Below are 115,343 nucleotides of genomic sequence, written 5' to 3'. Positions count from 1 at the left end.
AGGGCGCCACCGGCTCGTCCACCATGCCGCACAAGGTGAATCCGATCCGCTTCGAGAACGCGGAGGCGAACTTCGAGATCAGTTGCGCGCTGCTCGACACGCTGTCCGCCACGCTGGTCGAATCCCGCTGGCAGCGCGACCTGACCGATTCCACCACGCAGCGCAACATCGGTTCGGCGCTTGGATACAGCCTGCTCGCCCTGCACAATCTGCTCGGCGGACTCGGCTCCATCCATCCGAACGAGCATGCCATCACCGCCGAGCTCGATTCGAACTGGGAAGTGCTCGGCGAGCCGATCCAGACCGCCATGCGCGCCTGCGAACTCAGGGGCCTGCCCGGCATGGACAAGCCGTACGAGAAAGTCAAGGAACTCATGCGCGGTCATCAAATCAGCCAGGAGGACGTCGAGGCGTTCATCGACCGCCAGTCCTTCGATCCCGAGACCGCCGCGCGATTGAAGGCGCTCACGCCGGCCACCTACACCGGGGTCGCGGCCAAGCTCGTCGACTTCGCCCGCTGACGCCGCACAGCCCGGACCACGGCGAACCCATGGATCGACAGTCGGCAGTCAAAATCACGGACACGGCCCCGCGGCGCGTCCGTGATTTCGGCGATCTGGTACGCATGGCGGCCTCGGCGATCGGATGCGCGGCCGTCATGCTCGTCGCCGTGTTCATGCGGGGGCTCGCCGCCGGCGTGGAGATGGATGTGCATTCGGCCAGCGGCCTGGTGGCATGGCTGGGTGACCTGCCCGCGCTGATGATCTCGCAGATGGCCACGTTCGCCGTGGTGTTCAGCGTGCTCATCCAGATCGTCGTGGCACGCGAATGGCGGCAGGCCGTCAGCGCACCGATCGCCCTCGTGGGCGGCTATGCGATCGCGGCCGTCGCTTCGACGCTGATCGGCGCATTCGGTTCGGACACGCTGCTGGCCGGCCTGTGGTCCGTCACCAGCAACCGCGGTCCCCTGCTGCCCGATCTGTACGCCGGCATGGCGGCTTTCCTGACCGCCGCAGGTCCCAAGCGCCTGCGCTCGACGGTCAAATGGGGATGGAACGTCACCTACGCCGTGGCCGTGATTCTGGTGATGCTGAACACCAATTCCCTCTCCGGTGTACTCCTGTCGTTCCTGCTGGGCCGTCTGGTCGGACTCGCCGTGCGACTGGCCGTCGGCACGCAGAATCAGGGAGTCTGGGGCCCCGCCCTTGCGGATGCGCTCGAGGGGCTCGGACTCAAACCCGGCGCACTCGTCAGACGGCAGGATCGCCGGCACGACCCGAACGCATTGACCGCCACGCTGGACGATGATCTGGTCGATTCGACGCGCATTTACGATCTGACGGACGATTCGGGCCGCACCTACGTGGTGTCCGTGCTGGATGCGCAGGCCCACACCTCCGGCTATCTGGCGCAGGTCTGGCAGTGGCTCAAGCTGTCCGGGGCCTCCGTGCGGCGCGACCGGTCGGTGCGCGACAGCGTCCAGCATCATCAGGCGATGCTCCTGTTGCTCGCCAATGCGGGGCTGCCCGCCATGCGACCGTACGCCATCGCGGAGCAATCCGAATCCGCGTTCCTCGTCTTCGACGTCTCGCCCCGTCTCACCCCGCTCATCCGCACCGGCAATGCCGGACATGCCGACGGCTTCGCGATGGACGAGGCATGCATGGAAGCCTACCTGCGTTACCTCGATGCAGCCCACCGCAGGGGCATCACCCACCGCAGCATCACGCCCGCATGCCTTGCGCAGCTGGCCGACGGCACCAACACGCCGGTGATCGCCGGCTGGCAGACCGGCGACGCGGCAAGCTCCGCCGTCAACATCGCCATAGACCGCGTGCAGCTGCTCGCCCTGCTGGCCACGCTCGGCGGCACGGACCTTGCAATCGCGGCAGCGCGAAAGGTCTGGCCGGACGGCAAGCTCGTGGATCTGGTACCGTTCGTCCAGCCTGTGGCGGTTCCCAAAGCCACCCGGTCCCTGCCGCAGTGGCGCAAGCGCATTCTGGACGATCTGCGCGCCGGGCTGCGCGCCCTAGCGGACGAGGAGTCCGCGGAGGCGCTGCCCACGGTGACGCTCAGCCGGTTCTCGGTGCGTTCGTTCGTGGCGACCGCGCTGCTGGTGGTGGCACTGGCGGTGATCGTCACGCAGCTCAATATGGAGCAGGTGATCGAGGCTGTGCGCAATGCCAATCCGTGGATGGCGGCGCTGAGCTTCGCGTTCGGGTGCCTGACCTGGGTGGCATCCGGCATCACGCTCGGCGCGTTCATCGACCGGGAGCGAAGGGACCCCGCAGGCATTTTCATGTCCCAGGCGGCGTCCAGCTTCGCCTCCGTGTCCATGCCCGCCGGCGTGGGTCCGGCGTTCGTGAACCTGCAGTATCTGCGTCGCATCGGTTACCGCGGGCCGCAGGCCACGGCCGTCATGAGCGCGGTGCTGGCCCTGCAGGTGATCGCCACCTGCCTGCTCATCGTGGGCATTGGCGTGTTCACCGGTCGCAACACGTTCTCCGGCATGGTGCCCACGAATACGCTGGTCATCGTCGTCAGCGCCGTGGTGGTGATCGTGGTCGCAGCCATGGCCGTTCCGCGCGTGCGCCGACTGGTCAGGGAACGCGTGCTGCCCGTGGTGGCCGCCTACGCCCGCCAGCTGGCGGACCTGCTCACGCGCCCCCGCCAGCTCGCCGTGGGGGCGATCGGTGCGATCCTGCAGAGCATGTGCTTCGGACTGTCGTTTTGGGCGGCGCTCATGGCCTTCGGGTGGCAATCCAACGTGTTCGAGACCACGTTCGTGTTCCTGCTGGCCAACTCGCTTGGTTCGGCTGTGCCCACGCCGGGCGGTCTGGGTGCCGTGGAGGCGGCACTCATGGGCGGTTTCGCGGCCACGGGCATCCCCTCCGCCGTGGCATTAAGCGCCACACTGCTGTACCGTCTGGTCACCTACTGGCTGCGCATTCCGCTGGGTGCCGCGGCCATGGAGTGGCTGAGCCGACGCAATCTGGTGTAAACGGAGCGCATCCGGCCTCTAAATCCGTGAAAAACCCTTGAAAATGCGGCATTTTGAAGGGTCATGCGCTAATATCTATAGCTGACCGATGGGTTTCCGGATCAAGGAGGAAGCCCCCGACAGAAGGAATGCTTTACCATGGCATACAACAAGTCTGATCTCGTGTCCAAGATCGCGCAGAAGTCGAACCTCACCAAGGCTCAGGCCGAGGCTGCGGTCAACGCCTTCCAGGACGTGTTCGTCGAGGCTCTGCAGTCCGGCGAAGGCCTGAAGCTCACCGGCCTGTTCTCCGCCGAGCGCGTCAAGCGCGCCGCCCGCACGGGCCGCAACCCGCGCACCGGCGAGACCATCAAGATCCCCGCCTCCTACGGCGTGCGCATCACCGCCGGCTCCCTGCTCAAGAAGGCCGTCACCGAGTGAATACACCGCGCATGCGGTTCTGATTCCCCGAGTGGAACAGCCATGTGAAAGGGCTCCCTGACAATAACGTCGGGAGCCCTTTCGCGTTCACGTGGACCATACACGCCATGCACACGGCGCCGCTCAGCCTCAGCCCAATTGCGCCATGACGTGGCGCCACTGTTCGGTCGGCTCGCAGCTGAACGGATCGAGCAGTTCGCAGTCGACGCGTACAGGCAACATGACCGTCGTATGCGTCCAATCACACGACCACTGTGCGCCGGTCTCCAGCGCCTTGGCCACGAATGCACCGCGCAAGGCGGCACGCGTATCCGCAGGCGGGACCGTCATGGCGCGGCGCACGGCGGATTCGGCAAGCAATTCGCGCATGGCACGGTGGGCCTTGAGCGACTCGAACAATCCGCCGTTGGCAATGTCGTGGTATTCCAGATCCAGCTGGGCCAGACGCGCCGGTGATAGGTCCGGATGCCGGCGACGCATGGCTTCGAGCAGCCGCAGCTTGGCGGCCCAATCCACCCAGCCGGACAGGGAGCGCCAATCCCCCGCGGCAATGGCGTCGAGTGCGTGCTCCCACAATTCCAGCACCTGCGCGGCGTCCGGCAGAATCGCATCCATGTGCTCCGCGTGATCCGCAACGAACCGCTTCGCCGCGCCCAGATAGGTACGTTGGATGTCCAGCGCCGTGCGTTCGCGCTCCACGGGCACATCGGCGGCGAGACGAAGCGTCACCCTACCGGTGATATCCCGGCTGACGGCGCGAATGGCCTCACCGGGGTCCGCGAGCGCGCAGCAGGCGAACGGGGACATGCCGCCGGTGCGCTGGCGTTCCTCGATGACGCACAGCACCAGATGGGTGGTGGCGAGTTTCATCCACGTGGCAGTCTGGGAACGGTTGGAGTCGCCGACGATCACATGCAGACGACGGAAACGGTCCGGGTCGGCGTGAGGTTCGTCGCGCGTGTTGACCATGGGCCGCGAGCGCGTGGTGGCGCTGGAGACGGCGTCGTCCAGAAAATCGGCGCGCTGGGTGATCTCGTATCCGTCCGGGGTCTGCCGGCCGGCGCCGCTGAACAGCGGACGGGTGACGAGGAACGGGATGAGTTCGCGTTCGATGGTCTTCAGGGACACCGCCCGGCGCACCAGATAGTTTTCGTGGCAGCCGAAGGAATGCCCGGACGAGTCGACGTTGTTCTTGAACACATGGACGGTTGCGCCGGCGCCATGCGTATGCCGCAACCGTTCCTGCGCGTCCAGGGCGAGTCGGGCCATGACCCGCTCCCCCGCCGCATCCTGTTCGAGGGCCTCCATGGGGGTTCGGGCCTCGGCGGTCGCATACTCGGGATGCGAGCCCACGTCGAGGTACAGGCGGGAGCCGTTGGCGAGGTAGGTGTTGGTGGACCGGGCGCGGGAGACGACCGGCTGGAACATCATCATGGCCACATGACCGGCGTCGCACGGCTGTTCGGTACCGGTGATGCTCACGCCGTACTCGGTTTCGATGCCGAAGATGCGTGCGAAGTCATGGTCGTGCTCGTGGCCGGTCCCGCTCTTGTTCGTGGTGCCGCCGTCGCGCTCGACGCGCAGTTGCGGCATCACTCGCCGCCTTTTTGCACGAAGCGATTGACGTATTCCTCGGCGTTGGTTTCCAGCGTCGATTCGATGTCGTCGAGCAGGGCGTCCAGATCGTCCACCTGTGCGCCGGTCTGCGGGGCGTTGCGCTGCACGGTCTTCTGATCCTGCGAGCCCTGCCCGGCGTACGATTGCTGCTGCTCATGCTGTTCATGCTGCTGCGGCATGGAGAGTTCCTTTCCCAAAAAGCGGGTTTTCCGATGTTACGAATACCGCGATTCCTAGGCGAGATAGCGTTGGATGTCCTCGGTGATGAGCCCGTTCGAGGCGAGCACGTCGTTGTCGCGGTTCCAGTGGATTTCGTCGCCGTTCCACTGACTGAGCTTGCCCTGGGCCTCCCAGACGACCACGGCGCCGGCGGCCACCGCGGGAATGTCCCACGAGTGGAGCATCGGCTCGAAGTAGGCGTCGTATGTGCCGTCCGCCACCTTGCACAGGTCGAGCGAGGCGGGACCCACACGCTTGATGTCCGCGGGCTTGCCGGCGGAGATAGCTCCGACCGTGCGCAGTGCGCGTTCCGCCTCCTTGGCGAAGTACGACATGCCGAAGCTCACCACGGCGCCGTCGAGCGTGGGGGTGATGGACGGCATGGCCTTTTCGCGCTTCTCCCCGATGGGTGTGCGGCGGATGCGGATCGCGCCGTTGCCGCGCGCCGCCACATACGTCAGGCCCAGCGCCGGGGCGTGCACCACGCCCACGATGGGCTTGCCCTCGCCGTGCTCGTCCACCTCGAACAGGGAGATGGTGACGGTCCATTCGGCCATGTTGCGCACGTAGTTGATCACGCCGTCGATGTGGCCCACGCACCAGTAGCGTCCGCCCGGCTTGAGGTTGCCGGATTCGTCCTCCCAGAAGCCGTCGTAGGGATTCACGTGCGTGAGCCTGTTGCGCACGAACCGGATGAGCAAGTCGTCCACTTCGGAAGTGAACTGTTCGCGCTTGGATGGCCGGTACATCATCTTGAGATCGTGCGGGTTCATCTGTTCCTGCAGCGCGTGCTTGCCCGCCTCGATGGCCACGTCCGCCGCCCGCAGTGCCAGTTCACGACATTCCATGTTTCCGCGCTCCTTCGTCTTTCGCAACCGCTGTCTTGTCTTCGTTCGTTCCGCCGCAGTTTCCGCGCGACCCGCAGGCCCACCGGACGCCTTGGCTTTCGATGATACCCGCTGGCATTGAGCGGGGCCGGATGGCTATGATAGCGATTCCAGCAAACCGGCCGCCGACGTGGCGTGGCGCAGAGCCTCCTCGCATTCCGCCCTGCCGAACCGGGTCGGGTCGGCCATGTCGAAGTCGAACGTACCCGAACCGGTCCCGCTGCCGATGGCCTGCGCGTCGCTGCCGTCCAGCACGTCCAGATGGGTCCAGGACGCAGCGGCCACCTCGGCCGGGAACCGTCGGACCATCTGGGCGCGCAGCCACGCCCGCGTGTCCTCGGGAGCCTCGATCGCGGCATGTTCCACGCGGCCCGAATCGAGCACCCGTTCCGCACGCGGCTCCAGACGCGCCCAGACGGACGAACGCGGGTCGAGCGCCGCCCAGCCCAGATCGAACGCCCGCAACCGAGCATCCGACCAGTCGCAGCCACGCTTGCGCCGCAGCCGTTCGAGCAGCTGCCATTTGAACAGCCATTCCACGCGTCCCGCCTCGCCGGTCAGGCCAAGGCGCTCGTCGTCCGTCGCGGCGTGGCGAATGGCGGCCACGTCGGCGAGGGCCTGTCCCCACATCGCCATGACGGATGCGGTGGAGCGGTCGGGCCATGCGGGCTCGCCTCGCGTGTCCGTGCCGTGGAGGACCGCCGCGACCTCATAGACGGCGGCACGCAGCTTGACCTGCATGAGCCATGCGGTGGTGGTGCCGCCGTTCGCCAGCGCAAGAGGTGCGGCGAGCGTCAGGTCGTGCGAGACGTCGTGCATGGCCTGCACCGGGTCCGCCAAGGCCAGCCCGTCGGTGAGGGCCGCAAGGTCGTAGCCGGCGGCGTCGGCGTGTTCGAGCAGCCACAGCAGCATGCTGGTGACACCGAGCTTCAGGACCTGCGGGGTTTCCATGCGGTTCGCGTCCCCCACGATCACGTGCAGGCGGCGCCAACGGTCCGAGGAGGCATGCGGTTCGTCGCGCGTGTTGACGATGGGCCGGTCGAACGTGGTCTGCAGCCCTACGCGCGCGTGCACGTAGTCGGCGCGCTGGCTCAGCTGGTAGCCGGTGCCTTCGCAGCGTTCCCCAAGCCCGATGCGTCCGGAGCCGGCGTAGATCTGGCGGGAGACGAAGTGCGGGGTCATGAGCGCGACGACGGCGTCGAACGGCACACGGCGCTCCATGAGATAGTTCTCGTGCGTGCCCCAGCAGGCGCCCTTGCCGTCCACGTTGTTGCGGTGCAGCACGATGGGCCGACCGGTGGCCACGCTGGCACGTTCGGCGGCGGCCTGCATGATCCGGTCGCCGGCATGGTCCCAGGCGACGGCATCGAACGGGTCCCGGGTCTCCGGCGCGGAGTATTCGGGGTGGGCGTGGTCCACGTAGACCCGTCCGCCGTTGGCGGCGATCACATTGGTGATGTTGAGCTGCGGAGCGTCGGTGAGCATATCCGGCCGGGCCGCGGCGCGTTCGAGCCGGTGGCCGCGCGCGTCGTTGACCGGATCCTCCTGACGGTAGTCCCAGCGGATGTGGCGGGTTGCGGGCGTGGAGGCGCCGTCCACCACGTCGTAGGAGAGCTGGACCGGGTTGTACCGTTCGCCGGAGGATCCGGCGAGGGACACCGCGTATTCGGTTTCGGTGCCCATGATGCGTCTGACGCTCATGCGATCACCGGCCTGATCTCGGCGACCTGACCACGGTCGAGTCCCGTGATGCGCGCCCACTGGGCCGGGTCGGTGTTCGCGATGGCGTCCGCGGTTTCCCGGAACTCCTCGTCCACGGCCCTGCCGAAGATCGCCACGTCGAGCGCCACGTCGGAGCCGGTCTCGATGGACGCCTTGACGGCTCGCGTCTTGGCGCGGTCCACGATGTTCTTCAGGCTGGCGCCGGAGATCACGTCCGCGAAGTATATGGCATCCCAGCCGCCGTCGCGCCGGCGCACGTCGCACACGTGGCGATGGTCGTCACGGGCGAACGCGTCGCGAATCACCAGATCGGTGAGCGCTGGCACGTCGAGCGAGGGGGCGAGCGGCAGGTCGGCGGTCACGTAGTGTCTCAAGATCGAGGCGGCCTGCGCGGCGTCGGGGCGGTCGATGCGGATCTTCACGTCGAGCCGTCCGGGGCGCAGCACGGCGGGATCGATCATGTCCACGCGGTTCGAGGCGCCGATGACGATCACGTTGTCCAGACTTTCCACGCCGTCGAGTTCGGCGAGGAACTGCGGCACGATCGTGGTTTCCACGTCCGAGGAGACGCCGGAGCCGCGGGTGCGCAACAGGGAGTCCATCTCGTCGATGAACACGATGACGGGCCGACCGTCCGCGGCGCGTTCGCGGGCGCGCGCGAAGATGAGCCGGATGAGCCGCTCGGATTCTCCCACGTACTTGTTGAGCAGTTCCGGTCCCTTCACGGACAGGAACACGCCGCTGACGCCCGGCGTGGCCGCGGACAGGCTATGTGCCACGGCTTTGGCGATCATGGTTTTGCCGTTGCCGGGAGGCCCGTACAGGAGCACGCCCTTGGGCGGGCGCAGGTCGTAGCGGCGGAAGAGCGCACGGTGGCGGAACGGCAGCTGGACGGCGTCCTGGATGCGTTCGATCTCGCCGGTCAGGCCGCCGATGTCGTCGAAGGTGACGTCCGGGGTCTCCTCGAGCACCAGATCGGCGTCGTCCTCCGGGGGCAACGCCTCCAAGGCGATGAGGTTGTTGTGGTCCACGAGCACCCGTTCGCCTTTGGACACCGGGGAGGTGACGAGCCCCGCGGCGCGCCGGACCACGCTCAGCGTGCCGGACTGGTCGCGCACGAGCAGACGGGCCGCGTCCAGGGGCTGCTCGACCGTGCGCACAAGTCCGGTGAGCGGGGTTTCCCGGCGTTCCACGAGCACAAGGCTTTCGTTGAGCAGCACGGTCTGCCCGCAGCTCAGCCGCGCCGAGTTCACGGTGGGAGACACGGGTACGATCATCCGGCGCGGACCGTTGACCACCTCGGCGCTGGCATGCTGCACGCCGTCGTCGTCCACGCTGACCTGATCGACCTTCACCACCGTGGCGAAGGTCTTGGGCGGCTGGGCAAGCTGGACGAGCTGCGACTTGGCCTTGCTGAGCTCCTGACTGGCACGGCTGAGCGCCTTGGCGAGCGCATGGTTCTTGGCCTGCAGCCGGTCGAGCCGGTCGGCCATCTCCTCGGGCGTGGTGGCCTCGCCTGCAGCGTCACTCATTCGTGGTCGTCTCCCTTCGCACTGTCCGCGGCCTTCGCTTCGCCGCGCTGGCTCATTACAGTACGCACCTTGCGCACGGCCCACACGGCGATGATCACGATGACGACGGCGATCACGACATCTTCGAACACGCCGAGCGCTCCCTGGATGGCGCACCACTGCGCGCCGAGGCCGTAGCCGACCGAGATGAGGATGGTGTTCCACACGGCCGAGCCGAGCATGGTCCATCCGGTGAACGTGCGGAAGCTCATGCCGTTGAGCCCGGCGGGAATGGAGATGAGCGAACGGACCACGGGAATCACGCGGCCGATGAGCACCGACCACGTACCGTACTTGGTGAACCAGCCGTCCGCCTTGGCAATGTCGTGCCTGCTCACGCCGGGGATCACGTCCGCGGCCCGCTGGATGCGGTGCAGACCCACCCAACGTGCTATGCCGTACAGGGCCCATGCGCCGAGCACCGAGCCGGCCGTGGCCCAGAGGATGGCCGAGACGAGCGAGAACAGGCCGCGCGAGGCACTGAAGCCCGCCAGCGGGAGGATCACCTCGCTGGGGATGGGCGGGAAAATGGATTCGAGGGCGATCGCCAAGGCCACGCCGAGACCGCCGACCTGTTCCATGAGCCAGACGAGCCAATCGGTGATGGCGGCGATGAGACCAGTTCCTGTGGAGCAAACTTCATGCATTCGCCCATTGTCCCAAGGTTTTCCGACAATCGGGGACATGTCCGACGAAACTTTGCAAGCTCTTGAAGAATCCGATCACGGCAGACCCACGCTGTCCCGCCCCGGGCTGCTGGTGATGGATGTGGATTCCACGCTCATCGACGAGGAGGTCATCGACGAGCTGGGCGCGGCCGCCGGTTGCGGCGAACGGATCGCCGAGGTGACCGAGCGCGCCATGCGCGGGGAGCTCGAGTTCTGCGAGGCGTTGCAGGCCCGCGTGGCTCTGCTCAGGGGCCTGCCGGTCGGCGTGTTCGACGAGGTCTACCGCCGCCTGCACTTCACCGAGGGCGCGTTGGAACTCATCGATGAGCTGCACGCACACGGCTGGAAGGTGGGCGTGGTCTCCGGCGGTTTCCATGAGGTGGTGGACCGGCTCGCCGCCGACGCGCACCTCGACTGCTGGATGGCGAACCGGCTGGGCGTGTTCGCGGACGGCACGCTCACCGGCGAAGTGCTCGGCGAGATCGTGACCAAGACCGTCAAGCGCAACGCCCTGCGGCAATGGGCCGAGCGCTATGGCATCCCGATGGTCCAGACGGTTGCGGTGGGCGACGGGGCGAACGACATTCCCATGATTCAGGCCGCCGGACTCGGCATCGCCTTCTGCGCCAAGCCGAAGACCCGTCTCGCCGCCCCCGAGTCCATCAACGTGCGCGATCTGCGCCTCGTGCTGGGCTACCTGCGCTAGGGCGGGCTCAAGAACGTTCTCCCATGCATTGGGCATGCATGAGAAATCACACGCGGGGAACGTCGAACGGCGACTGGCTTGATAGCCCGACATTGGACTGCGTGTCGATATACGGCTGAAGCACGGCGATCACGCGGGGAACGTCGTGTCTGACCGCGTAGTACAGCCGATCGAAATCGAGATCATCATAGTCATGGACTATCCAATCCCGGGTCCCGGCAATGGCCTTCCAAGCGGTTGCCGACTCGGCTTCCCTGAATTCGGCGGAAAGGCGCTTGACATGCTCGCCCACACGTGCCACCGCCATGGCGACCGCATTCTGTGTCTTGTCATCGTCACGGAATTCGTCCGGCGTAAGGTCACCCAGAAAGCGCTGGGCATCCGTCAACGCCCTCATGATCGCGACGATATGGATCATGTCGCGCTCCCCCACACCGGATACCGCGTCACCGCCATCGACGCACATGGCTACACGATCCTGAACATGGGCTTGGACGTAACGCTGTTCGCGAACAGTACGCGTTGCAGGTCCCTGAGCCGATCGCGCTGCGGCTCGAGCAGATAGTCCTTGCGCACCAGATCCACGTCCCTTCCGAACGCATCATGCAGATCGCTACGCAACGCGACGACATCCACCACAGGGTTCGCCTCGGGGGAAAAATGATAGATGAAATCAATGTCGGAATCCGCGCGTCCCTCTCCGCGGGCCATGGAGCCGAACAGGTACAGTTCGTCCACGCCATGCCGCAAGGCGATGGGACGCGCAACGTCCGCGATTTGCTTCGGCGTAATACGGCCGGACATGTCGTCCAATGCCTTGGCATACCGATCGAGGAAGGTCCTTGTCGGATTGCCCTGCGCGGCGCGAGACAGTTCCGGTATGCTGACGCCCATCGCTCGGGCGACGGCATCCCGGGAGAACCCGAGCGTGCGTCGGGTCTCCTCGATCTCGTGAATGTTCGGCATGCCTCCATCTTAGCCAGGAAGATGCCTTCCCGCGCTACCAATGTGATGACGTCTCCCGCTTTCAGCCCAGACGGGCGGAGGCGGACAGGCGGGCGCCGCGGGCCCAGTCGGCTGCGCGCATGGCCTTCTTGCCCTGCGCCTTGACCTGAAGGAGTTCCAGCGGATCGGTGGCGGTACCCACCCACACGTTGCGCTTGCCGGCCCTCAGCTCGCCGGGCCCGAGATCCACGGGCGCGTTGGGCTGGGCGGCCGGGTCGACGGGACGGGCCTCGAGCACGTGCAGCGTGGCCGGTTCGCCGGCCGCATCGCCGGCCGCATCGCCCTCGGCGTACAGATCACACCATGCGCCGGGATTGGGCGTGCAGGCGCGGATCTGCCGGTCCGCGGCGAACGCGGGCACGTCGAAGCGGATGTGGGCGTCCTCCACGGAGATCTTGGCGGCCACCTCGAAGGCGCCGGGCTGCTGCTCCACCGGGACGATGCGTCCCTCGGCCATGCCCTCCAGCGCGGCGGCGAGTACGCGGGAACCGTCCTCAGCCAAGCGCATGAGCAGCTCCCCGCTTGTCTCGTGCGCGCCGATCTCCACCGTGGACCGGGCGAGGATCGGGCCGGCGTCCATCTTGCGGGTGATGCGGAACACGGTCGCCCCGGTCACGCTGTCCCCCGCCCAGATGGCGCGCTGCACGGGAGCCGCGCCGCGCCACTGCGGCAGCAGGGAGAAATGCAGGTTGTACCAGCCGAGCGGCAGGGCGTCGAGTACGTTCTGCCTGAGGATCTTGCCGTAGGCCACCACCGCGGCGGCCTCGGCGCCGGTGGCCTTCAGCTCGTCCGTGAATCCGGGAGAGGCGGGATCGGATTCGATCACCGGAATGCCCAGCTCGAGGGCGGTCTGCTTGACCGGGTTGGCGACGAGCCTGCGCCCGCGGCCGGTGGGCGCGTCGGGACGGGTGAGCACGGCCACCACGTCGAAATGGTCCTTGTCCGCCGCCAGCGTCTTCAGGGCCGGCACGGCGACTTCCGGGGAACCGGCAAACAGTAACTTCAGCATTCCTCCACTGTAACGCATGCCCGGCGGCGGTGCGGCACGGTTCGCCGCACCGCCGTCTCACCGTCTTCGCCCATGCTGCCGTGCAGCCCCGGAGCGCTACCTGACCGCCGGAATGTCCAGACCCGCGTCGATGAGCAGGGCGCGCAGCTTGTACGGGTCGGTGAACTTCACGCCGCGGATGCCGGCCGAGTTGGCACCCACGATGTTCATGGCCTTGTCGTCCACGAAGACCGCCCCGGACGCTTCGATGCCGAACTGCTTCAGGGCGTACTCGTAGATGTCGGTGTGCGGCTTGCGCAGGCCGATCGGCCCGGAGACCACCTTGCCGTCGAGGGTGTGCAGGATCGGATAGCCCTCCCACGCGATCGGGAACAGCTCGGCGGACCAGTTGGACAGGCCCCACACGCCCACGCCGATGGCCCTGAGGTCCTCGATGAGCTTGCGGGCGCCGGGCACCGCACCGCCCAGGGAGTCCACGAAGTTTGCGTTGTAGTAGCGGATCATCTCGGCCGCACGCTCGCCGCGGTTGGCGAGCACCCAGTCCTCCGCTTCCTTGCAGGTGGCGCCGCCGTCCATGAGGTCGGACGCGGCGTACAGGCCGGAGTTCGCGTCGTCGAGGAACCATTCGATACTCTCCGGCGAGTAGCGGCCCACCATGGTGTTGGCCGGGTCCCAGTAGACGAGCACGTTGCCGAAGTCAAAGATCACGTCGGTGATCGGTTTGCCGGCCGCGCCGGAGGCATTGCCTTCCGCCACGAGCACATCGGATTCCATCTGGGGCTCCCCGGGCCATCCCTTTGCCATTGTCGGGTCCTTTCCTGGCGTCGTTTGCCTTACGCCTCCATCGAACCACGGCTGTGCGACGATTTTGCGCCGCTAGACCCGACCGTTCATCCGTCCGTGCGCCTCATGCGGTATGCGGACGGGCTCATGCCGTACCGTCTGCGGAATGCGGCGCTGAAATGCTCAGGCGACGCGTAGCCTACACGCCCGGCGATCGCGGCGATCGGCTCGTCCGTCTCGTCCAGCAGCAGTCCGGCCACATCCATCCTCGACTCCGCCGACTTCTCACGGAACGTCATGCCGTAATACCGTATGATCTCTCGTTGCGTCTGCCTCGTGCTGAGCGAAAGGCGCTTCGCCAGATCCTCGAGCGACTGGCTGTCGTAACCGCCCAGAAAGTATTGGTCGACGAACAGCGACCGCTCGCCGCCGTCGGACAGACGCACCGGGTCACCGCCGTCCTCGGCGTCGGTCACCGCGCCGGCGACGGGAACGGCCACGGGCGTCTCCCCGAACCGCGCCGCGCGATATGCCGGACCGTTGCGCACCACGCCGATCAGAATCTCCTCCGTCAACGCCGCGATGCACCGACGCCATCCGATGCGCCGCTCGCGGCATTCGACGAACAGCCGGCGGAACAGCGGGCCCAGCGATTCGCGGTCCTCCCCGACGAATCGGCGCAACGACGCCAATCCGCCCGCGAGCGATTCGTCGGGGAAGCCGTCACCGTCCGGAATGCGCGTGCGCGAACCCCGCGACGAAGACCGCGCGGAAGGACGCCCGGAAGTCCCCGGCACGGACAGGTTGACGCAGTACTCATACAGAGGGCCTTCCGCATCGGGGATCTGGGCGTGCATCACGCCCGGACCGGTGACGTACAGCGTTCCGGGACCGATGCGATGGCGTTCCCCGTCGAGAATCGCCGTGCCGTCTCCCGAAACGTTGTAGTGCAGCTCGTAGCATCCGCTGCCGTGGGCGTGCGGCGGAACGGGCTCGTCGATCGGACCGCAGGCAAGGCGCACGATGGCGACCTTCCGACCGCCGAAATCCATGGAGAGATGCGGATAGTGCACGGCTGTGTCCACGGCGGCCTCCCGGATGGCGGCGCCTGTCATGCTCATGGCATAGCCAACGGCAATGTCGCGCATGCGACATGACGGCGCGAAACATGTCTTCCGTGTCCATTATCCAACGTCTTCTTACGCGCTACAGTGGGTGTCATGCCGCGTCACAGGCCGCCGCGAGCCGCAACACGGACCGCAGCCGCCACCTGTCCTTGCAAAGGAGCATGCCTCATGGCCATCCACGACGAATACCTGCGCACCATCGACCGGGTCATCGCCCGAGGCCCGTACCGGGCCGACTGGGAGTCCCTTGCCGGCCGGGACATGCCCCGCTGGATGCAGGACGCCAAGTTCGGCATCTTCGTCCACTGGGGCGTGTACTCGGTACCCGCGTTCGGCAGCGAATGGTATTCGCGCAACATGTACATCCAAGGCACGCCGGAGTACGAGCACCACCGCAAGGTCTGGGGCGACCAGCGCGACTTCGGGTACAAGGATTTCATCCCCCTGTTCCGTGCCGAGCGATTCGACCCTGACCGCTGGGCAGACCTGTTCTCCAAGGCCGGCGCGCGCTACGTGGTCCCGGTGGCCGAGCACCACGACGGCTTCCAGATGTACCGCAGCGAGATCTCCCATTGGAACGCCGCCGAAATGGGACCGAAGCGGGACGTGCTCGGCGAACTGAAGACGGCGTTCGACCGGCATGGTCTCGTGATGGGCGCCTCCTCGCACCGCGTGGAGCACTGGTTCTTCATGGGGCACGGCAAGGACTTCCCCAGCGACATCCACGAGCCGCTGAAGCGCGGCGACCTCTACTGGCCGTCCATGCCCGAGCCCGACCACTTCGATCTGTTCAGCACGCCCACGCCGAGCGCCGAGTTCCTCGAGGACTGGCTGGTGCGCTCCTGCGAGATCGTGGACCGCTTCCGTCCCGGGCAGATGTACTTCGACTGGTGGATCCAGCACAGCGCGGTCAAACCGTACCTCAAGAGGTTCGCGGCCTACTACTACAACCGTGCGGCCGAGTGGGGGCAGGACGTGACGATCTGCTACAAGCAGGACGCATTCCCGTTCGGCACGGCCACGGTGGACATGGAGCGCGGCAAGTTCGCCGTCGCCCAGCCGTTCCACTGGCAGACCGACACCGCCATCGCCAAGAACTCGTGGGGGTGGACCGAGAACAACGAGTTCAAGGATCCGCGGGATCTGGTGCGCGACCTCATGGACGCCGTGTCCAAGAACGGCGTGATGCTGCTCAACGTGGGTCCCAGACCGGACGGCACGATCGGAGAGGAGGACACGGCCGTGCTGCTCGGCATCGGTCGGTGGCTGGAAACCAACGGCGAGGCCGTGTACGGCACAATCCCGTGGCGCCGCGCCGAGGAGGGGCCGACCGAAACCGTGGAGGGCCAGTTCACCGACAACACCGTCGGCGAGTTCACCGAGCGGGATTTCCGGTTCACCTGCCGCGGCCCGCACATCTACGCCACCTGCATGCAATGGCCGGATTCCGGTGCCGTCACGATCACCGAGCTCGCCGAACGGGACGCCTCCTCGAAGCCCGTGTTCCATGGCGTCATCCGCTCCGTGGAGGTTCTCGGTCAGGGCGAGGCCCGGTGGACGCGCGACGCGGCCGGCCTGCACGTGCAGGCGGGGCCTCAGCCCGCCGGAAGCGGCCTTGGCGGCTATCCGGCGGTCGTCAAGGTCACCGTGGACTGATTTCCGGTTCACACGATGAACAGCCGAAAAACGTGTGAACCGGAGAACCGCCCAAAACCGCACGGAATCTCACAGTCCGATCGCGGCACTTCGGCCCGGCTACTGGGATTGTCGCGATTTTTCCGAACATCCTTTCCAATTCACAAGATGACTTGAAAAACATCGCGTGAACCGGAAAACCGGAAAAGGAGTCAGATGAGGCCCTTGGGGTCCATCTGGAAGCGCAGTTCGCCGGGCGTGCGCGTGGCCACATGCCGGGCGACGGCCGCGCGGAGCCTGTTCGCCAGTTCGGCGCGACGCTCAGGGACCACGCGCACCACGGCCTTCACCCGGTCGGCGGTTTCCTCGAGTTCCCGGGCGTTGATCGTGGACGGCTGGGCGATCGGCACCGGACCGAGCACGGCGGGCTGCTCGGCTTCCGTCCCCTCGATTCCGGGAACCGCGAGTATGCCCCATTCGCCGTCGAGCAGCACGCCGACCTGACCGAGCGCCCACATCACCGCATCACGTCTGCCCCACACGCAGGCGGCGGCGGTCACGGGAGGAAGCCCTGTCTGCCGTCGCTCCTCCACTTCGCGTGCGGCGAGCAACGGCGCATCCCAGCCGGTCAGTGCCCCGGCCAGCACCGGGTCGGTCTCCCCCAGCAGCAGCACCTGTCCGCCTTCCGTGCGCGAGCGGCACAGGGCGGCGGCGCGCATCCACGCGGTCAGCGTGTCCGTGCGAGCATCCACACCCAGCGCGTACAGACTGGTCCACGCGTCCAGAATGGCCACGGCCCGGTAGCCGACCTGCAGGTCGCCGGCGGCGCTGCCTGCGTCGGCGGTACCGTGCCCCGCAGCCGGGCGCACGCGCGGCTCCGCGCCGGGCGTCGCAATCACAAGCGCCGGCCTGTCCACAATGTCCTCGACGATGCCGCGCGGCTGCCGAGGCGAGGAGACGACGATCGGCACGTTGCGGAACAGGTTCCGCAGTTCCTCCGCGGTGCCGGCCGCACCCACGCGCACCACGCGCATGCGCTCCCCGCCGCATTCCGGGCATGTCCATCCCACGGCGGCGGCCCCGCACCACCGGCAGTGCGGGGATCCGCCGTTGCGCCCAAGCTCCAACGGCCCCGTGCACTTGGGGCACCGGGCCTGCCGATGGCATTTGGCGCAGCTCAGCGTCTCGCTCACCCCTTCCGCCGGGATGGACAGCAGCACCGGCCCGGTCTGCAGTGCCCTGGCAAGAATGCGCACGGCGGTGTGCGGCACGCGGGTGCCAGCCGTGGTGTCCCCGATGCGGGTCAGCGCCTCACGGTTGAACCAGCGGATCCACGGGGAGCGTTCCTTGGTGACGGCGGGCAGCGCGTGGACCTTGAGCGCGTCGCCGGCCTGGCTGATGGGGCTGCGGGCATGGGCGAGCGCCGCGAATACGCCGCCGTGGCTGCGCGCGCGCAGCTGCAGCACGCCACGGGCCTGAGCGTAGGGCATGAATCCGTCCGCATTCTGGTAGGCCACGTCATCCACGATGGCGAACAGGGCTGGTCCGGTCACGGGCGCATACATGGCCGCACGGGTGCCGATCACGCAGCGCACCTGACCGGCGGCGACGGCCAGATAGGCCCGGTAGCGCTCCGATGGAGGCAGCACCGCGCCCAGCGTCACGAAGTCGCCGCGCCACCCGCCGTGTTGGGCCTCCGCGGGCGAGAACCGGCGCAGTCCGGCAGAGGCAAGCACTTCGGCGAGGTCCTCCACGTGGCGCATGTCCGGCAGCACGACCACGGCCGACTTGCCAGCATTAGCCGCCGTGGCGATCATCCATGCCACGTCTCGCGCCCAGACCAGCGGCCCGGGCAGGGCGTCCGCCATGACTTCGGCGAATCCCCGGCCGGTCAGGGCGGTCTGCCATGCGGCGGCGTGATCGTAGCATGCGCAGACACGCGAATCCTCGCGCTCGGACAGCGCGGTCCAGCGAGCCATAAGGCGGGCGTCCGCAGCCCCGGCGAATCCCTCGGAGCGGCCGGCGAGCGACTGTTCGGCCTCCACGTACGCCACGCGGGGAGGCACGGCCACGCGCAGGATGTTCGCCCGCGTGCCGCCGTACCAGTCGGCGATGGCGGTCACGTCGCGCCGCATCTCGTCGCCCACCACCACGACGGGGCTCAGCACGCGTTCGATGTAGCGCAGGGAGGATCGTGGTGCGGTGGCGGCGTCGAGTCCCACGCGGTTCCAGATCACACCGTTGACCCGCTGCCCGCCGAAGCGCACACGCACCTGCACGCCGGGCTGCGCCGCCTCGTCGTCCCTGTCCTGAATCAGATAGTCAAAGGTACGTCCCAGATGGGTGGCTTGCACGTCAAGCACCACCTGTGCGATGGGATCGGCCGACGCCGGGTGGCGTTCGACGGGCGCACGGCGGCGTCGCCTGCGCGGGGCGAGCCCGTCAAACGCGAGCTGTTCGGCGTCCTCAACAGTCATAGTGGCCATGATAACGCCGGAAGGGCCCGATCCGGCGGAATGTATTGCCGGATCGGGCCCTTCCACGGCCACGCCGTCAGCGCAGCCGCACGGTCACGGTCAGTCTGTCGCCCGCAACATCACAGCGCGGCGATGGCGGCTTTGAGCTCGTCCACCTTGTCGGTGCGCTCCCACGTGAAGTCGGCGTCGTCGCGGCCGAAGTGGCCGTAGGCGGCGGTCTTCTTGTAGATCGGGCGCTTCAGGTTCAGCTCGTCGATGATGGCGGCCGGACGCAGGTCGAACACCTTGCGCACGGCGGCGGCGATCTGGGCGCGTGTCACGCCGCCGATCTCGGTGCCGAAGGTCTCCACGTTCACGCTCACCGGGTCCGCCACGCCGATCGCGTAGGCGACCTGGACCTCCACCTTGTGGGCGAGGCCGGCGGCCACGATGTTCTTGGCCACCCAGCGGGTCGCGTAGGCGGCGGAACGGTCCACCTTGCTCGGATCCTTGCCGGAGAAGGCGCCGCCGCCGTGGTGGGCCGCACCGCCGTAGGTGTCGACGATGATCTTGCGGCCCGTGAGTCCGGCGTCCGCTGCCGGACCGCCGAGGATGAACGAGCCGGTCGGGTTGACGAGCTGGCGGTAGTCATCGTGCCTGACGTCATCCCCGAGCTCAGCGTCCAGCACCGGGTCGATCACGTGTTCCTTGAGCTGCGCGGCCAGCCAGTCGTGCGTGGCCTCCGGGTCGTGCTGGGTGGAGATGAGGACGGTGTCCACCCGCAGCGGCTTGTTGCTCTCGTCGTATTCGATGGTGACCTGGGTCTTGCCGTCCGGACGCAGATGCGGCACGATGCCCTGCTTGCGCACCTGTGCGAGGCGATAGGCGAGCCTGTGGGCCAAGTGGATGGGCAGCGGCATGAGGGCCTTGGTTTCGTCGGTGGCATAGCCGAACATGACGCCCTGATCGCCGGCGCCCTGAGCCTCGTAGCGCTGTTCGCGGGTGGCCTTGGATTCCTCTTCGGTGTTGAGTCGGGCGACGCCCTGGTTGATTTCCGCGCTCTGACCGGTGATGGCGACCATCACGCCGCAGGAGTCGGCGTCGAGGCCCACCTGGGAGCTGGTGTAGCCGATCTCGTGGAGCACCTCGCGCACCTTGGACTGCACGTCGCAGTAGCCGGTGGAGGTGACCTCGCCGAACACCAGGAACACGCCGGTGGCGGCGGAGGTCTCCACGGCCACGTGCGACTGCGGGTCCTGGGCCAGCAGATCGTCGAGAATGGAATCGGAAATCAGGTCGCACACCTTGTCCGGATGCCCCTCCGTCACGGATTCGGCGCTGATGAGCTTGCGTTCCTGTGTCATATCATCCCTCTTTCGGACTTATCGCCCCGCCGCGCGACGAGGCACAATGATACGTTGGTTGAGTTGTTGCCGGCTGCCGCGGTTATGAAAAAGGCCCGTGCCTGATCGCATGCACGGCCTCAGCCGGACATGCGATCGGCGCGAGCCTAACGCATTACGTTCGCAACCTCTGCTCAGTTGTAGTCGAGACCGGCCCGAGTGGCAAGCGTGTCGCCGCCAAATCGGACGGTTCCACCTCGATCAGTTGCCTTCGGTGAGGTCGTCCTCGCCGAGCGTCTCCTCGAGCAGGCCGTCGTTGATCTCGCGGAAAGCGATGGACAGCGGCTTCTCCTGATTCTGGTACTCGACCAGCGGGCCGACGTTCTGCAGCAGGCCCTCGTTGAGCTGGGTGAAGTACGAGTTGATCTGGCGGGCGCGCTTGGCCGCGAAGATGGCCAGCGCGTACTTGGAGTCCGCGTGCTTCATGAGGTCGTCGATGGGCGGGTTCGCAAGTCCGCTCGGGGTGGGTTGGGTGCCAAAAGCCATATTCGTTATCTCCAGACAATGGACGGTCTGTCTCAATCGAGGTAAGTATAGCCGCATGCGAGGACCGCGGGAGGGCACGGCTGACGGACGCGACATAAAAGTAACATCCTCGTGAATTCCACATACTGACTCTTGACAAAACGCGTGTCCCGATTAAGGACTTGAATGGAACCATGACAGAAATGCGATCAGCAAAACTCATGTCCGGCCGCGTCTTCGCAGGCGCGCGAGCCCTCTACCGTGCCGCCGGCGTCAGCGGCGACGACATGGGCCGCAAGCCCATCATCGCCATCGCGAACTCTTTCGACGAGTTCCTTCCCGGCCACGTCCACCTCAACAAGGTGGGCCGCATCGTCTCCGAGGCCATCAAGGAGGCCGGCGGCATCCCCCGCGAGTTCAACACCATGGCCGTGGACGACGGCATCGCCATGGGTCACACCGGCATGCTGTACTCTCTGCCCTCCCGCGACATCATCGCGGACACCGTGGAGTACCAGGTGAACGCCCACTGCGCCGACGCGCTGATCTGCATCCCGAACTGCGACAAGGTGGTCCCGGGCATGCTCATGGCTGCGCTGCGCCTCAACATCCCCACCGTGTTCGTCTCCGGCGGCCCGATGGAGGCCGGTACCACGGTGCTGGCCGACGGCACCGTGAAGAAGAACACGGACCTCATCTCCGTGATGTACGCCTCCGCGGACGACAACGTGTCCGAGGAGGATCTGCTCAACTACGAGAAGACCGTGTGCCCCACCTGCGGCTCCTGCGCCGGCATGTTCACCGCGAACTCCATGAACTGCCTGACCGAGGCCATCGGTCTGGCGCTGCCGGGCAACGGAACGATCCTCGCATCCCACTCCTACCGCAAGGACCTGTTCAAGCGTGCCGCGCAGCAGGTGGTCAAGATCGCCAACCGCTACTACCACGACAGCGACGACTCCGTGCTGCCGCGTTCCATCGCCACCAAGCACGCGTTCGAGAACGCGATGACCATGGATGTGGCCATGGGCGGCTCGACCAACACCGTGCTGCACATCCTCGCCATGGCCCAGAGCGCGGACGTGGACTTTACGCTCAACGACATCGAGCGCATCAGCCACACCGTGCCGTGCATCTGCAAGGCCAGCCCGTCCGGCAAGTGGGAGATCTCCGACGTGCATCGAGCCGGCGGCATCACCGGCATCCTCGGCGAGCTCGACCGCGCCGGCAAGCTGCACCGCGACGTGCATTCCATCGACTTCCCGAGCCTCAAGGCCAAGCTGGACGCGTACGACATCATGCGCCCCACCTGCACCGAGGAAGCCAAGCAGATGTACAAGGCCGCTCCGGGCCACATCATCTCCCCCGAACCGTGGACGCACACCACGCTGTTCGACTCGCTCGACACCGACCGCGTCAACGGCGCGATCCACGACATCGACCATCCGGAGATCCACGAGGGCGGTCTCGCCGTACTCCGCGGCAACCTCGCGCCCGACGGCTGCGTGGTGAAGACCGCCGGCGTGCCACAGGAGATCTGGAAGTTCCGCGGCCCCGCACTGGTGGTCGAATCCCAGGAAGAGGCCATCAAGGTCATCCTCGACGACACGCTCAAGCCCGGCATGGCACTCGTGATCCGCTACGAGGGCCCGAAGGGCGGCCCGGGCATGCAGGAGATGCTCTACCCGACCTCCTTCGTCAAGGGCAAGGGCATCGGCAAGCAGGTGGCCATGCTCACCGACGGCCGCTACTCCGGCGGCTCCTCCGGCCTCGCCATCGGCCACATCGCCCCCGAGGCGGCGAACAAGGGCCCGATCGCGCTGATCAAGAACGGCGACATCATCAACATCGACATCGAGAACCGTTCGGTCAACGTGGAGCTGACGGACGAGCAGCTCGCCGAGCGCCGCGCCGAACTCGAGGCCGGCGACGGCTACGTGGCCCACCGCGACCGCAAAGTCTCCCAGGCCCTCAAGGCGTACGCCGCCTTCGCCCGCTCCGCGGACAAGGGTGCTACGCGAGATCCGGACCTGATCAACCGCCTGTCCGGTCTCGCGTAGCCGTCGCGTCCTTTGCGGCCGCTCCCCTCGCCTACGGGCAGTCCACAGGACTGTCCGTTAACGGCTCGGCGCGAGATCCGGACCTGATCAACCGCCTGTCCGGCCTCGCCTGATCGGCCGGCAATGGCAGTGATGCCCGGAAGGCCAAGTTCGCTCTTGGTCTTCCGGGCATCACTGTAGTTGCCTGTGCATTTCCATCTTGTTCAGAACGATTCAAAAACAATTCCCCGGCATGGGTACCGCCTAGGAATCACCGTCATATGACCGCACCATTACCGATCGAAATGGTAATCGTCGCCGAAGAACATACGCCATGCTGCAATGATGTCCGCATAATTCGCCGTCAGGAAGAATTGCAGACGCCGAATGTCCCTTGCGGCTATATACCCGTTGTTGTGCCCAAGTGTGACTTCTCCGTTCGGCCCCAGCACGAAACGGGCAAGATCACGCCGCGATCCATACGCCACATGAACATGGACGCCATGATCCCTATCGAGTGCGGTGAAATATATGGAATACCCGCCGAAGGTGAATATCTCAGGCATCGGCGTATTCGCGGTCTATGGCACGCAGGCCGTCAATGGTCGGCTTGACCCGCGCGAACCAATGGTGCAGGAACGAGTCCCCCTGCCCACCGAACGTTGAAGAGAGGATTTTGCCGTCATTGTCGAGCGTGGCACGGTGAGGGTATCCCAGTTCGGTAATGGTGATGGTGTCGTCATCCCACTGCGTCTTGATGCCCATCATGGTAAACGTGTTCTCGTCGCTCATCGCATCCCCTGCCTCGTTGTCACGTCCCACGATACCTGCTTCCACGGTCACCCGCAAACAGGCATTTCCGACAGATCGCTTCTTCCCGCTACTGCGCGAGGCCGTACTCCTGGGCGATGAGATGCCACAGTTCGTCCGCCGCCTCGTCGACGGTGTTATTGACGATGGTGACATCGAATTCGGATTCGGCGGCGAGCTCGACCTTGGCGGTTTCGAGACGACGAGCCTGCTGCTCGGGGGTTTCGGTGCCGCGGCCGATAAGACGCCGCTTGAGTTCCTCGAAGCTCGGGGGTGCGATGAAGACGTACATGACCTCGAGTCCGAGTTCGGCAGCGCGCTGCCTGACGCGGCGGGCGCCCTGCAGGTCGATCTCCAGAATGGTGGGAACGCCGGCGGCCAGATGCTCCTCGACCGGCTTGAGGGGTGTACCGTAATGGGCCATGCCGAACACCACGGCGGTTTCAAGGAATCCGCCGGCCTGTTCCTTGGCAAGGAACTCGTCGTCGGTCATGAACCAGTAGTTGACGCCGTTGACTTCGCCGGGACGGGGGGCACGCGTGGTGGCGGAAACGGACACCCATACCTCGGGGTGGCGTTCGCGCAGTTTGGCCTCGACGGTCCCCTTGCCCACGGCAGTGGGGCCGCTTAGCACCATCAGTCGCCCGGCGGAACGTGCGGATGCGGAAGTCACGGTGTGGTCAACTCCTTTGGGCTCGAAAAAAAATCACAGTCAGGCCTGCTGCGCCGGCGCGTCAGGTTCGTCAGCCTTCGTCTCGGCGGCAGTATCGGCGGTATCGGATGGCTCGACGGCGACGGCCGAATCGGCGCCGGCATCTGCCGCGTCCGCCGTACCGTCCGTGGCACCCGCTGCGGCAGGCACAGCCGCAGCCGCCGCATCATCAGCCTTATCATCTGAGGTCGCGGTGGGCTCGAGCTTCACCGGATGCTCGTCCACTTCCTCCGTGGCTTCGAGCAGGGCCTGGCGCACGTCCAGCGCAATAGACTCGGTGGCCTGCGCGAGCATGGAGATGTCCGGTCCGTGCGAGGCGATGAACCGCGAGACGGTGACGAGCACGTTGCCCTTGGTGCCCTTGAACACGGTCTTGAGATCCTTGGCCTCTGCACCCTGCCAACCGTAGCCCGGGGACAGGATCGGGCCGGTGAACTGCGCCGGGTCCACACCGGCGTCCTTGATCCACTGACCGATGGTCGCACCGATGATGAGGCCGACGGAGCCCATGCCTTCGATGCCCTCGTTATGCTTCTGCGCGGTGCCGGCGATGCCGTAGGCGACGGTCTTGCCCTTGTAGTCGCCGCTCTGGCGGATGGCGGTCTGCAGGCTCGCGCCCTCCTCGTTGGAGGTGAGGGAGGCGATGAACACGCCGCGGCCGTTGGCCAGCGCCTCGTCGATCAGACCGGAAAGCGACCGTGCGCCGTAGTACGGCAGCAGCGTGATCGCGTCGGCCAACAGCGGGGCGTTCGGCTTGAAGTAGGCGTCCGCGATGGCGGAGATGGTGGTGGACAGACCGCCGTGCAGGCAGTCGACGATGGTGATGATGCCCATCTGACGGGCGGCGTAGAGCACGCGCTCGAGCGCCGCGAAGCCCTTGGCTCCGTAGCGCTCGAACATGGGCGCCTGGAATTTGACCGCGGCGGCACGCCCGTGCGCGGCCTGGAGCATACGCATGGAGAAGAGCTCGGCGCCCTCCGCGTCCACGTTGTAGCCCCAATCGGTGAGGATCTTGCGATGCGGATCAATGCCCACGCACAATGGACCGTACTTGTCCATGCACGTCTTGAGTCGCAGACCGAAGTCCGACTTCATCGCTTCCGCTTCCTGCTGTACCTCACCGATAGTGTCCATCAGAAATCTCGGCTTTCTAGCTCGAAGAGCTGCTTGGAATGCTCCTGAATGCTCATGATCTGATAGTCATTATTGCGCACGGCCTCGATCGCCAGCAGGACGGCGGAGAACTCGGTCATGGTGGTGAACTGGGGCAAATCCGCTGCAATGGCGGCCGCGCGGATGGAATATCCGTCCGAACGGGAGCCCCGCGAGTTCGGCGTGTTGAGGATCATGTCGATCTTGCCTTCCTCGATGAGCTCCACCACGTTCTTGCCCACCGAGCCGCGTGCGCGCTGCACCTTCACCGGGGCCTCCGGGTCGGAATCCACGCGCGTGCTGATCTTGTCCACGACCTTCGAGTCGATGCCGTAGCGGCTCAGCACGGACGCGGTGCCCTCGGTGGCCCACAGGGTGAACCCGAGCTCCACCAGACGCACGGCCATGAGCGGCAGCTGCTTCTTGTCCGCGTCGTTCACGGAGATGAACACATTGCCCTTGGTCGGCAGGCCGCCTTCGTATGCGGCGAGCTGGCTCTTGGCGAACGCGTGCGGGAAGTCGCGGTCGAAGCCCATGACCTCGCCGGTCGAACGCATCTCGGGGCCGAGCAGCACGTCCACGGTCTTGCCCACCGGGGTGCGGAAGCGCTTGAACGGCAGGACGGATTCCTTGACGGCCACTTGCTGGCCGGGGTGGATGGTGCCGCCGTCGCCCTTGGGCAGCAGCAGGCCGTTGGCGCGCTGGTCGGCGATGGTCTCCCCCGCCATGATGCGCGCGGCGGCCTTGGCCAGCGGCACGCCGGTCGCCTTGGACGCGAACGGAACGGTACGCGAGGCGCGCGGGTTGGCTTCGATCACGTACAGCGTGTTCGCCATGAACGCGTACTGCACGTTGACGAGGCCCTTGACGCCGCAGCCCTTGGCGATGGCGTACGTGCCTTCGCGCAGGCGGCGGATCTGGTCGTCGGACAGCGTGCACGGAGGCAGGGTGCAGGCCGCGTCACCCGAGTGGACGCCGGCCTCCTCGATGTGCTCCATGATGCCGCCGATGTACAGCTCCTTGCCGTCGAACAGGGCGTCCACGTCGATCTCGATGGCGTCCTGCAGGAACTTGTCAATGAGCAGCGGGCTGGGAAGCCTGCCGGAGACGACCGTGTCGGCCTTGGCCTCGTCGAGCGCGCGGTTGACGTACTTGGTCAGCTGCGCGTCGTCGTACACGATCTCCATGCCGCGGCCGCCGAGCACGTAGCTGGGGCGCACGAGCACCGGGTAGCCGATGGAATGCGCGGCCTCGCGGGCCTCCTCGAGGCTCAGCGCGGTGCCGTAGCGCGGGGCGTTCATGTGCTCGCGGCTGAGCACCTCGCCGAAGAGCTCGCGGTTCTCCGCCAGATCGATGGACTCCGGGGTGGTGCCGAGGATCGGCACGCCGGCGGCCTTGAGGCGCGCGGCGAGCGAGAGCGGGGTCTGGCCGCCGAGCTGCACGATCACACCCTTGACCGGGCCCATCTTCTTCTCCGCCTCGTAGATCTCGAGCACGTCCTCGAAGGTGAGCGGCTCGAAGTACAGGCGGTCGGACATGTCGTAGTCGGTGGACACGGTCTCCGGGTTGCAGTTGACCATGATCGTGTCGTAGTCCTTGCCGAGCTCCTGCACCGCGTGCACGCAGGTGTAGTCGAACTCGATGCCCTGACCGATGCGGTTCGGGCCGGAGCCGAGGATGATCACGGCCTCGCGTTCGCGCGGGCGCAGTTCGGATTCGTCGGCGTAGCAGCTGTAGTAGTACGGCGTGACCGCGTCGAACTCGGCGGCGCAGGTGTCCACGGTCTTGTAGACCGGGCGCAGCCCATAGCTCCAGCGCAGTTCGCGCACGGTGTTCTCGCCCTCGTCGCCGAGGCGGCGCAGGTGGGCGATCTGCAGGTCGGACAGGCCGGCGAGCTTCGCCTTCCGCAGCAGCTTCGGCGTGAGCGTCTCCGCGGCGCGCACGGCCAGCGCGGTCTCGTTGATGCGGCGGAGCTGCTCGATGAACCACGGATCAATCTTCGTGGCCTCGTGGATCTGTTCGGGCGTGGCGCCGCCCCACATGGCGCGCTGGATCTGCAGGTAGCGGTGCTCGGTGGGGATGCGGATGGCCTTGAGCAGCTCGTCCACCTCGGCCTGGCCAGGCTTCTCGCCGTCCCAGTTGAAGGCCATGTGGCGCTTGTCGATGGAGCGCATGGCCTTGCCGAGCGACTCCTGGAAGTTGCCGCCCAGGGCCATGGCCTCTCCCACGGACTTCATGGAGGTGGTCAGGGTCGGGTCCGCGCCGGGGAACTTCTCGAACGCGAAGCGCGGCACCTTGGTGACCACGTAGTCGATCGTCGGCTCGAAGGAGGCCGGCGTGGACTGGGTGATGTCGTTGCGGATCTCGTCGAGCGTGTAGCCGAGGGCCAGCTTGGTGGCGATCTTGGCGATCGGGAAGCCGGTGGCCTTGGAGGCGAGGGCGGACGAGCGGGAGACGCGCGGGTTCATCTCGATGACGATGATGCGCCCGGTCTCGGGATGCACGGCGAACTGGATGTTGCAGCCGCCGGTGTCCACGCCCACGCCGCGGATGATGGCGATGCCGATGTCGCGCAGCTTCTGGTATTCGCGGTCGGTGAGGGTGAAGCAGGGCGCGACGGTGATGGAGTCGCCGGTGTGCACGCCCACGGGGTCCACGTTCTCGATGGGGCAGACGACCACGACGTTGTCGTTGCGGTCGCGCATGAGCTCGAGCTCGAATTCCTTCCAGCCCTCGATGCCCTCCTCGATGAGCACCTCGTCGGTGGGCGAATAGTGGATGCCGGCGCCGGCGATGCGGTGCAGCTCCTCCTCGTTGTGCGCGATGCCGGAGCCGAGGCCGCCCATGGTGAAGCTCGGGCGGACGACGAGCGGGTAGCCGAAGCGCTCGGCGATGCGGTCGACCTCCTCGAGAGAATGCGCGATGTCGGAGCGGGCGGATTCGGCGCCGGCCTGCTCGACGACCTTCTTGAACAGCTCGCGGTCCTCGCCGCGGTCGATGGCCTCGAGGGACGCGCCGATCAGCTCGACGCCGTACTTCTTGAGCACACCGGCCTCGCCGAGCGCCATGGCGGCGTTGAGGGCCGTCTGGCCGCCCAGGGTGGGCAGCAGCGCGTCGGGACGCTCCTTGGCGATGATCTTCTCGAGGATCGGGGTGGCGATCGGCTCGATGTAGGTGGCGTCGGCCATCTCCGGGTCGGTCATGATGGTGGCCGGGTTGGAGTTCACGAGGATGACGCGGATGCCCTCCTCGCGCAGCACGCGGCAGGCCTGCGTGCCGGAATAGTCGAACTCGGCGGCCTGTCCGATCACGATCGGGCCAGAGCCGATGACCATGACGGACTTGATGTCGGTGCGCTTGGGCATTGTCACTTACCTTCCTTGGAGCTCTTCATCAGGTCGACGAAACGGTCGAACAGGTAGGCCGCGTCGTGCGGGCCGGCGGCCGCCTCCGGGTGGTACTGCACGGAGAATGCGGGGATGTCGAGGCACTGCAGGCCTTCGACCACGTCGTCGTTGAGATCGACGTGGCTCACGCGCACCCGGCCGTACCTGCCGTCGCCGTACGGGGACGCGACCGGCTCGCCCTTGGGGGCGTCGACCGCGAAGCCGTGGTTGTGGGCGGTCACCTCCACCTTGCCGGTCGTCAGGTCCATGACCGGCTGGTTGATGCCGCGGTGGCCGAACTTGAGCTTGTACGTGCCGAAGCCGAGCGCACGGCCGAGGATCTGGTTGCCGAAGCAGATGCCGAAGAACGGGTAGCCGGCGTCGAGCACGCTGCGCAGCAGGTCGACGAGCTGGTCGGCCTCGCCCGGGTCGCCGGGGCCGTTGGAGAAGAACACGCCGTCGGGGTTGAGGTCCTGGATCTCCTTGAGCGTAACGGACGAGGGAACCACGTGTACGCGGCAGCCGCGCTCGGCCATGCGGTGGGGGGTCATGCCCTTGATGCCGAGGTCCACGGCGGCGACGGTGAACAGCGGCTCCCTGCCTTCGTACTCGCCGCACGGTTCGACGGTGTACGTCTCCTTGGTGGAGACCTCGTCGTACAGGCTCAGGCCCTGCATCTGCGGGGTGGCCTTGACCGCGTCGATGAGCTCGGCGAGGGGCCTGACGCCGCCCTTGCCGTCCGAAAGCGCATCCCCGGAGAAGATGCCGGCGCGCATCACGCCGGCGGAGCGCAGGTGACGCACGAGCTTGCGGGTGTCGATGCCGCTGATGCCCACGATGTGCTCGCGGACCAGATCATCGTCCAGGCTGCCGTCGGCGCGCCAGTTGCTCACGACCGGGCTGGGTTCGCGCACCACGTAGCCGGCCACCCAGATCCGCTGCGATTCGGGATCCTCGTGGTTGACGCCGGTGTCTCCGATGTGCGGGAAGGTCTGCACCACGATCTGCCGGTCGTAGCTCGGATCGGTCAACGTTTCCTGGTAGCCGGTCATGCCGGTTGCGAACACGATCTCTCCAGTGGTCGAGCCGAGCGCGCCGTAGGGCTCGCCGACGTAGACCTGTCCGTCCTCCAGAACGAGGACGGCATCTTCCGGGGAAAAGCTCAGGTTCACCACAACCCCCTTGTATTCAGGATATTTTCAATTACCATAATCGCCGGCGCGGACGCTCAGGCGGCTTGGGTTTCGGCCGGTTCCGCGGCCTGCGGGGCCTGCGTGTCCGGCTCGGCGGGCGCTTCGTCCGGCTGCCCGGATTGCTCGGCGGCCGGCTGCTCGGACTGCTCGGGGTGCGCGGCGGCCGGCTGTTCCTCGGCCGGTTCGGCGTCAGACTCGTCATGCTCGGCGGACTCATCCTGCTCGGCGGACTGTGCCTCCTGCGCGGCCTTGGCCTCCTCGGCCTTGCGCGCCTCGCGCAACGGCTTCTCCTCGGAGCACACGGCGGAGAGCAGTCCGTGGATGAAGCTCGGCGAATCGGCGTCGCACAGCGACTTCGCCAGCGTCAGTGCCTCGTCGATGGCCACCATGTCCGGCACGTCGTCGTTGAACAGGATCTCCCACACGCCGATGCGCAGGATATTGCGGTCCACGACTGCCATGCGGCTGACCTTCCAGCTGGTGGACCTGAGATTGAGGACGCCGTCGATGTCGCGGCGGTGTTCGGCCACGCCTCGCACGATCTCGATGGCGTAGTCGGGCAACGGGGTCTGTGCGCCGGGATGTGCGATGCGCTCATCAAGAAGGGACAGGATGTCCTGTCCCTTCTCATCCGCTTCGTACAACGTATTCAGCGCCCTTTTGCGAGCGGTGGAACGTGCCATGTGAAGCCGTATCTCCTTGCGGTTGCCGAATCGGTCAGTTCTCGCGGCCGATGTAGGAGCCGTCGCGGGTGTCGACCTTGATCTTCTCGCCCTCGTTGATGAACAGCGGGACCTGGATCTCGGCGCCGGTCTCAACGGTGGCGGGCTTGGTGCCGGCGGTGGAGCGGCTGCCCTGCAGGCCGGGCTCGGTGTGGGTGACGGTCAGGACCACGGAGGCCGGCAGTTCGACGTTCAGCGGGTTGCCGTCGTGGAAGGAGACGATGCAGTCGGTGCCCTCGAGCAGGTACTTGGCCTGGTCGCCCACGAGCTCCTTGGGGATGTAGGTCTGGTCGTAGGTCTCCATGTCCATGAACACGAAGTTGTCGCCGTCCTCGTAGGAGTACTGGAGGTTGCGGTTGTCCACGGTCTCGAACTGCACCTTCATGCCGGCGTTGAAGGTTTTGTCCACGATCTTGCCGGTCAGGACGTCCTTGATGGTGGTGCGCACGAAGGCCGGGCCCTTGCCGGGCTTGACGTGCTGGAACTTGATGACGGTCCAGAGCTTGCCGTCCAGGTTGAGAACGGAACCATTCTTGATGTCGTTGGTAGTCTGTGCCACGTTATTCACCTATTTTCAAACTAGCGTATGGGCAAAGCCAAAAATTGCCTTGGCTATTATGCCACAATGTCCATACAGCGCGAAACGGCCCCGTCCGCGGGGCTTGGCGCACCCATGGACGGGACCGTTTCGAAGCGATCGGCGCTGTGCGGAAGACTTTCAGAGCAGCCCGCCGGCGTTCACCTCGGGGGTGACGGACGGACGGCGCACGATCACGCGTCCGGCGCGCACGCTGGCCAGCACCGGGGCATGACGGTTGAGCGCCGCGTAGAAGTCGGGCGCGTCCAGCAGGATGCAGTTGCCGGGCTTGCCCACCTCGATGCCGTATCGGTCCGTCAGGTGCATGGCCTTCGCACCGTTGTAGGTGACGAGGCGGAAGGCGTTCTGGATCTGCCCGTAGCCCATCATGTGCTCGATGTACACGCCCATCATCGCCACGTCGAGCATGTTGCCGTCACCCAGCGGGTTCCACGGATCGCGCACATCGTCCTCGCCCAGCGCAACGTTGACGCCGTTGGCCACGAGCTCGTGGATGCGCGTCACGCCTCGGCGCTTGGGGTACGTGTCGAACCGGCCGCCCAGATGCACGTTGACCAGCGGGTTGGACACGAAGCTGATGCCGCTCATCTTCAGCAGACGCATGAGCTTATACGCGTAGGCGTCGTTGTAGGAGCCCATCGCGGTGGTGTGGCTGGCGGTGACGCGATCCCCCATGCCCTTCTCCAGCGCGAGGGTGGCGAGCACCTCGAGGTTGCGCGACTGGGGGTCGTCGATCTCGTCGCAGTGCACGTCCACGAGCCGGTCGTAGCGTTCGGCCAGATCCATGAGGAAATGGACGGATTCCACGCCGTACTGGCGGGTGAACTCGAAGTGCGGGATGCCGCCGACCACGTCCGCGCCGTCCTTCACGGCCCGTTCCATGAGCTCCTTGCCGTGGGGGAACGAGAGGATGCCGTCCTGTGGGAAGGCGACCACCTGCAGGTCCACCACGTCCTTCAGCTCGTCGCGCAGTTCGATCAGCGCGTGCAGGCCGGTCAGGGTCGGGTCGGTCACGTCCGCGTGCGTGCGGATGCACTGGATGCCCTGCTCCACCTGACGGCGGATGGTGGCCCGGGCGCGCGTCTTGACGTCCTCCACGGTCAGGCTCTTCTTGCGTTCGGCCCAGATGCGGATGCCGTCGAACAGGGTGCCGGTCTCGTTCCATTCCGGTTCGCCGGCGGTGCCGGTCGAATCGAGGTGGATGTGCGGGTCCACGAACGGGGGCAGGAGCAGCCTCCCGCCGCCGTCGATGGTCTCCTCGCCGGGACGGGCCTTGAGCGTGCCGGCCGGTTCTATCGCAGCGAACAGGCCGTCCTCGATGCGCACGTCCTTGAGGTCGCCGGCGTTGTCCACGTTGACGTTGCTGATGAGCATGGGATTCTCCTACTCCTTGGTCATTCCTTGGCGGATCATTCCTTGGCGGGCTCGCCGTGCACCGCGCACATGAGCGCATAGTAGACCGCGGCGATGATGATCATGTTCGGGAAGGTGGCGCCCACGGTGGCCGTCAGGAACGGCACCTTGCCGAGCGCCACGTAGAGCACCACGCCGAGCAGCCAGCAGCCGAGTGCGATCCAGTTGATGCCGGCGTTGTACCAGAAGCGGCCGCCCTCGGCGGTGAGGTCCTTGCGCGAGTACTCGGCGTGGTTGCGCAGGAAGAAGTCGGTGAGCATGATCGCCGTGACCGGGCCGAGCGCGCAGCCGATGTAGTCGAGGAACAGGGTGAACGAGTCGAGGAAGCTGCCGATGATCAGCGGGATGAACGTGACCAGGCAGGCGGCCACGGTCACGATCCACAGGGCCGGGGTGAGCTTGAGCTTCGTGGCGATGTTGGTCAGCGAGGAGCCGGCGGCCATGAGGTTCACGGCGTTGGCGGTCATGGACGTCAGGATCACCACGATGAGCGCCAGGGCGCCCAGGCCGAGCTTGCTGGCGATGGTGGACGGGTCGGAGTTGTTCGGGTCGTAGGTGCCGGAGGTGATGGCGATGCTGATCGTGGCGACCAGACCCACCATGGCGAACCAGAACACGCCCACGAACGCGCCGACGAACGGGATGACGTGCGAACCGGCCGGCTTCTTGGCGAAGCGGGTGAAATCGGCCGCACAGGTGACCCAGCCGAGGTTGAACGCGGCGAGCTTGTCCACGGCCACGCCGGAGGCCATGGCCTGATCGGTCGGCGGGCTCCACGAGAGGATCTCGGAGAAGGAAACCTGCTGGAACACGGCGATGGTCTCCCAGATGGCGAACACGAAGACGAGCACCACACCCACGCGTTCGATGAGGCGCACCGAGCTGGCGCCCGTGGAGACGGACAGCAGGTGCAGCACGCTCATGACGATGATGCCCACGACGATGCCCTTCTCGCCGCCGGGCTCGCCCCACACGGGCCAGCCGAGCAGCTCGTTGAGCAGGATGCTCACCGACGTTGCGGCGATGAACGTGTTCACTGCCGTCCAGCCGATGTACATGACCATGTTCATCACGCTGGGCACGTAGCTGCCGCGGATACCGAACGAGGCGCGCGCGGCACCCATGGTGGTGGCGCCCACCTTGTAGCCGATGTAGCCGATGCCCGCCAGCGTGAGGTAGGCGATGACCGACGACCACGTCAGGTGGCCGACCGCGCCGCCGAATCCGCAGGCCGCGATCACGCCGCCGATGAACCACGTGCCGTTGTTCGCGTTCGCCGCCACCCATGTGGCGAACATGTCCCAGTTGGACGATTTGCGCTCGGCGGGTTCGATAACCTCCAGCGCGTACTTGCCGTCGGTGGACATGAGTTTCTCCTTTGTTCTCGTTTCTCTCTGCTTCGTTTCTCTTCGCATCGTTCGCCGCGCCGCTTCGGTCCGCGGCCCGGCGCCGGGGTAGATCGTACCGCCTCGGAACGCACGCGCGTGTGAACGGACGAAGTCGTGTCGCGAAACGGGAGCGCCGGATGCGGTTTCAGGAATTCCCCAGTGTTCTGCCAGTGAATCCCTGCGGACCGCCAAGCGAATACCGCGGCTGCACGAAGCCATCTTTGCGTAACGAGCCGTTCAATGGAGGCATCGCAGCAAAAGCCACAGCGAAAGGACCACCGCCATGAACGCCAACACCAACACCAACACCAATGCCAACACCCTTGTCAATGCCGCCGTCAAGACCGACGGCAATGCACACGTCCCCTCCCCGACCGGCGCCGTCGCCTCTCCCCGGGCAGTCGGAACGGCCGGACGAAACGGAAACAGCCGTTCCCGTTTCGCCGGAATGGCGGCCGTCGCATGCCTCGCCGCCGTCCTCGCAACGGGATTCGGACTCGCAACGGCAAGCTACCGGGATGCCGTGCAGGGCTCCCCCGCCGGCGCGACGAACGCCGCCTTCGACGATGCGATCGACGCCGACGGAACCGTGCTCACCGTGTGACCCGTCCGCCAAGCCAAAACCATTCATCCGACCCATTTTCCAATCCCAGAAAGGAACCCATCATGGCATCCAACGCCGATACGCCCGAAAGCGCCGCACCCGAGCGCGCGGCCGGGAACGCAGACAAGACCGCAAATGCCCGACCCATACAGGCAACGCAGGCCGAGAGCACCGAGAGGATCGGAAGCCCCGAACGGACGGCTCCCGAACGTTCCGCCTCCGCGCAAGCCCAGGTCGCGCCGGACGTTCAGCCGGTACAGGAAACGCAGGCCGCGCCCACCTCATCGGTTTCGCAGCCCACACCGGTTGCACAGCCTGCGTCGGTTTCGCAGCCTGTGCCGGCTGCAGGGCCCGCCCCAGAGCAGCCGTCGGGTTCTCCCTACGCACAGTTCGCGCCGCAGCCGCAGCAGCCATTCGTGCAACAGCAGTCTCAGACGCAGCAGCCGGGCCAGTATGCACCATATGCACCATATGCGCCCCAACGGTTCCAGCCGCAGGCGCCGCAGCGGACGCCGGAGAACCGCGGCAAATGGAAACATGCCTTCGCTGCGCTCGACGGGAGGGTCTGGGCCGTCATCGCACTCGGGGCCCTGATCTTCGGTCTGGCCGGCGGGGCCGCCGGAGGCGCCATCGTCTCCGCCGTGCGCAGCGACGGGTCCGGCAGCGGTCGGTACGTGAGATCGCTCGACGACGGCAACGCGAACGGCTCCGGTCGGTCCGGCAACGGATTCGGCAACGGCATGGCCCAGCCGCCGAGCGGCAACTCCGGCTCCAGCACCGGCGACACGGACTCCACGGGCGCCGACTCCGCCACCGTGACCATGTAACGCCGGTCGCCTTCCGTCACACCGCGCACACCGCATGATCGGTCCAACCTGCGCCCTCACGATCGCAGCTTGGACCGATCATGCGATTTTTCACCCTTTTCTGAACCGTTTTTTCGCGCGATCGGTCCAACCTGCACATTGCGGGGCACAGGTTGGACCGATCATGCGATGCGCATAGCTCATGCACGCCGGCGCGGCTTGACTTCAAGCACTCGAAGTGGCTAAGACTGCCCATGGACACCAGCTTCCAACCAATGCAGAGCGAAGGAAGGACATCCGTGACAGAACCCACCGAACAGGCCGAGGTGCGCCAGCAACTGTTCACCGGCGAGCGCGCCGCGTTCTTCGCGCACGACACGACGTTCACCGAAACCACGTTCGCCGACGGTGAATCGCCGCTCAAGCACGCGCGCAACGTGACCGTGGTCGAAAGCACGTTCCAATGGAAGTATCCGCTGTGGTACGGGGAGAACATCACGGTGCGCGACTCGACGTGGTTCGAGATGGCCCGGGCCGGCGTGTGGTACACGAACCATATGCTCGTGGAGGATTCCACGATCGAGGCGCCCAAGAACTTCCGCCGCTGCCGGGACCTGACCCTGCGCAACGTGGATCTGACGCACGCCGAGGAGACGCTGTGGGCCTGCACGGGCGTGGCGCTGGAGAACGTGGTGGCGCGCGGCGACTACTTCGGCATGAGCTGCGAGAACGTGACGGTCGAACGGTTCCGGCTCGTGGGCAACTACCCGTTCGACGGGGCGCGCAACGTGACCGTCCGCAATTCGCGGCTCATCAGCAAGGACGCCTTCTGGAACTGCGAGAACGTGACCGTGGAGCATTCGTTCGTCTCGGGCGAGTACCTCGGCTGGAACTCGCGCAACCTCACGTTCACGGACTGCACCATCGAAAGCCTGCAGGGCCTGTGCTACGTGGAGAATCTCAGGCTGGTCAACTGCCGTCTGCTCAACACCACGCGCGCCTTCGAGTATTCGACCGTGGACGCGGACGTACATTCCGCGATCGACAGCGTGGTCAATCCGTCCGGCGGCGTGATCCGCGCCGACGCGATCGGCGAGCTCGCGCTGGACGCCGAACGCATCGACCCGTCCGCCACCAGAATCGAGACCCGATGACCGCCGCCGCAGTTCCGGAATCCTTCGACTTCGACACGCCGATCGACCGCGCCGGCACCCATTCCCTCAAATGGGACGAGGCCAGCAACGCGCTGCCCATGTGGGTGGCGGACATGGACTTCGCCACCGCCCCCGCCGTCCGCGAGGCACTGCTCAACCGCGTGGAGCACGGCGTGTTCGGCTATTCCACCGTGCCCGACGAATGGGCGCGGGCCTACGCGCGCTGGTGGGGCACGCGCCACGGGCTGGCGATCGACCCGGAATCGCTGATCTTCACGACCGGCGTGGTACCGGCCATCTCCAGCATGGTGCGCAAGCTCACCACCCCGGCGGAGAACGTGCTCATCCTCACGCCGGTCTACAACATCTTCTTCAATTCGATCCTCAACAACGGTCGCAACGCGCTTGAGTCGCCGCTCGCCTACGAGCGCGACGGCGGCCGCGGGCGGTACGCGATCGACTGGACGGACCTGGAGGCAAAGCTCGCCGACCCGCAGACCACGCTCATGATCCTGTGCAACCCGCACAACCCGACCGGCATGATCTGGGATCGGGACGCACTGGCCCGCATCGGCGCGCTGTGCGCCCGGCACCACGTGACGGTGATCAGCGACGAGATCCACTGCGATCTGACCGACCCGGGCCGCTCCTACGTGCCGTTCGCCTCCGTGGACGCCACGTGCCGGGCGATCTCGGCCACGTGTCTTGCACCCACCAAGGCGTTCAACATCGCCGGCCTGCATACGGCGGCCGTCATGGTGCCGGATCCGACCCTGAGGCACAAGGTGTGGTGCGGCCTCAACACCGACGAGGTGGCCGAGCCGAACGCCTTCGCCGTCGATGCCGCCGTCGCCGCATTCATGCACGGCGGGCCGTGGCTGGACGCCCTGCGCGGCTATCTGGCGGACAACAAGCGCGAGGCCGCCCGCATGACGGACGCCTACAATGCCGCAGCCCCGGAGGGCCGCCGCGTGGCGCTGTGCGAGGGGCCCGCCACCTATTTGCTCTGGCTCGACTGCTCGGCGTTCGTCTCAGCGGGCGCAGACGGCGTCCGTGCCCGATTCGAGAGCACAGACGGACTGTGCGACTACCTTCGCCGCGAGTGCCGGGTGATGTTCTCCCCCGGAGCGCAGTTCGGAGGCAACGGGCACACCTTCCTGCGCATCAACGTGGCCTGCCCGCGCGAGCGCATGCGGGAGGGACTGCGTCGCCTGTTCGACGGGCTGCGCACTTTGTAGCATTTCCCTCGCGATCGCATCCCGCATGACCCGCCGCCGCATCGGCGTTTCTGTTGGGCCATGCGGGGCGCGTTTCAATGCGTCGCATGGCTCAGAGCCTGCCCGGTGCCGTTCGGCTCGCGCACAAGTTCAGGCAACCATGCCATTCAAATGCACAATATGCAAGTTCTACGCGCAAAACTGTCTTCACTTGCGCTTCACACCCCTTTTCCGTCCGACTGCGCCATGATATTTCCGATTCGTGTGGTTGTTTTTCGGCGCCGCCCCCAGTAGCGGCCTTGCAGGATCCGCGGAATACCGTCATGGCCCTTCGACGAAAGCCGTTTCAAGCACGCACAAATCGGAAGTACGTGGCTACGTAGGCAACGTCAATCGTGGTAAGTCGTCCGTCATCGCGGTCGGACATCGCTGATGCGCCGGATGGCCTCGCGGATGCCGCGGGAGGCGCCGACGGCATCGTCCCCGCCGAACGCGCGGTGCAGGGTGAGCCCTTCGATGAGTGCGTTGAGCATGCGCGCAGTCTCGGGATCGAAGAACCGGCGCAGCTCGGCGTGAACGGCGGTCATCCAGTTGCCGGTGATGTCCCGAAACGCCGGATTGCGTGCAGCCAATGTATACAGTTCGAGGTTGACGTTGAGGTCCCGCGGGGTGGCGAGCAGATCCTGTTCGATGTGGCAGGCAATGGCCTCCCGCGCCTCGTCACTGGTGGAAGCAGCCCGCATGCGCGTGGCGAACCGGGCCGCCGATCGCCGCGCGAACTGGTCGAACGCCTGATGCAGCAGATCGTCCATGCCACCGAAGTGGTAGGTCATGGAGCCGAGCGGCACGTCCGCCGCCGCCGCGACCACGCGGTGCGAGGTGCCCGCCACGCCCCGGTCGGCGATCACGTCCAGACAGGCGTCGATGATGCGCTGCTTGCGCTCCGGGTCGTACCGCCGGGACTGCGGACGGTCGGTCTGCCCAGCCGGTTCGGACGACCCGGGCAAGGAATCCGGGGGAACGGGAACGCGATGATCGATCATGCCTCCGACCATACGCGCCGATGGGTACATTCGTACCACCCAGTCATGTACACTCGTACGCATGAATGCACAGCGAAACACTCAGCAGAACACGCCCACCATGAAGGACCTCATGCTCGCCGGCGAATACTACGTCAGCACGGACGCAGAGCTCACCGCCGAGCGCGAACACGCCAAGGACATGCTCTTTGACTTCAACGCGATCCGCCCCACCAAGCGCGCCGAACGCGAGGCGTTCGTCCGCCGCATGTTCGGGCATGTGGGCGAGAACTGCTGGATCGAGTCGCCGTTCAACTGCGACTACGGCTACAACATTTCCGTGGGCCGCAACTTCTACGCCAACACCGGCTGCTGCATCCTCGACTGTGCGCCCGTGACCATCGGGGACAACGTGTGGTTCGGTCCGAACGTGGGTATTTACACGCCCGAGCATGCCTTCGATCCGGCGGAGCGCACGGCCGGCTGGGAGCATAGCCTGCCGGTCACCATCGGGGACAACGTGTGGGTGTGCGGCGGGGCGACGATCGTGGCCGGCGTGACGATCGGCGCGGACTGCGTGATCGCGGCGGGCGCGGTGGTCACCCGCGACGTGCCGGCGGGCTCGCTCGTGGCCGGCGTGCCCGCACGCGTGATCCGCCCAATCACCGAGGCGGACCGGCACGGCTTCCCGATCGGACCCGGGAGCCCGCAGCAGGCCGCATAGCCGCCGCGCCCAGACCCGTCACGTCATCCGCGCCTTGCCCCTCCGCCAGTGACAGGCGTATACGGCGGCAATGCCTGTGGAGGCCATTTGTCCTGCGCGCGAATAGACTGTTTGCGGATTCAACCGGCAGGGGCTACGACGCCATCCGCGCGCAGCCACCCTTGCGCCGCGGACCGTGGCGGCGACCGCAATCAGCTGGGTAACCGACCGAACCGTATAGCGAGGGATGCCCATGTCTTCGTCCAAGCGCGCCTATGTACCGATCATCGTGATGATGGTGGGCAGCTTCACCGCCATTCTCAACCAGACGCTCATGACGTCCGCCCTGCCGCATCTCATGCTCGACTTCGGCGTGACGAGCAACACCGCCCAATGGCTGAGCACCGGCTTCATGCTCACCAACGGCATCATGATCCCCGTCACCGCGTTCCTCATCCAGAAGTTCACCACGCGGCAGCTGTTCTTCTATGCGATCGGCATGTTCCTGTTCGGCACGCTGGTGTGCACGTTCGCGCCCGGCTTCTGGGTGCTGCTCGCGGGCCGCGTGCTGCAGGCCACCGGAGCGGGCATCGTGATGCCGCTGCTGCAGACGGTGCTGTTCCTCACGTTCCCCCCGGAGAAGCGCGGCACGGCCATGGGCTGGTTCGGGCTGGTCATCGCGTTCGCCCCGGCGCTGGGCCCCACGCTCTCGGGGCTCATCATCGATTTCCTGCCGTGGCGGTTCCTGTTCGTGCCGCTCATCGTGATCGCCGTCGCCGTGCTCGCGGCCGCCATCCCTACGGTTAGAAACGTCACCGAGCAGACCGATCCGACCATCGACATCCCGTCCGTTATCCTGTCCACGCTGGGCTTCGGCGGCCTGCTGCTCGGCTTCAGCTTGGCCGGACAGGACGGCTGGACCGCGCCGCAGACCCTCGTTTCGCTCGGCGTGGGCGCGGTGACGCTGATCGCGTTCATCCACCGCCAGCTGCATCTGGTGCAGCCGATGCTCAACTTCCGCGTGTTCGCACTGCCCATGTTCTCGCTGTCGATGATCCTCGTGGTGCTGGTGTTCGTCACGTTCATCTCCGCCATGAACATCCTGCCCATGTTCATCCAGAACGCCATGGGACTCACGGCCCTTCAGTCCGGCCTGCTGCTCATGGGCGGCGGCGTGGCCGAGGGTGTGTTCAACCCGATCGCCGGCCGGCTGTTCGACCGCATCGGCATCCGGCGCATGGCGCCTCCCGCGATCGCCGTGATCGCCGTGTCCGCGTTCGCCCTGTCCCGCATGGACGCGAACGTGCCGGTCTGGTATCCGGCCGTGTTCTTCACGCTCATGATGGCCGGCGTGGCGTCCTGCATCATGCCGCTGACCACCACGGCCCTCAACCAGCTCACGGGCCCGCTCCTGCCGCACGGCACGGCGATGAACAACACGCTACGCCAGACGATGGCCGCGATCGGCATCGCCGCCAACTTCACGGTCATGACCATGAACACCCTGCCCGCATCGGTGGCGGGATCGGCCGCCGCCGGGCTTGCGCACGGCGTGGACGTGGTGTTCACGATCGCCGCCGGCGTGTCCGTGGTCGCCTTCGCACTGTCGTTCCTGGTGCGCGACGGGAAGACCGACGGGCGCTAAGGGCATGACTGGGCCGGGGCATGACTGGTGGGCTGGGCGTTGGGCCGGGCGGACGGACGCGACTGACCGGACGCGACTGACCAACCTGATACGACCGAACGACCTAGTGCGATTGACCGACCGGGCGCCTTGCGCGGGCCCCGAGCCGCGGACCCCGCGCAAGGTTTAAGGGTTCCCTCCCCCGGCGCCAAATTACGGGCTGCGCGGGCCGAAATTGCCGATTCGCAGCGCTATCGGGTCGATTTGGCACCGTTTTTCGGACCGAAAGTGCTGCGAACAGCGGATTTCGGCCCGCGCAGCCCGTATGTTGCCCGCACACTGCCCACACACTGCCCGCGCACTTGAAGAGCCGGAAGGAGTATTGCGCCTCCTTGCGCCGATGGGGCGAGCGCTTTGCCCGTTGGCCCGGGACGGCCCGGGACGGACCGGAACGGCCTAGGACGGACCGGGGATTGACCGAGATGGACCGAGATGGACCGAGATGGACATGAACGGACCGGGACGGACATGAACGGACCGGGACGGCCGGGCAATCACGGCGCCAAACCGAACGCCCGGCACCGGTCCGGTCAGCTGCGCCGCCAGAACCGGTCGTTCGTGTCCGCCGGCCGCCCATGCCGCCGGACACGAACGATCGAGGCATCGACGCGGACGATCGCAACACGCATTGCACCCGGATACGGCCTTGCCCGCCATTAAGCTTGATAACGCAAACATCGTTGCCACGCAAGAAAACAAGGAGCATCGACATGGACAACGCGGCGCGGCGAGCCGAGGGCCTGCCCTACCACTACGACGATCCGTCCATCATGGGCGGCCAGCTCGAATATCAGGAGAGGCTCTGGGAATTCAACCGGACCCACCCCACGGACACGGAAGGCAAGGCACGCCTGCTGAAGGAAATGTTCGCATCGATCGGCGAAGGGTGCCATGTGGAAACGCCCGCCCACGCGAACTGGGGCTTTCGGCACGTGCACATGGGCAAGGGCGTGTACTGCAACGTGAACTTCACGTGCGTGGACGATGCGGACATCACGATAGGCGACTTCTGCATGTTCGGCCCCAACGTGGTGATCGCCACCGCCGGCCATCCGGTGCTGCCCGTGCTGCGCGAGCATCACTACGTGTACGCGATCCCGGTCACGATCGGCCGCAACGTGTGGGTGGGCGCGAACGTGACGATCCTGCCCGGGGTAACCATCGGGGACGACTGCGTGATCGGCGCGGGATCCGTGGTGAGCCACAGCATTCCGGCCGGCTCGGTGGCCTACGGCACGCCTTGCGAGGTGGCGCGGCCGATCGGCGAGAGGGACCGGGAGTTCTACTTCAAGAACCGCCGCCTCGACGTGTGGGAGTAGCCGTCCGGCTCGTCGGTTCTCTCAGGTCTTTCAGGCGAGCCGGCGGTAGGTCTCCTCGTCCACGGGCTCAAGCCATTCGTTGGAGGCGCCTTCCCGCTTGGGCATGACGGCCACGTGCGCAAACGCCTCGGCGGGCGCGGCACCGTGCCAGTGCCTGGTCTCCGGCGGGATGTAGGCCACGTCCCCGGGCCTGAGCTCCACCGGGTCATGGCCTTCGATCTGGTAGTAGCCGCGGCCGCCCACCGCAAGCAGGATCTGGCATACCCCGTGGTGGATGTGCCAGTGGTTCGTGCAGCCGGGTTCGAAGGTGACGTTGGCCACGCTCACCTGCCCGTCCGCGGCCAGCGGGGCGAGGTAGCTTTGCCCTTCGAAATACTGCGCGTAGGCGTCGTTGGGCTCGCCCATGGGGAAGGCGCTCGGATTGCTCGTGATGGCCATGATCGTTCCTTTCGTTCGCAACATTCGCAACGTTCGCAACGGTTGTGCGGGACGATTCCGACGCTACGAACCTCAAGCGCTCGAAGTCAAGCCGCACGACCTTCCCGGACCGCCGCCGAGGTCCGCCGCTCCTGCACGTTCAGCCACAGGCCGACGGGCAGGGTGGCCGCGCCGCACACGATGAAGATGATGGCGATGGGGATCACGTCCGCGAGCGGCGCGAAAAGGGCCATGCCGATCGGCATCGCGAAGGTGGCCATCGTGGTGTCCAGACCGAAGACGCGCCCGACCATGGATTCGTCGGATTCGGATTGCAGGACGGTGCGCAGCGGACCCACGCACACGGCGGAGGCAATGCCGTTGAGCACGTCGATGACGAGGTAGGCCAGCAGCCCCGGCGCCACGCCGAGCCCCACCACGGTGACGGCGTAGAACACGATGCCCCACGCGGCCACGCGCATGGGATTGCGGATCAGCTTGGCGCCGACGGTGGACATGATCGCCCCGCCGAGCAGCATGCCGATGCTCCAGCCGAGCTCGTTGGCGGCGAGCTTGTCCGAGGCTGTGGTGAGGTTCACGAACCACAGGTTGAGGTCCACGCCCTCGTATTCGCGTGCCATGAGCAGCAGCGTGAGGTTCATGGGAGCCACGGAGATCAGGCAGACGGTCGCGTCGGCCAGAATGGTGGATCGCAGGCGCGGGCGGTCCAGCACGTACCGCAGTCCTGCCTTGAGGTCGGCGATCACGTGGCCTGTGCCGGCGGAGGCGGGGGCGGTTCCCGGAGTTCCGGATACGGACGGGGATGCCTCGGGGCGTGCGGTCTTGCGCGGCGCCTTGATCAGCGCCACGAATCCCACGCCGATCACGGCCGTGGTCACGTCCACCAGCAGGATGGACCACAGCGGCACCACGTTGATGAGCACCGCGGCCACGGCGGGCGCGACGATCATGTTGGCCGAATTGATGACGCTGAAGATCGAGTTGACGCGCAGCAGCTTGCCGGACGGCGTCACGTCCGGGATGAACGACTGCACGGCCGGGGATTGCACGCCGGCACCCGCCGAACGGATGAGCAGCACCACGAAGATGAAGGTGAGGTTGGCCCAGCCCGTCGCGAAGCTCACGGACAGCAGAACCGTCACGCCGGCAATGATGAGGTCCGGCAGCATGATGAGCGTCTTGCGGTTGTGCCGGTCCGCCCACGAGCCGCCGAAGATGGAGACGACGCCCTGCGGCAGCACGCCGAACAGCGTGGCCATGAGCAGCGCGGTGCCCGTCTTCTCCTGCAGCACGATCCACCACCAGATGGCGTACTGCACGATGCTCGAGCCCAGCAGGGAGAAGGCCTGACCGGTGAGCAGCAGCGCTACGCGGCCCTGCCACGCGCGGTCGGCGGTTTGCGGTTCCATGTGCGGCGTCGTCCTTTCTGCCGTCTGTCGCGCATCCGCGCCGACGGCATTCCGCCCGCGGCACGGCATGTTGTTTCGCTACGTATTGTCCCAACGTATATTGTCCCAAAATGGGACAATTGTCAATTTCGCGCCGCGATGCATCCTGTCGTCCCGCCCCGGCCACGCCGCCCTGGCCGTCCGATCTCGCGCCTCCGCATCATACCTTCGTGTCGCGCAGTCGCCGCCTGAATTCCCTGCCGAAGATCTCCATGCCGCGGATCATCGCATCGCGCAGGGCCGGATCGAGCCCGCTCATCGCCCGATACTCGGCGGCGCGCTCGGGGGCGATCAGCGCATTGCAGTACCGCCGGCCCTCCTCGGTGAACCACACGGTCTTGACACGCCGGTCCCGCTCGGACTCCTCCAGCCGCACATACCCCTGCTCCGCGAAGGCCCCGATCACGTTGTTGACGGTCTGCCGTGGCAGCATCGTATATTCGCGGATCGCCCGCTGCGATGCGCCGTCGTGATCATGCAGGTAGTCGAGCACCGCAGCCGTGCTGTCCGCCACGCCGAGGCGGCGCGAGTAGTCCGCGAGCGCCACGTCGATGCGGTGCAGCTCGTCGAAGAACCGGTCGAGGCGATCCGCGATGGCCGGCTCCGGCGCAGCCCCGCCCGCGGCCGCATCCGCAACGACTTCACCCATCGCACCCACGTCCATCGAGTCCCCGCCCACCGCAGCCCCTTCCCGTCCGACTGTCATATTCAGAGACAATTATATGCGGCAACGCCACCCGGAACAGATACCCCGCCACCCTCAAAAATTCGATATACTGTCTAATTATTGATGCAATCACCATCATCAACCACAACGGAGGCACATCCATGGGACGACCGAAGGCAGGAGATGCGGGCGCACCGGCGAAAATGCAGGAGGCGTTCTGGCAGCTGCTCACCGCCAAGCCGTACGACCAGATCACCGTGAGCGACATCACGCGCACGAGCGGCCTCAACCGCAGCGCGTTCTACTACCACTACGCCAACATTCCCGAGCTGGCGGACGACGCGATCGCCGCACTGTACGGCAAGGCGGTGGTGGCCACGTTCATCGCGCGCATCATCCACAGCCCCACCGATGCCGCCGCGGAGGAAGGATACACCCAGTTCATCAGCGACCCGGAGTATCTGGCCAGCGCGCAGAGGCTGGTCCTCATCGCAGGCCCCCACAGCACACCGGGCCTCATCCGGCAGCTCAAGGACTTCGTCATCGACGTGTGGCTCGGCATTCTCATGATCGATCCGAAGACGCTCAATGCAGGGCAGCGGCTCACCCTGGAATTCGCGGTCAGCGGCATCCTCGGCATCATGGGTTGGGTATCCTCCTCGACCGGCAATCTCCGGGACATCGTGCCGTGGGCCCGCCAATCGCACCTGCCGGAGACCATCGCGCAGCTCATCAACTCCCTGAAATAGCGGATCCCGGTTCACACGATGACTGCTCGAAAATCGTGTGAGCCGGGATCCATGTGAGGTTTTGCCGTCGTTTCGGCGTAAAACCGCCGGACGGCATGTATCCCCATGTGCGGAAATGTACGGTTTTCCGGTTCACAAGATGCCTTCGAAAACATCGCGTGAACCGGAAAACCGCCGAGAGCGCATCACTCGGGGCTTTTCAGCGCTCCGACCATGTCGATGCGGTCGAGTGACCGGTTCGTGGCGCGGCTCACCAGCCAGGTGAACAGGAACGCCAGCGCGGCGGCGGCCACGTAGCAGTACCAGGCCACATTGGGCACGATGTTCATGCCCGGCAGGTCGAGCATGCTCAGCAACCCGCCGATGAGCAGCCGGCCGGACGGCAGGCCCAGCGCGATGCCGATCGCGGAGAGCAGCAGCATCTCCTTGTTCACATAGCCATGCACCTCACGCCTGCGGAAGCCGAGCACCTTGATGGTGGCGAGTTCGCGTTCGCGCTCGGAGATGTTCGTGCTGGCGAGCGTGTAGAGCACCACCACCGCCAGGATCGCGGCCATGACCACAATGAAGCCGATCATGACGAAGAAGATCATGAAGCTCTTGGCGAAGTCGCGCATCTGCCTGGCGGCGCTCGTCACGGACAGGTACCGGTCCTGGGAGGCGAGGGAATCCGCGAAGGCGATCTGCGCATCCTCGTCGCCGTCCACCCGGATGAGATCGGCGTTGACCGCGAGGTCGGTGTCGTCCGCCACGCCGAACGCCGCACGGTACGCCCGCTCGGTCATGACCGCCACGTTGCCGGTGTAGTACTGCGCCACGCCGGAGACGGTCACGTCCGCGGTGCGCATCATGGCATCGGCCAGATTGACGGTGCCGCCGGAGGCGAGGTCGAACGTCTTGGCGGCGTTCGCGCTCACGATGACGTCCGAATCGTTCAGGGACAGGGCAGTGCCGTCCACGGTGTGCAGGTCGAGGTAGCCGTCCATAGATTCGCCGTCGGGCACGACCATGAGCTGCACGGTGAGCTTGGAGCCGTCGGAGTCGCCACCGACCGCCGGTGACAGCGTGGCGGATTCCAGGTGCAGCGGCAGCGCGCCGGCCACCGAGGCGTCCGCGTCGAGCGCCTTCTGGGCGTCGGAATGGTCCGCGGTCTTGGTGACGGCCATCACGTCGTACTTGGCGACCTCCTCGAACTGGCGGGGCATGAGCGTGAGCGCGGAGCTTCCCATGCCGAACCCGGCGGTCATGAGGGCGGTGCAGCCGAGCACGCCGACGATCACCATGAGCGCGCGGCTCTTGTAGCGGAACAGGTTGCGCGCGGTCACCTTGCCGAGGAAGCTCAGGTAGTTCCACACGAATCCGATGCGTTCGAACACCGTGGTCCTGCCGGCCTTGGGTGCCTTGGGCCGCAGCAGTTCGGCGGGCTGGAGGGCGAGCGACTTCGCGCACACGGCCATCGCACTGCCGCAGATGAGCGCCACGAACAGCAGGGGGCCTCCCACGCCTACGGCCCAGTCGATGACGAGCGGGTAGCCGGGCAGCACGTAGATGAGCTTCAGCATGCGCTGCGTGAACACGAACGGCAGGCCCAGAAGACCGATCAGGTCGCCCACGAGTCCGCCGGCGAGGCACGCCGCTGCCGAGTACAGCAGGTATTTGACCATGGTCTCTCGCCGCGTGTAGCCGAGCGCCTTGTAGGTGCCGATGAGCTGGCGGTCCTCCTCCACCATGCGCGCCACGGCCGTCAGGCTCACCAGGATGGCGATCACGAGGAACAGGATCGGGAACAGCTTGCCGAGGCGGCCGATCATGTCGCTCTGGGTCTTGACGTCCGCGTAGCTGGTAAGCGCGCTGCGGTCGCGGATGATCCACGTGGCGTCCAGCACGGAGTCGTTCACCTTGTCGCGGATCGTCTGTTCGGCGTCGGTGAGCTTCTGCCGGGCGGCGGCCTTCATGGGGTTGGAGTCGGGCATGGCGTCCACGGTCTGGCGCTGGGAGTCGAGCGATTCCAGGGCCTTATCGACGGCGGCGTCGCGCACTGCCTGCGTACGTGCCTGCTCGCGCTCGGAGCGAATGGCCTCCACGTTCGCGATCGCCCCGTCGGTCAGGCTGCGGTAAGCATCGCCGTAGGTGTTCTCCTCCCTGGCGCCGGTCACGGTGAGGACTGCGGAGGTGTAGGGGGCGTCCGCGTCGGTCGCGGCGTCCTGCGCCACGAACATGGGGTAGACGGTCTTCGCTCCGGAGACGAGCGCCAGCGGGCCGCTGGGGTTCACGATGTCGTTCGGGTCGATGATCGTGCCGACGATGGTGTACGAGCCGTCCTGGAAGGTGCCGGAGGAGTCGGAAGACCCGGAATCGTTGTCCGAGCCAGCCACGGCCGAACCGGCGGCAACCGAGTCGGGCGAGAATTCCAGTGCGTCGCCGAGGCGTTTGCCGCTGTCCGTCAGGTACTGCTGCGTGACGGCGATCTCGTGCCCGGATTCGGGCAGCCTGCCGTCCGTGAGGTACGGCAGGTCGAGGCCACGGTCGTTGAGCGCGGTCACAGTGGCGGAGGACTGACGTCCGTCCACCTTGGTGACGGCACTTTCGGTGCGGATGCCGGCCGCGTCGGCCACGCCGTCCGCGCCGCGCAGGGCTTCGATGTCGCCGTCGTCGAAGCCGAGCGTGGAGACGATGCTCACGTCATGCATCGACTGCCCGTCGAAGAATTCGTCGAGCCCGGCCTTGAGGTCGGTGCTCACCGAGCTCAGGCCGCCCATCATCATCACGCCCACCGCGCAGATCACGGCGATGGCGGCGAATCGCTTGCCGTTGCCGGAGATCGCGCGCAGGGCGTCCTTCCACATCGCCTTGCGGGAGGTCTTGGTACGAGTCGTCATGGCTGCCGGGCCTCCTACCATTCGATGTCCGCGATGGGGGTGGGGTTCGCGTTGGCGGTGATTTCGGTGACCTTGCCGGAGCGGAAGCGGATCAGCCGGTCGCCCATGGGCGCGAGCGCGGAGTTGTGGGTTACGAGGGCCACGGTGATGCCGCGCTGGCGGCAGGCGTCCTGCAGGAGCTGGAGGATCTGCTTGCCGGTGTTGTAGTCGAGCGCGCCGGTGGGTTCGTCGCACAGCAGGAGCTTGGGGTTCTTGGCCAGGGCGCGGGCGATAGCCACGCGCTGCTGTTCGCCGCCGGACAATTGGGCCGGGAAGTTGCCCAGACGCTCCCCCAGTCCGACCTTGACGAGGGTTTCGCGTGCGTCGAGCGCGTCCGGGCAGATCTGGCTGGCCAGCTCCACGTTCTCCAGCGCGGTGAGGTTGGGCACGAGGTTGTAGAACTGGAAGACGAAGCCCACGTCGAAGCGGCGGTAGTCGGTGAGTTCCGCCTCGCTGGCGTGGCTCAGGTCCTTGCCGCCGATCGTCACGGTGCCGGAGGTGGCGCGGTCCATGCCGCCCAGAATGTTGAGCGCGGTCGACTTGCCGGCGCCGGACGCACCCAGAATGACCGCAAGCTCCCCCTGCTCCACGTCGAACGTGGCGTGGTTCAGGGCCAGCACCGCCGATTCGCCTTCGCCGTATTGGCGTACGACGTCATGGAATTGCAGGAAAGTCATGATGGTTCCTCTCTGTTGGTTCCACTGCTTGTTGCTTCGTTCCGGCTGCGGATTCTGGCCGCCTCCGGTGACCGAGGCCAGATTTTATTCATCAGTATGTCGAATAAAAACCCTCACCCACGCCCCTTCTGACGAGTTTCCGCACCGTCAGCGCCCCACACTGCGGCCCACAACCCGCAGATTGGAAAGTTTGACCATTGTTAACCGTTTCAGAAGCACCGTTTTGCGGTCAATCTTTCCAGTTTGAGAATCGATCGCCGAAGTGGTTTGCATGCAAACTAAAGTGATAGCATGTGCGCGGGCGACGCGGAAAGCCGGGCCGCCCGGACCATGGGGAGGCATCATACTGGACGACGAGCTGCATTTCCTGCTGCTGCGGGCATTCCACCACTCCAACCGTCGCATCGACGAGGCGATCCGACGCATCGGCCTGCTGCCCGGCCAGCCCAAGATCCTCGAATGCCTCGCCGAGCGGGACGGCCGCACCGCCAAGGAGATCTGCGCGGAGTGCATCCTCGACAAATCCACCATGACCGGCCTGCTGACCCGCATGGAGGATCGCGGTCTCGTCCGTCGCGAGGCCCACGAGACCGACCGTCGCTCCTACCGCGTATTCCTGACCGCCTCGGGACGCGACTACGCCCGCCGGATCGCCGCCATCACCGCCGCCATCGACGCCACCGCCACCGCCACCGCAGGCATGACCGCCAGGGAACGCTCGGCACTGCAAAACGGGCTCCTGACCGTCATCGCCAACCTACGCAGCGCGGAGGAGCAAAGGACCGAAGCGCAACAGGGCGAGACGCACACCGGCACCGCATAAGACGCAGAAGGCCGAGTGACCATGCCAGACACATCACAGCACGCATCGCAGCGAACGCCGCGCTCCGGTTCCCGCAGATCAGCTTCGGCGTCACCACCTTCGCCATGAACGTGGCATTCGTCGTCATGGAGATCCTGCTGACGCGCCGCGATTTCCAGCCCATCCAGCTCCTGCAGCTGGCCGTCACGTTCTGGTTCAGCGCCACGCTGAACGCCGGCATGGCCATACTGGGTCTCTTTTCGCCGCAATCCCGGTGGCCGGCATCGGACTGCTGCTCGGCTGCTTCCTGCTGGCGTTCGGCATCCGCATGGAAGTGACCCCGGGACTCATCATGGTGCCGGGCGAAGGTGCGATGCGTGCGCTCGCGATCGTGACCAAGGCGCGGTTCGGCACGCTCAAGGTATGCTTCGACGTGTCGCTCATCGTCATCGCCGGCGTGATGTCGTTCGCCTTCTTCCACGGGATCAGGGGGCTCGGCGTCGGTACGGTCGTGGCCGCGGTCATCACCGGGCAGATCGTAAACTTCCTCAACCGGCACATCCGCTTCGTCTCCCCCAAGCCGACCGCAGGATCCCGTTCGCCGGAAGCATAAACCGTCCGCATTGGGCAGGCCGTCTGCGAAAGTGTTAGCGATACGGGATATTTCATACTGAAATATCCCAGAAACGCCGACCGGTCGTCCGGCAGGAGTGTCCGATCGTCCGCCAGGCCGATCCATCGTCATTCTGCGAACCGACGGACCGACCCCGCCGACGGACCGCCGACCGGACAGCCAACAAGGCCAGCCGACCGGCGGATCAACCGATCAACACGCAAGGAGACCACAATGAAGACCCTGGTTCTGGTGTTTCACCCGTCCCTGAACGAGCAGTCCCACGTCAACGCCGCGCTGGCCAAGGCCGCGGGCGAGCTGGAGAACGTGACCGTGCGCGACGAGTACGCGCTCTACCCGGACGGCGCCATCGACGTGAAGGCCGAGCAGCGGGCCGTCGAGCAGGCCGACCGCATCGTGTTCCAGTTCCCGATCTACTGGTTCTCCTCCCCCGCCCTGCTCAAGAGCTGGGAGGACGCGGTGCTCGAGCACGGCTGGGCCTACGGCCACGAGGGGCACGCCTTCGAAGGCAAGGAATTCGCCGTCGCCGTCTCCACCGGCTCCCCGGAGTCGAAGTACCAGCCCGACGGAGACAACCGCTTCACCATCGATCAGGTGCTCGTCCCGTTCCAGGGCACCGCCAACCACATCGGCGCCACCTGGCTCAAGCCGTTCGCAACCTTCAGCGCCTTCGGCATCACCGACGAGGCGCTGGCCGAGACCGCCAAGCGCTATCAGGCGTTCCTGTCCAAGTAGTCCGCATCCGTTGCACCCGCAAGCCGCCCGATCCGCTCCACGAACGCGGAGACCTGCGGCTGCGGGTGCAGCGGATACAGCAATCCGTAGGACAGTCCCACCTTCTCTCCCCAGTCGACGGGCACATTGACGAGTTGCGGGTGGACGCCGGCCCACATGGGCTTGGAGATCAGCAGATCGCCGGTCTGCGCGCAATCGTTGAACGTGGACAGATCATAGTGATCGATATCCACCAGATCGATCGACGGCATCCGTGCCAGCAGATCGCGCGCACGATCGTCGCCGCCATGACCCCGGCGCATCAGGCGGATGCGGGAGCCGGCAAGATCGGCCGGCGCAACGACGGAGCGGCGGGCCAGCGCATGGTCGCACGGCACCGCAACGCACAGGGGTTCGTCCCCGAGCGACAGCATCCCGCAGACGCCCCGCCAGTAGTCGGCGTCGAAGGCCGTGGAGATCACGTCCACACGTTCTCCCAGACGCGCGACGATGTCGTCGATCGAGCTGCGATCATCCGGCATGGAAACCAGCTCGAGGCGGATGTCCGTATGACGCCCCTCGTCGCGCTGCCATAGGTCCAGCACGCGTCTGCCCGATCGCAACGTTGAGACGCCCAGCCGCACCGCAATATGATCCCCGTCCCCATGCCCACCCAGCTGCCGCGCGCGCCGGATCGCATCATCACATTGCCGCATGATCGACCGCGCATCCTCCACGAGCGTCCGTCCCGCAGCCGTCAGCTTCACGCCGGCGCGCGATCGGACAAACAGCGTCACGCCGCATTCGGTCTCGAACGTATTGATCTGCTTGGCCAGCGCCGGCGTCGAAAGGTGAAGTCTACGGCCGGCCTTGGCGAAGCTGCCCGTTTCCGCCGCAGCGACCACCGCATCCAGACGCCTGTCGTACATGTACCCCCCACCGCTTGCATAAATCGTTAGTTTATATCCAATAAACCAAAAGCATCCATAAACCGCTGGAATCCATTGTATTACGAGCATACCATGTAACTCGCAATAACTGGAGGGAAACACATGAACATGAAAGCAAGCCCGATGCCCGTCACCGTCGCGGCCTCGATCGCATCATTCCTCTCCGGCATGGACGTGCTGATCGTCAACGTGGCCTTGCCCACCATCGCGGCGGAACTCGGCGGGGACATGGCCATCCAGCAATGGGTGGTGGACGGCTACACGCTGCTGTTCGCGGCGCTGCTGTTGCTCGCCGGCAGCCTCGCGGACCGCTTCGGAGCCAAACGCGTGTTCGCAGCGGGCACCGCGTTGTTCGGCGCGGCTTCGCTGTTTTGCTCGTTCGCCGGATCCATGGCGGCTCTCGTGGCGGGCCGATGTGTGCTGGGCGTAGCGTCCGCACTGATCCTGCCGGCGTCGATGTCGCTGATCAACGAGGCGAATCCGGATCCGCGACGGCGTGCGTGGGCGCTGGCCCTGTGGGGCGCGGGCGGTGCCTCGGCCTCCGCTGTGGGGCCGCTGCTGGGCGGCCTGCTCACGCCAATCCATTGGAGTCTCGTATTCGTCATCAACGTACCGTTCTGTCTGCTCGTTCTCGCGATCGCACCCTGTATCCGCGCCTCCCCGCTCAGACCCGCGAGATTCGACCAGACAGGCCAGACCCTGTCGCTGGCGGGGCTTGCCGCGCTGGTCGCAGGCATCATCGAAGCCGGAGAGAGGGGCTTCGCACATCCGCTCACGATCGCATTGCTGGCCTTGGGCGCGGGCGCCCTGACTGCATTCGTCTGGTCTCAGACCAAGGTTGCCGCCCCCATGATGCCGCTCGGCCTGTTCCGCGTGCGCGGCATGCAGGTGGCATTGCAGATCGGGTTCATCATGATCTTCAACTGGTACGGCATGGTGTTCATCTGCACGATGTTCCTGCAGAACCAACTCGGCATGGGCGCGTTCGCCGCCGGTCTGGTGTTCGTGCCGTCCGCATTCGTCACGATTCTGGGCAATCTCGCGGGAGGCCGCATCATCACCGCCCGCGGATCGAAATTCTCCATCACGCTCGGGCTCGGCATCATGATCGCAGGCTTCGCCTTCGAGTTCCTCATGCCCGTCCCCATTCCGGTATGGGCGATCGCCACGGGGCTGAGCGTCGTGGGTTTCGGCGCGGCCATCACCACCCCGGCCGCCGCGGGCGTGGTACTCGCGAGCGTGGATGGATCGCAGGCCGGCATCGCCAGCGCCATGTTCAACACCTTCCGACAGGTGGGCGGCGCGATCGGCGTAGCGGCATTCGGCGTGATCGCCACGTTCGTCCCTTCGCTCAGCGTGGCGCTGCGATCGGTGTTCCTCGTCTCCGCACTGCTGCTGATCTACGTACTGGCCTTCGAGACTACTAGCTGGCGGGAATTCACTTCACGGCCGTGAAGAAGAACCGCGGGAACGGGAAGATCACGCTGCCGTCGGACTGCATGGGGTAGGCGACGCGCACGCGGGCGAAGATCTCCGCCTCGAACTCCGCGCGGGCGTCCCGGTCGTCGAGCGCCTGCAGGTACGGGCGCAGGCCGGTGCCGCGGTACCAGTCCATGATCGCCTCGTGCGAGGGCAGCGTGTGCATGTAGGTGGTCATCCACATGTGGAATTCCGCGGCCCGCCCGTGCAGCAGCTCCCAGTACTCGTCCGGCTCGAGATTGTAGAATTCGCGCTGCTGCGGCAGAATCGCACCGAACCGCGGCCCGTGCACCACGGCGGCGATGATGCGGTGGATCGGCTCGTCGTAGTTCATGGGCGTCTGCACGGCGAGCGTGCCGCCCGGACGCAGCCGGTGCATGAGCGCGGGGATAAGCGAGGGGTGGTCCGGCACCCATTGGATGCACGCGTTGGAGAACACCACGTCGAAATCCCGGGGCAGTCTGGCCAGCTGCTTCGGGTCGGACACATCGCACAGCGTGAATTCGATGTCCGGGTGGGACTTGCGGGCCTGGGCGATCATCTCGCGCGAATTGTCCACGCCGCGGATCTGCGCGTGCGGGTAGCGTTCGCGCAGCACGGCCGTGCTGTTGCCCGGGCCGCAGCCGATGTCGAGTACGCGAAGCACCGAACCGTCGTCGGCCGGAAGACGCGAGGCGAGGTCACGCGACGGCTGCGTGCGTTCCGCTTCGAACCGCAGGTATTGTTCCGAATCCCATTGCATCATGGTCACCACGCTAACGCGCACGGACCGCCGCATGGCAACGATTACCGAATGACGGACCGGCGTCCGAATGACGAAACGCGCGACCGTCAGAAGGCATGCCAGAAGGCCGGACGTAGTTTGGTTTTTTCGATTCGTGTGGTTGTTTTTCGGGTCCTCCCCCGGTAGCACCGCCGGAATAACGCGGCAATGCCAAGAGATCTATCCCGCCCGACCGGCAAAACCGACCACACGAATCGAAAAAAGAAACGCCAGGAGCGCCGAATCGCCGCCCGGCAGCCGACAAATCGCATTCTTCAGGCCAAAAGAACGTAGATTCCCCGTTACGACCTGCACCGGCCGCCGCCCGAACCACCTTCAGACGCGGTGACGGCAATCCCTTTACGGCAGCTAACTCCTGTACGGCGGGCCTCACGCCCGCCCGTCATACAGGGTGAATGTCGTAGCGCCGCCATCCGGCCATGCCAGCGTGCGCTCCCCGCGGCGAGTCAGTCCCAGATGGTCGTAGAAGCCGAAGTTGCAGTCCGTGTCGGTAAAGAGGAAGTAGCGCTCGGCGCCCGCGTCGCGGAACGTGCGCATCATGCGCTCGAACAGCCGGCGCCCCGCTCCCCCGCCGCGGACCCGCTCCCCCACCAGCAGCAGGGTGACTTCCGCGTCGTACCGCCCATGCTCGTCGGTCGCATCGCGCAGCAGCCGTTCGTCGACCGCATTGATGCGCATCATGGTGCGCACGCCCCGGCGTCCCCCGCGAGACGCCAGCAACGGCAGCAGGTTTCCGATTGCCCGGCGCAGATGCCGCAGGCGCATCGGCATGTTCCCGTGCGACCGACGGCGAGCCGCCATGCCGCCCAAGACCACCCCGGCCAATCCGCCCGGCGTCTCCGCCACCCACGCCTCCGTGGACCGCGACAGACAGAACTCGAAATCGGCCCGGGCCAGTCGCCTCGACGTCTCGGCGTCCATCGCGGGATCGGCATACCACATGCGGCGCAGCATCTCGACGAGCACGGGATAGTCGTCGCGGCTCATGGGCCGCATGATCATCACGTCGACCGGCCGTCTGTTCGGGGATTGGCTCATGCACCCATTGTCGCATGCCGGGCCTGGCGCCGGGGATTCCGACAAACTTTCGCTCCTATTTCCTGCGCGATTGGCGGAACATCAACCCTCGCCCGAGAAATCACCCCGAAAGTTTGTCAGCCGGGATGGGCGGGGCCGGCCCGGCGTTGATTCCGGACCGCCCCTGCCAACGGACCCATGTCATCCGACACAGGTCATATCACCCGACTAGCGCATATGGCGCTTCGTGGATGTAGCCGCGGCAATCCCGCCTCCAAGCAGGAGAACCGCCGTCAGCCCCGCGAGTGCTCCGACGCTGGCGCCAGTGCGGGACAGCTGGGTGGGTCGCTTGGCCTTATCCTTGGATTCGACCTTGACCGTGGACTCGTCGGGCTTCTTCCCGGACGGAGCCCCATCCTTCGACTGGTCGGCACCAGGCTGGGCATTACCATCAGACTTGGTCTGATCGGTCTTGTCGGTCTGAGGCTTATCAGTCTGAGGCTTGTCGGTGTTCGGCTTGTCGTTCTCCGGCTGTTCGGGCTTCGGAGCAGGCGTCTCCGCAGCCTTCACCAGCTGTTCCCCGGCCTTCACCAGCGCGGCGGCTGCGGCATCCACCTCGTCCTGCGACTTCGGAGCTGCCACCACATCCTTGGCCTTGGCAACGGCTTCGGCATACGCGGCCCAGGACTCATCCGTGTAGTCCGTGGCATTCTTCTGCTCGGCCTCGGCGATGAGCGCCTCCAACGTAGCGGTGCTGATCGTCGGAGTCGGAGTGACCGGCTTGACTTCGAGTGCCTTGATTGCATTGCGAATGCTCTGCGCGGCGGCATCGAGTTCGCCCTGGGCGGTCGCGGAGCGGAGCGTTGCGGCTCCCTTGTCCACGGCGGCCTTGAGTGCGGCAACCGTCTTGTCCGTGTATTTGCCGGAGTTGGCGAGCGTGGCAGTGCCTTCCTTGATGGCTGCCTGCAGATCCGCGTAGTTCAGCGTCACCGTAGGCTTCTGCACGGGCTTGAGCGCGAATACCGCGTTGAGCAGGGCAACCGTCTGTGCGTCCACGTCGGACTGGGTGACGGTGGTGCCTTCCTTTGCGGCGGCGTCGAGCAGCTTACGGGCGGCGTCGATCTCGGCGTTCAGCGCCTTGATGCTGTCTGCGGTGTAATCGCCCTTGGCCAGTTCGGTCGCCCCGTTCAGCGCGGCGGTCAGCGCAGCCAGTTCCAGCTTGGTGGGAGCGGGTTCCGGCGTTTCGGTCGGCTTGGGCTCGAGGCCAGCCACTGCGTTGACGATGGCCTGGGCGGCGGCATCGATCTCGGCCTGATCGGTGCTGGTCAGGGCCTTCTCGCCGGCGGCGATGGCGTCGTTGAGCGCCTTGACGCTGGCATCGGTGTACTGACCCTTCTTGACGGCCTTGCCGACGGCGATGGCCTGCCTGAGTCCGTCGAGGGAAACGCTGCCCTTGACCTTCAGCGCATCGAGCGCGGCGGTCAGCTTGGCGTCGGCGGCATCGATCTCGGCCTGCGTGTGCGCGGTGTCCTCGCTTTCGATGCGCAGCGTCTTGAGCAGCTCCTGAGCCGGAGCCAATGCTTCGGCGAGCGCCTTGAGGCTGTCCTCGGTGTACCGGTCGGTAAATGCGGACAGCGCCTCGGCCTGATTGATGTGCTGCTCGAGCGATTCGGCCTTGAGCGTAGACTTGACCAGTCGGATCGCGCGGATCTGCAGCTCGTACAGGCCGCGTGACCAGTCGGCGCTCTTGCCGTGGGCCATGTCCTGGTTACCGGTGTTCTGGTACTTGACGTACCGGTAGGTCAGTCCACGCAGGTCATGCGCCTGGAAGCCGGGAACGTTGTTCTGGCTCATGTTGACCACGCGCTGCCAATCGGTCGGGTTGCCCTTGTCGTCCACGGTATTGGTCGCGAACACGGAGTAGCGGTGAGCGTTGTCGGAACCGGACACGGCCTTGAACGACATGGCGATCGACGTCAGGCCACGCGGCTGACCGAGGTCCATGGTCAGGAAGAAATCGTTGCCGGAACCCTTGTAGGCACCTTCGGTGCCGTCGTAGTTATCCACGTCCCAGTCCACGCCGTCGAACGCGGCGGAAGGCTGCAAGCGCTGGATGATGCCTTCCTGTTCCAGCTTGCCGCCGGGGCAGGTTTCCCAGCCGTTCTTGTTGTAGACGTCGCACTGGCCAAGCTCGCCCACGTCCTGATAGTCGATGACGCGCGGGGTATGGTCGTCGGGGTCGACTTTGCCGAGCTCGTCGCCGCTGGCTGCGATGGTGATCGCCTCGTCGGTGCCGTCGCCGGCCTCGAGCGTACCCTTGACGGGATCGATGTTGACGGTATCGGTGTACTTGACCTGCACGAGGCCCGGTTCGGGCTTGTAGATGTCGGCTTCGATGGTGGCCGGCTGACCCTTGTCGTCGGTACCGTCGATCTTTTCGACTTCACCGGTGGCGGCACCCGGTCCCATCTTGTCGTCGTCGATGGTCATCGGAAGCCACACAGTGGTGGAATTGCTCAGATCGCCCACCGTCCAGCGGCTGCCGTTGAACAGGTAGACCGGCTTGTCTTTGGTACCGAGGTTCCACACGCCGCCCACCTGACTGTTGTAGGTGGTGTTGTCCGCGAAAGGCTGCAACTTGGTCCATACGGAGGCACCGCTACGGTAGCCGAACGCGTCACGCGGCTGGTCGAAACCTGCCGCCGGGTTTGCGGAACGCTGGTACATGGCCTGGTTCTTGTACCATCCGGACTGACCGGAGGTGAACAGGTACAGGAAGTCGCCGCCGGGGCTGCGGACGGCCTGCGGTGCCTCGCGCCGATCGCCGACGTTGATGTCGTATTCGCGGTCGGTCACGACGTCGGTCATCGACTCGTTGAGTTCCCAGACGCGCATGTACACGTGGTCCTGACCGGTGATGAGGTACGCCTTGCCGTCGCCGCCGGATTCCTTGGTGTCGGTGAACAGCGCATAGTCGCGGCTGCCGAATCCGGTGTTCTGACCGTAGCGGGCCGGGATCGGCGTGGAGCCATCCATGGTGTAGTAGACCTCGGCACCGTACGTGGGTTCGTACACGCGCAGCTCCTGGTAGCCGAAATTCTTCGGATAGTTGCCGGAGACACGGTTCATGACGGGTTGGAAGACCGGCACGTCCTTATACTCCTGCGACTCGGTGTCGGAGGCGATGCGGAATGTGGTTTCGACTACGTCGCTGAAGTTGCCGGCCTTGTCCTTGGCCACGGCCCGGAGCGTCATGGTGCCGTCGCCGTTCTTGTCGCTGATGGAAATCGGGCCGGCGGTCCAGCGGTTGTCCACGGTCCAGCGGGTCTCGCTGGTGCGCGGATCGGAACCGTCGGAGGTGGCATAGATGGTCACGCCGTTGGATTGCGGGGTGACGAAGGCCATGTCCTTGGGACGGACGACGACTTCCTTCTTCCCGGCATTGCTTCCCGCATTCTCATCCAGACGCGGGGAGATCAGCGGGGCCTTGAGCGTATCCAGGTCGCCAACGCCCGCGTTCTCGTCGAACGTGTAGTCCTCGCCGACGGCAGCCGAAGCGTCAAGCTCGCCCAGTCCCGCCGTGGTGGTGTCATACGGATTCGGATCATAAGCTTCGGTCTTGCTTCCGCCGTCGTAGCCTTCGGAGGAAACGCCTGCGGCGACCTTGCCGTCCGTGCCCTTAAGCGCGGGATACCTGCCGACGTAGGTGTCCGGATCAGGCTTGCTCACGCCGTTCTTGACCGCCGCTTCGTACATGGACAGGTCGAAGTCGGTCATGCGCACGGCACGGGCACGTAGGCGCAGGGTATCCGTCAGCCCCTGGAACTGATAGGTCCAGGAGTTGCCCGTCATGGACGTACCATAGGTCTTCTTGGTACCGGCCACGGTAGTCATCTCGGGCACGTAGTATTTTTTGGTTTTCTTGTCCTGCTTGACCGAAATGGCATTGTACAAATTGATCTTGTGCGGCATGCTGGCACGCGAGAGCTTGCCGGTGGTGCCCGGTTCCACGCCTTCGGTATTGGTCGCGCTGGAGTCATAGATCAGCTGGCCTTCTCGGTTGCCCATGGCCGAGGCGTTGTCGTTACTGCCCGCTTCGCCGTTGCGTCCTACGTTGGTGCTGGCGCCCGGGCGGTGATGGGTATCGGTGAGCCGATACGGGCCTTCGATCCTATCGGCCTCCAGGGTCAGCACTTCCGAAGCGGCGTATCCCTGCTTCATTTCCCAGTGCATCCACACGACGAACTTGCCGTCGGCGGTCTGCTCGAAGTCGAGTCGTTCGGACTTGGCATTGGCCAACGGATACACCTTCTCGACCTTCCCCGTTTCGGGGTTGGTCCAGTCATACGAGGTTTCCGGTCCAATGACGGTAGCCACGAACTCGTTCTTGTGGGTCCAGTCCTTGCCGCGGTAGATGTTCAGGTTTGCTATGCCGCCGGCGGACGAATCGATCTGCCCTTTGCCGATCGAGTAGTAGTAATCGCCGACCTTGAGTCCCGGCCCGGACATCTTGGAGCCGTCCTGCGTGGTGCCGGTCTGATTGCTGACCGTGATGGTGGTGCTCTGCACCACGCCCGGATCCGCGGAAGTCGTTCCCGCCGCCGAAGCCATGACCGGTCCGGTACCGAGCGCCATGGACGACGCCAATACCGTTCCGATCGCAGCATAGCCCAAACGTTTCAGCCAAAGAGGAGCCACCCCTCGGTACAAGGGGGATTGCGATACTGTCATTCTTCGTTTTCCTTTCATTGTCGGACATCCACTGCGACGCCCGTTTTCTAGCGACACATCCGCTCGTCCTCACCGACGAAAGGATCTGCCATTCTCCCGCATTTCCCATACTCTCCGTAATGATGCAACAACATATTTGTAACGTTACAGAAAGATCGACAAATGCTTTCGCATCTTATCGGATGATAACCATCACCTTCCAATCCGCAGGGATCCCCACACCGAGACATCCTCACGGACCTGCATTGACTCCGCTCGGACATCTTCGCCGGAACGAGGAAACCCGTACATGCCATGCAACAATTCCGTTATTTCCCTAGTAAAGACAAGGCCTGACGAACATCTTTGATCAGTACCAGTCCTTATCGTTCCGACAGTTCTAACTATACCCACAGTTTCGTCCCATGCAACTCCATGATTTCCCTATGTGCATTTTCGAACATTTTCTATGTGCGAAACCGCTGAGTTGAATACACCCGAGACATTTACCACCATGAAACAAAGACCATTTTTTTGAAACGATATATAGAAGATCGGAAGCAATACCGGTATCGGTCCATCCACCTTCCGGCCCGCCTCGACCGTCATCCGCCTTAATTCCCCGAAATTCGCCGAAAACACCTAAAACGGCTATCCTCTGGTTACTCCCGACACCCTGCAATCCGGCATTATGCTCTAACGGAATCTGTATCGACCGACGACACAGTCAATGACCGAATTTGTTTACCGTAACAGGCACCATCGGCGTGTCGCACAAAATGCCAAAGTGCCGTTGGTCAATCTTCTCTCTGAGTCGGACGAATCAGGGGATGACCGCCGGGGACGCGTCAGCGGGCCATTGGCGAAACCACAAAAAGGGCGGGTCGGATGAGACATCCCATCCGACCCGCCCAAGGTGGAAGGCGAGCCTTACCTCACCGGCCGTCAGCTTTCACGACGACGGGCCAGCACCAGCACTGCACCGCACACCGCGGCAACAAGAGCCAGCACAGCCACACCGGCCACGGCAGCACCCGTCTGCGGCGTGGACGATGCAACCTTGCCATCCGTCACCACAGTGCCGCCATTGCCGGCATCCTCGGACCGGTCATCCGAAGGATTATCGGACGGTTCACCGGAAGGCTCATCCGACGGCTCGTCCGCAGGATGATCGGACGGCTCGCCGCCCGGTTCTTCACCACCGTTGTCACTGGCGCCCGGATTGTCGTCCTTGCCCGGCGTCTCGCCGACCTTCACCAGTCCGGACCGCGCATCCGCGAGCGTCTTCACCGCAGCATCAACCGTGGCCTGATCCGCATCGGCGGGAACCGCCTTCGCAGCGGCCAGCGCCTCGGCGAACGGCTTCCACGACTCGGCCGTGTAATCGGACTCGGACAGTTTGTCCGCTTCCGCGATCGCCGCGTCCAGCTTCGTCCTATCGGCAGCGGACGGCTGATCCGTACCCGGCTCATCCGCCTTGGCCTTGACGGTCACCGTACGCTTCGCGGTCGCGGTGTTGCCGGCCTTGTCGGACACCGTATAGGTCAGATCGTACGCGCCGGCCTTCGACGTATCCACCGAACCGGACACCTTGATCGCAGCCGTCACATCACCGTCCACGTCATCCGTGGCGGTCACTCCAGCCAGCGGGTCGAACTTGGCACCGAAATCGACGGTCACATCGGACACGCCGGAGAACACCGGAGCCGTCTTGTCCGGCGCAGGCGGCGTCACCGGCTTGTCCTTCACCGTCACCGTACGCTTCGCGGTTGCGGTGTTGCCGGCCTTGTCGGACACCGTATAGGTCAGCTCGTACTTGCTGGCCTTGGACGTGTCCACGGAACCCGTCACCTTGATCGCAGCCGTCACGTCACCGTCCACGTCATCCGAAGCGGTCACCCCGGCCAGCGGATCAAACGCGGCACCGAAGTCCACCGTCACGTCGTCGACCCCGGAGAACACCGGAGCCGTCTTGTCCGGCGCAGGCGGCGTCACCGGCTCGGCCTTCACGGTCACCGTACGCTTCGCGGTCGCCACGTTACCCGCAGCATCCGCCACCGTGTACGTCAGCTCGTACTTGCCGGCCTTCGACGTATCCACCGAACCGGACACCTTGATCGCAGCCGTCACATCACCGTCCACGTCATCCGTAGCGGTCACCCCAGCCAGCGGGTCGAACTTGGCACCGAAGTCCACCGTCACGTCGTCGACACCGGCAAACACCGGAGCAGTCTTATCCGGCGCGGGCGGCGTCACCGGCACGTCGGGGGCAGTCAGACCGTCGTCACCGAGCACCTTGATCTCCCACATCTGCACGCGGTACCAGCTCTGCGCCTTGTTGAAGTTGTTCTGCGGGTAGGCCCCGTCGAACACCACCTTGACGTAGCGGTACTTGCCGGAAAGGTCGGCATCGGTGAAGCCGTAGTCGGCTTTGTTATTGGCGGCCGGCTTGGCGGTCCTGTCGAGCAGCTTCTCGAAGGTCGCCCCGTCGTTGGAACCATACACGGTGTATGGATACCACGCTTCGGAGCCCTTCATGATGTACGAGGAGATCTCGATGGCCTTGAGGTCGTAGGACGCTCCGAGGTCCACCTGCCAAGTGGCGGGCCAGCGGCCGTCAGCGGTGTCGGACGTGGCGGTCGCGTAATCGCCGTCCACGGTAGCGGAAGCGTCCTTGCCGTTGAGCGTGGCCTGCTTGCCTTCGGAGAGCACGTTGCCCGCGCGTTCGCCGATCACCGTACCGGTGGCCGCATCGGTGTAGAGCGTACGGTAGTACTCGGTGCTCGCCGTGCCGTTGTCGAACTGGAGCGGAGTGGCGTGCCTGCCGGCGGAACCGTCTGACCTCCACCAGCGGGAGCCGGATACGTAGGCGCCGGCATTCTCACCGTCATAGGCGCGTACGCCGTTCTGCTGCGTGGAGAAGGACGACGCCTCGCCCACCTGCTTGAGCCCGCTCCATCCGGAGGCGAGGTTCTGCGAGGAGTAGTAGCCGCCGGCGCTCGGCAGCCAACCGGCCGTCTGCGAGGAGAACAGGTAGTACCAGCCGTCCTTCTTAACCATGGTGGGGGCTTCGCGCGGCGCATCGGCCGTGAGCTTGGCCACGTATCCGGTCTCGCCGACGGGAACCACTTCGGTCCAGTCGTCATTGAGCTTGCTGATGAGCAGGTGACGGTTGACCGTTTCGCCGTCCTGGTTGCTGGCGGTGATGAGGTAGGCGGTGCCGTCGTCGTCCACGAACACGGACTTGTCGCGGGCAGTGTAGCCGTTGGGGAACACCAGATCGCTCACATGCACCGTGTCCGCTCCTGCGCCCGGTTGGAAATCGGCCTCGAACAGGGCGCCGGTCGCGTAACCGGAGCGCTTCTCGTAGTGGGCCCAGACGACCGCCTTGCCCTTCGCCTTATTCCACACCGTGCTAATGGACTCGAACTTGTAGTCGTTCAGGAAGTCCTTGGCATCGGGGGCCACTTTCACGCCGGTGTCGGTCCAGGTCTTGCCGTCGGTGGACTGCTGTTCCTTGACGACGTACCCGTTCTTCTGGGCGTCCTCGTTGTTGTTGGACGTCAGGTAGCGGTATTGCACGCCGTTCACCACAATGCCCTCACTCTGGGAGCTGGTGGAGCCCTGACCGGTCAGGTTGTCGAATACGCTGGCCGTGGCAGGCAATTCGACGTAGGTCTTCGCGGAGGCGATCTCCGTTTCGGAGGCGACCTTGCCGTCGAGGTATCCCTTGACCTGATAGTAGTAGGTGGCGTCCGCCTTGGGCAGGTTGTCCGCAAAGCTCGTAGCCGTCGCGTCCAGCGTGCCGGTGTTCGCATCCGCATCGCCCTCGGTCTCGGCGGAGGCGTTCACGGCGTTCACGTCCACGGACTTGATCGCCTCGGCGTCGGACATGTCCGCCTTGGTGGCACGGTACACCGTGTAGGAGGTGGCGGTATCCACGCTGTCCCAGCGCAGCTGCACGCGGTTGACCGCGTTCTCGCCGGCCACCTTGTATGCCTCGGCGGTGAGCGGCATGTTCACGGAAGGCTTGAGCTCGCCGGTCTTCACGCCGAACACCTGGAATTCCACGATGCCTGCGGCCCAGCTTGCGGGATTGCCGTTGTGGTCGTTGATCACCTTGTTCACCTTCAGGCGCAGGTATCGGCCCTGACCGGTCACGTCATGCGACTTGAAACCGACCGTCGTGTTGGCGGTCTCGTCGGCGAGCATGGTCCAGGCGCTTCCGTTCACGCTGGATTCGAGCGTGTACTGGGCGTACGTCTCCGAGCCGTTCCAGCTGTTGAAGGAGATGTCCACGCGGGAAAGGTCGTCGATCTGTCCCAGATCCATCTCGTAGGTGAACGGCACCTGCACGCCCTTGCCGTCGGCGGTGAGCGGCTTGAAGTAGTTCGGGTTGCCGCCCGTCGTCTTGGTGTTGAAGTAGTCGCCGTCGTTGGCCTGGGCGAGGTTGAACAGCGGGTCGTCGCTCACGGTCGCGTCGGTGGAGGTCTTCACGCCCTCGCCCTGCGACAGCAGCTCGATGTTTGGCTTCACGGCCTCGCCGGTCGCGGTGTCGAGCGACCAGTTGGACGCGTAGTCCATGGTCATGGTCACGTTCGCCGGGTCGGAGGCGTCCACGGTCAGCGGCAGCCACACGTAGGTGGAATCACGCAGCGCCTTGGAATTCCAGCGGTCGCCCATGTACACCAGATTGGTGCCCTTGGAGCCGTTGATCTGCATTACGTTGGTGGGCTGGCTGTAGAACGACGTGTTGTTGCCGATCAGTCCGAACGGCTTGCCGGACTCGTCGACCTTCCACCCGTCCGGGTCGGTGATGTCCGACGTGTACGAGTAGCGCGTCTGATTCGGATACCAACCGGACTGCGCGGACGAGACCATGAAGTACTTGCCGTTGAGCTTGGTGAGGGCCGGTGCCTCACGCTTGGCACCCACGAACAGCTGGTAGGTCATGAGCGGCTTGCCGTCGGAGCCGAACGCCACGTCGGTGTATTCGTCGTTGAGCTGGTAAATGCGCATGGTTTCGTGATCCTGCGCGGAAACGAGGTATGCCTTGGCATCGTCGTCCACGAAGATCGTGAAGTCGCGCGATCCGGTACCCCACAGGGATTCATCGCTCACACCGTCGATCGCGGTGCCGTCGTCGTAGTACGTGGAACCGCCCTGCGTGCGCCAGTTGCGATGCTCGTCGTCCGCGCCCGGGCGCCAGTGGCCCAGGAACTCGTAGTCGCCGTCCACCGTATCGCTCACGGCCACCATGATCTGCGACGACGAGTAGCTGTCGGAGCCCTCCCAGTGCCCCCACAGCACATATTTCTTGGTCTTCTCGTTGTACACGAGCTTGGGACGCTCCACCTTGTTGTCCTCAAGTCCCGGAGTGTCCGCGTCGCCACGCAGGATCACGTTGCGGAACGTCCAGTTAACCAGATCCTTGGAGGAGTACAGGGACACGCCGTTGAAGTTGGCGGTGTTATGGGTCTTGTCCTCGCCCACCCAGTAGTAGATCGGCGTACCGTCCGCATCGGTCTGCTGCAGGAAACCGCCGCCGTGCGCTTGGATCGGCGCGCCTTCGGTGTCGAGCCATTGCCTGCCCACCTGCACGGAATCGTATCGGTCGGCATCGGCATCCTTCTGTGCCATCGCGTCGATTACGCCGTTGAGCACCTTCGTACGCCAGTCGATCTGGGTCTGGTCGTAATCCTTGCCGTCCCGGACCTTGACCGCCTCGGCAAGCGCGTTGTCCAAGGTCTGCTGGCTGTGCTTGGCGTACGTCCTACCGTCGGCCTTGATGCCTTCCGCCTTGACGATGGCCTCCTTGAGGGCCGACTTGTCGGTGCTTTCATCGCCTTCGTACACGGCGTAGACCAGCGCGAGGCGCGTGTTGAAGCCGTTGCTCTTCGATTCGACCGTACCGACGGTCACGTCCACCACGGTTTCCTTGGCCACGTAGACCGACTGGACGACGAACGGATTCGCATCCGTGGTCTTGACGGTCTTCTTGGGGCCAATCGTCTCGCCGCCGGCCGCGATGGTGGTGTACACGCTGTTGGGATGCTTCCACGGGGCCTGTGCGGCGCCGATGGAATAACGGCCGGACTTGAGCGTCAGGTGGTAGACGATCTGACCGTTCCTGCTGTCGTAGTTGGCGTTGATGAACGTATTGCGCCAGTCATCGGCGTCCTTGCCGTCGATCACGCCGGTCTTGCTGCCGCTCGACGTGCCACCGGACCATCCCCACGTCTTGCCGGTCGCCTTGCCGTCCCACTGCTGGTCGGCTGCGTCCGTGTTGAGCAGCCCGTCGCCGAGCGCGGCCTTGACGGCTTGGTATTCCGTGGTCTTTGCCGGATCGGTGGATCCGGAATCGATGAAGTACCGCGTGTTCGCCGGCACGTTGAGCACGCGTCCGGTGACCGTCTTGCCGTCCGCGGTGCCGGTGACGGTGATGTCGCCGACGGTCGAGGCGGCGTCCTGTGCGGCCTTGACGGATTCGTCGCTCCAGACGACGGGCTTTGCAGCGCCGTCGATCGTGACCGTGGCCGGCAGCTTGCCTCCCACCGCGGTGCCGGCAAAGCCGAGATCCGTGGAATCGGCTGCCGTTTGTGCAGTTTGATCGGCTTGCTCCGCCTGCGCGATCTGTGCGGCTATGGCAGCTTGCGCACCGGCGCCGAGGCCGGTGTCTTCGGCCACGGCGGCCGTGCCGGTCAACGCCAGCGAGGCCAATGTGGCCGCTACCGTGGTGACCGCCACGATACGATGTTTCGTTCCCATGGGGTTCCTTGCTCCTTTGCAGTGCTGTAGATGGCGGTCCATCTCCGGGCCGCCTTGTTCTACAACGTTTCAGACCAGTGAGTGCGATGCAGACTACTGTTGATAATTCCTGCCTTCCCTTACCTGTGCTTCTCCACGCACCGTCCGGTCTGCCTTGTTTCCTTATCTTGACCGCTCATCTTCGACTCCGAATATGCGCAGTTACGGTCATCATAGATCAACAAGAGTCACCAATGCAAATCGCCTCAATGCCTGAAACGACTCAGAGACAGTTGTCGGGATTCCATTGACCGGTCAAGCAGGCTGATCGAACCGGATAGGACGATATCGAACGGGTCAACCGGATGAACCGGGTCATCCAGACCGGCCAGACCGACAAACCTTCGCCCCTATTTCCCGAACGACCGGCGGAACATCAACCCTCGCCCGAGAAACCACCCCGAAAGTTTGCCGGCCACGACCCCACGGCCTCACGCCAACCACGGCTCGCACGCCTTGGTGCAATACTCCCAGATCCACCGCTGCCCCTCCGGGTCGACCCACTTGGGGCTGATGCGCTTGGGCCTGCCGTTGCCCCAGAACTCGCCGCTTACGCCTTCGACCGCCGGGGACGTGGCCATGAGCACGCTGGTGCGGGCCCCATGCGCGGCCGACCGCATGAACGGCGCCCACAGCGCCAGCATCAGTCGCATGAGCGGCGTCTTCCCCGATTCGCGTTGCAGACCGGTGGTTGCCGAGCCAGGCTCCACGGTGTTCACGGTCACGGTCGTCACGCCCTCCGCCCTGAGCCGCCGGTCGAACTCGCGCATAAGCCACCACACGTAGCGCTTCGACAGCCCGTAGGCGCGGGTGAGCGTGTAGTGCCGTTCGAGCTCCACGTCATCGCGGATCGGCCTGCCGCCCTGACGGTAGGATTCGCTGGAAACCGTCACCACGCGCGCCGACCCGCTGCGCCTGAGCATGGGCATGAGCAGGTTGGTGAGCAGGAACGGCTGGAGCGTGTTGATCGCGAACGTCTTCTCGTGGCCTTCCGCGGTGGTCTCCCGCCGCGAGCCGAACTGGCCGCCCGCATTGTTGATCAGGACGTCAAGACGGTCGTACGATTCGCCGATCTCCGCGGCGAACCGGGACACGTTCGCCATAAGGGACAGATCGGCCACATGCGCATGCACGTTCGGATTGCCGCTGCGCTCGGCCACCCAGTCGCGCGCCTGCCTCGTCTTGGCCGGGTTGCGCCCGTGCATGACGACCGTATGCCCCCGTTCGGCGAGCGCCAGGGCCGTCTTCTTGCCGATGCCGCCGGACGCGCCGGTGACGAGAATGATCTTCTTGCTGCCGTCGTTCATGGTTGCCTCACTCATTCGATTCGAGCTGCCGGACCGCACGCCGGATTCTCCGCCGGGATTTGCGGGCGTCGGCATGCTGCGATGTAACATATGTGACATCATCGACGGTAGCAGGCACGCCCGTTCCGGCGCAAGCCGCACGGGCTCGGACGTGACAGACGGGGAGAATGTGTGACATGACGGATGCGGACGGCAACGCCGGTCATATCGGGCAAGACTCCGGCCAATCCGATCGCCGCGTTGCCACGCTGCGGCGCAACAACGCCGAGTCGAATGCCTTCGTGCGCGAGTGCATCGAGGGTGCGCTCATCCAGCTCATGGCGACCAAGCCGTTCTCGGCCATCACGGTCACGGACATCGCCCGGCGCGCCGGCGTCTCCCGCAACGCCTACTACCGCAACTACGCCTCCAAGGAGGCCATTCTGGAGGACTATCTGCGCGGCGTGATCGAAGCGATGTCGGCCGCGCTGAGCGGCTACGACCCGATGACGCAGACCCGCGAATCCTGGATCGCGTTGCTGGGCGAGGTCCGCTCGTTCGCACCGAAGTACCGTCTGCTGCTCGCCGCCGGCTACGGCCCGCGCATCCGCGAGGCAATGCGAGACCATATGAATGCCGCCCCGCGGCGGGAGTCCCCCGGCCCGCGGTATGCCGCGGACTACTGGGCCGGTGCGATCTGCGCAGTGCTCGAGGACTGGGTGCGCTCCGGCATGGACATGTCCGCCGGCAACCTGGCCGACCTCATGACCGACCTCATGCATCGGGGCGTGGCCGCGGCTGCCGACCACGGCACCGGGTGCGCATAGACCGGCTCGGTCCGGGTCCGACCGGCCAGACCGGCCAGACCGGCCAGACCCGTCGGACCCGTCGGACCCGTCGGACCAGTCAGACCAGTCAGACCAGTCAGACCAGTCAGACCAGTCAGACCAGTTGGACCGACAAACTTTCGGCCCTATTTCCCGCGCGACTGGCGGAACATCAACCCTTACCCGGAAAATCACCCCGAAAGTTTGCCGGTCGAAGGGATGTTCAAGCCCGCTCAACCCCTCCCCGCGACACGCCGCCGCATTCTCAACTCGACATATTTCAGCATGAGATATATAGTAACGATCGTAAGCTGAGATATTTCAATCCGAGATATCTCGAAAAGAAATTAATCATGCAACCGCATCGGGCGCCGAATCGCCGCCCCTTACGAAAGGACACACCATGAGCAACGTCACCGTCTTCGGAGCGGGCAACATCGGTTCCGCCGTCGCATCCATCGCCGTCAAGGCCGGCGCGAACGTGCAGGTCATCGATCGCAATCAGGAGAAGGCCGCCGCCATCGCGGGCGTCACCGCCGGCACGTTCGGCGAGGCCGCCATCGCGGGCGACATCGTCGTGCTGGCCCTGCCCTACCCGGCCTACGCGGACGTGATCGCCTCCTACGGCGACCAGCTCGCCGGCCGCACCGTGGTGGACCCGTCCAACCCGATCGATTTCACCACGTTCGACCTCGCCCTGCCCGAGGGCGTCAAGTCCGCCGCCGAAGGCCTTGCCGCCGCCCTGCCGAACGCCAAGGTGGTCAAGGCGTTCAACACCACGTTCGCCGCCACGCTGGCCTCCGGCGTGAACGACGGTGCGCCGACCGTGGTGCAGGTTGCCGCCGATGACGACGACGCCAAGACCGCGGTGCGCGAACTCATCGAGGCCGGCGGGCTCAAGACCGTGGACGCCGGCCCGCTCAAGCGCGCGCAGTACCTCGAGGGCATGGGCGCGCTGCAGATCATTCTGGGCGTGACCGAGCAGACCCCGTGGACCGCCGGCTTCAAGGTCGTCAAGTAGTCTGTCCACGTTGACAAACTTTCGGGCCATTTTCCCGCGCGATCGGCTCAATGCCGCACCCGGGCAGAGCAATCACCCCCGAAAGTTTGTCGGTCAGGGCCGGTTGATGGAGCATCCGTCAACCGGCCCTGCCATTTAACCTGCCAACCGGCCCCGCCATTCGCCAAGGAACGATGAAGCCTTGGCATCGTCATCGCGCCACGTCTTGCCGAATTCGTCGATCAGGCCGTGGAATTCCTTGAGATCGGCCACCGTCAGTCCCGTCTGCAGCACGGCGGGCAGCACGGCATCGTGAAATTTCGGGTAGCCTGCAGGCGGCGTCCAACCGAGGAACGCAAACAGGCGGCGCGCATAGGTGTCGGCCACGAACGCGCGACGGGAGAACACGTAGAGCATCAGGTCGTCCGCCGTCTCCCCACCCACGCCGAACAGACCGAGCAGTTCGCGGCGCAGATCGTCGTCCGGCACGCCGGTCACGGTTTGCGGATCGGCGTCGCAACGCTCCACGTACCAGCGGCTGAGCTCGATCAGCGACCGCGATTTGTTGCGGCTGAATCCCGAAGGACGGATCAGTTCCTGCAGCCGGTCCCGGGCCATTTCCGCGATCACATGAGGTTCCAAAGCGTCGGCATCCTTCAGTGCGTCAAGCGACCGGTCCACATTGCCCCATGCGGTGTTCTGCGTGAGCACCGCGCCGACCATGATCTCGTAGAGGGTCTCGGCCGGCCACCAGCCGGTCGGACCGATGCCGTGCAGCATCGCACGGTACAGCGACTCAAGGAATTCCGGCGACGGCGCGCACGCAACACCGGACATTCCAACGGCCACGGTCATTGCTCGGAGCCGAGCTCCCCGACCAGCCACGCACGCTCGGCCGCGATTTCCGCGTCATGGACGGCAATGTTGGCGCGCCGGTACTTGTCCGTGATCGCATCGTTGTCCAGCGGCTCCATGCCGTCGCTGTAGAGTCTGCGCACGTCGCCGTCGAGCACGGCCAACCTGCGGCGCAGCACCGCGCGGCGATCCTCCTCGTCCGGGATGAGCGAGAGGAACGAGAGCACGACCGACCATTTGGTGATGTCCGTGAGCATGTAGCCGTTCACCGCCTTGAGTTCCTCGATCAGCGCCTCGCGCCCGGCCGGCTCCAGATGGAACTGCCGCAGACGGCGCCCGTTGACCACCTCGAAGGTTTCGCCGATGTACCCGGCCTTGACGAACCGTCCGGTCACGGTGTGCAGCGTGCCGTCGCTGAACGGGCGCGCATAGCCGTTGAGCCGCTCCATCTTCTTGCGCAGGCGGTATCCGCATGCCGACCCCTCGGCCAGAAACCCCAAAGTCATGATCTCGACAACGTTCATGTCATTCACTGTACCTCATTCTGATATATATCGATTCCGAATTCGCCCCTCGCCGAAGCGCCAACACCGTCACATCAGACGGGACTGGACCAGACGATTGATCGACACCCCCTGCTCCGCGGCCTCGATGGCGAGACGCCGGTGCATCTCCGGCGGGATGCGCACCATGAAATGGCCGGAATACTGGCGATCCTCATACGGCACCGGCACCTCCTCGCCGTTCGCCCTCATGGCGGCAAGACGCTCCGCGACCCGCAGATGCAGCCCCATCAGCGCCTCGGCCGATGACTCGGACACCTCGATCAGATCCGGAAGCTCCGCCACCGTGCACACGAATCCCTTGCGGGATTCCGACCACCGGATGCGGTACACATAGCGATCCTCGACGGGGCGCGTCGGGAGGGGATGGCGCGACGCAGCAGCCTTTTGCGTTGCCCTGATTCCTCCGCCGGGTTTCCCCGCCCCGGGCCCAACGTCTCCGGACGGGACCCCACTCGGCTCCTGCGCCATGCACGCCTCCAATCTCACGCTCCACGCGACTCGTCCCCATCATAGACATCCCGCCGTCGGAAACGTCCCAGCCGCCGTCCGCAATGCGACACGCCGACGCGCCAAAGATCGAACATCTGTACTATATTCAGAGATATCAAATTTGATACCACACACATCCACACACCACACCTCCGAAAGGATCACACCATGCTCGTCATGCAATCCACCACCGTCGTCCTCACCGATCCCAAGCCCGGATTCGAGCCGTTGCCGTCCCCCGTGCCGCTCAGCAACCCGGTTTTGGAACAGTCATTGTCGATGCGGCCCATGCCCTTGGACACCGCATATCCCTTCCCGGCGCAGTCATCCGTCCTCGGTTCGCTCCCCGTCACATCCATGCCATGCGCCGCAATGCCGTATGACGCCGATGCGGATCACGAGGACGACATTCCCCTCGCATACCTTGCGGAATCGCTTGCCTCGCGCCGCTATGGGCCGAACGGCTTCGAAGGTCTGCACCCCGATATGGCCTGCCAGTGCCCGTACTGCGGAAGGCACCGTCCTTCGGCGGGATTCCTCTACAACGGGGAGGAATGAGGGAACCGTCACGCTCCGAATGGCTTCTTTGCCGTTCAGCGCGTGACGCGGCCACAGCACTAGGCCTTGGCGTTCGCCTTGGTCTCCTGTTCGCAGGCAGCGACTGCCGCTTCGGCAGTCCGTAGACGGTTCCTCAAGGCCGCCTCGATATCCACGCCGTCGGCCTGCGCGCGACGGACGATGTCGAGGATCGCATCCGCATAGGCGTCCGGCGCACGTTCCCCGTCCTTCGATTCCGAGCCATGGATCGAGTCGAAGGCGGCGAACAATCGCTCCGCGTTCGGGGATTTGGCGATGCGCGACGTCACCTTTGCAGCCCGAGGCAAGGCGCCCTGCGCATGGGAGATGCCATCGAGTACGGAATCACGATGCTTCTCGCGCTGCTTCATCCGCTCCCACAACGCCAGTACGGCCTCGGGCGATTCCGGGGCGTCTCCGCCATCCACAGGCGCCTGACCATCCGTGGCGAACACATGCGGGTGCCGGGTGATGAGCTTATCCACCAGACGGTCGGCCACTTCATCGATGTCAAACGGATCGTCGGGATCGGATTCGCATACCCGAGCCTGGAATACGGATTGCAGCAGCACATCGCCGAGTTCCTCGCGCATATTGGCCCTGTCCCCCGTCTCCACCGCGTCCACATACTCATAGGTTTCCTCAAGGAGGTTCTTCAGCAATGAACGGTTCGTCTGCCTGCTATCCCAAGGGCATCCGCCCGGCGAATACAGGATGTCCACGACCGCCCTGACCCGGTCCAACGCCGTGGGAGCATTGCGTACCGGATCCAGCTTCGAACAGTGTTCGAAGCCCTCCGGCAACGTGTAGTTGTCGCCCGTGCCGTCGTCGATTGCGTTCGTCATGTCATTTCCTTTCTCACTGGACTTCAGGCTCCGGTGCGCCAAGGTACCGGCCGGTGACGCTGTCCGGATTCGCCGCAATGTCCCCGGGCGTGCCGGTGGCGACAATGCAACCGCCCGACTCGCCACCACCGGGCCCCATGTCGATGACGTAGTCGGCGTTGGCGATCACGTCGAGGTCATGCTCGATGACCACGACGGTCGCGCCATTGGATACCAGACGATCAAACACGCCGAGCAGCACACGCACGTCCAGCGGATGCAGGCCGATGGTCGGCTCGTCGAACACGAAGACGGCGTCCGACTGCGCGCGGCCCATTTCGCTGGCGAGCTTGAGCCGCTGCGCCTCCCCTCCGGACAGGGCTGGCGTGGGCTCACCGAGCGTGAGGTACCCGAGGCCCAGATCGTGCAACGTGGTCAGGCGGGCGTGCACTTTACGCAGGTCGCCGGTCGCCTCCAGCGCCTCGTCGACACTCATCGCCATGAGCTGCGGGAGCGTCAGCGAACGGCCGTCCTTCGTCCGCCGGCGGATGGCGTCCGCGGCCGGCGCATACCGGGAGCCGCGGCAGTCGGGGCATTCGATGTCCACGTCGGGCAGGAACTGCACGTCCAGCGAGATCGAGCCGGTGCCGTCGCAGGTCGGGCAGCGCAGGCGTCCGGTGTTGTAGGAAAAGTCGCCGGCCTTCCAGCCGCCCGCCGTCGCATCCTCGCACCGGGCGAACGCGCGGCGCAGGTCATCGTGCACGCCGGCGTAGGTGGCCACGGTGGAGCGCACGTTCGCACCGATCGGCGTGGCGTCGATGAGGTTCGCCCGCGCGATGCCCTCGGCCTCCACGCTGCGCACGTGGCCGGGCAGCGCCTCTCCCCCGGCGTTCGCGCGCAGGGCGGGGATGAGCGATTCGAGCACCATCGTGGTCTTGCCCGATCCGGATACGCCGGTCACCGCCACGAGCCGCCCGCGCGGAATCCGTACGGACAGCGGCTTGACGGTGTGCAGCGGTCCGGTGTCCATGCGGATGGTTCCTTTCCGGAACATGTGCGCGGGATCCACGCTCGCACGTACCCGTTCGGGACCGGATGCCGTGAGGAACGGCGCGATGCGGCTGCCTGGCGTCGCGGCCACGTCGGCCACCGTACCCTGTGCGATCACGCGTCCGCCGCCAGCGCCCGCCGCCGGCCCCATCTCGATGAGATGGTCGGCGGTCTTGAGCACGCGCACGTCATGGTCGACCGCCACCACGGAGTTGCCGTCATCCACCAGATCGCGCATCACGCCGAGGAGCCCGTCCACGTTCGAGGGATGCAGGCCGATGGACGGCTCGTCGAGTACGTACATGACGCCGGTGGTGCGGTTGCGCACGGCGCGGGCCAGCTGCACGCGTTGGCGTTCGCCGGTGGACAGGGTGGCTCCGGCACGGTCAAGCGACAGGTAGCCGAGGCCGAGTTCCGTCAGGCGCTTCGCCACGTCGAGGAACGATTCGCCGATGTTGCGCGCCATCGGGCGCATCGGCAACTCCAGCGAGTCCGGCACGCCGCGCACCCATGCCACGGCGTCGTCCAGCGTCATGGCGGTAGCTTCGGCCAGGTCGATGCCGCGCACCTGCGGCTCGCGGGCCTTGGCGCTCAGTCTGGTGCCACCGCACGCCCTGCACGGCTTTTCCTCAAGGAATCGCGCGACGCGTTTGAGGCCCTTCTCGTCCTTGGCCTTGGCGAGCGCGTTCTCCACGGTGTAGACGGCGTTGTAGTAGGTGAAGTCGAGTTCGGCGAAGTCGTCGCCCTTCTTGGGACGGTACAGGATGTGCTTCTTGACGGCGGGCCCGTTGAACACGATGTCCCGTTCCTCGGGCGTGAGGTCCCGGAACGGGACGTTGGTGCGCACGCCCATCGCACCGCACACCTGCTTCATGAGGTCCCACATGAGCGAGCCCCACGGCAGGACGGCGCCGTCGTCGATCGACTTCGATTCGTCCGGCACCAGCGCGGCCCGGTTCACCTCGCGCACCACGCCGGTTCCGGAACAGGATGGGCACGCGCCAGCCGAGTTGAAGGCGAGGGATTCTGCGCCGGGACCGTGGAAGGCCTCCCCGCAGCGGGCACACGTGATGGGCAGTTCCGCGGCCACGTTGAGCGTCGGTGCGTTGCGGGCGCCGCAGTGCGGGCAGACGTGCGAGCCGACGCGGGAGAACAGCAGGCGCAGGCTGTTGAGCAGCTCGCTCATCGTGCCGAACGTGGAACGGATGCCGGGCACGGCCGGGCGCTGGTGGAGGGCGAGCGCAGCGGGCACGTGCCGCACGTCGTCCACCTGCGCGCGGCCGGCCTGGGTGAGCCTGCGGCGCGTGTAGGTGGACAGCGCCTCAAGGTAACGACGGGATCCCTCCGCGTACAGTACGCCCAGAGCGAGCGAGCTCTTGCCCGAACCGGACACGCCGGCTATGCCGACCATCCGGTTGAGAGGCACGTCCACGTCAATGTTCTTGAGGCTGTGTACGCGCGCGCCGCGCACTTCGATCGCCGTGGGTCCCTGTTCGTTCGTCATGCGGCCCATTGTAGGAGGGCCGCCAGTCCGTCAGAAGCGGATGAGCGCCTTGATGACCCTGCGCCGGTCCATGTCCTCGTAGGCGTTCTGGATGTGGTCGAGGTCGTACTCGGCGGTGAACACGCGCCCGGGATTGATCTCGCGGTTCAGCACTGCATCGAGCAGACCGCCCAGATCGTAGTGGCGAACCGGTGCCGGGCCGCCCTTGATGCCGAGATTGCGGTAGAACGAGCCTTCGGCGCTGATCGTCACGTCGTGCGGCAGACCGACGCGGCCGATCGTCGCGCCGGCGCGGGCGAGCCCCATGGCCGTGTCAAAGGACTGCTTGGAGCCGACGCATTCGAGCACGGCATCCGCGCCGTATCCGCAGGTCATGTCGAGCACCTTGTCCACGGCCGCCTGATCGCGTTCGGCCACCACATCGGTCGCACCGAACTCCCGCGCGAGGGCCGCACGGTCCTCATGGCGGCTCATGGCGATGATGCGCGAGACACCGAGCATCTTCGCCGCGATCACGCCGCACAGGCCCACGGCGCCGTCGCCCATCACCACGGCGGTGTCGCCGGACTTGACCTCGGCGGACACGGCCGCGTGGTATCCGGTGGGCATCACGTCGGAGATGGTCAACAGGGAGGCGAGCATGGCGTCGTCGTAGTCCTCCGGCGTGCCGGGCACCTTGACGAGCGTGCCGTCGACTTCGGGCACGCGCACGTACTCGGCCTGATTGGCACCGAAGTAGCCGCCGTGCGGGCAGCAGGACTCGAAGCCGGCCCTGCACACCGGGCAGGTGCCGCAGCTGTACGGGAACGGGACGATCACGAAGTCGCCCACATGAAAGTCGCGCACGTCCGCGCCCGTCTCCTCGATCACGCCGATCGCCTCGTGCCCGATCTGGCTGTGGGCGCGGTGATCGCTCAGTCCGCGGAAGTACCACAGGTCGGAGCCGCACACGCAGGTGCGCACCACGCGGATCATCGCATCCGTGGGCTGCTCCACGTGCGCCTTCGGCACCTCCTCCACGGCCATGCGGCCGGGGGCCATGAACATCGCGGCTTTCATCATGTCACTCATGTCGTTCTCCTTACCTTCGGGCAACGGTTCCAACATGTCCAACGGTATGGAGTTCGAGCGCTCGAAGTCAACAGCCGCGGCACGCGCGATACGCGGTCACGCAGCCAGCAGCGCTCTCACGTCCGCCACGATCGCCGGCACGGTGACGCCGTTGGCGGCGAGCAGCTCGTCCGGGTCGTACCGGTCAGGGAACGACTTGGCCACACCGTAGGTCTTCACGCGCATGCCGGTCGGCCCGTAATATGCGGCGATCTTCTCGCCGAAGCCGCCTTCGAGCTGTCCGTCCTCCAAGGTGACGGTCACGCGGTGGTCGGCCAGAAGCCCGTCGAGCAGGGTATGGTCCAACCCGGTGATGAACTTCGGATTGACGAGCGTGGCCTTCACGCCCAGTTCGGCATCCAAGGCATCCGCCACACGCTCGCCCAATCCGTAGAAGTCGCCGAGCGCGATCACCGCCACATCGGAGCCCCTCCGCGTGACCTCATACCGGTTGAGCTGCGAATAGTCGGTCGTGTCCGGCACGCCGCGCGAAACGATACCGCCATATACGGGCACGCGGATCGCCACGGGCCGTTCCCGCTGGGTCACGGCCCACTCGAGCATGGCGAAGTATTCCTCGCGGCACGTGGGCGCAAGGTACACGAGGTTCGGAATGTTGCCCATCATGGCAATGTCGTAGAAGCCCAGATGCGTCACGTCGTTCATGGCATACACGCTGGCATCGAAGCTCAGCAGCACGGCCGGATTGCCGTTGACGCACAGATCCTGGATAAGCTGGTCGTACGCGCGCTGCACGAACGTGCTGCAGAATCCGTAGATCGGAATGCCGCCGCCGCGCGCGATGCCGGAGGCCATGGCCACGGCCTGCTCCTCGGCGATGCCGACGTCCACGAACTGCTTGCCGGCCTTGCGCCGCAGCTCCGGGGTGAAGCCCATCACGGTGGGCGTGCCGGACGTGATCGCCACCACACGCGGATCCTCGCGCATACGATCCAGCAGCCATGCGCCGGTCAGATCCTCGTAGCTGTTGCACCCGTCGGAGTCCGCATCCGCCGCGGGCCGCGTGGAGGCGCCGGTTTTCGGGTCGAAATGACCGTTCCAATGCCAGATTTCCTTGTCGGCCACGGCCGGCGCGAATCCACGGCCCTTCTGGGTGTGGACATGCACCACGATCGGATGGTCGATGTCCTTGACGGCTCCGAGCGTCTCGATCAGCGCAGCCACATCGTTGCCCCGCTCCACATAGCGGTAATCGAAGCCGAGCGCTCGGAAGATATTGTTGCGTGACAGTCCACCGCTTTCGCGCAACTCGCGCAGGTGGCCGTACAGGCCGCCGTGGTTCTCCGCGATGGACATTTCGTTGTCGTTGACGATGGCGATGAAGTTCGTGCCCATCTCGCCCACGACGTCGAAGCCCTCGAACGCCTCGCCGCCGGACAGCGATCCGTCGCCGATCACCGCGACCACATTGTAGGTTCCGCCCGTCAGGTCACGCGCCTTGGCAAGTCCCGACGCAAGCGACATGGACGTGGACGTGTGACCCATGTTGAACCAGTCGTGCTCGCTTTCGTTCGGATTCGTGTAGCCGGAGTCCTCGTCGTATTTCGCGGGATCGGTGAACGCCTCGCGTCGTCCGGTGAGGATCTTGTGCGTGTAGCTCTGATGGCTCACGTCGAACACGAACCGGTCGCGCGGAGAATCGAACACGTAGTGCATGGCGATCTCCAGCTCCACGGTGCCGAGGTTCGGCCCCACATGCCCACCGTGCGCGCCGAGTTTGGTCAGCATGACCGCGCGGATCTCCGCCGCCAATTCGGGCAGCCGGCTGATCGGCAGTTTCTTGAGATCTGCGGGTGAATCGATATGGTCGAGCAGCATGGTCACTTCCTTGGTTTCTATGATCGGCATGCGGATGACGGCATGCGAAGACACTGGCATCATAGGAACCTCAAGCGACTCGAAGTCAAATCCCGTGCATGACGGAACCGCAACGCGAATTCTTTCCATACCGCTTCTTTCCGACCTGCGGCCCTGAAATCGCGGATTGGGAAAAACCGCATATACGGGGCGAAAACCGTGTTCCAATATGCAGATCATTTCCAGTCTGCGCGCAAAGGGCCGCAGGTCGGAAAGATCTGCATGGCGGCGGCAACAAGCGGCGAGTGGCAACAAGCGGCGGGCGGCCGACTGGCAAACAGCCGCGCTGCGCGTCGTCACCACTTGGCGCGCAGCGCGTTCACCGCCTCATCGAAGCCCACATCGAGCCGACGAGCCTCGCGGGCAAAGGATGCGGCGGCGGCGAGCAGCGGATCGGGCAGCGTTTCGACGCGTCGTACGCGGGCCGCACGTCCGAGCCCGGTGTCGATCAGCCCCTGCGCGGCCAATTCGGCGTATGCCTTGGCCACGGTGCCGGGCGCGATGCGCAGATCACCGGCCAGCTGCCGCACCGAGGGCAGTTTGTCCCCGCCCTGCAACGCACCGCCGCGGATCGCAGCTTCGATCTGCGAACGGATTTGCTCGTAGACCGGCGTGGGATCATCGTCACGGACCATGATCCGCAGATCCTCCGCTCCCCCGGTCATCGCGCCCCCGCCTTCCGCCATGCGGATTCCGCTTGTTCGTTTCCCGGCGCCGCATCCCGCGACGCGATCGCCCGAGCACCGGTCCACAGCCCGACCGCGGCGACCACTGCCATCACCAGATACACGAGGGCCAGCACGCCCAGCAGTCCGCCGACGATCATCTGCAACGCGCCGAGCGTGGGATACACGTCATCCGCGTAGGCGGGCGGCAGCGCGCCGAAGTTGATGCCGACCAGCCGGGTCGCATTGCCGGCGAAGTACAGCACGCCGGCGGCATAGGCCAGCATGGATCCAGAGGAGAGGAAAACGACGAATTTGGTCATCGCTGCGCGCCACCGGCGATCGGCCTCCTCTCCACGCCCGCCGGGAACCGCCGGCGTTCGCGAAATCCGCCACAGCGCCGCGCAGGTGAGCGCGACCAGCAGCAGGGTGATCGCGATCAGCGGCACCGCATAATACACGCCGGGGAACGGACTTGCCTCGCTCATCACGCCTCCGTATGCATTCTCCCCCGTCAGCCTGATCGACCGACCGGCCGAGTCGCCGTCCGTGGTGCCCATGCAGGACGTGATGATCAGATAGCCGACGAGCAGTGCGGCCACCACGATCGGCTGGACAAGCACATACCAACGGGCATAGGTCCACGGCTCGCGCGATCGCAGCGAGGCGACGCGAACGCCTTCCGCCGATTCAGGCGCGGCTACGCCATGGCGATCGGCATACGGCAGCGCAATCAACCCGGCGACAATGCAGGACGCCACGCCGGGCATCAGGGCCAGATTGAGTCCATAGCGCAGAATGCCGCCACTCGTCAACGCGATCATCACGATCGCCACGACACCGCACATGCATATGAGAATCCTGCGACGAGCGATGACCGTCACGACTGCGCCGTTCCCCTCATCGGACGTCCCGACACGGGCCGGCTTGAATTCCTTCGCCCGATTCATGGCCACGAGCGCAACGACGACAACGATCATCACGATCGCGCTCAAACCGATCAAGATCAGCCATGTCACCAGTGCGTCCACCACCGAAAACAATCCAAGCATCGTTCTCGCCTCACTTCCCTGACCGCACGGCGGTCGCAACATGGAACGGTATCACCCAGATCGGCAGTACATCGATGTTCAGCAGATCAGCCATGACCGCTCCTTATCTCACCAGCCCTTCCAAGGGCCGTAAAACTGTGCCACTCTTATGACACAGTTCAAGTGTACCATAAGAGTGACACAGTTTGTGAGAGCGGCGCTGTGCCGGACAGATCAACCTTCCGATCAATCCGTCCCGGACCCCGTCGCTGCCCCCGTCCCGGGCCGCACGGCCGAGGAGATCAGCCCTCCCACGATGGCTACCATCGCATCACGCTCGTCTGGCGCAACCTCGCGCGCGGCGAGAATCATGGCGGGCAGGGTCTGCGTCCAATGCGAGGACAGCTCGCCGAACGTCCGGTATCCGCCCGATTCGAGGATCGCGAACAGATTCTCGATGAACAGGCGCCGGCGCTCGTCATCGTACTTGTCCATCCAATCGTTGATGACGCCGGAGGCATACTGCGCACTGGCGTTGAGCCCATCAGCCCTCACGAATTCGCCGTCGGCCACCTGCCAGTTCAGACCGAAATGCTGCATGATGCTCATGCCCGCGCTTTTGACCACGGTGAACCGATCGCTGGCATCGCCGCGTTCCAGCAGCATGCCGACGATCGATGCCTCGGGCACGGTCTTGTGCACCCGTCCCGCAATGCGCGCGAAGCCTGTGCCGTCGAGGAACGCGGCGTCGAATCCGGGGCCGTCGTGCGAGTAGACAGCGTCGATGCGATCCTGCACGTCCCCGGGCGCTTCGGCGGCGGCGTAGACGGCCAAGTTGCCGCCCTTGGAATGCCCGCCGACGAGGATCGTCCCATGCCAGCGCGCGGCAACATCGCGCAGGTAGCGTGCGGCGGCCTCCTGGGATGCGATCGGGCGGCGGAAGGCCATCATGAAGTCCTCCTTCCAACCCATGATCGACCCGTCGGTGCCGCGGAAGGCAATGTAGAGCCGCCCGTCGCCGAGGTCGAACGTGCATGCGGAGAACTGCATGGCCTCGTCGGGGTCGGTTTCGTCCACGTAACCGCCCACGCGGATGTTTCGCCAGCGCGGGCTTTCGGCCATGGCCCGAATGAGGTCCACGTTCATGGACGGAGACCAGATCGCCCCGAAAGTCTGTTCATATGTTTCGGCATGCAACAGCGCGTAGAGCGGCACCGTCGCCGCCGAGGGATGCCGGGGCACGTCCTCCTGCGGCATGCGCGCGTAGGCCAATTGGGACAATGCAAGACTGTCGACCTCGTTGAACGGGCGGTCGGCGAACGTGGCGAAGTCGGTACGGATGTCATCGGTGATGTTGCCCATGCACCCCATGATACGAAAAATCTGATACGAAAAATCCCCTTGGGCAATGCACCCAAGGGGATTTTCTAGGTCGCTAGTTCAGATCAAGCGCACCTGATCGTTGTCTGACGAAAATCAGGCGAGGATCTTGGTGACTCGACCGGAGCCGACGGTGTGGCCGCCTTCACGCACAGCGAAGGTCAGGCCCTCCTCCATGGCGATGGGCTGAATCAGCTCAACGGTGAAGGTGGCGTGATCGCCGGGCTGAACCATCTCGACGCCTTCCGGCAGCTCGATGACGCCGGTGACGTCGGTGGTGCGGAAGTAGAACTGCGGACGGTAGTTGGAGAAGAACGGCGAGTGACGGCCGCCTTCGTCCTTGGTCAGCACGTAGACTTCGCCCTCGAACTTGGTGTGCGGGGTCACGGAGCCCGGAGCCGCCACGACCTGGCCACGCTCAACGTCGGTACGGTTGATGCCGCGGAGCAGCAGACCGGTGTTGTCGCCAGCCTCGCAGGAGTCCATCGTCTTGTGGAAGGTCTCGATGGAGGTGACGGTGGTGGTCTGGGTCGGACGGATGCCGACGATCTCGACCGGGGAGTTCACGGGCAGCTGGCCACGCTCGACACGGCCGGTGACGACGGTACCACGACCGGAGATGGTGAACACGTCCTCGATCGGCATCAGGAACGGCTTGGCGAGGTCGTGGACCGGGGTCGGGATGTACTCGTCGACGGCATCCATGAGCTTCTTGACCTGCTCGACCCAGTGCTCGTGATCCGGAGCGTCGTCATGCAGAGCGCCGTAGGCGGACACGCGGATGACCGGGCAGTCGCGATCGAAGCCGTTCTCGTCGAGGAGGTCACGGACCTCTTCCTCGACGAGCTCGATGAGCTCCTCATCGTCGACCATGTCGCACTTGTTCAGGGCGACGAGGATCTTCGGGACACCCACCTGACGGGCGAGCAGCACGTGCTCGCGGGTCTGGGCCATCGGGCCGTCGGTGGCGGCAACCACGAGGATGGCGCCATCCATCTGGGCGGCACCGGTGATCATGTTCTTCACGAAGTCGGCGTGGCCCGGGCAGTCCACGTGAGCGTAGTGGCGCTTCGCGGTCTGGTACTCGATGTGGGCGATGTTGATGGTGATACCACGCTGCTGCTCTTCCGGAGCGGCATCGATCTGGTTGAAGTCGTACTCCGGGTTCAGATCCGGGAACTCCTCGTGCAGCACCTTGGAGATGGCGGCAGTCAGGGTCGTCTTGCCGTGATCGACGTGGCCGATGGTACCAATGTTAACGTGCGGCTTAGTACGCTCGTACTTTTCCTTTGCCATATGTGTAGTCCTCCTGGACTCTCGTAGTTTGCCTCGCGCTTAGCAGTGCGCCAGGCGTTCGCTACCTTTTGCTGGGTTTCTGGGTTTGTGCCACAGACGAGCCCTGAACCCAGTCAACGCTAATCTATATTAGCGATGACTGGGGACAGATGCCACAACCGTGGCAGGCGTGTCACTCGCCGCGCTGGGCCTTGATGATCTCGTCGGAGACGCTCTTCGGGACCTCGGCGTAGGAGTCCATCTGCATGGTGAACATGGCGCGGCCCTGGGTCTTGGAACGCAGGTCGCCGATGTAGCCGAACATCTCGGACAGCGGGACCTTGGCGTCGATGACCTTGACGCCGGTCGCGTCGGTCATGGACTGGATGTTGCCACGGCGCTGGTTGAGATCGCCGATGACATCGCCCATGTACTCCTCCGGCGTACGGACCTCCACGGCCATGATCGGCTCGAGGATGACCGGCTTGGCCTTCGGGGCAGCCTCCTTGAACGCCATGGAACCGGCGATCTTGAAGGCCATTTCGGAGGAATCGACCGGGTGCATCTGGCCGTCGTACACGGTGGCCTTGACGCCCACGACCGGGAAGCCGGCCAGAACGCCGGACTCCATGGCCTCCTTGACACCGGCCTCGATGGGTCCGATGAACTCGGCGGAGATGTGGCCGCCGGTGACCTCGTTGACGAACTCGAAGGTCTCGCCGGCCTCGGTGTCGAGCGGCTCGAAGTTCATGAACACCTTGGCGAACTGGCCGGAACCACCGGTCTGCTTCTTGTGGGTGTAGACCTCGTTCATGACGGCCTTGCGGATCGTCTCGCGGTACGCGACCTGCGGCTTGCCCACGTTGCACTCGACCTTGAACTCGCGACGCATGCGGTCGACGATGATGTCGAGCTGGAGCTCGCCCATGCCGGCGATCAGGGTCTGGCCGGACTCCTCGTCGGAGGTGACCTGGAAGGTCGGATCCTCGTCGGAGAGCTTGGCGAGGGCCACGGCCATCTTCTCCTGGTCGGCCTTGGTCTTCGGCTCCACGGCCACCTGGATCACCGGATCCGGGAAGGTCATGGACTCGAGGGAGATCGGGGCGTTCTCGGCGCACAGCGTCTCACCGGTGGACACGTTCTTCATGCCCACGAAGGTGTAGATGTTGCCGGCCTCGGCGGCGTCCACCGGGTTCTCCTTGTCGGCGTGCATCTGGAAGATCTTGCCGATGCGCTCCTTCTTGCCCTTGGTGGAGTCGAGCACGGTGTCGCCGGGCTTGACGGAGCCGGAGTACACGCGCACGAACACGAGCTTGCCGTAGAACGGGTGGGTGGAGATCTTGAAGACCAGGGCCGCGAACGGATCGTCGACGGTCGGGTGGCGGTCGATCTCGACGGACTCGTCGCCGGGCTTGTAGCCCTTGATGGCCGGAACGTCCTCGGGGCTCGGCAGGTAGTCGATGACGCCGTCGAGCATGGGCTGCACGCCCTTGTCCTTGAACGCGGAGCCGCAGAACACCGGGAAGGCGCGCTTCTCGATGGTCAGCTGGCGGATGCCGGCGCGGATCTCTTCCTTGGTCAGCTCGCCTTCCTCGAGGTACTTCTCGGTCAGCTCGTCGTTGGCCTCGGCCGCGGCCTCCACCAGCTTGGTGTGGTATTCGTCGGCCTTGTCCTTGTACTCGTCCGGAATCGGGTCCATGTTGTAGTGGGCGCCCAGCTCGTCGCCGGTGTTCCAGTCGTAGGCCTTCATCTCAACGAGGTCGATGACGCCGGTGAAGTCGTTCTCGGCGCCCATCGGCAGCTGCATCACGATCGGGTTCGCGCCCAGCTTCTCCTTGATGGTGTCCACGGAGTAGTAGAAGTTCGCGCCGAGCTTGTCCATCTTGTTGATGAAGCAGATGCGCGGAACGCCGTACTTGTCGGCCTGGCGCCACACGGTCTCGGACTGGGGCTCCACGCCCTCCTTGCCGTCGAACACGGCGACGGCGCCATCGAGCACGCGCAGGGAGCGCTCCACCTCGGCCGTGAAGTCCACGTGGCCGGGGGTGTCGATGATGTTGAGCTGGAACTTCTGCTCCGGATCATGGGTCTGGCGGTTCCAGAAGCAGGTGGTGGCGGCGGACTGAATCGTGATGCCGCGCTCCTGCTCCTGCGCCATGAAGTCCATGGTCGCGGCGCCGTCGTGCACCTCACCGATCTTGTAGCTCTTGCCGGTGTAGTACAGGATGCGCTCGGTGGTGGTGGTCTTGCCGGCGTCGATGTGCGCCATGATGCCGATGTTGCGGATCTGATGAAGATCAGAAAGCACGTCAAGTGCCATGAGTTTTCCTTAGCTCTCGAACTTTGGCGATTACCAGCGGTAATGCGCGAAGGCCTTGTTGGCCTCTGCCATCTTATGAGTATCCTCGCGACGCTTGACAGAAGCGCCCAGACCGTTGGAGGCGTCCAGGATCTCGTTGGCCAGACGCTCGGCCATGGTCTTCTCGCGGCGGGCGCGGGAGAAGTCGGTCAGCCAGCGCAGGGACAGCGTGTTCGCGCGGCCCGGCTTGACCTCGACCGGCACCTGATAGGTGGCGCCGCCGACGCGGCGGGAACGCACCTCGAGGGACGGGCGGATGTTGTCCAGAGCGCGCTTGAGCACGGCCACCGGCTCCTGCTCGCTCTTCGCCTTGACCATGTCAAGCGCGGAGTAGACGATGTCCTCGGCGATGGACTTCTTGCCGTCGAGGAGGATCTTGTTGATCAGCTGCGCGACGACGGTCGAACCGTAGATCGGATCGGGCAGCAGGGTATGCTTCTTGGAGGGTCCTTTACGAGACATAATCTATTACTTCGCCTTCTTTGCTCCGTACAGGGAACGACCCTGCTTGCGATCCTTGACGCCCTGGGTATCGAGCGCGCCACGCACGATGTGGTAGCGCACGCCCGGCAGATCCTTCACACGGCCGCCGCGCACGAGCACGATGGAGTGCTCCTGCAGGTTGTGGCCCTCGCCCGGAATGTAGGCGGTGACTTCGATGCCGGAGGAAAGGCGCACACGGGCGACCTTACGCAGAGCCGAGTTCGGCTTCTTCGGGGTGGTGGTGTAGACACGGGTGCACACGCCGCGACGCAGCGGGCTGCCCTTCAGGGCCAAGGTCTTCGACTTCTTCGGCTTGGCCTGACGTCCCTTGCGGACGAGCTGTTCAATAGTAGGCAACTTGAATTCTCCGATTCAATGGTTCTTCTTATCCGTGAGGCCGCCGCACCGCAGCCCACGTCTGTCCCCGGGCGCGCACACGCGCCCCGAATCGGAAGTAAGCAGCCAAGTCCACCGGCCCGATGGCCCCGCGTTCTCCCGCTGCCGCATTGCTGCGCGCGATTCGAACGAACCCGGGGATATCCCGGAGCCCACGCCTGTTACATAAGGCATGCCTCCGGCACACACGAATATTCAGGATATCATGCGCCCGGACATTGCGACACGCCGGCGTCTCGCAATGCCCGGCCCCGTCGCTGTCCGTCCAATCGGTCCAACCTGCAGCCGGGTTGTTGCAGCCTGGACCGATCATACGATTTTCTGCCTCGAAAACGGCCGGTTTTTCGCACGATCGGTCCAAGCTGCGATTTGGAGGGCACAGGTTGGACCGATCGCGCGGCAGATCGGCATGCCGCAGCACGGACGACAGACGGCCCGGAGGAGTCACTGTCTCTCCGGGCCGCCGTCATTCCAAAGGCAAACGTGTCATTTCGCACGGCGCCTTGGTTGCCGTGCTATTTCATAGTACGTCCGCAGGCGCTCCGGCGCATATCCTCCGGCGTGGCGCAATCCCAGTGTTCCGTAGCGTTCACGAATCGTTCAGCAAACACGCCAACGCACGCAGTTCCGCCCGCAAAGGCGTACCGAACGGGTAGAGTGGAACGCGTACGCCAAGAGAAAGGGGCAGACGATGGGGTCCGTATTCGATGATGATGGCGAGATGGGGTTCGACGATCGGTTCGACGCGAATGACTTCGACGCCGAGCGCTTCGAGGAAGCGTTCGGGAACGCGTTCGACGATGAGAACGACGATCAGGATCAGGACGACGAGGCATTCATCCACGGCGCATGGAGCGCCGATCGGGTGCGGGACATGGAGCGCCCGCTGCTGGAGAACGGCGTGCCGCTCATGCGCATGGCGGCTTCGGCCGTGGCACACGTGGCGGAGGCGATGCTCGAACGTCAGCCGGACGGCCCGGACGTGGCCGACGCGCACATCCTGCTGCTTGCGGGTGCCGGGGACAACGGCGGCGACGGCCTGTTCGCCGCGGCCGAGCTTGCCGCCCAGGGTGCCGTCGTCACCTGTGCGGCGGTCGGCCGGTCGCTCCACGCCGAAGGGCTGAAGGCGTTCCTTGAAGCCGGAGGCCATGTGGAGGCGCTCGATCCCGAAGCTGCGATTCCCGGAGCGGAACCGCCGGCCGACGAGGAGGATGCGGATGACATCCTCGCCCACGTCATCGACCTGTACGAGGAGTCCGATCTGCTTCTCGACGCCATGACCGGCATCGGGCTGACGGGAGCGTTGCGCGGCATCGCGGCCCAGTTGGCCGAACAGATCGGACGGGACCGCAAGGCCGGACGGGGGCCTGCACTCCCCCTGAACGAGCCGACCGGACAGTACCCGCTCGTACTGGCCGTGGACGTGCCGTCCGGCGTGGGCGTGGACGACGGCACGTTGCCGGGCGAGGCGATTCCCGCGGACGTGACCGTGACGTTCGGCGCACTCAAGCCCTGCGCGCTGCTGCCTCCCGCATCCCTGATCTGCGGGCAGATCGTGCTGGTGGACTTCGGGTTCGACACCGCGCACGTGCCTCCCTCGGTGGAACTGGTCGGCGCGGATACGGCCGGCCGGCACATCCGCCTGCCTCGCACCGAGGACGACAAGTATGCGCGCGGCGTGGTGGGACTCATCACCGGCTCCGACGCCTACCCGGGTGCGGCCGTCCTGTCCGCCACGGCGGCCGCCCGCGCCAACGTGGGCATGGTGCGATACCTGGGCCCGGAGCGGGCGTCCGGCATGGTGCTGGACCGCCTGCCCGAGGCGGTGCTCGGTGAGGGCCGCTGCCAGGCATGGGTGGTCGGCTCCGGCATCCCGGACGGTGACCACGCCGCAGCCGACTCCCTGCAGCGCGAAGCCATCCGCCAGCTGCTCGAGCCGTACGCCGTGGGCGAGGCGAACTGGCCCGACCCCGGCTCGGTACTCACCGTCGGACTGGACGAACTGCCCGAATCCTACGAGGACGTCCTGGCCATGCTGGCGCCCACCTACGAGGGCGGGCAGGAGTCGCTGCCGCCGGTGGTGGTGGACGCGGGTGCCTTGGACCTGTTGCCCGAACGCGTGCCGCCGCAGGTGGTCATCACCCCGCACGCCGGCGAGCTCGCCCGTCTGCTGCGCTCGCGCGGGCAGGCCGTCAGCGTGGAGGACGTTCAGGCGGATCCGCTCGGCTGTGCGCTCGAGGCGTGGAGGCTCACCGGCGCGACCGTGCTACTCAAGGGAGCGATCACCGTCGTGGTGGGCAGTGAGGGGCCGGACACACCGCGCATTCTGGTCAACGGGAACGCACCGGCATGGCTGTCCACGGCCGGTTCCGGGGACGTGCTCGCCGGTTCCCTCGGCGCCCTGTTCGCGCAGTCCGTCGCCGCCGGGGATACGCCGCCGACGGTCCTGACGGCGGACATCGCCGCGGCCGGGGCGTACATCCACGGACTGGCCGGCCAGCTCGCCTCCGCGTCCATGCAGTCGGCGCGCCCGCCGGTCATCGCCTATGACGAGGACCGCGACCGGCTGGCCGATGCCATGGAACCCACCTCGGACAAGCTGCAGGGCGCCACGCCGTTCGGCCCGAACGGCAAGCCGATCCTGGCCCGGGACATCATCGAACAGTTGCCGAACGTCTACGCGCTGCTCGCCGCCATGAACCTCGAGCTGTGAGCCGCCCCGGCAACCGGTTCGGCACAGCCGACTCTGGCATGTCGGACCGGTTGCCCGTAAGCTGGAGCGCCATGACCGAAACCACGCCCAGCCCCAGTCGGACCAGTCCGAACCGTCAGCCCCGCCCCCGCCGCACGAAATCGCGGTTCGCACGTCTGTGGATCCCCAACCAGCCCGGCGCGTGGGTGATGGTGCTCGCACCGGCCATCGCAGGCACTCTGGCGGGCGGCACCTCATGGCGCGGCGCGTGGGTGAGCGCGGCGTGGCTGTTCTGCTACTGCACGCAGTTCACCGCGGCACGCTGGATGACCTCGCACGGCAAACGCCGGTATCTGGCGCCCATGCTCGCCTACGCGGCCGTAACCTGCGCGATCGGCCTGCCGTTGCTCATCGTCGAACCCGGATTGCTGCGGTGGGCGCCGTTCTATCTGGTCGTGGCGGGAGCGTCGTTCGCGTTGGCATGGATGCGCAGGGACCGCACACTGACCAGTCAGATCGTGGCGGTGATCGCGGCCGGCGGCATCGGCGCCGTGACCGCAGGCATGGGAAGCCTCACGCGAACCGCCGTGCTGGTGGGCGTGACCTTCGCCGTATTCGAATTCGGGCAGCTCCTCTTTGTTCCCAGCATGGCCGTGGGCCGCCGCAACGTCGCTGCCGGCACAGGCACCGACGGTCAGGCGACGGTCAGGCGGTACTACGCGGCCTCGGTGGCGCTGAGCGTGGCCATGACGGCCGCCGGATTCGCCGTCCACCCGATCATCGGAGCAGCGGGCCTACTGCTGCTGGCACGCGCGGCGGCCCTTCCCCCGATGGCGTGGCGCGGCCGGATTCCCCCGCTGACCGCCGCACCGTGCGAACTGGTCACCAGTACGGCGATGGTCGTCGCCGTGGCACTCGCCGCGCCGGTGGCCTAGTCAGGCGTCCTTCTCGGCGATGTCCGGATCGACCGCGTCGAAGTGCGCCAGCGCCTCGAGCACCAGCGGCGAGGCGTTGCGTTCGCTCATGGCGATCTTGGCCACGTATTCGCAGCCGTTGGTGTCGCTGGAGGTGATCTTCGCGTCGGTGGCCCCCACGGTGCACCGGGCGATCTCGAAGGTGTGCACCAGCGTGCGCGGCTGATCCTCCTCGTCGGTCCAGTCGGTGGTCGCACGGGAGATGAAGTATTCGGCGCCCTCGATGAGGTCGGCGCCCGTCTCCTCGCGCAGTTCGCGGGTCAGCGTCTCCTCGCGCGTCTCCTTCGGCTCCTGCCCCCCGCCTGGCAGATCATACTTGCCCTTGTAGGCGCCGCGGGTCTTGCGGACCACCAGCAGCTTGTTCGCGGTCGGGTCCTCGACGTACCCGTACACGCCGTGGTAGTAATCAACGTCCTTCGTGTCGGCCATGACGGTCCTTTCTCGCAGAACTATGCGTTCGTTTCCATCATGGCACCGACTGTGCCCGTCACGCGAGCTCCGACGCGCGCGAAAACGAAAAATCCCCGGAACCTTACGATTCCGGGGACCTCTGGGGTGGATAACGCGGCTCGAACGCGCGACCTGCTGAACCACAATCAGCTGCTCTACCTGCTGAGCTATATCCACCATGTGTTGGCGTTTTTCGCAACAGATGAGAACTATACACAGATTTTTCCCGCCGTCAAAATCCGGCGCGTCGCAGCGTGTCGCGGGGAATCGCGTATGGTTGAGGGCATGGATACAGCCGCACGTGAACCACTGGTCAGCATCGTCATTCCCGTCTACGGCGTGGAGAAATACCTCGACGAGGCGGTCGGCAGCGTCGTCGCGCAGACCTACCGCCGTCTGGAAATCATCCTCGTGGACGACGGTTCCAAGGACAACTGCCCTGCCATGTGCGACGCCTGGGCCGCCAAGGACGGTCGCATCCGCGTGATCCATCAGGCCAACGGCGGCCTGTCCGCGGCGCGCAACACCGGTCTTGCGGCCGCCACCGGCGACTGGATCTACTTCCTCGACTCCGACGACTGCGTGGAGCCCGGGCTCGTGGAGTCCTGCCTCGCCGCCGCCTACACGCACGACGCCGATCTGGTGATGTTCCGCTTCGACACCATCGGCGAGCTCGGCCAGCGGCTCAAGTCCCAGTACCGGCAGAACGACTACGACGACGTGCAGACGCTCACCCCGGAGGAAACCCTGAAGAAGCAGCTGCAGTTCGAGATCGAAGGCTATTTCTGGGCGTTCATGGCCACGGCCTCCATCTACCGCGACCACGGCTTCTCTTTCCCCGTCGGCCGCAAGATCGAGGACCTCGCACGCATCTGCAACGTGATCGGCGAGTCGCACCAGGTGGTGCGCATCCCCGAGACGCTCTACCACTACCGTCTGCGCTCCGGATCGATCATGCGCGGTTGGAACACGGAGATGCTGGGCGACTGGCTGGACGCGGCGCACGACCGTGCGAGCTACATCAGCGAGCGGCACCCCGATCTCATTCCGTTCATGGCCCTGCAGACGCTGACGTTCCTGGGCAACATCGAGCCGGAGATAATCCGCCAGAGTCTGCTGTACGGACTCAAGCTCGACCCGGATTCGCAGCGGCGCTACCGCGAGCGCATCAACGAATTCATCGACGAGCTGGGTGAATCGCAGAAACTGCCGGAACGTGTGCGCCGGACGATCGATCTCATCCGGGACGGACGGGACCGGGAGAACCAGGAAAAGGGCCGGTAGCCGGCCGGCGATCCGGCGCGTCGAAATCCCACATGCCGCGCAGGCGAACCACTATATGGGATTTCAGCGCAGGCGTGCCTACTATGGCATGCGGCATCCAATCGAGGCATCCAATCGCGGAGCCGTACATTCACGAGCAGGGGGACCACATGCTGTCATTCGAGAACGACTATTCCGAAGGCGCCCATCCGGCGATCCTGGAACGCATCGCGCAAGCCAACATGGACCAGTACCCGGGCTACGGCTCGGACGAGATCTGCGAGATGGCCAAGGCGAAGATCCGCAAGACCTGCGCGGACGACGACGCACAGATCTTCTTCCTCGTGGGCGGCACCCAGACCAATCAGGTGGTCATCGACTCCCTGCTCACCGAGGTGGAGGGCGTGGTGGCCGTGGAAACCGGCCACGTGAACGTGCACGAGGCCGGTGCGATCGAGGCGACCGGGCACAAGGTGCTCACCCTGCCCGCGCACGACGGCAAGATGAACGCAGATGAACTGGATGCCTACTGCGCCACGTTCATGGCGGACGGCAACCGCGACCACATGGTCTGGCCCGGCATGGTGTACATCTCCCATCCCACCGAATACGGCACGTTGTATTCCAAGGCGGAACTCACCGCGCTGCATGACGTCTGCCGCAAGTACGACATCCCGCTGTTCGTGGACGGAGCCCGTCTGGGCTACGGTCTGACCGCCCGCGGCACGGACGTGGCGCTACCCGACCTCGCACGGCTCGCGGACGCGTTCTACATCGGCGGCACGAAGGTGGGCGCGCTCATGGGCGAGGCGGTCGTGTTCACGCATGGCAACATGCCCCGGCACTTCCTGACCATCGTCAAGCGCCATGGCGCGCTGCTGGCCAAGGGGTTCCTGCTGGGACTCCAGTTCGACACGCTGTTCACCGACGACCTGTACACCGCCATCGCCCGCAACGCCAACGCGCAGGCCGACCGCATCCGCGAAGCCCTGACCGTCAAGGGCTACGACATGCCGCTGGTCAACACGACCAACCAGATCTTCGTCACCCTCACCGACGAACGGTACGAGGAGCTCAGCGCCCGGGTGCGCCTGAGCTTCTGGGAGAAGCCGGACGCCGGGCACACCACCGTGCGCATCGCCACCAGCTGGGCCACCACGGACGAGCACGTGAGCGAGTTCATCAGCCTGCTGTAGCGGGGAGCGGGCTTGGATCGGACGCCCGGCCGGCATCCCGGCCCCGCACGCTCCCCTCGGACCGGCCAGGAAACCGATTTCAGCCCCACCGAGATAACTACGTAGCGCGTATTTTCGATTCGTGTGGTTGCTTTTCCACGTTCCACCGGATAGAGCCGTTGGAAAACCGGCGAAACGACAACGGTTTATCCGCAGGGTCCTCGAAAATCAACCACACGAATCGGAAATACATCAGCCGCAGCGCATGCCGAACGCCGTCGACTCCGCGCATGGCATAGTTGCAACGATTGACGTGCCCTTCGCAACGACGGTCAGCCCGCCGAAACGCATCGGCATGCCGCACGCTCTCCGGTCTCCAACGGAAAACCGTTGAAAACGGGCATGAGGACGGCACCGCCGGCCGCACAATGGTCCCCATGAGCACCAGCAATGACGCCGAGCCCGGCAGCGAATCCACGAAGGAACCCACCCGAGACCTGACCCAAGGCCGCCCGATCATCCAGATTCTGATATTCTCCATACCGCTCGTGGCCGGCACGCTGTTCCAGCAGGTCTACAGCTTCGCCGACTCGGTGGTGGTGGGCCGCCTCATCTCCGACGCGGCACTGGGCGCGGTGGGCGTCACGTATTCGCTGAACTTTCTCACGCTGGGGTTCGTGCAGGGTGCGTGCGTCGGCTTCTCCATTCCCGCCGCACAGGCGTTCGGCGCCAAGGACCACGCCGAATTCCGGCGCTACGTGTTCAACGGCGTGTGGCTGTGCTGCGCCCTGAGCGTCGCGTTCACCGCGGCGTTCTGCCTGCTCGCCCGCCCCATGCTCGAGCTCATCGCCACGCCGCCGGACCTCATGGACATGGCTTGGAAGTACATCATGGTGATCTTCCTCGGCATCCCCTCGGCCGTGCTGTACAACCATTCGGCCGCATTGCTGCGCGCCGTGGGCGACTCGAAGCATCCGTTCTATTTCCTAGTCGTCTCCTGCGCCATCAACGTATGCTTCGACGTGTTCTTCATCACGGTGTGCCACATGGGCGTGGTCGGTTCGGCCCTCGGCAACATCATCGGGCAGACGCTGAGCGCCGGTCTCAACTGCTGGTGGGCGTTCACGCGCGTGCCCATCTTCCGGGAGCTGCTCTCCCCCGCCAACCGCGCGGACATGCGCTGGTCCGGCCCGCACGTGCGCAGGCTCGCCGTGGTGGGTCTGCCCATGGGCTTCGAGGTGAGCGTATCCGCCATCGGCGCGGTGATCATGCAGAACGCCATCAATCTGCTGGGTACCGCGGCAGTGACCGCACAGACCGCCGGCGAGAAGATCCGTCAGCTGTTCACCCTGCCGATGGAGAGCGTGGGCATGGCCATGGCCACGTACGCCGGGCAGAACCTCGGCGCGAAGCGGCTTGACCGCATCCGGCAGGGCCTCGTATCCGGCACGGCCATCCAGGCGGTGTACTGCGTGGCATGCTTCGTGGTGATCCGCCTGTTCAACCGGCCGCTGGTCGGCTCGGTGCTGGGCGACGCCGATCCGCGCATCGTGGACGACGCGGCCCTGTACCTGACGATCATCAGCGGCTATTTCCTCATCCACGGCACGCTCATGATCTTCCGCAACACACTGCAGGGCATGGGCTATTCCACGCATGCGGTCATCTCCGGCGTGGGCGAGCTGGCCGGCCGCGCGTTGGGCGGCTGGCTGGCCACGGCAGGGCTCGGCTATCTGGCCATCTGCTATGCGAATCAGTTCGCATGGGCGTTCGCGCTGGCCTACTGCATGGTCATGACGGCAGTGATGCTGCACCGCAAGCGCCGTGAATTCGAGGGGCTGCCGGTTCGCTGACCGCCGCTCGCACGCTCAGCCGCGCCGCGCGTCCGCGATGGCCTCGCGTTCCATGGCCACGAACTGCCGCACGCACGATTCGATGGAATAGTGTTCGCGCGTGTGCTCGGCGTACCGGGCGCCCCATGCGGCGAACTCGTGCGGATGGTCGAGCCACCAGTCGATGCGTTCGGCGAGCGCGACCGCATCCTGTGCGGGGAACAGCGACTCGTCGAGCAGGGCGAACTGGCTTGCGGCGGACAGCGGAGAGGCGGCGATGACCGGTACGAGTCCGGACGCCATGCCTTCGATGACGCTCAGCGATTCGATGTCCACGATTGAGGGATGGACGAACAGGTCGCAGGAACGCAGGAACGCCGGCATGTCCGCGTTGCGGTGGAAGCCGATGGCGGACGGGTTGGGCAGCAGTCGTTTCGCGCGGCGCCTGAGGTACCGGGCGCGCGGGCCGGTGCCGGCGATGTGCAGTTCGATCCGTTCGGCGTGCCGGCATGCGGCCACGGCACGGATGAGCGTGATGTGGTCCTTCTCCCGGGCGAGGCGGCCGGAGGCGACCACACGGTAGCGCCACGGTTCGGGATCGCCGTCGCAGCGCTGCGTCTTGGGCGTGAACCGGGGCGAGTACCCGTTGGAGATGACGTGCAGCTTGGCCCGGTAGCCGTGGTCGCGCAGCTGCGCGGCGATCATTTCGGTGGGCGCGTGGATGTGGTCGATGTGCCGGTACAGCCAGAACCGGAACAGCGCGTACATGAAGTCGTTGATGCCGGGGATCCATGCGAGGGGCCCCGCGTTGTAGCTCACGTTCTCGGGCTGCAGGTGGAAGCCGGCGGTGACGGGGATGCCCATCTCGCGGGCGACCTTCCACGCGCGCCGGCCGAAGGAGAACGGCAGGTAGACGTGCACCACGTCCGCGCCGCGGAACGCCGTGCGGAACAGGGTGTCGCTCGGGCGGGCGAATTGCATGTGCTGCTTCCTGGCCACCCAGGAGACGAGCGGCACGTGGTTCTCCCTCGCCGGGTATTCCTCGCTGCCCAGTCCCACGAGCCGCACGTGGTGGCCCTGACGTTCGAGTTCCCGGGCGTACTGCAGCGCGGAGTTGGACGTGCCGTTGCCCTGCGTGCCAATGGTGTCCATGACCAGCACGATCGTCAGCGGGCGGTCGGCGTCCTTGCGCTCTTCGTTCTCAGGCATTCCCCCATGCTACCGCGCGTCCGGCCGTTGCACGCCAGCGATCCTGTGCACCGCCTCGGCGAGGTCCTCCTCGGGCTTGAGCAGGCTCAGGCGCACATAGCCTTCGCCGGACGCGCCGAAACACGATCCGGGCATCACCGCCACGCCGGCCGTGTGCAGCAGGAAGTCGGTGAATTCGTCGGACGATCCGCCCCAGTCCGGCACGGCCATCCATGCGAACAGGCCTCCGTGCGAGTCGAGCACCCGGAACCCCGCAGCGTTGAGGCCGTCGTGCAGCACCTCGTAGCGGCGGCGGTAGCGACGGGCCAGCACCGGCACGCTCGACTGGTCGGAGTTCAGGGCCGCGGCGCCGGCGTCCTCAATGACAGTGGAGGCGAGCACGGTGGTCTGGCGGTGCACGGCCTTGGCGGCGGCGAGCACGTCCGCGTTGCCGGCCACGAACCCTCCGCGCCAGCCGGCCACCATGTACATCTTGGACAGCGAACACAGTTCAACAGCCACGTCCGTGGCGCCGGGCGTCTCCAGGAGGCTGATCGCCGGATGCGATTCGTCAAAGCCGAGTCCCGCATAGGCGAAGTCGTTCATGACCACGAAATGGTGTTCCTTGGCGAGCCGCACGGCCGTGGCGTACAGTTCCGGCGTGGCGACGGCCCCGGTCGGGTTGTTCGGATAGTTGAGGATGAGCAGCTTGGCCCGGTCGAGCAAGGCCGGATCCACGGCGTCGAGGTCCGGCAGGAACCCGTGCGCAGCGTCGGTGGGAACGGTCTCGAACCGCCCGCCCGCCACAGCGGTGGAGCCTTCGTACTGCGGATAGTACGGTTCGACGGCGAGCACCGTGTCCCCGGGGTCGATGAGCGCCTGGATGACGATGGAGATGCCCACCGACGAGCCGGACGTGGCGAGCAGCTGCGTGGACGTGTCGAGCGTCACGCCGTGCTGGCGTTCGTACCAGCCGGCTGCGGCCCTGAGGTACGCGGGCTTGCCGTCGAAGGGCGCATACCGGTAGTTCGCGGACTCGTAGGCGGCCTTGGCGAGCGTATCCTTCATGAATTCTGGCGGCTGGCCGTCCGGATTGCCCTTGGACAGGTCGATCACGTCCTCGCCGGCGGCCACGGCTGCGGCGGCACGTGCGTCCGCCTCGGCGAACGGGTTGCCGGGCAGGTTCCTCGCCCGCTCCGAAACCAGCGACGCGACGAACGATGCGGACGATGCGGACGATCCGGCAGACGGCATGATGCGCTCCCTTCGATGAATGTTCCCGACGTCCCGCCGTCCTGACGAAAGCTCTCAACGAAAAACTGCCGGCCGACCCTGTGGCGGTCGGCCGGCAGCTGTTGTTGGCAATTGGCAGCGGTTGGTACGTTGGCCCGGTCCGGTTCCCCGTCCGGTGATTCCCAGTGTAGGACGGTTGCGCTGCGCATGCCATGGCGTGGCTATAGGGGTTCCTTATGGGCCGTTACCGTCGGCCCTGACCAAGGACTCCTGCCCCGGCCACGCCCGCTCGTACAATGTTTCCCATGACTGACACGCATTCCCGCAATTCGCAATCCTCGTTCGCCGCACGTGCCGACCGTCCGCTCGGCACGCCGCTGGGGGCTCGGCCCACGCGCGTGCTGTTCTTGGGCGCCGGGGAGCTCGGCAAGGAAGTCACGATCGAACTCATGCGGCTGGGCGCGTGGGTGTGCGCGGCCGATTCCTACGCGGGTGCGCCCGCCCAGCAGGTGGCGCACGAGTCGCGCGTGCTGGACATGGCGAATGTCGACCAGCTGCGTGCGCTGTTCGACGACGTGAAGCCGGACATCGTCGTGCCGGAGGTGGAGGCCATCGCCACGTCCGAGCTGGCGAATGCCGCCGCGCGCGGCGTGCAGGTGGTGCCGAGTGCCGAGATCGCCGCGATCTGCATGGACCGCGAGCGCCTGCGCGTGCTCGCCCACGAGGATCTGGGTCTGCCCACCACGCCGTACCGGTTCGCCGGCTCCCTGGAGGAACTGCATGCCGGGGCGGAGGCGGTCGGCTACCCGTGCGTGGTCAAGCCGGTGATGAGCTCGTCGGGGCACGGCCAATCGGTGGTACGCGATCCGGAGGCGATCGACGCCGCGTGGAGGGAGGCGCAGGAAGGCCGGCGCGCGCACGGCGAGGGCGACGTGTCCCGTGTGATCGTGGAGGCGCTGGCCCCGCTGGACTACGAGCTGACGGTGCTGACCGTGTCGTCCTCGGCCGGGATCGTGACGTGCGCGCCGATCGGGCAGCGTCAGGAGTCGGGCGACTACCGCGAATCCTGGCAGCCCGCCGCCGCACCGGACGGGGTGCTGGAGCAGGCCGGCCGCATTGCCCGTACGGCCGTGGAAGGACTGGTCGCCCGCGCCAAGACGGCCGGAGAGACCGGCTGGGGCGCGTTCGGCGTGGAGCTGTTCGTGCTTACGGACGGCTCGGTCCTGTTCAATGAGGTCTCCCCCCGCCCGCACGACACCGGCATGGTGACGATAACCTCGCAGCGTCTGAGCGAATTCGCGCTGCACGCCCGTGCCATTCTGGGCATGCCCGTCACCGCCGGGCACGTGGCCCTGTCGATTCCGGACGGTTCGGTGGCCGCGAGCCACGCAATCGTGGTGTCCGGCGACGGCGAGGCCGTCTTCACGAACGTGCCAGCCGCGTTGGCCGAGCCTGGCACCGACCTGCGCATCTTCGCCAAGCCCGAGGTCCACGGCCACCGCCGCATGGCCGTCGCGCTCGCCGTGGGTTCCTCCGAGGCCGACGCCCGTGCCAAGGCCGCCCGTGTGGCCGACGCACTGGCCGTCGACGTGCGCTGAGGAACATGCACTGGGTGACATGCACCGAGCCATGCAATGGATTTGCTCAGTGTGCGCGCTTGGCCGCAGCACACTAAGCAGATCCATTGCGGCGATGCGCTACTGCAGCATGGCTTCGATGTTGTTGCCATCCGGGTCGTGAATGAACGCGGCATAATACGTCGGCCCATAGGCGGGGCGAGGACCGGGCTGGCCGTTGTCCGTACCGCCGGCGGCAAGTCCCGCCTCGTGGAACGCCTTGACGGCGGCCTCGTCCTTGGCACGGAAGGCGATGTGCTCCACTACGAGCTTCTGGTCGGCGGACTTCGGGGATTCGATCCACACGCCGTCGCCGTCCTCCTCGTTCGCGAAGCAGACGGCACCCGGGAACGCCACCTTCTTCACGTAGCCGAGCGGGGCAAGCAGCTTCTCATAGAACTCCGTGCGTTCCGCAGCATCCTTGACGAACAGTCCGACATGATCGATCATCGTTGGCCTCCTTGCAGCTTCAACCGATGGGACACTCCCATTATGCGGCACGGCGGCGGCAAGGAAGGGCATCACAGCGATTCGAGTTCGCGTCCCCGCGTTTCCCGTGCGAACAGGTAGACGACCGCCCCCACGGCCATGCACGCGCCGAAGAAGGCGAACGCCGTGGTCACCACGCCGATGTCGATGTGCTGGGCAACGTAGCTGCCGCCCACCAGCAGACCCATGAACGCCGGTCCGATCACCTTGGCAGTCGCACCGATCCCGTAGCCCAGACCCAGCGCGGTGGAACGCACGTCGTTGGGGAACTGCTCGCCGCCGAACGCGTTGAGGATGCCGAACACGCCGTCGCCGAACGTCATGATCACCAGCACGGCCGCGTAGAACGCCCATCCGGAACCGTGGAGGAACGCGGCAAAGAAACAGCCCGCCGCGCCGATCATGCCGAAGGAGCACAGGGTGGCGCGCCGGCCGATCACGTCCGCCAGCCATGCGGAGGCGAGACGGCCCGCCACGTCCGCAAGGGACACGCCCACGAACAGCAGGGCCACCATGCGCGTGGGGAATCCGAACGCGTCCTTGAGCAGCGTCTGACCCCACGACTGGACGGCGAACCCGCCGAGGATGAAGCAGAACGATCCGACGCTCACGATGGCCAGCGACCGACCGTGGCGCACGAACACCGTGCGGTACCGCGCCGGCTCGGCAACACGCCCCGCAGCGGGGTCGGGCAGCTCCCCCACCTGCTCGACGGGCATCCGCATGGCCCACGCCAACGCTTCGCGCGCCTTGTCCGGCCGGCCCTTGAGCTGCCAGTAGCGCGGCGATTCGGGCACCATGTGCAACCAGACGAGCAGCAGCGCGGGGATGGCCCCGAGCGCCATGAGTGCACGCCAGTCGTCGCCCACGAGCCCCTGGGCGGCGGCACCGAGCAGCATGCCGACCGGAATGAACACGGAGACGAGCCCGGACAGCAGCCCGCGGTGACGGGCCGGCACGAACTCCTGCACGTACGGGATGGACGTGATGTTCATGCCGCCCACGCCGATGCCCACGCCCACACGCAGCAGGGCGAGCGCCAGCCACGCCCGGTCGGGCAGGAACACGGAGACGACGGTGAAGCCCACGAAGCACGCGATGCACCACGCGTGGGCGCGCTTGCGGCCGAACCGGTCGGCCAGATGACCCCACAGGACGGCGCCGATGACCGTACCGAGCCCCGAACAGGCGAGGATGGCCCCGGCCTCGAAGCCGGTGAGCCGCCACGCGGCGGTAAGCACGGAAACGACGAAGCCGATGAGGAACATGTCGAAGAACTCGGCGATGTTGCTCATCACCATGAGCGCGATGATGCTGCGCTGGCGTCCGGTGATCGGACGCGAGTCGATCTGGGCGTAGGCGCCCGTCGTTGCTGAAGCCATCGATCCCCCTGTCTGACGGCTCCACTCTACGCCGCCGCGCGGAGGACCGCCGGCAAGGCCCGCGGCGACGGCCCGTGTGTCGGTTCTCATTGGTAGCCTTTTACCGTTAGTTCACCCAGAATTCCACTCCACAGAACATGGAAGGCGAGTCATGGAGAAACTGGAAAAGCTCTACGAGGGCAAGGCCAAGCAGCTGTACGCGACCGACGATCCGGAGGTCCTCTGGGTCGAGTACAAGAACACGGCCACCGCCGGCGACGGCGAGAAGAAGGAGGACTTCACCGGCAAGGGTCGGCTGAACAACCTCATCACCACCATCATCTTCGACCTGCTCAAGAAGCGCGGCATCGACAGCCACCTCGTCAGGCGCGTGAACGAGACCGGCCAGCTGGTGCGCAAGATGGACATGTTCCCGCTGGAGATCGTGCTGCGCAACACGGCCGCCGGCCACTTCTGCTCCCGCCTTGGCGTCGAGGAGGGTCTGCCGCTCAAGGAGCCGGTGCTCGAATACTTCCTGAAGAACGACGATCTGCATGATCCGTTCGTCAATGACGACGACCTGGTGGCTCTGGGCGTGTGCACGCGCGAGGACCTCGCCGAGATCGCCCCGCTGGCCCGCCGCATCAACGTGGCGCTCACGGAGATCTTCGCCAAGATCGATGTCAAGCTCGTGGACTTCAAGATCGAGATGGGCCGCGCGTCCGACGGCACGTTGCTGCTCGCCGACGAGATCACCCCGGATTCCTGCCGTCTGTGGGACCAGCGCGACCACTCCGGCAAGGTGGAGCATCTGGACAAGGATCTGTTCCGCCGCGGTCTGGGCAGCATCATCCCCGCGTACGAGGAGATCGAGGGCCGTCTGGCCGAGCTCGCCAAGTCCGAGGGCATCGACGTCGACTGAACGTTCCGGGCTCCCTCGCGCAGAGGGGGCCCGTTTTTGACTCCTGCCCCGGAGTCTGACTCCCGAAGACTTGCAAGACTTGAAGGAAAGGAAACACAGCAGTGGTTTTTCGCGTGTACGTGGAGAAGAAGCCCGGCTTTGACGTGGAGGCGCGTCAGCTTGCGGGCGAACTGCGCACGATTCTGGGCGTCACGGGCCTTGAATCCGTGCGCATCGTGAACCGTTACGACGTGGAGGGCATCGGCGAGGACCTGTTCCGCCGGTCCGTGCCCACCGTGTTCAGCGAACCGCAGGTGGACGACGCATCCGCCGACCTGCCCGACTTCGGTGACGCGAAGGTGTTCGCCACCGAGTACCTGCCCGGCCAGTTCGACCAGCGCGCCGACTCGGCCAGCGAATGCATCCAGCTCATCTCCCAGGGAGAGCGCCCCACCGTCCGTTCCGCCAAGGTGTACGCGCTCGAGGGCGAACTCACCGACGCGGACGTGGAGGCGATCAAGCGTTACGTGATCAACCCGGTGGAGGCGCGCGAGGCGGGGCTGGAAGCCAAGGCCACGCTGAAGACCCAGGTACCCGCCCCCGGGAAGGTGGAGGTCATTGCCGGCTTCAACGAGATGGACGCCGAGGCCGGGCAGCGATTCATCGACGAGCGCGGGCTCGCCATGGATCTGGCGGACCTCGAGTTCTGCCAGCGCTACTTCGCCGAGGAGGGCCGCGAGCCCACGATCACCGAGATCAAGGTGATCGACACCTACTGGTCCGACCATTGCCGCCACACCACGTTCGGCACCGAGCTGGACGACGTGGCCATCGACGACGCGACCGTGAAGGCCGCCTTCGACCGCTACCTCGACATCCGCCGCGAGCTGGGCCGTGAGGGCAAGCCCGTGTGCCTGATGGACATGGGCACGATCGGCGCCAAGTGGCTCAAGAGGAACGGCATCCTGAAGAACCTCGACGAGTCCGAGGAGATCAACGCTTGCACCGTCAAGGTGAAGGTGGACGTGAACGGCGAGGATCAGGACTGGCTGTTCCTGTTCAAGAACGAGACGCACAACCATCCCACCGAGATCGAACCGTTCGGCGGCGCGGCCACCTGCATCGGCGGCTGCATCCGCGACCCCCTGTCGGGCCGCTCCTACGTGTACCAGGCCATGCGCGTCACCGGCGCGGCGGATCCGACCGTTCCCGTCTCCGAGACGCTGGAGGGCAAGCTCCCCCAGCGCAAGCTCGTGACCACCGCGGCCGCCGGCTACAGCTCCTACGGCAACCAGATCGGACTGGCGACCGGACAGGTGGACGAGATCTACCACCCCGGCTACGTGGCCAAGCGCATGGAGGTGGGCGCGGTCGTGGCCGCCACCCCGGCCGACCACGTGCGCCGCGAGACCCCGGCCCCCGGGGACAAAATCATCCTGCTCGGCGGGCGCACGGGACGCGACGGCATCGGAGGCGCGACCGGCGCGTCCAAGGCACACAACGTGGAGTCCCTGGAGCTCGACGGCGCCGAGGTGCAGAAGGGCAACGCGCCCGTGGAGCGCAAGCTGCAGCGTCTGTTCCGTCGCAAGGACGCCTGCCGTCTGATCAAGCGCTGCAACGACTTCGGCGCCGGCGGCGTGTCCGTGGCCGTGGGCGAGCTGGCGGATGGCCTGTACGTGGACCTCAACACCGTGCCCAAGAAGTACGAGGGTCTGGACGGCACCGAGCTGGCGATCTCCGAATCCCAGGAGCGCATGGCCGTGGACGTGGCCGCCGATGACGTAGACGAGTTCATGCGGTACGCCCGCGAGGAGAACCTCGAGGCGACGGTGATCGCCACCGTGACCGAGGATCCGCGCATGGTGATGACGTGGAACGGCGACGAGATCGTGAACCTCAAGCGTTCGTTCCTCGCCTCCAACGGCGCCTCCAAGCATCAGACGGTGCACGTGGAGGAGCAGCAAGGCTACGCGGTGCCGGCCGCATGGCGTTCCGGCTCGCTGGCCGAGCGCATGCACGCGCTGGTCACCGATCTCAACGTGGCGTCCAACAAGGGCCTTTCCGAACGTTTCGATTCCACGATCGGCGCGGGCACGGTGCTCATGCCGTTCGGCGGCCGCCGTCAGCTCACCCCGAACCTGGCCATGGTGGCCAAGCTGCCGGTGTTCGGCGAGACGACCACCGCCTCCGCCATGGCGTGGGGCTTCAACCCGTACCTCATGGAGAAGAACCAGTTCACCGGCGCGTACCTGTCCGTGGTCGAGTCGCTCGCCAAGCTCGTGGCCGCCGGCTTCGAGCATGAGAAGGCGTACCTGAGCTTCCAGGAGTACTTCGAGAAGCTGCGCGACGAGCCGGAACGCTGGGGCAAGCCGACGGCGGCCGTGCTGGGCGCGCTCATGGCGCAGATCGATCTGGGCGCCGGCGCGATCGGCGGCAAGGATTCCATGTCCGGCTCGTTCGAGAATCTGGACGTGCCGCCCACGCTGATCTCCTTCGCCGTGGCCGTGGGCAACATGAAACGCACCACCTCCCCCGAGTTCAAGGGTGTCGGCCACCGCGTCTACCGCATTGCGCCGCGCTATCTGGCGGATGGGCTTACCCCGGACCGTCAGGCGCTGCTGGAGGCGTTCTCGCTGGTCGAGGAGCTCACCGACCCGTCGCATCACGTGGCGCTGGCCGTGTCCACGCCAGGCTACGGCGGCACCGCGGAGGCGCTGTTCAAGATGACGCTCGGCAACCGCATCGGCGTGGCGCTGAATGACGGCATCGCGGCGGACGATCTGTTCGCCCCGGCCTACGGTTCGTTCCTCGTGGAACTGGCGGACAACGAGCGCATTCCGGCCTCCTCGAACCTGGTGGACGTGGAGGAGATCGGCGTCACCACGGCCGCATACGAGTTCCGTGCGGCCGGCGAGACGCTGGATCTGGCCGACGTGCAGGAGGCGTGGGAGTCCGGCATTGAGTCCGTGTTCCCGTACCGTTCCAAGCATGTGGCCGCCGCGGCTGCGGACGAGGGCCGCACGGTGGAGACCGTCACGTTCGATGCGCCGAGGAAGACCGTGTACGCGGGTGCCCCGGTGGCGAAGCCGCATGTGGTGATCCCCGTGTTCCCGGGCAACAACTGCGAGTACGATTCGGCCGGCGCGTTCGAACGCGCCGGGGCGGACGTGACCACGCTGATCGTGAACAACCTCACACCGCAGGATGTGGCCCGTTCCACCGAGGCGCTGGCCGAGGAGATCCGCCGCAGCCAGATCGTGATGATCCCGGGCGGTTTCTCCGGCGGCGACGAGCCGGACGGTTCCGCGAAGTTCATCACCGCGTTCTTCCGCGCGCCCGCGGTCACCGAGGCCGTGCGCGACCTGCTGAGGAACCGCGACGGCCTGATGCTGGGCATCTGCAACGGTTTCCAGGCGCTCATCAAGCTGGGTCTGGTGCCGTTCGGTGACATTGTGCCGATGACTGCGGAATGCCCCACGCTGACGTTCAACACGATCGGCCGCCACCAGAGCAGGCTCGTGCGCACCCGCGTCGCCTCGAACCTGTCCCCGTGGCTGGCCCGTACCGAGGTGGGCGACGTGCACACGGTGGCCATCTCGCACGGCGAGGGCCGTTTCGTGGCCGCCGAGCCGGTGCTCGACCAGCTGAAGGCCAACGGGCAGATCGCCACGCAGTACGTGGACGAGGCCGGCGTGCCGGGCATGGATCTGGACGTGAACCCGAACGGTTCGCTGCTCGCCATCGAGGGCATCACCAGCCCGGACGGCCGCGTGTTCGGCAAGATGGGCCATTCGGAGCGTTCCGGCAACGGCCTGTACGTGAACGTGCCGGGAGACAAGTACCAGCCGATCTTCGAGGCCGGCGTGGAGTACTTCACGGCGTGACCGGCGTGGAGCCGTCTGGCTGCGGAAACTGCCATTGATTGAGGCGGCTCCACGTTGAGAGGGGCCCGATCCCGCAGTGTGCTGCGGGATCGGGCCCCTTTGTGTATTGTGCGACGACTGCTGTGCGACGTACTGTCAGGCCTTGCCACCGGTCCACCGGTTTTGCCGGGATTGCAGAGCTGCGGGTTGCTACAGGCCGGCGGGCTGGGGCGGTTCGAGGGTTTCGAGTGCGGAGTGATCGAAGGCGGAGGGCTGGTGGTTGGGACGCGAGGTGTCGTTCATAACGGCGAAGTTGAGGCCGATGAGCAGACCGCCGCCGACGAAATTGCCGAGCAGCACCACGATGATGGTGGCGATGGCGAGCCATGGATTGATGGCGCCGTGGAGTCCGACGATGAGGAACAGTACGGAGTCCGCGATGGAGTGTTCGAAGCCGAGGTAGGCGAAGACGAAGACGGCGACGATCATGATCACGCATTTGGTGAAGTCGTTGATGAGTTTGCCGTTGTAGACCATGAGCATGCCGATGTTGATACAGAAGTTGCAGAAGATGGCGCGGACGAACAGGTCCGCTATACCGGGCACGCCTTGGAGCACGTATGAGGTCTTGGCGTTCGCGGAGGCGATCATCTGGACGATGGTGACGCCGTCGGTGATGGTGGAGGCTCGCAGGAGGAGCGCCACGATGAGACCGCCGACGAGATTACCGAGGAAGCATAGTCCGAGCAGCCTGAGCGAGTGGGACCAACCGATGCGCTTGTGGTAGGCGCCGATGGACACGATCATCATGTTCGAGGTGAGCAGCTCGGAGTTGGTGTAGTAGATGAGCACGAGCGCCCAGCCAAAGGTGATGCACGCGAGCACCTTGCCGCCGATGGCCATCTGCGGGCCCAGTGCGGCGAAGGTGGCGCTGATGACGAAGAATGCGGTGAAGAAGATGCCGACGAAGAATCCCGCCATGACCGCGCGCTGTAAGTACTTGCCGCGCAGTTTGCCGGTCATTTCCTCCTTGCTGTCGAGTGCGTCCAGCACGGTGCTGATGAAGGTGCGCCCGGGGAAGAGCGGGTGCATGGCGGGGGCGGGTGCCGCGGCCACGCCGGCGATCGGCGCGGCGGTGCCTGCTGCGGATTGGGTGGGAGTTGCAGTGTTCGGATCTTGCATGTTCACGCCACCAGTCTGCCAGCGGCCCGTTTGCGCCACGCGGCTGAGGGCTGCCGGCTCGTATGAGTTGCGTCACATCGTTCGCAGTTCCGACGCCGACGGTTCGCCTGAACGGTGTGCAGGAACGAACCGGTCATGCGACAGATCGGCAACAGGTAGAGGAAGCATGCGGCCGCGATGGAGGCCATGGGCGCGCCGATGATGGATAGCGGCACGGCACATGCAATCGACCATGGAATCATGGCGGGGACGATCACCGCGGAATCCTCCAGATCGATGGCCTGACGGGATTCCGGGGTGCTGCTTGCCGCCGTTTCGTCATCCGATGATGAAGACCGGTACAATCCTGCACCGAGCTGCTGGGTGAGCATGATGGCCAGGGTTTGGTTGCAGGCGACCGCTGCCGCCACGATCGCGGTCAGCAGGGTCGCACCGTAGACGCCGATGCGCGAACCGACGGTCTCGATGCCCTGTTGCAGACCACGAAGCATGCCGGTTTGCGTAAAGATGCCTGCGTATGCGGAGGAGATGCAGACGATCGCGCCGACGGAAAGCATCGACAGCACACCTCCGCCGTTGAGCAGCGCGGCCACGCGTGCATCGTCTGCCGCGTACCCGAATGTCACGGTAGCGATCAGCCGCCGCACGTCCATGCCTTGCAGGCCTATACAGACGGCAATCGATGCCAGGATGCTCGTCAGCATGGTCACCCGCACGTCGACGCGCGCGACGGCGAGAATCACAACCAGCAATGCGGGCACGAGGGCAACCCAGTGCAGGGCGAAGGCGTCGGCGAAACGGGCGACCGTATCCGACGCCTCCCGCACCGTCCCGCCGTCGGTCACCGAGGACAGGCCATGGGCATCCGCTCCGCCGACGCCCGACGCGCCGACACCCGACCATGCTGCAATCGCATACACGAGGCATGACAGTGTGAACGGCGCCAGACCCGTACGCAGCATGAGGCCGATGTTGCCGAACAGATTGGTGCGTGTGAGCTGCCTGACCAGCAGGGCGCTAGTGGAGACCGGCGAGCACCGGTCCCCCACGTAGACGCCGGCGAGGATCGCGCCGCCGATCCACGCGATGCTCGTTCCCATGGCCTGACCGATGGACATGCAGATGGTGCCCATCGTGGCCACGCTGGCGAAAGACGAACCGATCAGTGCCGACATGCCGGCGCACAGCAGGAAGGACAGCGGCAGTATGGCCGCGCCGTGGATCGATGGCACCACATGCACGATGACGAAGGCTATGGTGCCGCCGGCACGCCACAGCGCAGTCAGCATGCCGATGAGCACGAACGTCACGAGAATCGTGCCCGCCGACCGCATGCTTGCGGCTGCGCTGCGGACCATGCGACGCATCGGCGTGTGCCGTAGCAATCCGTAGCCGAGGAACAATACCAACCCTGCCAGCAATGCGGGGATGATGGACCATCCCATGCCCACGCTGGCGAACAGCATGAGGCAGAACACCAGCATGGTTCCCGTTTCCAGCATGTGTTCCTCCTTGGCGCGTGTTTCTGCGTGTCCCGGCGTGTCTCTGCATGCCGTTCCCATCGGTTCGGTCGTTGTCTCCAGCGGGACACAGGTTTCCCCGTTCCGCCCATTGTTACCGACATGCACCGCCGTACGCGAGCGGCATCTCATTCCCACACGGGATCGTTGTGCTCCGCATAGCGGGTCTCGATGTCCCGTTCCGTTCGTTCGAGCACCGACTCGTACCCGGTCAGTGCAGCGAACGGCATGAACTGTGCGGCCCGCTTGGCGATGGACATGGACGGATGTCTTGACTGCCGAGGCCCATCCATGCCGATGATGTCGGCGTATGCGGCGGCGCCTTCCGGCATGGCTCTGTTCACCGGATGCTGGGATTGCTCCTGCGCCACGGTCTTCATACGTTGTCGTCTCGCCCTGGCATGAGCGCCCGGATCCGCCACAAGAGGCATCGGATGCAGACGCCGGGCGTCCCCGTTGATCCATGCCGGAATCTTCGCCTCCGGCATTTCGGACAGGTCGGGATCAGCCTTCGAGTCGTTCCCGATCCTTCCTTCGCCGGGAACGGTTCGGACGATCATGGACTGTCCCGCCGCATGACCGCCGATCTGCTCGTTGCGATCCCTTCCAGTGGCACCTTCCTCGAAATTCATGCCTCTGAGCACCGCGTTCCTGCCGAATTTCGCCTTCACCGCCAGCATGGCCCGCTGCACATCGTCATCACGCCGCACCGGCTCTCGCCAAGCATGAACGACGCTGCCCTCCCGTGACCGTTGCTCCGTCTGTGCAGCGAACAGATCCGGCTGCTCGTAATGGCGTTCCGCCCGATCCGTCGTGCTATCAATCCCCGTAGAAGGTGACTTCACATTCGCTGCCACCACGGTGAGGCGTCGCACGTTGAGCCGCGGATCAGCCAAACGATCGAACAGTGCCGTCATCGCCGGTACGATGACCCGTCCTGACGACGTGCGCCGCGCCAGCCTCGACCATCCGTCCGCCGCTTTGGGCGTCATACGGCGATAACGGTCGGTCGACGTCTCCTCCACGTCGTCATCGTTGCGTACCGCACGGTCGTACCCCACGTACAGCCCTATGCGGTCCGTCTCCAGCCGTTTGCCCGCAAGATCCAGAGCCAGGGCATCTGCCATCTCCCGCACGACCACCCGTGCCCGCTCGTAGGGATATGCGCAATGCAGCACCTGCCCCGAACTGATCGAATTCTCGGACGGCCGATATGCCTTGATCGCTTCGATCGTGCAGGGTTCCCGCCCCCATGCATGGTCGATGAGCAGTTCGGCGTTCACACCGAACAGACGGTACAGCAGATCCTCGCCATAGAACTCGTTGGCACCTCCCAGCGAGCAGCGGGCGATGTCCCCCATCGTCGTCAGTCCGTATTCGACCAGACGCCGGGCATACCCGTGACCGACCCGCCAGAAATCGGTAAGCGGCCGATGCGACCACAGCATGCGCCGATACGACGACTCATCCAGCTGCGCGATGCGTACGCCATCCCGGTCCGCGGGCATGTGCTTGGCGACGATGTCCATGGCCACCTTCGCCAGATACAGATTGCTGCCGATGCCAGCCGTGGCCGTAATGCCCGTCCGGTCAAGGATGTCCCGCACGATGGTGCGCGCCAGCTCGTGCGCGGTTTTGCCGTAGTAGCGCAGATAGCGCGTCACATCGATGAACACCTCGTCGATCGAATAGACATGGATGTCCTCCGGTGCGGCATAGCGCAAGTAGATGCCGTAGATAGACGCACTGACCTCGAGATAGTAGGCCATGCGCGGCTTGACAGCGAGGTACGAGGCACCGAGCGACGGCGACGAGACCAGACGCTCAGCATCCCACGACTCCCCTGACAGCCTGCGGCCCGGCGACTTCAACCGGCGAGCCTCGTTGACCAGTCGCATGCGCTCCTCGACTTCAAACAGTCGGGCCCGCCCCGGCAGTCCGTAAGCTTTGAGCGACGGCGACACCGCCAGACAAATAGTTTTCTCGGTACGCTGCACGTCCGCGACCACCAAATTGGTGGACAGCGGATCCAGCCCCAGCGCGGCGCATTCCGCCGAGGCGTAGAACGACTTCAGGTCAATGGCCAGATAGGTCCGCTGTTCCATCGTCGATCTCCTTTCTCTGTGCGATACGGTCATCGAAACGGCGACTCGGAGATAGAACTTTTGTTCGATCTCTTGCCTGCAACCATAGCAGATATTCTCGAACAAAAGTTCGACACGCGGTGGGCTTGGCGGAAAATCAGGCGTGTCGCAACAGGCATTCCGGCGATGTAGCCGCCGATTGGTAACGTAGAGCAGTATCGAAACGGCGATATTCCATACCACACGACCAGAAGGAAGGATGCCGCACATATGTCCGCCGAACTCGAAGGCATTCACGAGGAATGCGGTATTTTCGGCGTTTGGGGCCACCCCGACGCCGCTCGACTGACCTACTTCGGTCTCCATGCGTTGCAGCATCGCGGCCAGGAGGGTGCCGGCATCGTATCCAACGACCGCGGACACCTGATCGGCCACCGCGGGCTGGGACTGCTCACCCAGGTCTTCGGCGACGAGCGCGAGATCGAACGGCTCAAAGGGGATCGTGCCATCGGCCACGTGCGCTATGCCACGTCCGGCTCCGGTTCGACCGACAACATCCAGCCGTTCATCTTCCGCTTCCACGACGGAGACATGGCGCTGTGCCACAACGGCAACCTCACCAACTGCCGTACGCTGCGCCGCAATCTCGAGGACGAAGGCGCCATCTTCCATTCGAACTCCGACACTGAAGTGCTCATGCACCTCATCCGTCGTTCCTCACAGCCAACCTTCATGGACAAACTCAAGGAGGCGCTCAACACCGTCCACGGCGGATTCGCCTACCTGCTCATGACGGAGACCGCCATGATCGGCGCGCTCGATCCCAACGGCTTCCGCCCCCTGTCCCTGGGCAAGATGAAGAACGGCGCCTATGTGCTCGCCTCCGAGACCTGCGCGCTCGACGTGGTCGGCGCAGAACTGGTGCGCAACATCCGTCCGGGCGAGATCGTGGTGGTCAGCGACCACGGCTACAAGATCGTGCAGTACACGCACGAAACCCAGCTGGCCATCTGCTCGATGGAGTTCATCTACTTCGCGCGTCCCGATTCGGACATCTACGGCATCAACGTGCATTCCGCGCGCAAACGCATGGGCGCACGTCTCGCGGCGGAGGCCCCCGTGGACGCGGACATGGTCATCGGCGTGCCGAACTCCTCCCTGTCCGCGGCATCCGGCTACGCCGAGGCGGCCGGTCTGCCCAACGAGATGGGCCTCATCAAGAACCAGTACGTCGCCCGCACCTTCATTCAGCCCACGCAGGAGCTGCGCGAGCAGGGCGTGCGCATGAAGCTGTCCGCCGTGCGAGGCGTGGTCAAGGGCAAGAGGGTCATCGTCATCGACGATTCCATCGTGCGCGGCACGACGTCCAAGCGCATCGTCCAACTGCTGCGCGAGGCCGGTGCCGCCGAGGTCCACATGCGCATCAGCTCCCCGCCGCTCAAGTATCCCTGCTTCTACGGCATCGACATCTCCACCACCAAGGAGCTCATCGCCGCGAAGAAAACAGTCGAGGAGATCCGTGACTACATCGGCGCCGACTCGCTGGCATACCTGAGCCTCGATGGGCTCGTCGAGTCCATCGGCCTCAATGCGGACGCCCCGTACGGCGGTCTGTGCGTCGCCTATTTCAACGGCGACTACCCCACTGCGCTCGACGACTACGAGAGGGAATTCCTCGAGTCGCTCACGCCGGAGGATCGCGTGCGCCTGCCCCGCTTCGCTCTGGACAAGAGCCGCTACGAAGGCAACGAGTACTCCTGCCAGCAGGGTCTCCAGCCCGGACAGTGGCATCCGGAACACGGCGAAGTGACCGACGGAACCAACGCCTGACGCCCTGTCCCACCAGACCTGCCCCATCTGATCTGTCGCATTGAACGGCGACGGCACGAACCAGACATCCAGACCCATCGAACAGACCGCACAGCGGAACCCAAGAAAGGAACATCAATGCCCAAAGCCTATGAGAACGCCGGAGTGAGCGTCGAAGCCGGCTACGAGGTCGTCAATCGCATCAAGTCGCACGTCGCACGCACCGCCCGCCCGGGTGCCGGCGGCATCGGCGGCTTCGGCGGCCTGTTCGATCTGGCATCTCTCGGCTACAAGGAGCCGGTCCTGGTCTCCGGCACCGACGGCGTGGGCACCAAGCTCATGGTCGCCAAGATGATGAACAAGCACGACACCATCGGTCAGGACTGCGTGGCCATGTGCGTCAACGACATTCTCGCCCAGGGCGCCGAACCGCTGTTCTTCCTCGATTACATCGCCTGCGGCAAGAACGATCCCGTTCTGCTCGAACAGGTCGTCAAGGGCGTGGCCGACGGCTGCGTGCAGGCCGGAGCCGCACTGGTCGGCGGCGAGACCGCCGAGATGCCGGACATGTACGACCCCGACGAATACGATCTCGCCGGTTTCACGGTCGGCGTCGTGGAGAAGTCCAAGATCATCGACGGCACGACGATCGCCGAAGGCGATGTGCTCATCGGGCTACCGTCCTCCGGCATCCACTCCAACGGCTACTCCCTGGTGCGCAAGATCCTGTTCAAGGACAACGATCTGACCGTCGATTCCAAGCTGCCAGAGCTGGGCGAGGAGACGCTGGGCGAGGAGATCATCAAGCCCACGCGCATCTACGCCAAGGCACTCAAGCCCCTGTTCGCCGGCGACGACCTGCTGCACGGCGTGGCGCACATCACCGGAGGCGCCTTCGTGGAGAAGGTCCCCCGCATCATTCCCGAGGGCCTCGCCGCCGCGTTCGACATCACGAGCTGGGACGTGCCGCCGATCTTCCGCGTGCTGCAGAATCTGGGCAACGTGGACGAGCTGGAGATGTACAACATCTTCAACATGGGCATCGGCATGGTGCTCGTCGTCACCCCCGACAAGGTCGCCGAGGTCGAGCGCATCCTCGACGAGGAGCAGGAGACCCACTACACGGTCGGCAAGATCGTCAAGGACGTGGACGGCACGCGCGTCCAGCTGCACAAGGGTCTGTGATCCCATAGGCAATGCGGGCGTACACCCGCAGGACAGACACGAATACAACGTTGACGAACAGTTCCCGCGCCGGAGCGATTCTTCGGCAAAGCCCTCCGGCGATCGTGCCGGCGCGGGAACGCCACGGAAAGGCACACACATGAAAGTTCTGGTCATCGGTTCCGGTGCGCGCGAGCACACCATCGCGTACACGCTGCTCAAGGCTCCCACGGTGGACGAGGTAACCGTCATTCCCGGCAACCCCGGCATGGAGCGCGACGGCATCAAGACATCCCAGCTGTCCACGTCCAACCATGCGGCGCTGTGCGACTACGTCAAGGACAACGGCATCGACTGGGTGTTCGTCGGCCCCGAGGTTCCGCTCATGGAAGGCATCGTGGACGACTTCGCCGCAGCCGGCATCAAGGCGTTCGGCCCCAACCGCGCGGCGGCGCAGATCGAAGGCTCCAAGGACTTCGCCAAGCAGATCATGGAACGCTACGGCATCCCCACCGCCGCCTATCGCACCTTCGATGCGCTGGATCCGGCCGAGCAGTATGTGCGCGAACACGGCGCACCCATCGTCATCAAGGCCGACGGTCTGGCCGCAGGCAAGGGCGTGACCGTCGCCATGGACGTGGACACCGCCATCAAGGCCCTGGAGGATATCTTCATCGATCACCGCTTCGGCGCCGCCGGCGCCAAGGTCGTCGTCGAAGACTTCCTCGAAGGTCAGGAGTTCTCGCTCATGAGCTTCGTCAACGGCAAGGACTTCTGGCCCATGCCCATCTCGCAGGACCACAAGCGCGCCTACGACAACGACGAAGGCCCCAACACGGGCGGCATGGGCGCGTACAGCCCCGTTCCGCAGATCGGTCAGGACGTCGTGGACACCGCCATCGACACCATCGTGCGCCCCATGTGCCAGGCCATGGTCGACGAAGGCGTTCCCTTCACCGGCATTCTGTACGCCGGTCTCATCGCCACCGCCGACGGCCCCAAGGTCATCGAATTCAACGCCCGCTTCGGCGATCCCGAAACCGAGGTGGTACTCCCCCGACTCGCCTCCGACCTCAACGCCGGCATCACCGCCATTCTCAACGGCGAAACCCCGGAATTCACCTGGACGGACAAGGGGGCCACGCTCGGCGTCGTCCTTGCCTCCGACGGCTACCCGGTCAACGTCATCAAGGGTGCCCATGTCCCCGACATTCCCGTTGACGATGACTCCCACGTGTTCTACGCCGGTGTCGCCGCAGGTTCCGAAGAGGGATCCCTCGTTGCCGATTCCGGCCGTGTCCTCTTCGTGCAGGTCCACGCCGACGACATCAAGTCCGCACAGGACAAGGTCTACGGCATCATCGACAACCTCGATACGACCGGCATGTTCTACCGCCACGACATCGGCGCCAAGGCCCTTAAGTAGAAGGTTCTGCAAGAGAAGGCGCTGACGCTGCATCGGGAAGCAATAGACCCCTAAGGAACCCAGTGTTCCGCTCCGGCCGTCTGACACCATGCGGCAGAAGCACGAACCTCCGGGGTGCGGAACCGAAGGAACCGGCCGATTGCGGGAAGGGCATGAT

At 65.4% G+C, this 115,343-nt stretch carries 87 protein-coding genes, 1 tRNA gene, 3 pseudogenes and 1 riboswitch (1 of these 92 only partly in view); of the genes and pseudogenes, 32 read left to right on the top strand and 59 right to left on the bottom strand.

What is annotated here, in order from left to right:
* The 3 genes from purB to AC1AZA_RS00685 form a co-directional block, all read left to right on the top strand.
* Positions 1 to 521, top strand: the 3' end of a protein-coding gene (gene purB, locus AC1AZA_RS00695) for an adenylosuccinate lyase (protein WP_476512830.1). Its footprint begins 925 nt before the window's first position; only the last 521 of its 1,446 coding nucleotides appear in the window; the start codon falls outside the window, past its left edge; the stop codon is at positions 519 to 521.
* A 29-nt stretch (positions 522 to 550) separates the two neighbouring features.
* Positions 551 to 3,001, top strand: coding sequence for a lysylphosphatidylglycerol synthase transmembrane domain-containing protein (locus tag AC1AZA_RS00690; protein ID WP_476512829.1), 2,451 nt, complete (start codon positions 551 to 553; stop codon positions 2,999 to 3,001).
* A 138-nt stretch (positions 3,002 to 3,139) separates the two neighbouring features.
* On the top strand, positions 3,140 to 3,421 hold the full coding sequence (locus AC1AZA_RS00685) for an HU family DNA-binding protein (protein ID WP_150353261.1): 282 nt from the start codon (positions 3,140 to 3,142) through the stop codon (positions 3,419 to 3,421).
* Between the two features lie 129 nt (positions 3,422 to 3,550).
* On the opposite strand, the gene pafA is transcribed toward AC1AZA_RS00685, so the two are convergent.
* The 6 genes from pafA to AC1AZA_RS00655 form a co-directional block, all read right to left on the bottom strand.
* Positions 3,551 to 5,014 carry a Pup--protein ligase gene (gene pafA / locus AC1AZA_RS00680; RefSeq protein WP_476512828.1) on the bottom strand — a complete coding sequence of 488 codons (1,464 nt, stop codon included), beginning with the start codon at positions 5,012 to 5,014 and terminating at the stop codon, positions 3,551 to 3,553.
* On the bottom strand, positions 5,014 to 5,217 hold the full coding sequence (locus AC1AZA_RS00675) for a ubiquitin-like protein Pup (protein ID WP_476512827.1): 204 nt from the start codon (positions 5,215 to 5,217) through the stop codon (positions 5,014 to 5,016). The genes pafA and AC1AZA_RS00675 overlap by 1 nt, the downstream gene beginning before the upstream one ends.
* 54 nt (positions 5,218 to 5,271) lie before the next feature.
* Positions 5,272 to 6,105: an inositol monophosphatase family protein gene (locus AC1AZA_RS00670; protein ID WP_476512826.1), complete on the bottom strand. Its 834-nt coding sequence runs from the start codon at positions 6,103 to 6,105 to the stop codon at positions 5,272 to 5,274.
* A 135-nt stretch (positions 6,106 to 6,240) separates the two neighbouring features.
* Positions 6,241 to 7,845: a depupylase/deamidase Dop gene (gene dop / locus AC1AZA_RS00665; RefSeq protein ID WP_476512825.1), complete on the bottom strand. Its 1,605-nt coding sequence runs from the start codon at positions 7,843 to 7,845 to the stop codon at positions 6,241 to 6,243.
* Positions 7,842 to 9,398 (bottom strand): proteasome ATPase, encoded by a 1,557-nt coding sequence (arc, locus tag AC1AZA_RS00660; protein WP_476512824.1) that lies wholly within the window; start codon positions 9,396 to 9,398, stop codon positions 7,842 to 7,844. The genes dop and arc overlap by 4 nt, the downstream gene beginning before the upstream one ends.
* Positions 9,395 to 10,084: a DedA family protein gene (locus AC1AZA_RS00655; protein ID WP_476512823.1), complete on the bottom strand. Its 690-nt coding sequence runs from the start codon at positions 10,082 to 10,084 to the stop codon at positions 9,395 to 9,397. Before AC1AZA_RS00655 ends, arc begins: the two co-directional genes overlap by 4 nt.
* Positions 10,085 to 10,121: 37 nt before the next feature.
* Here AC1AZA_RS00655 and serB point away from each other — a divergent pair, with 37 nt between their 5' ends.
* Positions 10,122 to 10,811, top strand: coding sequence for a phosphoserine phosphatase SerB (gene serB, locus AC1AZA_RS00650; RefSeq protein ID WP_476512822.1), 690 nt, complete (start codon positions 10,122 to 10,124; stop codon positions 10,809 to 10,811).
* A gap of 46 nt (positions 10,812 to 10,857) precedes the next feature.
* Here serB and AC1AZA_RS00645 read toward each other — a convergent pair whose 3' ends face one another.
* The 5 genes from AC1AZA_RS00645 to AC1AZA_RS00625 all read right to left on the bottom strand — a co-directional run bounded on the left by AC1AZA_RS00645 (position 10,858) and on the right by AC1AZA_RS00625 (position 14,729).
* Entirely contained in the window at positions 10,858 to 11,277 is a 420-nt protein-coding gene (locus AC1AZA_RS00645) for a HepT-like ribonuclease domain-containing protein (RefSeq protein WP_476512821.1), read from the bottom strand.
* A 2-nt stretch (positions 11,278 to 11,279) separates the two neighbouring features.
* Positions 11,280 to 11,777, bottom strand: coding sequence for a nucleotidyltransferase domain-containing protein (locus AC1AZA_RS00640; RefSeq protein WP_476512820.1), 498 nt, complete (start codon positions 11,775 to 11,777; stop codon positions 11,280 to 11,282).
* Between the two features lie 61 nt (positions 11,778 to 11,838).
* A complete protein-coding gene (gene fmt / locus AC1AZA_RS00635; RefSeq protein WP_476512819.1) occupies positions 11,839 to 12,825 on the bottom strand; it encodes a methionyl-tRNA formyltransferase in 987 nt (328 codons plus the stop codon).
* 96 nt (positions 12,826 to 12,921) lie between these two features.
* Positions 12,922 to 13,629: an HAD family hydrolase gene (locus tag AC1AZA_RS00630; RefSeq protein WP_476512818.1), complete on the bottom strand. Its 708-nt coding sequence runs from the start codon at positions 13,627 to 13,629 to the stop codon at positions 12,922 to 12,924.
* A gap of 86 nt (positions 13,630 to 13,715) precedes the next feature.
* Positions 13,716 to 14,729 (bottom strand): AraC family transcriptional regulator, encoded by a 1,014-nt coding sequence (locus AC1AZA_RS00625; protein ID WP_476512817.1) that lies wholly within the window; start codon positions 14,727 to 14,729, stop codon positions 13,716 to 13,718.
* 174 nt (positions 14,730 to 14,903) lie between these two features.
* On the opposite strand from AC1AZA_RS00625, the gene AC1AZA_RS00620 reads away from it, so the two are divergent.
* Positions 14,904 to 16,391, top strand: coding sequence for an alpha-L-fucosidase (locus AC1AZA_RS00620; protein WP_476512816.1), 1,488 nt, complete (start codon positions 14,904 to 14,906; stop codon positions 16,389 to 16,391).
* Positions 16,392 to 16,582: 191 nt separating this feature from the next.
* On the opposite strand, the gene AC1AZA_RS00615 is transcribed toward AC1AZA_RS00620, so the two are convergent.
* The 3 genes from AC1AZA_RS00615 to rpoZ form a co-directional block, all read right to left on the bottom strand.
* The gene (locus tag AC1AZA_RS00615) at positions 16,583 to 18,847 is read right to left on the bottom strand and encodes a primosomal protein N' (protein ID WP_476512815.1); all 2,265 of its coding nucleotides are present in this window, start codon (positions 18,845 to 18,847) and stop codon (positions 16,583 to 16,585) included.
* Between the two features lie 119 nt (positions 18,848 to 18,966).
* Positions 18,967 to 20,190, bottom strand: coding sequence for a methionine adenosyltransferase (metK, locus tag AC1AZA_RS00610; RefSeq protein ID WP_476512814.1), 1,224 nt, complete (start codon positions 20,188 to 20,190; stop codon positions 18,967 to 18,969).
* Positions 20,186 to 20,244: riboswitch (SAM riboswitch) on the bottom strand. Its footprint overlaps the gene before it by 5 nt.
* A gap of 186 nt (positions 20,245 to 20,430) precedes the next feature.
* Positions 20,431 to 20,715 carry a DNA-directed RNA polymerase subunit omega gene (gene rpoZ, locus AC1AZA_RS00605; protein WP_476512813.1) on the bottom strand — a complete coding sequence of 95 codons (285 nt, stop codon included), beginning with the start codon at positions 20,713 to 20,715 and terminating at the stop codon, positions 20,431 to 20,433.
* Between the two features lie 173 nt (positions 20,716 to 20,888).
* Here rpoZ and ilvD point away from each other — a divergent pair, with 173 nt between their 5' ends.
* Entirely contained in the window at positions 20,889 to 22,754 is a 1,866-nt protein-coding gene (gene ilvD, locus AC1AZA_RS00600; RefSeq protein ID WP_476512812.1) for a dihydroxy-acid dehydratase, read from the top strand.
* A gap of 272 nt (positions 22,755 to 23,026) precedes the next feature.
* Here the strand turns inward: ilvD and AC1AZA_RS00595 are convergent, their stop codons facing one another.
* The 10 genes and pseudogenes from AC1AZA_RS00595 to AC1AZA_RS00550 form a co-directional block, all read right to left on the bottom strand.
* Positions 23,027 to 23,299, bottom strand: a complete 273-nt coding sequence (locus AC1AZA_RS00595; RefSeq protein ID WP_476512811.1) for a DUF4160 domain-containing protein — start codon at positions 23,297 to 23,299, stop codon at positions 23,027 to 23,029.
* Complete coding sequence (locus tag AC1AZA_RS00590) at positions 23,292 to 23,555, bottom strand: hypothetical protein (RefSeq protein ID WP_476512810.1); 264 nt, start codon at positions 23,553 to 23,555, stop codon at positions 23,292 to 23,294. Before AC1AZA_RS00590 ends, AC1AZA_RS00595 begins: the two co-directional genes overlap by 8 nt.
* Positions 23,556 to 23,613: 58 nt before the next feature.
* The gene (gmk, locus tag AC1AZA_RS00585) at positions 23,614 to 24,180 is read right to left on the bottom strand and encodes a guanylate kinase (RefSeq protein ID WP_476513148.1); all 567 of its coding nucleotides are present in this window, start codon (positions 24,178 to 24,180) and stop codon (positions 23,614 to 23,616) included.
* Between the two features lie 288 nt (positions 24,181 to 24,468).
* Positions 24,469 to 25,314: pseudogene (gene pyrF, locus AC1AZA_RS00580) on the bottom strand (orotidine-5'-phosphate decarboxylase); the annotation flags it as partial.
* Between the two features lie 74 nt (positions 25,315 to 25,388).
* Positions 25,389 to 28,772, bottom strand: coding sequence for a carbamoyl-phosphate synthase large subunit (carB, locus tag AC1AZA_RS00575; protein WP_476512809.1), 3,384 nt, complete (start codon positions 28,770 to 28,772; stop codon positions 25,389 to 25,391).
* A 2-nt stretch (positions 28,773 to 28,774) separates the two neighbouring features.
* Complete coding sequence (gene carA / locus AC1AZA_RS00570; RefSeq protein ID WP_476512808.1) at positions 28,775 to 29,965, bottom strand: glutamine-hydrolyzing carbamoyl-phosphate synthase small subunit; 1,191 nt, start codon at positions 29,963 to 29,965, stop codon at positions 28,775 to 28,777.
* Positions 29,966 to 30,021: 56 nt separating this feature from the next.
* Positions 30,022 to 30,669 carry a transcription antitermination factor NusB gene (gene nusB / locus AC1AZA_RS00565; RefSeq protein WP_476512807.1) on the bottom strand — a complete coding sequence of 216 codons (648 nt, stop codon included), beginning with the start codon at positions 30,667 to 30,669 and terminating at the stop codon, positions 30,022 to 30,024.
* A gap of 34 nt (positions 30,670 to 30,703) precedes the next feature.
* Positions 30,704 to 31,267 (bottom strand): elongation factor P, encoded by a 564-nt coding sequence (gene efp, locus AC1AZA_RS00560; RefSeq protein ID WP_476512806.1) that lies wholly within the window; start codon positions 31,265 to 31,267, stop codon positions 30,704 to 30,706.
* 159 nt (positions 31,268 to 31,426) lie between these two features.
* The gene (gene codA, locus AC1AZA_RS00555) at positions 31,427 to 32,680 is read right to left on the bottom strand and encodes a cytosine deaminase (protein ID WP_476512805.1); all 1,254 of its coding nucleotides are present in this window, start codon (positions 32,678 to 32,680) and stop codon (positions 31,427 to 31,429) included.
* 35 nt (positions 32,681 to 32,715) lie between these two features.
* On the bottom strand, positions 32,716 to 34,086 hold the full coding sequence (locus AC1AZA_RS00550) for a cytosine permease (protein WP_476512804.1): 1,371 nt from the start codon (positions 34,084 to 34,086) through the stop codon (positions 32,716 to 32,718).
* Positions 34,087 to 34,390: 304 nt separating this feature from the next.
* On the opposite strand from AC1AZA_RS00550, the gene AC1AZA_RS00545 reads away from it, so the two are divergent.
* The 4 genes from AC1AZA_RS00545 (at position 34,391) to AC1AZA_RS00530 (ending at position 37,909) form a co-directional block, all read left to right on the top strand.
* On the top strand, positions 34,391 to 34,711 hold the full coding sequence (locus AC1AZA_RS00545) for a hypothetical protein (RefSeq protein ID WP_476512803.1): 321 nt from the start codon (positions 34,391 to 34,393) through the stop codon (positions 34,709 to 34,711).
* A gap of 416 nt (positions 34,712 to 35,127) precedes the next feature.
* The gene (locus AC1AZA_RS00540; RefSeq protein ID WP_476512802.1) at positions 35,128 to 35,538 is read left to right on the top strand and encodes a hypothetical protein; all 411 of its coding nucleotides are present in this window, start codon (positions 35,128 to 35,130) and stop codon (positions 35,536 to 35,538) included.
* A gap of 254 nt (positions 35,539 to 35,792) precedes the next feature.
* A complete protein-coding gene (locus AC1AZA_RS00535; RefSeq protein WP_476512801.1) occupies positions 35,793 to 36,671 on the top strand; it encodes a DUF3737 family protein in 879 nt (292 codons plus the stop codon).
* A complete protein-coding gene (locus AC1AZA_RS00530) occupies positions 36,668 to 37,909 on the top strand; it encodes a MalY/PatB family protein (protein ID WP_476512800.1) in 1,242 nt (413 codons plus the stop codon). Before AC1AZA_RS00535 ends, AC1AZA_RS00530 begins: the two co-directional genes overlap by 4 nt.
* A gap of 389 nt (positions 37,910 to 38,298) precedes the next feature.
* On the opposite strand, the gene AC1AZA_RS00525 is transcribed toward AC1AZA_RS00530, so the two are convergent.
* Complete coding sequence (locus AC1AZA_RS00525) at positions 38,299 to 38,931, bottom strand: TetR/AcrR family transcriptional regulator (RefSeq protein ID WP_476512799.1); 633 nt, start codon at positions 38,929 to 38,931, stop codon at positions 38,299 to 38,301.
* A gap of 61 nt (positions 38,932 to 38,992) precedes the next feature.
* On the opposite strand from AC1AZA_RS00525, the gene AC1AZA_RS00520 reads away from it, so the two are divergent.
* From AC1AZA_RS00520 to AC1AZA_RS00510, 3 genes are all read left to right on the top strand, one after another.
* The gene (locus AC1AZA_RS00520) at positions 38,993 to 39,634 is read left to right on the top strand and encodes a sugar O-acetyltransferase (protein ID WP_476512798.1); all 642 of its coding nucleotides are present in this window, start codon (positions 38,993 to 38,995) and stop codon (positions 39,632 to 39,634) included.
* Between the two features lie 232 nt (positions 39,635 to 39,866).
* On the top strand, positions 39,867 to 41,258 hold the full coding sequence (locus AC1AZA_RS00515) for an MDR family MFS transporter (protein ID WP_476512797.1): 1,392 nt from the start codon (positions 39,867 to 39,869) through the stop codon (positions 41,256 to 41,258).
* 749 nt (positions 41,259 to 42,007) lie between these two features.
* Positions 42,008 to 42,616, top strand: coding sequence for a sugar O-acetyltransferase (locus AC1AZA_RS00510; protein WP_476512796.1), 609 nt, complete (start codon positions 42,008 to 42,010; stop codon positions 42,614 to 42,616).
* Positions 42,617 to 42,646: 30 nt separating this feature from the next.
* Here the strand turns inward: AC1AZA_RS00510 and AC1AZA_RS00505 are convergent, their stop codons facing one another.
* From AC1AZA_RS00505 to AC1AZA_RS00495, 3 genes are all read right to left on the bottom strand, one after another.
* Positions 42,647 to 43,054 carry a cupin domain-containing protein gene (locus tag AC1AZA_RS00505; RefSeq protein WP_476512795.1) on the bottom strand — a complete coding sequence of 136 codons (408 nt, stop codon included), beginning with the start codon at positions 43,052 to 43,054 and terminating at the stop codon, positions 42,647 to 42,649.
* Positions 43,055 to 43,140: 86 nt separating this feature from the next.
* Positions 43,141 to 44,463 (bottom strand): MFS transporter, encoded by a 1,323-nt coding sequence (locus AC1AZA_RS00500; protein ID WP_476512794.1) that lies wholly within the window; start codon positions 44,461 to 44,463, stop codon positions 43,141 to 43,143.
* 199 nt (positions 44,464 to 44,662) lie between these two features.
* The gene (locus AC1AZA_RS00495; protein ID WP_476512793.1) at positions 44,663 to 45,208 is read right to left on the bottom strand and encodes a MarR family winged helix-turn-helix transcriptional regulator; all 546 of its coding nucleotides are present in this window, start codon (positions 45,206 to 45,208) and stop codon (positions 44,663 to 44,665) included.
* A gap of 122 nt (positions 45,209 to 45,330) precedes the next feature.
* Here AC1AZA_RS00495 and AC1AZA_RS00490 point away from each other — a divergent pair, with 122 nt between their 5' ends.
* Complete coding sequence (locus AC1AZA_RS00490; protein WP_476512792.1) at positions 45,331 to 45,918, top strand: TetR/AcrR family transcriptional regulator; 588 nt, start codon at positions 45,331 to 45,333, stop codon at positions 45,916 to 45,918.
* 185 nt (positions 45,919 to 46,103) lie between these two features.
* On the opposite strand, the gene AC1AZA_RS00485 is transcribed toward AC1AZA_RS00490, so the two are convergent.
* Together AC1AZA_RS00485 and AC1AZA_RS00480 are read right to left on the bottom strand one after the other, a co-directional pair.
* Positions 46,104 to 48,797, bottom strand: coding sequence for an ABC transporter permease (locus AC1AZA_RS00485; RefSeq protein WP_476512791.1), 2,694 nt, complete (start codon positions 48,795 to 48,797; stop codon positions 46,104 to 46,106).
* 14 nt (positions 48,798 to 48,811) lie between these two features.
* A complete protein-coding gene (locus AC1AZA_RS00480) occupies positions 48,812 to 49,513 on the bottom strand; it encodes an ABC transporter ATP-binding protein (RefSeq protein ID WP_476512790.1) in 702 nt (233 codons plus the stop codon).
* Between the two features lie 271 nt (positions 49,514 to 49,784).
* Here AC1AZA_RS00480 and AC1AZA_RS00475 point away from each other — a divergent pair, with 271 nt between their 5' ends.
* The 3 genes and pseudogenes from AC1AZA_RS00475 (at position 49,785) to AC1AZA_RS00465 (ending at position 51,684) form a co-directional block, all read left to right on the top strand.
* Positions 49,785 to 50,336, top strand: coding sequence for a MarR family winged helix-turn-helix transcriptional regulator (locus AC1AZA_RS00475; protein ID WP_476512789.1), 552 nt, complete (start codon positions 49,785 to 49,787; stop codon positions 50,334 to 50,336).
* Positions 50,337 to 50,440: 104 nt separating this feature from the next.
* Positions 50,441 to 50,928: pseudogene (locus tag AC1AZA_RS00470) on the top strand (DUF6198 family protein).
* A gap of 234 nt (positions 50,929 to 51,162) precedes the next feature.
* On the top strand, positions 51,163 to 51,684 hold the full coding sequence (locus AC1AZA_RS00465) for an NAD(P)H-dependent oxidoreductase (protein ID WP_476512788.1): 522 nt from the start codon (positions 51,163 to 51,165) through the stop codon (positions 51,682 to 51,684).
* On the opposite strand, the gene AC1AZA_RS00460 is transcribed toward AC1AZA_RS00465, so the two are convergent.
* Positions 51,663 to 52,592, bottom strand: coding sequence for a LysR family transcriptional regulator (locus AC1AZA_RS00460; protein ID WP_476512787.1), 930 nt, complete (start codon positions 52,590 to 52,592; stop codon positions 51,663 to 51,665). The two genes, AC1AZA_RS00465 and AC1AZA_RS00460, sit on opposite strands and share 22 nt — an antisense overlap.
* A gap of 123 nt (positions 52,593 to 52,715) precedes the next feature.
* Here AC1AZA_RS00460 and AC1AZA_RS00455 point away from each other — a divergent pair, with 123 nt between their 5' ends.
* A complete protein-coding gene (locus tag AC1AZA_RS00455) occupies positions 52,716 to 54,068 on the top strand; it encodes an MFS transporter (RefSeq protein WP_476512786.1) in 1,353 nt (450 codons plus the stop codon).
* Here AC1AZA_RS00455 and AC1AZA_RS00450 read toward each other — a convergent pair.
* The 5 genes from AC1AZA_RS00450 to AC1AZA_RS00430 all read right to left on the bottom strand — a co-directional run bounded on the left by AC1AZA_RS00450 (position 54,052) and on the right by AC1AZA_RS00430 (position 68,732).
* A complete protein-coding gene (locus AC1AZA_RS00450; protein WP_476512785.1) occupies positions 54,052 to 54,837 on the bottom strand; it encodes a methyltransferase domain-containing protein in 786 nt (261 codons plus the stop codon). The genes AC1AZA_RS00455 and AC1AZA_RS00450 overlap by 17 nt on opposite strands.
* Before the next feature lie 408 nt (positions 54,838 to 55,245).
* Complete coding sequence (locus AC1AZA_RS00445; protein ID WP_476512784.1) at positions 55,246 to 55,914, bottom strand: GNAT family N-acetyltransferase; 669 nt, start codon at positions 55,912 to 55,914, stop codon at positions 55,246 to 55,248.
* A 207-nt stretch (positions 55,915 to 56,121) separates the two neighbouring features.
* Positions 56,122 to 60,528 carry a chitobiase/beta-hexosaminidase C-terminal domain-containing protein gene (locus AC1AZA_RS00440; RefSeq protein ID WP_476512783.1) on the bottom strand — a complete coding sequence of 1,469 codons (4,407 nt, stop codon included), beginning with the start codon at positions 60,526 to 60,528 and terminating at the stop codon, positions 56,122 to 56,124.
* Between the two features lie 1,020 nt (positions 60,529 to 61,548).
* Positions 61,549 to 67,371 (bottom strand): immunoglobulin-like domain-containing protein, encoded by a 5,823-nt coding sequence (locus AC1AZA_RS00435; RefSeq protein WP_476512782.1) that lies wholly within the window; start codon positions 67,369 to 67,371, stop codon positions 61,549 to 61,551.
* Positions 67,372 to 67,841: 470 nt separating this feature from the next.
* The gene (locus AC1AZA_RS00430) at positions 67,842 to 68,732 is read right to left on the bottom strand and encodes an SDR family NAD(P)-dependent oxidoreductase (RefSeq protein WP_476512781.1); all 891 of its coding nucleotides are present in this window, start codon (positions 68,730 to 68,732) and stop codon (positions 67,842 to 67,844) included.
* Positions 68,733 to 68,893: 161 nt separating this feature from the next.
* Between AC1AZA_RS00430 and AC1AZA_RS00425 the strand changes: the two genes are divergently transcribed.
* Both AC1AZA_RS00425 and AC1AZA_RS00420 read left to right on the top strand, forming a co-directional pair.
* Positions 68,894 to 69,523, top strand: a complete 630-nt coding sequence (locus AC1AZA_RS00425) for a TetR/AcrR family transcriptional regulator (protein ID WP_476512780.1) — start codon at positions 68,894 to 68,896, stop codon at positions 69,521 to 69,523.
* A gap of 403 nt (positions 69,524 to 69,926) precedes the next feature.
* The gene (locus AC1AZA_RS00420) at positions 69,927 to 70,544 is read left to right on the top strand and encodes an NADPH-dependent F420 reductase (RefSeq protein ID WP_476512779.1); all 618 of its coding nucleotides are present in this window, start codon (positions 69,927 to 69,929) and stop codon (positions 70,542 to 70,544) included.
* 135 nt (positions 70,545 to 70,679) lie between these two features.
* Here AC1AZA_RS00420 and AC1AZA_RS00415 read toward each other — a convergent pair whose 3' ends face one another.
* From AC1AZA_RS00415 to AC1AZA_RS00405, 3 genes are all read right to left on the bottom strand, one after another.
* Positions 70,680 to 71,360 (bottom strand): endonuclease III domain-containing protein, encoded by a 681-nt coding sequence (locus AC1AZA_RS00415; protein ID WP_476513147.1) that lies wholly within the window; start codon positions 71,358 to 71,360, stop codon positions 70,680 to 70,682.
* Between the two features lie 14 nt (positions 71,361 to 71,374).
* A complete protein-coding gene (locus AC1AZA_RS00410) occupies positions 71,375 to 71,902 on the bottom strand; it encodes a PadR family transcriptional regulator (protein ID WP_476512778.1) in 528 nt (175 codons plus the stop codon).
* 69 nt (positions 71,903 to 71,971) lie between these two features.
* Positions 71,972 to 72,412: a type II toxin-antitoxin system HicB family antitoxin gene (locus tag AC1AZA_RS00405; protein WP_476512777.1), complete on the bottom strand. Its 441-nt coding sequence runs from the start codon at positions 72,410 to 72,412 to the stop codon at positions 71,972 to 71,974.
* Between the two features lie 189 nt (positions 72,413 to 72,601).
* Between AC1AZA_RS00405 and AC1AZA_RS00400 the strand changes: the two genes are divergently transcribed.
* Complete coding sequence (locus AC1AZA_RS00400; RefSeq protein WP_476512776.1) at positions 72,602 to 72,991, top strand: hypothetical protein; 390 nt, start codon at positions 72,602 to 72,604, stop codon at positions 72,989 to 72,991.
* 59 nt (positions 72,992 to 73,050) lie between these two features.
* Here AC1AZA_RS00400 and AC1AZA_RS00395 read toward each other — a convergent pair whose 3' ends face one another.
* The 11 genes from AC1AZA_RS00395 to rpsL all read right to left on the bottom strand — a co-directional run bounded on the left by AC1AZA_RS00395 (position 73,051) and on the right by rpsL (position 86,925).
* The gene (locus AC1AZA_RS00395) at positions 73,051 to 73,854 is read right to left on the bottom strand and encodes a nucleoside triphosphate pyrophosphohydrolase (RefSeq protein WP_476512775.1); all 804 of its coding nucleotides are present in this window, start codon (positions 73,852 to 73,854) and stop codon (positions 73,051 to 73,053) included.
* A gap of 13 nt (positions 73,855 to 73,867) precedes the next feature.
* Positions 73,868 to 76,387 (bottom strand): excinuclease ABC subunit UvrA, encoded by a 2,520-nt coding sequence (locus tag AC1AZA_RS00390; RefSeq protein ID WP_476512774.1) that lies wholly within the window; start codon positions 76,385 to 76,387, stop codon positions 73,868 to 73,870.
* Positions 76,388 to 76,417: 30 nt separating this feature from the next.
* Positions 76,418 to 77,458: a zinc-dependent alcohol dehydrogenase family protein gene (locus AC1AZA_RS00385; RefSeq protein ID WP_476512773.1), complete on the bottom strand. Its 1,041-nt coding sequence runs from the start codon at positions 77,456 to 77,458 to the stop codon at positions 76,418 to 76,420.
* A gap of 96 nt (positions 77,459 to 77,554) precedes the next feature.
* Entirely contained in the window at positions 77,555 to 79,366 is a 1,812-nt protein-coding gene (locus tag AC1AZA_RS00380; RefSeq protein WP_476512772.1) for a 1-deoxy-D-xylulose-5-phosphate synthase, read from the bottom strand.
* Between the two features lie 305 nt (positions 79,367 to 79,671).
* Positions 79,672 to 80,061, bottom strand: a complete 390-nt coding sequence (locus AC1AZA_RS00375; RefSeq protein ID WP_476512771.1) for a GntR family transcriptional regulator — start codon at positions 80,059 to 80,061, stop codon at positions 79,672 to 79,674.
* Positions 80,037 to 81,092 carry a hypothetical protein gene (locus AC1AZA_RS00370; protein WP_476512770.1) on the bottom strand — a complete coding sequence of 352 codons (1,056 nt, stop codon included), beginning with the start codon at positions 81,090 to 81,092 and terminating at the stop codon, positions 80,037 to 80,039. Before AC1AZA_RS00370 ends, AC1AZA_RS00375 begins: the two co-directional genes overlap by 25 nt.
* A gap of 225 nt (positions 81,093 to 81,317) precedes the next feature.
* Entirely contained in the window at positions 81,318 to 82,433 is a 1,116-nt protein-coding gene (locus tag AC1AZA_RS00365) for a DUF2974 domain-containing protein (RefSeq protein ID WP_476512769.1), read from the bottom strand.
* Between the two features lie 114 nt (positions 82,434 to 82,547).
* Complete coding sequence (gene tuf, locus AC1AZA_RS00360) at positions 82,548 to 83,747, bottom strand: elongation factor Tu (protein ID WP_476512768.1); 1,200 nt, start codon at positions 83,745 to 83,747, stop codon at positions 82,548 to 82,550.
* A 172-nt stretch (positions 83,748 to 83,919) separates the two neighbouring features.
* Entirely contained in the window at positions 83,920 to 86,046 is a 2,127-nt protein-coding gene (fusA, locus tag AC1AZA_RS00355; RefSeq protein WP_476512767.1) for an elongation factor G, read from the bottom strand.
* A 30-nt stretch (positions 86,047 to 86,076) separates the two neighbouring features.
* Entirely contained in the window at positions 86,077 to 86,547 is a 471-nt protein-coding gene (gene rpsG, locus AC1AZA_RS00350) for a 30S ribosomal protein S7 (RefSeq protein WP_476512766.1), read from the bottom strand.
* A 6-nt stretch (positions 86,548 to 86,553) separates the two neighbouring features.
* Complete coding sequence (rpsL, locus tag AC1AZA_RS00345; RefSeq protein ID WP_003813881.1) at positions 86,554 to 86,925, bottom strand: 30S ribosomal protein S12; 372 nt, start codon at positions 86,923 to 86,925, stop codon at positions 86,554 to 86,556.
* Between the two features lie 730 nt (positions 86,926 to 87,655).
* On the opposite strand from rpsL, the gene AC1AZA_RS00340 reads away from it, so the two are divergent.
* Positions 87,656 to 89,677: a bifunctional ADP-dependent NAD(P)H-hydrate dehydratase/NAD(P)H-hydrate epimerase gene (locus AC1AZA_RS00340; RefSeq protein ID WP_476512765.1), complete on the top strand. Its 2,022-nt coding sequence runs from the start codon at positions 87,656 to 87,658 to the stop codon at positions 89,675 to 89,677.
* Between the two features lie 71 nt (positions 89,678 to 89,748).
* On the top strand, positions 89,749 to 90,591 hold the full coding sequence (locus tag AC1AZA_RS00335; protein ID WP_476512764.1) for a YwiC-like family protein: 843 nt from the start codon (positions 89,749 to 89,751) through the stop codon (positions 90,589 to 90,591).
* On the opposite strand, the gene AC1AZA_RS00330 is transcribed toward AC1AZA_RS00335, so the two are convergent.
* Together AC1AZA_RS00330 and AC1AZA_RS00325 are read right to left on the bottom strand one after the other, a co-directional pair.
* Entirely contained in the window at positions 90,592 to 91,059 is a 468-nt protein-coding gene (locus tag AC1AZA_RS00330; RefSeq protein WP_476512763.1) for an NUDIX domain-containing protein, read from the bottom strand.
* A 122-nt stretch (positions 91,060 to 91,181) separates the two neighbouring features.
* Positions 91,182 to 91,257 (bottom strand) — tRNA-His (locus AC1AZA_RS00325).
* Between the two features lie 108 nt (positions 91,258 to 91,365).
* On the opposite strand from AC1AZA_RS00325, the gene AC1AZA_RS00320 reads away from it, so the two are divergent.
* The 3 genes from AC1AZA_RS00320 to AC1AZA_RS00310 all read left to right on the top strand — a co-directional run bounded on the left by AC1AZA_RS00320 (position 91,366) and on the right by AC1AZA_RS00310 (position 95,371).
* On the top strand, positions 91,366 to 92,364 hold the full coding sequence (locus AC1AZA_RS00320; RefSeq protein WP_476512762.1) for a glycosyltransferase family 2 protein: 999 nt from the start codon (positions 91,366 to 91,368) through the stop codon (positions 92,362 to 92,364).
* A gap of 149 nt (positions 92,365 to 92,513) precedes the next feature.
* Positions 92,514 to 93,539 carry a threonine aldolase family protein gene (locus AC1AZA_RS00315; protein ID WP_476512761.1) on the top strand — a complete coding sequence of 342 codons (1,026 nt, stop codon included), beginning with the start codon at positions 92,514 to 92,516 and terminating at the stop codon, positions 93,537 to 93,539.
* Positions 93,540 to 93,955: 416 nt separating this feature from the next.
* Positions 93,956 to 95,371 (top strand): MATE family efflux transporter, encoded by a 1,416-nt coding sequence (locus AC1AZA_RS00310; RefSeq protein ID WP_476512760.1) that lies wholly within the window; start codon positions 93,956 to 93,958, stop codon positions 95,369 to 95,371.
* A gap of 15 nt (positions 95,372 to 95,386) precedes the next feature.
* Here AC1AZA_RS00310 and AC1AZA_RS00305 read toward each other — a convergent pair whose 3' ends face one another.
* Together AC1AZA_RS00305 and AC1AZA_RS00300 are read right to left on the bottom strand one after the other, a co-directional pair.
* Entirely contained in the window at positions 95,387 to 96,559 is a 1,173-nt protein-coding gene (locus tag AC1AZA_RS00305; protein WP_476512759.1) for a glycosyltransferase, read from the bottom strand.
* Between the two features lie 9 nt (positions 96,560 to 96,568).
* Positions 96,569 to 97,792, bottom strand: a complete 1,224-nt coding sequence (locus tag AC1AZA_RS00300) for a pyridoxal phosphate-dependent aminotransferase (RefSeq protein ID WP_476512758.1) — start codon at positions 97,790 to 97,792, stop codon at positions 96,569 to 96,571.
* Positions 97,793 to 98,076: 284 nt separating this feature from the next.
* Between AC1AZA_RS00300 and purT the strand changes: the two genes are divergently transcribed.
* The gene (gene purT / locus AC1AZA_RS00295) at positions 98,077 to 99,369 is read left to right on the top strand and encodes a formate-dependent phosphoribosylglycinamide formyltransferase (RefSeq protein WP_476512757.1); all 1,293 of its coding nucleotides are present in this window, start codon (positions 98,077 to 98,079) and stop codon (positions 99,367 to 99,369) included.
* Positions 99,370 to 99,468: 99 nt separating this feature from the next.
* Here purT and AC1AZA_RS00290 read toward each other — a convergent pair whose 3' ends face one another.
* On the bottom strand, positions 99,469 to 99,837 hold the full coding sequence (locus AC1AZA_RS00290) for a VOC family protein (RefSeq protein WP_476512756.1): 369 nt from the start codon (positions 99,835 to 99,837) through the stop codon (positions 99,469 to 99,471).
* A 71-nt stretch (positions 99,838 to 99,908) separates the two neighbouring features.
* Positions 99,909 to 101,258: an MFS transporter gene (locus AC1AZA_RS00285; protein WP_476512755.1), complete on the bottom strand. Its 1,350-nt coding sequence runs from the start codon at positions 101,256 to 101,258 to the stop codon at positions 99,909 to 99,911.
* Between the two features lie 151 nt (positions 101,259 to 101,409).
* On the opposite strand from AC1AZA_RS00285, the gene purC reads away from it, so the two are divergent.
* Together purC and AC1AZA_RS00275 are read left to right on the top strand one after the other, a co-directional pair.
* Positions 101,410 to 102,159, top strand: coding sequence for a phosphoribosylaminoimidazolesuccinocarboxamide synthase (gene purC, locus AC1AZA_RS00280; protein WP_476512754.1), 750 nt, complete (start codon positions 101,410 to 101,412; stop codon positions 102,157 to 102,159).
* Between the two features lie 101 nt (positions 102,160 to 102,260).
* Entirely contained in the window at positions 102,261 to 106,022 is a 3,762-nt protein-coding gene (locus AC1AZA_RS00275; protein WP_476512753.1) for a phosphoribosylformylglycinamidine synthase, read from the top strand.
* Between the two features lie 189 nt (positions 106,023 to 106,211).
* Here the strand turns inward: AC1AZA_RS00275 and AC1AZA_RS00270 are convergent, their stop codons facing one another.
* From AC1AZA_RS00270 to AC1AZA_RS00260, 3 genes and pseudogenes are all read right to left on the bottom strand, one after another.
* Positions 106,212 to 107,183, bottom strand: a complete 972-nt coding sequence (locus AC1AZA_RS00270; protein ID WP_476513146.1) for a formate/nitrite transporter family protein — start codon at positions 107,181 to 107,183, stop codon at positions 106,212 to 106,214.
* Between the two features lie 2 nt (positions 107,184 to 107,185).
* On the bottom strand, positions 107,186 to 108,685 hold the full coding sequence (locus AC1AZA_RS00265) for a Na+/H+ antiporter NhaC family protein (protein WP_476512752.1): 1,500 nt from the start codon (positions 108,683 to 108,685) through the stop codon (positions 107,186 to 107,188).
* Between the two features lie 587 nt (positions 108,686 to 109,272).
* A pseudogene (locus tag AC1AZA_RS00260) lies at positions 109,273 to 110,841 on the bottom strand (Y-family DNA polymerase); the annotation flags it as partial.
* Positions 110,842 to 111,057: 216 nt separating this feature from the next.
* Here AC1AZA_RS00260 and purF point away from each other — a divergent pair.
* The 3 genes from purF (at position 111,058) to purD (ending at position 115,186) form a co-directional block, all read left to right on the top strand.
* Positions 111,058 to 112,617 (top strand): amidophosphoribosyltransferase, encoded by a 1,560-nt coding sequence (purF, locus tag AC1AZA_RS00255; protein ID WP_476512751.1) that lies wholly within the window; start codon positions 111,058 to 111,060, stop codon positions 112,615 to 112,617.
* A 117-nt stretch (positions 112,618 to 112,734) separates the two neighbouring features.
* Complete coding sequence (purM, locus tag AC1AZA_RS00250) at positions 112,735 to 113,781, top strand: phosphoribosylformylglycinamidine cyclo-ligase (RefSeq protein WP_476512750.1); 1,047 nt, start codon at positions 112,735 to 112,737, stop codon at positions 113,779 to 113,781.
* 139 nt (positions 113,782 to 113,920) lie between these two features.
* The gene (gene purD, locus AC1AZA_RS00245; protein ID WP_476512749.1) at positions 113,921 to 115,186 is read left to right on the top strand and encodes a phosphoribosylamine--glycine ligase; all 1,266 of its coding nucleotides are present in this window, start codon (positions 113,921 to 113,923) and stop codon (positions 115,184 to 115,186) included.
* The last annotated feature ends 157 nt before the right edge of the window (positions 115,187 to 115,343 follow it).

This window comes from Bifidobacterium sp. LH_389 (assembly GCF_056357235.1).
The sequence above is the reverse complement of the archived record's forward strand: the minus strand, read 5'-3'. Positions and strand labels throughout refer to the sequence as shown.

Coding starts and splice junctions, on each gene's coding strand:
- AC1AZA_RS00690 (WP_476512829.1), top strand. CDS start 551: ATGGATCGACAGTCGGCAGTCAAAATCACGGACACGGCCCCGCGGCGC.
- AC1AZA_RS00685 (WP_150353261.1), top strand. CDS start 3,140: ATGGCATACAACAAGTCTGATCTCGTGTCCAAGATCGCGCAGAAGTCG.
- pafA (WP_476512828.1), bottom strand. CDS start 5,014: ATGCCGCAACTGCGCGTCGAGCGCGACGGCGGCACCACGAACAAGAGC.
- AC1AZA_RS00675 (WP_476512827.1), bottom strand. CDS start 5,217: ATGCCGCAGCAGCATGAACAGCATGAGCAGCAGCAATCGTACGCCGGG.
- AC1AZA_RS00670 (WP_476512826.1), bottom strand. CDS start 6,105: ATGGAATGTCGTGAACTGGCACTGCGGGCGGCGGACGTGGCCATCGAG.
- dop (WP_476512825.1), bottom strand. CDS start 7,845: ATGAGCGTCAGACGCATCATGGGCACCGAAACCGAATACGCGGTGTCC.
- arc (WP_476512824.1), bottom strand. CDS start 9,398: ATGAGTGACGCTGCAGGCGAGGCCACCACGCCCGAGGAGATGGCCGAC.
- AC1AZA_RS00655 (WP_476512823.1), bottom strand. CDS start 10,084: ATGCATGAAGTTTGCTCCACAGGAACTGGTCTCATCGCCGCCATCACC.
- serB (WP_476512822.1), top strand. CDS start 10,122: ATGTCCGACGAAACTTTGCAAGCTCTTGAAGAATCCGATCACGGCAGA.
- AC1AZA_RS00645 (WP_476512821.1), bottom strand. CDS start 11,277: ATGTGCGTCGATGGCGGTGACGCGGTATCCGGTGTGGGGGAGCGCGAC.
- AC1AZA_RS00640 (WP_476512820.1), bottom strand. CDS start 11,777: ATGCCGAACATTCACGAGATCGAGGAGACCCGACGCACGCTCGGGTTC.
- fmt (WP_476512819.1), bottom strand. CDS start 12,825: ATGCTGAAGTTACTGTTTGCCGGTTCCCCGGAAGTCGCCGTGCCGGCC.
- AC1AZA_RS00630 (WP_476512818.1), bottom strand. CDS start 13,629: ATGGCAAAGGGATGGCCCGGGGAGCCCCAGATGGAATCCGATGTGCTC.
- AC1AZA_RS00625 (WP_476512817.1), bottom strand. CDS start 14,729: ATGAGCATGACAGGCGCCGCCATCCGGGAGGCCGCCGTGGACACAGCC.
- AC1AZA_RS00620 (WP_476512816.1), top strand. CDS start 14,904: ATGGCCATCCACGACGAATACCTGCGCACCATCGACCGGGTCATCGCC.
- AC1AZA_RS00615 (WP_476512815.1), bottom strand. CDS start 18,847: ATGACTGTTGAGGACGCCGAACAGCTCGCGTTTGACGGGCTCGCCCCG.
- metK (WP_476512814.1), bottom strand. CDS start 20,190: ATGACACAGGAACGCAAGCTCATCAGCGCCGAATCCGTGACGGAGGGG.
- rpoZ (WP_476512813.1), bottom strand. CDS start 20,715: ATGGCTTTTGGCACCCAACCCACCCCGAGCGGACTTGCGAACCCGCCC.
- ilvD (WP_476512812.1), top strand. CDS start 20,889: ATGACAGAAATGCGATCAGCAAAACTCATGTCCGGCCGCGTCTTCGCA.
- AC1AZA_RS00595 (WP_476512811.1), bottom strand. CDS start 23,299: ATGCCTGAGATATTCACCTTCGGCGGGTATTCCATATATTTCACCGCA.
- gmk (WP_476513148.1), bottom strand. CDS start 24,180: ATGGTGCTAAGCGGCCCCACTGCCGTGGGCAAGGGGACCGTCGAGGCC.
- carB (WP_476512809.1), bottom strand. CDS start 28,772: ATGCCCAAGCGCACCGACATCAAGTCCGTCATGGTCATCGGCTCTGGC.
- nusB (WP_476512807.1), bottom strand. CDS start 30,669: ATGGCACGTTCCACCGCTCGCAAAAGGGCGCTGAATACGTTGTACGAA.
- codA (WP_476512805.1), bottom strand. CDS start 32,680: ATGCTCATCAGCAACGTCAACGTGGACAACGCCGGCGACCTCAAGGAC.
- AC1AZA_RS00550 (WP_476512804.1), bottom strand. CDS start 34,086: ATGTCCACCGACGGCAAGTACGCGCTGGAGGTTATCGAACCCGCCGAG.
- AC1AZA_RS00545 (WP_476512803.1), top strand. CDS start 34,391: ATGAACGCCAACACCAACACCAACACCAATGCCAACACCCTTGTCAAT.
- AC1AZA_RS00535 (WP_476512801.1), top strand. CDS start 35,793: ATGCAGAGCGAAGGAAGGACATCCGTGACAGAACCCACCGAACAGGCC.
- AC1AZA_RS00530 (WP_476512800.1), top strand. CDS start 36,668: ATGACCGCCGCCGCAGTTCCGGAATCCTTCGACTTCGACACGCCGATC.
- AC1AZA_RS00525 (WP_476512799.1), bottom strand. CDS start 38,931: ATGATCGATCATCGCGTTCCCGTTCCCCCGGATTCCTTGCCCGGGTCG.
- AC1AZA_RS00520 (WP_476512798.1), top strand. CDS start 38,993: ATGAATGCACAGCGAAACACTCAGCAGAACACGCCCACCATGAAGGAC.
- AC1AZA_RS00515 (WP_476512797.1), top strand. CDS start 39,867: ATGTCTTCGTCCAAGCGCGCCTATGTACCGATCATCGTGATGATGGTG.
- AC1AZA_RS00510 (WP_476512796.1), top strand. CDS start 42,008: ATGGACAACGCGGCGCGGCGAGCCGAGGGCCTGCCCTACCACTACGAC.
- AC1AZA_RS00505 (WP_476512795.1), bottom strand. CDS start 43,054: ATGGCCATCACGAGCAATCCGAGCGCCTTCCCCATGGGCGAGCCCAAC.
- AC1AZA_RS00500 (WP_476512794.1), bottom strand. CDS start 44,463: ATGGAACCGCAAACCGCCGACCGCGCGTGGCAGGGCCGCGTAGCGCTG.
- AC1AZA_RS00495 (WP_476512793.1), bottom strand. CDS start 45,208: ATGACAGTCGGACGGGAAGGGGCTGCGGTGGGCGGGGACTCGATGGAC.
- AC1AZA_RS00490 (WP_476512792.1), top strand. CDS start 45,331: ATGGGACGACCGAAGGCAGGAGATGCGGGCGCACCGGCGAAAATGCAG.
- AC1AZA_RS00485 (WP_476512791.1), bottom strand. CDS start 48,797: ATGACGACTCGTACCAAGACCTCCCGCAAGGCGATGTGGAAGGACGCC.
- AC1AZA_RS00480 (WP_476512790.1), bottom strand. CDS start 49,513: ATGACTTTCCTGCAATTCCATGACGTCGTACGCCAATACGGCGAAGGC.
- AC1AZA_RS00475 (WP_476512789.1), top strand. CDS start 49,785: ATGCAAACTAAAGTGATAGCATGTGCGCGGGCGACGCGGAAAGCCGGG.
- AC1AZA_RS00465 (WP_476512788.1), top strand. CDS start 51,163: ATGAAGACCCTGGTTCTGGTGTTTCACCCGTCCCTGAACGAGCAGTCC.
- AC1AZA_RS00460 (WP_476512787.1), bottom strand. CDS start 52,592: ATGTACGACAGGCGTCTGGATGCGGTGGTCGCTGCGGCGGAAACGGGC.
- AC1AZA_RS00455 (WP_476512786.1), top strand. CDS start 52,716: ATGAACATGAAAGCAAGCCCGATGCCCGTCACCGTCGCGGCCTCGATC.
- AC1AZA_RS00450 (WP_476512785.1), bottom strand. CDS start 54,837: ATGATGCAATGGGATTCGGAACAATACCTGCGGTTCGAAGCGGAACGC.
- AC1AZA_RS00445 (WP_476512784.1), bottom strand. CDS start 55,914: ATGAGCCAATCCCCGAACAGACGGCCGGTCGACGTGATGATCATGCGG.
- AC1AZA_RS00440 (WP_476512783.1), bottom strand. CDS start 60,528: ATGGCGCTCGGTACCGGACCGGTCATGGCTTCGGCGGCGGGAACGACT.
- AC1AZA_RS00435 (WP_476512782.1), bottom strand. CDS start 67,371: ATGGGAACGAAACATCGTATCGTGGCGGTCACCACGGTAGCGGCCACA.
- AC1AZA_RS00430 (WP_476512781.1), bottom strand. CDS start 68,732: ATGAGTGAGGCAACCATGAACGACGGCAGCAAGAAGATCATTCTCGTC.
- AC1AZA_RS00425 (WP_476512780.1), top strand. CDS start 68,894: ATGACGGATGCGGACGGCAACGCCGGTCATATCGGGCAAGACTCCGGC.
- AC1AZA_RS00420 (WP_476512779.1), top strand. CDS start 69,927: ATGAGCAACGTCACCGTCTTCGGAGCGGGCAACATCGGTTCCGCCGTC.
- AC1AZA_RS00415 (WP_476513147.1), bottom strand. CDS start 71,360: ATGTCCGGTGTTGCGTGCGCGCCGTCGCCGGAATTCCTTGAGTCGCTG.
- AC1AZA_RS00410 (WP_476512778.1), bottom strand. CDS start 71,902: ATGAACGTTGTCGAGATCATGACTTTGGGGTTTCTGGCCGAGGGGTCG.
- AC1AZA_RS00405 (WP_476512777.1), bottom strand. CDS start 72,412: ATGGCGCAGGAGCCGAGTGGGGTCCCGTCCGGAGACGTTGGGCCCGGG.
- AC1AZA_RS00400 (WP_476512776.1), top strand. CDS start 72,602: ATGCTCGTCATGCAATCCACCACCGTCGTCCTCACCGATCCCAAGCCC.
- AC1AZA_RS00395 (WP_476512775.1), bottom strand. CDS start 73,854: ATGACGAACGCAATCGACGACGGCACGGGCGACAACTACACGTTGCCG.
- AC1AZA_RS00390 (WP_476512774.1), bottom strand. CDS start 76,387: ATGACGAACGAACAGGGACCCACGGCGATCGAAGTGCGCGGCGCGCGC.
- AC1AZA_RS00385 (WP_476512773.1), bottom strand. CDS start 77,458: ATGAGTGACATGATGAAAGCCGCGATGTTCATGGCCCCCGGCCGCATG.
- AC1AZA_RS00380 (WP_476512772.1), bottom strand. CDS start 79,366: ATGCCGATCATAGAAACCAAGGAAGTGACCATGCTGCTCGACCATATC.
- AC1AZA_RS00375 (WP_476512771.1), bottom strand. CDS start 80,061: ATGGCGGAAGGCGGGGGCGCGATGACCGGGGGAGCGGAGGATCTGCGG.
- AC1AZA_RS00370 (WP_476512770.1), bottom strand. CDS start 81,092: ATGCTTGGATTGTTTTCGGTGGTGGACGCACTGGTGACATGGCTGATC.
- AC1AZA_RS00365 (WP_476512769.1), bottom strand. CDS start 82,433: ATGGGCAACATCACCGATGACATCCGTACCGACTTCGCCACGTTCGCC.
- tuf (WP_476512768.1), bottom strand. CDS start 83,747: ATGGCAAAGGAAAAGTACGAGCGTACTAAGCCGCACGTTAACATTGGT.
- fusA (WP_476512767.1), bottom strand. CDS start 86,046: ATGGCACTTGACGTGCTTTCTGATCTTCATCAGATCCGCAACATCGGC.
- rpsG (WP_476512766.1), bottom strand. CDS start 86,547: ATGTCTCGTAAAGGACCCTCCAAGAAGCATACCCTGCTGCCCGATCCG.
- AC1AZA_RS00340 (WP_476512765.1), top strand. CDS start 87,656: ATGGGGTCCGTATTCGATGATGATGGCGAGATGGGGTTCGACGATCGG.
- AC1AZA_RS00335 (WP_476512764.1), top strand. CDS start 89,749: ATGACCGAAACCACGCCCAGCCCCAGTCGGACCAGTCCGAACCGTCAG.
- AC1AZA_RS00330 (WP_476512763.1), bottom strand. CDS start 91,059: ATGGCCGACACGAAGGACGTTGATTACTACCACGGCGTGTACGGGTAC.
- AC1AZA_RS00320 (WP_476512762.1), top strand. CDS start 91,366: ATGGATACAGCCGCACGTGAACCACTGGTCAGCATCGTCATTCCCGTC.
- AC1AZA_RS00315 (WP_476512761.1), top strand. CDS start 92,514: ATGCTGTCATTCGAGAACGACTATTCCGAAGGCGCCCATCCGGCGATC.
- AC1AZA_RS00310 (WP_476512760.1), top strand. CDS start 93,956: ATGAGCACCAGCAATGACGCCGAGCCCGGCAGCGAATCCACGAAGGAA.
- AC1AZA_RS00305 (WP_476512759.1), bottom strand. CDS start 96,559: ATGCCTGAGAACGAAGAGCGCAAGGACGCCGACCGCCCGCTGACGATC.
- AC1AZA_RS00300 (WP_476512758.1), bottom strand. CDS start 97,792: ATGCCGTCTGCCGGATCGTCCGCATCGTCCGCATCGTTCGTCGCGTCG.
- purT (WP_476512757.1), top strand. CDS start 98,077: ATGACTGACACGCATTCCCGCAATTCGCAATCCTCGTTCGCCGCACGT.
- AC1AZA_RS00290 (WP_476512756.1), bottom strand. CDS start 99,837: ATGATCGATCATGTCGGACTGTTCGTCAAGGATGCTGCGGAACGCACG.
- AC1AZA_RS00285 (WP_476512755.1), bottom strand. CDS start 101,258: ATGGCTTCAGCAACGACGGGCGCCTACGCCCAGATCGACTCGCGTCCG.
- purC (WP_476512754.1), top strand. CDS start 101,410: ATGGAGAAACTGGAAAAGCTCTACGAGGGCAAGGCCAAGCAGCTGTAC.
- AC1AZA_RS00270 (WP_476513146.1), bottom strand. CDS start 107,183: ATGCAAGATCCGAACACTGCAACTCCCACCCAATCCGCAGCAGGCACC.
- AC1AZA_RS00265 (WP_476512752.1), bottom strand. CDS start 108,685: ATGCTGGAAACGGGAACCATGCTGGTGTTCTGCCTCATGCTGTTCGCC.
- purF (WP_476512751.1), top strand. CDS start 111,058: ATGTCCGCCGAACTCGAAGGCATTCACGAGGAATGCGGTATTTTCGGC.
- purM (WP_476512750.1), top strand. CDS start 112,735: ATGCCCAAAGCCTATGAGAACGCCGGAGTGAGCGTCGAAGCCGGCTAC.
- purD (WP_476512749.1), top strand. CDS start 113,921: ATGAAAGTTCTGGTCATCGGTTCCGGTGCGCGCGAGCACACCATCGCG.